General features: G+C 63.5%; 88 protein-coding genes, 1 other RNA gene and 1 pseudogene (1 of these 90 running past the window's edge). 48 read left to right on the top strand and 42 right to left on the bottom strand.

Annotated elements, in window-relative coordinates; genetic code table 11:
- Window positions 1-53: 53 nt before the first annotated feature.
- From GTP69_RS07875 to GTP69_RS07865, 3 genes are read left to right on the top strand one after another with little or no spacing between them, the layout of a single operon-like run.
- A complete protein-coding gene (locus tag GTP69_RS07875) occupies window positions 54-1685 on the top strand; it encodes an MFS transporter (RefSeq protein ID WP_161054351.1) in 1632 nt (543 codons plus the stop codon).
- A 5-nt stretch (window positions 1686-1690) separates the two neighbouring features.
- A complete protein-coding gene (locus tag GTP69_RS07870; protein ID WP_161054350.1) occupies window positions 1691-2905 on the top strand; it encodes an HlyD family secretion protein in 1215 nt (404 codons plus the stop codon).
- Window positions 2902-4335, top strand: coding sequence for an efflux transporter outer membrane subunit (locus GTP69_RS07865; protein ID WP_161054349.1), 1434 nt, complete (start codon window positions 2902-2904; stop codon window positions 4333-4335). Before GTP69_RS07870 ends, GTP69_RS07865 begins: the two co-directional genes overlap by 4 nt.
- A 90-nt stretch (window positions 4336-4425) precedes the next feature.
- Here the strand turns inward: GTP69_RS07865 and GTP69_RS07860 are convergent, their stop codons facing one another.
- The 7 genes from GTP69_RS07860 to GTP69_RS07830 all read right to left on the bottom strand — a co-directional run bounded on the left by GTP69_RS07860 (window position 4426) and on the right by GTP69_RS07830 (window position 13367).
- A complete protein-coding gene (locus GTP69_RS07860; protein ID WP_161054348.1) occupies window positions 4426-4884 on the bottom strand; it encodes an AraC family transcriptional regulator in 459 nt (152 codons plus the stop codon).
- Complete coding sequence (locus GTP69_RS07855; RefSeq protein WP_161054347.1) at window positions 4856-7981, bottom strand: efflux RND transporter permease subunit; 3126 nt, start codon at window positions 7979-7981, stop codon at window positions 4856-4858. Before GTP69_RS07855 ends, GTP69_RS07860 begins: the two co-directional genes overlap by 29 nt.
- Window positions 7982-7989: 8 nt before the next feature.
- Window positions 7990-9099, bottom strand: coding sequence for an efflux RND transporter periplasmic adaptor subunit (locus tag GTP69_RS07850; protein ID WP_161054346.1), 1110 nt, complete (start codon window positions 9097-9099; stop codon window positions 7990-7992).
- A gap of 15 nt (window positions 9100-9114) precedes the next feature.
- Window positions 9115-10509 (bottom strand): efflux transporter outer membrane subunit, encoded by a 1395-nt coding sequence (locus tag GTP69_RS07845; RefSeq protein ID WP_161054345.1) that lies wholly within the window; start codon window positions 10507-10509, stop codon window positions 9115-9117.
- A gap of 241 nt (window positions 10510-10750) precedes the next feature.
- Window positions 10751-12109, bottom strand: coding sequence for a hybrid sensor histidine kinase/response regulator (locus GTP69_RS07840; RefSeq protein ID WP_161054344.1), 1359 nt, complete (start codon window positions 12107-12109; stop codon window positions 10751-10753).
- Between the two features lie 53 nt (window positions 12110-12162).
- Window positions 12163-12903, bottom strand: a complete 741-nt coding sequence (locus GTP69_RS07835) for a 2OG-Fe dioxygenase family protein (protein ID WP_161054343.1) — start codon at window positions 12901-12903, stop codon at window positions 12163-12165.
- A gap of 5 nt (window positions 12904-12908) precedes the next feature.
- A complete protein-coding gene (locus GTP69_RS07830; protein ID WP_161054342.1) occupies window positions 12909-13367 on the bottom strand; it encodes a MarR family winged helix-turn-helix transcriptional regulator in 459 nt (152 codons plus the stop codon).
- Between the two features lie 116 nt (window positions 13368-13483).
- Between GTP69_RS07830 and GTP69_RS07825 the strand changes: the two genes are divergently transcribed.
- Both GTP69_RS07825 and GTP69_RS07820 read left to right on the top strand, forming a co-directional pair.
- Window positions 13484-14569 carry an HD-GYP domain-containing protein gene (locus GTP69_RS07825; RefSeq protein ID WP_161054341.1) on the top strand — a complete coding sequence of 362 codons (1086 nt, stop codon included), beginning with the start codon at window positions 13484-13486 and terminating at the stop codon, window positions 14567-14569.
- 3 nt (window positions 14570-14572) lie between these two features.
- The gene (locus tag GTP69_RS07820; protein ID WP_202424335.1) at window positions 14573-16501 is read left to right on the top strand and encodes a CHASE domain-containing protein; all 1929 of its coding nucleotides are present in this window, start codon (window positions 14573-14575) and stop codon (window positions 16499-16501) included.
- On the opposite strand, the gene GTP69_RS07815 is transcribed toward GTP69_RS07820, so the two are convergent.
- Window positions 16492-17307 carry a sugar phosphate isomerase/epimerase family protein gene (locus tag GTP69_RS07815; protein WP_161054340.1) on the bottom strand — a complete coding sequence of 272 codons (816 nt, stop codon included), beginning with the start codon at window positions 17305-17307 and terminating at the stop codon, window positions 16492-16494. The two genes, GTP69_RS07820 and GTP69_RS07815, sit on opposite strands and share 10 nt — an antisense overlap.
- Window positions 17307-18146, bottom strand: coding sequence for a phytanoyl-CoA dioxygenase family protein (locus GTP69_RS07810; protein WP_161054339.1), 840 nt, complete (start codon window positions 18144-18146; stop codon window positions 17307-17309). Before GTP69_RS07810 ends, GTP69_RS07815 begins: the two co-directional genes overlap by 1 nt.
- Before the next feature lie 110 nt (window positions 18147-18256).
- On the opposite strand from GTP69_RS07810, the gene GTP69_RS07805 reads away from it, so the two are divergent.
- The 4 genes from GTP69_RS07805 (at window position 18257) to GTP69_RS07790 (ending at window position 20527) form a co-directional block, all read left to right on the top strand.
- On the top strand, window positions 18257-19192 hold the full coding sequence (locus GTP69_RS07805; protein WP_229260849.1) for a LysR family transcriptional regulator: 936 nt from the start codon (window positions 18257-18259) through the stop codon (window positions 19190-19192).
- Between the two features lie 80 nt (window positions 19193-19272).
- The gene (locus GTP69_RS07800) at window positions 19273-19524 is read left to right on the top strand and encodes a hypothetical protein (protein WP_161054338.1); all 252 of its coding nucleotides are present in this window, start codon (window positions 19273-19275) and stop codon (window positions 19522-19524) included.
- Between the two features lie 9 nt (window positions 19525-19533).
- Window positions 19534-19713, top strand: a complete 180-nt coding sequence (locus tag GTP69_RS07795) for a hypothetical protein (protein WP_161054337.1) — start codon at window positions 19534-19536, stop codon at window positions 19711-19713.
- A 49-nt stretch (window positions 19714-19762) separates the two neighbouring features.
- The gene (locus GTP69_RS07790; RefSeq protein WP_161054336.1) at window positions 19763-20527 is read left to right on the top strand and encodes a hypothetical protein; all 765 of its coding nucleotides are present in this window, start codon (window positions 19763-19765) and stop codon (window positions 20525-20527) included.
- 47 nt (window positions 20528-20574) lie between these two features.
- Here GTP69_RS07790 and GTP69_RS07785 read toward each other — a convergent pair whose 3' ends face one another.
- Entirely contained in the window at window positions 20575-20862 is a 288-nt protein-coding gene (locus GTP69_RS07785) for an XRE family transcriptional regulator (protein WP_161054335.1), read from the bottom strand.
- Between the two features lie 509 nt (window positions 20863-21371).
- On the opposite strand from GTP69_RS07785, the gene GTP69_RS07780 reads away from it, so the two are divergent.
- Window positions 21372-21929 (top strand): hypothetical protein, encoded by a 558-nt coding sequence (locus tag GTP69_RS07780; RefSeq protein WP_161054334.1) that lies wholly within the window; start codon window positions 21372-21374, stop codon window positions 21927-21929.
- A 22-nt stretch (window positions 21930-21951) separates the two neighbouring features.
- Here GTP69_RS07780 and GTP69_RS07775 read toward each other — a convergent pair whose 3' ends face one another.
- Complete coding sequence (locus tag GTP69_RS07775; protein ID WP_161054333.1) at window positions 21952-22707, bottom strand: SDR family NAD(P)-dependent oxidoreductase; 756 nt, start codon at window positions 22705-22707, stop codon at window positions 21952-21954.
- Between the two features lie 158 nt (window positions 22708-22865).
- On the opposite strand from GTP69_RS07775, the gene GTP69_RS07770 reads away from it, so the two are divergent.
- Window positions 22866-23843 carry a LysR family transcriptional regulator gene (locus tag GTP69_RS07770; RefSeq protein WP_161054332.1) on the top strand — a complete coding sequence of 326 codons (978 nt, stop codon included), beginning with the start codon at window positions 22866-22868 and terminating at the stop codon, window positions 23841-23843.
- On the opposite strand, the gene GTP69_RS07765 is transcribed toward GTP69_RS07770, so the two are convergent.
- Both GTP69_RS07765 and GTP69_RS07760 read right to left on the bottom strand, forming a co-directional pair.
- Window positions 23809-25329, bottom strand: a complete 1521-nt coding sequence (locus tag GTP69_RS07765; protein WP_161054331.1) for a S10 family peptidase — start codon at window positions 25327-25329, stop codon at window positions 23809-23811. The genes GTP69_RS07770 and GTP69_RS07765 overlap by 35 nt on opposite strands.
- A gap of 63 nt (window positions 25330-25392) precedes the next feature.
- Window positions 25393-26442, bottom strand: a complete 1050-nt coding sequence (locus GTP69_RS07760) for a hypothetical protein (protein WP_161054330.1) — start codon at window positions 26440-26442, stop codon at window positions 25393-25395.
- Between the two features lie 151 nt (window positions 26443-26593).
- On the opposite strand from GTP69_RS07760, the gene GTP69_RS07755 reads away from it, so the two are divergent.
- Window positions 26594-27043: a hypothetical protein gene (locus GTP69_RS07755; RefSeq protein ID WP_161054329.1), complete on the top strand. Its 450-nt coding sequence runs from the start codon at window positions 26594-26596 to the stop codon at window positions 27041-27043.
- A gap of 80 nt (window positions 27044-27123) precedes the next feature.
- On the top strand, window positions 27124-27459 hold the full coding sequence (locus tag GTP69_RS07750; RefSeq protein WP_161054328.1) for an apolipophorin: 336 nt from the start codon (window positions 27124-27126) through the stop codon (window positions 27457-27459).
- Here GTP69_RS07750 and GTP69_RS07745 read toward each other — a convergent pair whose 3' ends face one another.
- The 4 genes from GTP69_RS07745 to GTP69_RS07730 all read right to left on the bottom strand — a co-directional run bounded on the left by GTP69_RS07745 (window position 27460) and on the right by GTP69_RS07730 (window position 33992).
- On the bottom strand, window positions 27460-29565 hold the full coding sequence (locus GTP69_RS07745; RefSeq protein WP_308494416.1) for a tetratricopeptide repeat-containing diguanylate cyclase: 2106 nt from the start codon (window positions 29563-29565) through the stop codon (window positions 27460-27462).
- Between the two features lie 122 nt (window positions 29566-29687).
- Window positions 29688-31472, bottom strand: coding sequence for an ABC transporter ATP-binding protein (locus tag GTP69_RS07740; protein ID WP_161054327.1), 1785 nt, complete (start codon window positions 31470-31472; stop codon window positions 29688-29690).
- On the bottom strand, window positions 31462-33216 hold the full coding sequence (locus GTP69_RS07735; protein ID WP_161054326.1) for an ABC transporter transmembrane domain-containing protein: 1755 nt from the start codon (window positions 33214-33216) through the stop codon (window positions 31462-31464). Before GTP69_RS07735 ends, GTP69_RS07740 begins: the two co-directional genes overlap by 11 nt.
- 146 nt (window positions 33217-33362) lie before the next feature.
- Window positions 33363-33992, bottom strand: a complete 630-nt coding sequence (locus GTP69_RS07730; protein ID WP_161054325.1) for a phasin family protein — start codon at window positions 33990-33992, stop codon at window positions 33363-33365.
- Window positions 33993-34175: 183 nt separating this feature from the next.
- Between GTP69_RS07730 and GTP69_RS07725 the strand changes: the two genes are divergently transcribed.
- The 5 genes from GTP69_RS07725 (at window position 34176) to GTP69_RS07705 (ending at window position 39878) form a co-directional block, all read left to right on the top strand.
- On the top strand, window positions 34176-35450 hold the full coding sequence (locus GTP69_RS07725; protein ID WP_161054324.1) for an amidohydrolase family protein: 1275 nt from the start codon (window positions 34176-34178) through the stop codon (window positions 35448-35450).
- 68 nt (window positions 35451-35518) lie between these two features.
- On the top strand, window positions 35519-36040 hold the full coding sequence (locus tag GTP69_RS07720) for a GNAT family N-acetyltransferase (RefSeq protein WP_161054323.1): 522 nt from the start codon (window positions 35519-35521) through the stop codon (window positions 36038-36040).
- Window positions 36037-36549: a GNAT family N-acetyltransferase gene (locus GTP69_RS07715; RefSeq protein WP_161054322.1), complete on the top strand. Its 513-nt coding sequence runs from the start codon at window positions 36037-36039 to the stop codon at window positions 36547-36549. The genes GTP69_RS07720 and GTP69_RS07715 overlap by 4 nt, the downstream gene beginning before the upstream one ends.
- Window positions 36550-36686: 137 nt before the next feature.
- Entirely contained in the window at window positions 36687-38309 is a 1623-nt protein-coding gene (locus GTP69_RS07710) for a methyl-accepting chemotaxis protein (protein WP_161054321.1), read from the top strand.
- Window positions 38310-38423: 114 nt separating this feature from the next.
- The gene (locus GTP69_RS07705; protein WP_161054320.1) at window positions 38424-39878 is read left to right on the top strand and encodes a putative bifunctional diguanylate cyclase/phosphodiesterase; all 1455 of its coding nucleotides are present in this window, start codon (window positions 38424-38426) and stop codon (window positions 39876-39878) included.
- On the opposite strand, the gene GTP69_RS07700 is transcribed toward GTP69_RS07705, so the two are convergent.
- Window positions 39868-42342 (bottom strand): alpha-L-rhamnosidase-related protein, encoded by a 2475-nt coding sequence (locus GTP69_RS07700; RefSeq protein WP_161054319.1) that lies wholly within the window; start codon window positions 42340-42342, stop codon window positions 39868-39870. The genes GTP69_RS07705 and GTP69_RS07700 overlap by 11 nt on opposite strands.
- A gap of 472 nt (window positions 42343-42814) precedes the next feature.
- Here GTP69_RS07700 and GTP69_RS07695 point away from each other — a divergent pair, with 472 nt between their 5' ends.
- Complete coding sequence (locus GTP69_RS07695; RefSeq protein ID WP_161054318.1) at window positions 42815-45565, top strand: TonB-dependent receptor; 2751 nt, start codon at window positions 42815-42817, stop codon at window positions 45563-45565.
- Between the two features lie 51 nt (window positions 45566-45616).
- Here the strand turns inward: GTP69_RS07695 and GTP69_RS07690 are convergent, their stop codons facing one another.
- Window positions 45617-47434, bottom strand: coding sequence for a M2 family metallopeptidase (locus GTP69_RS07690; RefSeq protein WP_161054317.1), 1818 nt, complete (start codon window positions 47432-47434; stop codon window positions 45617-45619).
- Window positions 47435-47513: 79 nt separating this feature from the next.
- On the opposite strand from GTP69_RS07690, the gene GTP69_RS07685 reads away from it, so the two are divergent.
- A complete protein-coding gene (locus GTP69_RS07685; RefSeq protein ID WP_161054316.1) occupies window positions 47514-48041 on the top strand; it encodes an LURP-one-related family protein in 528 nt (175 codons plus the stop codon).
- Between the two features lie 48 nt (window positions 48042-48089).
- Complete coding sequence (locus GTP69_RS07680) at window positions 48090-49724, top strand: ATP-binding domain-containing protein (protein ID WP_161054315.1); 1635 nt, start codon at window positions 48090-48092, stop codon at window positions 49722-49724.
- Here the strand turns inward: GTP69_RS07680 and GTP69_RS07675 are convergent.
- Together GTP69_RS07675 and GTP69_RS07670 are read right to left on the bottom strand one after the other, a co-directional pair.
- On the bottom strand, window positions 49721-52117 hold the full coding sequence (locus tag GTP69_RS07675; protein ID WP_161054314.1) for an ABC transporter permease: 2397 nt from the start codon (window positions 52115-52117) through the stop codon (window positions 49721-49723). The two genes, GTP69_RS07680 and GTP69_RS07675, sit on opposite strands and share 4 nt — an antisense overlap.
- Window positions 52118-52245: 128 nt before the next feature.
- Window positions 52246-54687, bottom strand: coding sequence for a TIM-barrel domain-containing protein (locus tag GTP69_RS07670; RefSeq protein ID WP_161054313.1), 2442 nt, complete (start codon window positions 54685-54687; stop codon window positions 52246-52248).
- 159 nt (window positions 54688-54846) lie between these two features.
- On the opposite strand from GTP69_RS07670, the gene GTP69_RS07665 reads away from it, so the two are divergent.
- The 4 genes from GTP69_RS07665 to GTP69_RS07650 all read left to right on the top strand — a co-directional run bounded on the left by GTP69_RS07665 (window position 54847) and on the right by GTP69_RS07650 (window position 61767).
- Window positions 54847-56163, top strand: a complete 1317-nt coding sequence (locus GTP69_RS07665; RefSeq protein ID WP_161054312.1) for an MFS transporter — start codon at window positions 54847-54849, stop codon at window positions 56161-56163.
- 100 nt (window positions 56164-56263) lie between these two features.
- Window positions 56264-57895, top strand: a complete 1632-nt coding sequence (locus GTP69_RS07660; RefSeq protein ID WP_161054311.1) for an alpha-D-glucose phosphate-specific phosphoglucomutase — start codon at window positions 56264-56266, stop codon at window positions 57893-57895.
- 18 nt (window positions 57896-57913) lie between these two features.
- On the top strand, window positions 57914-59581 hold the full coding sequence (locus GTP69_RS07655; RefSeq protein ID WP_161054310.1) for an alpha-amylase family glycosyl hydrolase: 1668 nt from the start codon (window positions 57914-57916) through the stop codon (window positions 59579-59581).
- 83 nt (window positions 59582-59664) lie between these two features.
- Window positions 59665-61767, top strand: a complete 2103-nt coding sequence (locus GTP69_RS07650; RefSeq protein WP_161054309.1) for a TonB-dependent siderophore receptor — start codon at window positions 59665-59667, stop codon at window positions 61765-61767.
- On the opposite strand, the gene GTP69_RS07645 is transcribed toward GTP69_RS07650, so the two are convergent.
- From GTP69_RS07645 to GTP69_RS07620, 6 genes and pseudogenes are all read right to left on the bottom strand, one after another.
- Window positions 61762-62358, bottom strand: coding sequence for an NF038129 family PEP-CTERM protein (locus GTP69_RS07645; protein WP_161054308.1), 597 nt, complete (start codon window positions 62356-62358; stop codon window positions 61762-61764). The two genes, GTP69_RS07650 and GTP69_RS07645, sit on opposite strands and share 6 nt — an antisense overlap.
- A gap of 9 nt (window positions 62359-62367) precedes the next feature.
- A pseudogene (locus GTP69_RS07640) lies at window positions 62368-64008 on the bottom strand (right-handed parallel beta-helix repeat-containing protein).
- A 50-nt stretch (window positions 64009-64058) separates the two neighbouring features.
- On the bottom strand, window positions 64059-65861 hold the full coding sequence (locus GTP69_RS07635) for a sensor domain-containing phosphodiesterase (RefSeq protein WP_161054307.1): 1803 nt from the start codon (window positions 65859-65861) through the stop codon (window positions 64059-64061).
- A 146-nt stretch (window positions 65862-66007) separates the two neighbouring features.
- Window positions 66008-68281, bottom strand: coding sequence for a GH92 family glycosyl hydrolase (locus tag GTP69_RS07630; RefSeq protein WP_161054306.1), 2274 nt, complete (start codon window positions 68279-68281; stop codon window positions 66008-66010).
- Between the two features lie 3 nt (window positions 68282-68284).
- Complete coding sequence (locus GTP69_RS07625) at window positions 68285-68632, bottom strand: PKD domain-containing protein (protein WP_161054305.1); 348 nt, start codon at window positions 68630-68632, stop codon at window positions 68285-68287.
- A 3-nt stretch (window positions 68633-68635) separates the two neighbouring features.
- Entirely contained in the window at window positions 68636-71347 is a 2712-nt protein-coding gene (locus GTP69_RS07620; RefSeq protein WP_161054304.1) for an alpha-1,6-glucosidase domain-containing protein, read from the bottom strand.
- Between the two features lie 299 nt (window positions 71348-71646).
- On the opposite strand from GTP69_RS07620, the gene cysC reads away from it, so the two are divergent.
- A complete protein-coding gene (gene cysC / locus GTP69_RS07615) occupies window positions 71647-72201 on the top strand; it encodes an adenylyl-sulfate kinase (RefSeq protein WP_161054303.1) in 555 nt (184 codons plus the stop codon).
- The gene (locus tag GTP69_RS07610; protein WP_161054302.1) at window positions 72194-73057 is read left to right on the top strand and encodes a sulfotransferase; all 864 of its coding nucleotides are present in this window, start codon (window positions 72194-72196) and stop codon (window positions 73055-73057) included. Before cysC ends, GTP69_RS07610 begins: the two co-directional genes overlap by 8 nt.
- On the opposite strand, the gene GTP69_RS07605 is transcribed toward GTP69_RS07610, so the two are convergent.
- A complete protein-coding gene (locus GTP69_RS07605; protein ID WP_161054394.1) occupies window positions 73054-74613 on the bottom strand; it encodes a POT-type proton-dependent oligopeptide transporter in 1560 nt (519 codons plus the stop codon). The genes GTP69_RS07610 and GTP69_RS07605 overlap by 4 nt on opposite strands.
- Window positions 74614-74832: 219 nt before the next feature.
- On the opposite strand from GTP69_RS07605, the gene GTP69_RS07600 reads away from it, so the two are divergent.
- Both GTP69_RS07600 and GTP69_RS07595 read left to right on the top strand, forming a co-directional pair.
- Window positions 74833-76470 (top strand): alpha-glucosidase family protein, encoded by a 1638-nt coding sequence (locus tag GTP69_RS07600; protein WP_161054301.1) that lies wholly within the window; start codon window positions 74833-74835, stop codon window positions 76468-76470.
- A 67-nt stretch (window positions 76471-76537) separates the two neighbouring features.
- A complete protein-coding gene (locus GTP69_RS07595) occupies window positions 76538-78412 on the top strand; it encodes a glucokinase (RefSeq protein WP_161054300.1) in 1875 nt (624 codons plus the stop codon).
- Here GTP69_RS07595 and GTP69_RS07590 read toward each other — a convergent pair whose 3' ends face one another.
- Window positions 78413-80536, bottom strand: a complete 2124-nt coding sequence (locus GTP69_RS07590; protein WP_371867843.1) for a TonB-dependent receptor — start codon at window positions 80534-80536, stop codon at window positions 78413-78415. It abuts the gene before it with no gap.
- 182 nt (window positions 80537-80718) lie between these two features.
- On the opposite strand from GTP69_RS07590, the gene GTP69_RS07585 reads away from it, so the two are divergent.
- Both GTP69_RS07585 and GTP69_RS07580 read left to right on the top strand, forming a co-directional pair.
- On the top strand, window positions 80719-81258 hold the full coding sequence (locus GTP69_RS07585) for a PadR family transcriptional regulator (protein ID WP_161054299.1): 540 nt from the start codon (window positions 80719-80721) through the stop codon (window positions 81256-81258).
- On the top strand, window positions 81255-82499 hold the full coding sequence (locus GTP69_RS07580; RefSeq protein WP_161054298.1) for an MFS transporter: 1245 nt from the start codon (window positions 81255-81257) through the stop codon (window positions 82497-82499). Before GTP69_RS07585 ends, GTP69_RS07580 begins: the two co-directional genes overlap by 4 nt.
- On the opposite strand, the gene GTP69_RS31055 is transcribed toward GTP69_RS07580, so the two are convergent.
- Window positions 82496-83086 carry a hypothetical protein gene (locus GTP69_RS31055; protein ID WP_202424332.1) on the bottom strand — a complete coding sequence of 197 codons (591 nt, stop codon included), beginning with the start codon at window positions 83084-83086 and terminating at the stop codon, window positions 82496-82498. The two genes, GTP69_RS07580 and GTP69_RS31055, sit on opposite strands and share 4 nt — an antisense overlap.
- A gap of 211 nt (window positions 83087-83297) precedes the next feature.
- Between GTP69_RS31055 and GTP69_RS07570 the strand changes: the two genes are divergently transcribed.
- From GTP69_RS07570 to GTP69_RS07550, 5 genes are read left to right on the top strand one after another with little or no spacing between them, the layout of a single operon-like run.
- Window positions 83298-84197 (top strand): 2-dehydro-3-deoxygalactonokinase, encoded by a 900-nt coding sequence (locus GTP69_RS07570; RefSeq protein WP_202424331.1) that lies wholly within the window; start codon window positions 83298-83300, stop codon window positions 84195-84197.
- A 2-nt stretch (window positions 84198-84199) separates the two neighbouring features.
- Entirely contained in the window at window positions 84200-84823 is a 624-nt protein-coding gene (locus GTP69_RS07565) for a 2-dehydro-3-deoxy-6-phosphogalactonate aldolase (protein ID WP_161054296.1), read from the top strand.
- Window positions 84824-84854: 31 nt separating this feature from the next.
- The gene (locus GTP69_RS07560) at window positions 84855-85736 is read left to right on the top strand and encodes an SMP-30/gluconolactonase/LRE family protein (protein WP_161054295.1); all 882 of its coding nucleotides are present in this window, start codon (window positions 84855-84857) and stop codon (window positions 85734-85736) included.
- Window positions 85737-85765: 29 nt separating this feature from the next.
- Window positions 85766-86188 carry a DUF7684 family protein gene (locus tag GTP69_RS07555; protein WP_161054294.1) on the top strand — a complete coding sequence of 141 codons (423 nt, stop codon included), beginning with the start codon at window positions 85766-85768 and terminating at the stop codon, window positions 86186-86188.
- A 1-nt stretch (window position 86189) separates the two neighbouring features.
- Window positions 86190-86426, top strand: coding sequence for a hypothetical protein (locus tag GTP69_RS07550; RefSeq protein WP_161054293.1), 237 nt, complete (start codon window positions 86190-86192; stop codon window positions 86424-86426).
- Here the strand turns inward: GTP69_RS07550 and GTP69_RS07545 are convergent.
- The 5 genes from GTP69_RS07545 to groES form a co-directional block, all read right to left on the bottom strand.
- Window positions 86423-86851 carry a VOC family protein gene (locus GTP69_RS07545; RefSeq protein ID WP_161054292.1) on the bottom strand — a complete coding sequence of 143 codons (429 nt, stop codon included), beginning with the start codon at window positions 86849-86851 and terminating at the stop codon, window positions 86423-86425. The two genes, GTP69_RS07550 and GTP69_RS07545, sit on opposite strands and share 4 nt — an antisense overlap.
- 39 nt (window positions 86852-86890) lie before the next feature.
- Complete coding sequence (locus tag GTP69_RS07540) at window positions 86891-88111, bottom strand: MFS transporter (protein WP_161054291.1); 1221 nt, start codon at window positions 88109-88111, stop codon at window positions 86891-86893.
- Window positions 88111-88569, bottom strand: coding sequence for a cupin domain-containing protein (locus tag GTP69_RS07535; protein WP_161054290.1), 459 nt, complete (start codon window positions 88567-88569; stop codon window positions 88111-88113). The genes GTP69_RS07540 and GTP69_RS07535 overlap by 1 nt, the downstream gene beginning before the upstream one ends.
- Window positions 88570-88655: 86 nt before the next feature.
- Entirely contained in the window at window positions 88656-90305 is a 1650-nt protein-coding gene (gene groL / locus GTP69_RS07530) for a chaperonin GroEL (protein WP_161054289.1), read from the bottom strand.
- 47 nt (window positions 90306-90352) lie between these two features.
- Complete coding sequence (gene groES, locus GTP69_RS07525) at window positions 90353-90643, bottom strand: co-chaperone GroES (protein ID WP_026637491.1); 291 nt, start codon at window positions 90641-90643, stop codon at window positions 90353-90355.
- 196 nt (window positions 90644-90839) lie between these two features.
- Here groES and GTP69_RS07520 point away from each other — a divergent pair, with 196 nt between their 5' ends.
- Window positions 90840-91595 carry a helix-turn-helix domain-containing protein gene (locus tag GTP69_RS07520; protein WP_202424330.1) on the top strand — a complete coding sequence of 252 codons (756 nt, stop codon included), beginning with the start codon at window positions 90840-90842 and terminating at the stop codon, window positions 91593-91595.
- Between the two features lie 54 nt (window positions 91596-91649).
- Window positions 91650-93095: an FAD-dependent monooxygenase gene (locus GTP69_RS07515; RefSeq protein WP_161054287.1), complete on the top strand. Its 1446-nt coding sequence runs from the start codon at window positions 91650-91652 to the stop codon at window positions 93093-93095.
- On the opposite strand, the gene GTP69_RS07510 is transcribed toward GTP69_RS07515, so the two are convergent.
- Both GTP69_RS07510 and GTP69_RS07505 read right to left on the bottom strand, forming a co-directional pair.
- Complete coding sequence (locus GTP69_RS07510; protein WP_202424329.1) at window positions 93092-94249, bottom strand: YdcF family protein; 1158 nt, start codon at window positions 94247-94249, stop codon at window positions 93092-93094. The two genes, GTP69_RS07515 and GTP69_RS07510, sit on opposite strands and share 4 nt — an antisense overlap.
- 5 nt (window positions 94250-94254) lie before the next feature.
- Window positions 94255-96738, bottom strand: a complete 2484-nt coding sequence (locus GTP69_RS07505) for a TonB-dependent receptor (protein WP_202424328.1) — start codon at window positions 96736-96738, stop codon at window positions 94255-94257.
- A 207-nt stretch (window positions 96739-96945) separates the two neighbouring features.
- On the opposite strand from GTP69_RS07505, the gene GTP69_RS07500 reads away from it, so the two are divergent.
- Both GTP69_RS07500 and GTP69_RS07495 read left to right on the top strand, forming a co-directional pair.
- Window positions 96946-97998: an ROK family protein gene (locus GTP69_RS07500; RefSeq protein WP_202424327.1), complete on the top strand. Its 1053-nt coding sequence runs from the start codon at window positions 96946-96948 to the stop codon at window positions 97996-97998.
- A gap of 6 nt (window positions 97999-98004) precedes the next feature.
- Window positions 98005-99351, top strand: a complete 1347-nt coding sequence (locus GTP69_RS07495) for an MFS transporter (protein ID WP_161054285.1) — start codon at window positions 98005-98007, stop codon at window positions 99349-99351.
- On the opposite strand, the gene araH is transcribed toward GTP69_RS07495, so the two are convergent.
- From araH to dgoD, 5 genes are read right to left on the bottom strand one after another with little or no spacing between them, the layout of a single operon-like run.
- Window positions 99348-100328 carry an L-arabinose ABC transporter permease AraH gene (gene araH / locus GTP69_RS07490; RefSeq protein ID WP_110844879.1) on the bottom strand — a complete coding sequence of 327 codons (981 nt, stop codon included), beginning with the start codon at window positions 100326-100328 and terminating at the stop codon, window positions 99348-99350. The two genes, GTP69_RS07495 and araH, sit on opposite strands and share 4 nt — an antisense overlap.
- Window positions 100325-101902, bottom strand: coding sequence for an L-arabinose ABC transporter ATP-binding protein AraG (gene araG, locus GTP69_RS07485; RefSeq protein WP_161054284.1), 1578 nt, complete (start codon window positions 101900-101902; stop codon window positions 100325-100327). Before araG ends, araH begins: the two co-directional genes overlap by 4 nt.
- 2 nt (window positions 101903-101904) lie before the next feature.
- Window positions 101905-102876 (bottom strand): arabinose ABC transporter substrate-binding protein, encoded by a 972-nt coding sequence (locus GTP69_RS07480; RefSeq protein ID WP_161054283.1) that lies wholly within the window; start codon window positions 102874-102876, stop codon window positions 101905-101907.
- A 29-nt stretch (window positions 102877-102905) separates the two neighbouring features.
- Window positions 102906-105470 carry a beta-galactosidase gene (locus GTP69_RS07475; protein WP_161054282.1) on the bottom strand — a complete coding sequence of 855 codons (2565 nt, stop codon included), beginning with the start codon at window positions 105468-105470 and terminating at the stop codon, window positions 102906-102908.
- A complete protein-coding gene (gene dgoD, locus GTP69_RS07470) occupies window positions 105464-106612 on the bottom strand; it encodes a galactonate dehydratase (protein WP_161054281.1) in 1149 nt (382 codons plus the stop codon). The genes GTP69_RS07475 and dgoD overlap by 7 nt, the downstream gene beginning before the upstream one ends.
- Window positions 106613-106843: 231 nt before the next feature.
- Here dgoD and GTP69_RS07465 point away from each other — a divergent pair, with 231 nt between their 5' ends.
- From GTP69_RS07465 to GTP69_RS07430, 8 genes are all read left to right on the top strand, one after another.
- On the top strand, window positions 106844-107770 hold the full coding sequence (locus GTP69_RS07465; RefSeq protein WP_229260847.1) for an SMP-30/gluconolactonase/LRE family protein: 927 nt from the start codon (window positions 106844-106846) through the stop codon (window positions 107768-107770).
- Between the two features lie 58 nt (window positions 107771-107828).
- Window positions 107829-108797 carry a LysR substrate-binding domain-containing protein gene (locus tag GTP69_RS07460; RefSeq protein ID WP_161054280.1) on the top strand — a complete coding sequence of 323 codons (969 nt, stop codon included), beginning with the start codon at window positions 107829-107831 and terminating at the stop codon, window positions 108795-108797.
- A 137-nt stretch (window positions 108798-108934) separates the two neighbouring features.
- Window positions 108935-111466 (top strand): TonB-dependent receptor, encoded by a 2532-nt coding sequence (locus GTP69_RS07455; protein ID WP_161054279.1) that lies wholly within the window; start codon window positions 108935-108937, stop codon window positions 111464-111466.
- A gap of 104 nt (window positions 111467-111570) precedes the next feature.
- Complete coding sequence (galA, locus tag GTP69_RS07450; protein WP_161054278.1) at window positions 111571-114351, top strand: beta-galactosidase GalA; 2781 nt, start codon at window positions 111571-111573, stop codon at window positions 114349-114351.
- Window positions 114352-114439: 88 nt separating this feature from the next.
- Window positions 114440-114682 carry a hypothetical protein gene (locus GTP69_RS07445; protein WP_161051277.1) on the top strand — a complete coding sequence of 81 codons (243 nt, stop codon included), beginning with the start codon at window positions 114440-114442 and terminating at the stop codon, window positions 114680-114682.
- Entirely contained in the window at window positions 114679-114990 is a 312-nt protein-coding gene (locus tag GTP69_RS07440) for a cell division protein ZapA (RefSeq protein WP_161044945.1), read from the top strand. The genes GTP69_RS07445 and GTP69_RS07440 overlap by 4 nt, the downstream gene beginning before the upstream one ends.
- Window positions 114991-115045: 55 nt before the next feature.
- A non-coding RNA gene (gene ssrS, locus GTP69_RS07435) (6S RNA) lies at window positions 115046-115225 on the top strand.
- Window positions 115226-115301: 76 nt separating this feature from the next.
- Window positions 115302-115343, top strand: the start of a protein-coding gene (locus tag GTP69_RS07430) for an EVE domain-containing protein (protein ID WP_161054277.1). It continues 417 nt past the right edge of the window; the window shows 42 of its 459 coding nt (coding positions 1-42); its start codon is at window positions 115302-115304; its stop codon lies beyond the right edge, outside the window.

Genomic DNA, 115343 nt, shown 5'->3' with positions numbered 1-115343 from the left:
CATTAATGCTTTTTGTTGCCTCTACCAAAAGAAAGAATCAGGACACCTGACGCATGGACGTATACGCCCCCCAAGTCTGGCTGCCGCACGAACGGCCCACCCTGCCGGGATCGCCGTCCAATCCCGAGCACTCCATGCCGAAGCGTATCGCCTTCCTGTTGGTGGGCTTCATCGTCGCCATCACTGGCGGTCTCGGTAATGCGCTGGTGTCGGTCAACCTGCCATACCTGCAAGGCTCGCTGGGCGTGTTCACCACCGAAATCCAGTGGCTGCCGGCCGCCTATGTGATGACCAACGTGTCGATGAACCTGCTGCTGGTGAAATTCCGCCAGCAGTACGGACTGCGCCTGTTCACTGAATTATTCCTGGTGCTGTATGCGCTGGTGACCGTGGCCCACTTGTTTGTGCACGGACTCGGCTCGGCCATCGCCGTGCGGGCCGCGCACGGCATGAGCGGCGCGGCGCTGACCACGCTCGGCCTGTACTACACGCTGCAAGCCTTCCCGGCCAAGCACCGGCTCAAAGGGGCGGTGCTGGGTATCGGCTTTTCGCAGCTGGCGGTTCCGATGGCGCGGCTGTTCTCGTCCAATCTGCTGGACTTCGGCGAATGGCGCGGCCTGTATTTCTTCGAGCTTGGTCTGGCGCTGGTATCGCTGGCCTGCGTGCTGGCGCTGAAGCTGCCGCCGGGCGACCGCATCAAGGTGTTCGAGAAGATGGACTTCCTGACCTTCGGCCTGTTCGCGCCCGGCGTGGCGCTGCTGTCGGCGGTGCTGGCGCTGGGCCGCACCGTCTGGTGGCTGGATACGCCATGGGTCGGTTATGCGCTGGCCGGCTCGATCGTGCTGATCTGCGCCGCGCTGGCGATTGAACACAACCGCGCGCGGCCATTGCTCAACACCCGCTGGCTGATCAATCCCAACATCGCCCGCCTGGCCACGTCGGTGCTGCTGATCCGCGTGGTGCAATCGGAAGCCAGCGGCACGGTCGGCTTTTTGCAAGTGCTGGGCCTGAACAATGACCAGATGCTGACGCTGTGGTGGATCGTTATGGCCGGCGCGGTGGCCGGGCTGGTGATTAGCGCGTTGTACATCTCGCCGACGCGGATTCCCGGCCAGTTGCTGTTCTCGCTAGCGGTGATGGCGCTGGGGGCGTACATGGATTCCGACGCCACCAACCTGACGCGGCCGCAAGACCTGTACCTGTCGCAGTTCCTGCTGGGCTTTGGCGGCGCGCTGTTTGTCGGCCCCACCTTTATTTCCGGCTTTGGCGCGGTGATCGCCGCGCCGAACAACCTGGTCAGCTTCTCGGTGATGTTCTCGATCACGCAGACGCTGGGCAGCCTGCTGGGCACGGCGCTGACCGGCACCTTCCAGGTATGGCGCGAAAAATACCATTCCAGCATCCTGGTCGAGCACCTGACGCTGCTCGACCCGCAGGTGGCGGCGCGCATCCAGGCCGGCGGCGCGCAGGGGCTGGCTTCGCTCAGTGCGGCGGCCACGCGCGAAGCCAACATCCTCGCTTACAACGACGTGTTCCTCGCCGTCACCGTGCTGGCGCTGTTTACGATGGCGGGATTGCTGACGCATTACCTGTGGACCGCCTGCGTGTCCCATCAACCGAAATCGGTGCAGAACGCCCAGACTGGCATGGCGACTGCTTCTCTTAACAATTCCGGATCTCGCTGAAACCTATGGCCAATACTCCACCTCCCGAAACCCCGTCCACTTCCGACAGCCGCATGGCGGCGATGGCTGCTGCAGCGGCCGCTGCGGCCGTGGCGGCTTCCAGTCCCGCCGCGCCGGCGCCGGACCGGCGCGCGCAAGTGCTGTCCGCTACCTTGTTTGCGCTGGTGGCGCTGGTCGGCGTGCTGGTGGTGCTGTATGCGTGGCGGCTGCCGCCGTTCACCAGCGCGATTGTCTCCACCGAGAACGCGCTGGTGCGCGGCCAGGTGACGCTGATCGGCACGCAGCTGCCGGGCTATGTGGTGGACGTCAAGGTGCAGGATTTCCAGTACGTTAAGCAAGGCGAGTTGCTGGCGCAGATCGACGATCGCATCTACCAGCAGCGCTACGACCAGGCGCAGGCGCAGCTGGCGGCGCAAAAGGCTGCGCTGGAAAACTGGGTGCAGGCGCATCGCTCGGCCGAAGCCAGCGTGCTGCTGAATGACGCTACGCTGGCCAACGCGCAGGCGCAGGCGGCCAAGTCGGTGGCCGATCTGAAGCGGGTCAATTCGCTGGCGGAAGATGGTTCGCTGTCGTTGCGCGAACAGGACTCGTCGCGCGCGGCCAATGCCCAGACGTCGGCGGCGGTGGCGCAGGCGCGTGCCAGTCTGGATATCGCCAAGCAGCAGGTGCTGTCGGTGACGGTCAACAAGCTGTCGCTGGAAGCGGCGGTGGCGAATGCGGAAGCGGCGCTGAAGGCGGCCAAGGTGGATCTGGATAATACGCGCATCACGGCGCCGGAGGATGGGCAGCTGGGGCAGGTCACGGTGCGCAAAGGCGCATACGTCAACGTCGGCGCGCAGTTGATGGGATTGGTGCCGAAGCAGCAGTGGGTGATCGCCAACCTGAAAGAAACGCAGATGAATGGCGTGCAGGTCGGCCAGCCGGCGACGTTTAAAGTTGATGCGCTGGATGGCGCGCAGCTGACTGGCGTGGTGGAGCGGATTTCGCCGGCCACCGGCTCGGAATTCAGCGTTCTGCCGGCGGATAACGCCACCGGCAACTTCGTCAAGATCGCGCAGCGGATTCCGGTGCGCATTCGCATCGACCAGGGCCAGGCCAACGCGCGCCGGCTGTCGCCCGGCATGTCGGTGGTGGTCAGTATCGACACCTCGGTCAAGGTGCGCGAGACGGCGCATAGCCAGCCTGCGCCAGCCGCAGCGCCGGCGGGAGCCAAGCCATGACGTGGCGCGCATCGTGGAGGCGCCCGCGCGCCACGGGCGTGGCGGTGGCCGTGGCGTTGGTGCTGGCTGGTTGCGCGGCGACTGTCGCGCCGCCGCCGGCGTCGACCTTGCAGGTGCCAACTGCATGGCGCACGGCGGTGCAGCAGCAGGGCAGTGGGCCGGTGGCGCAGCAGTGGTGGCAGAGCTTTGGCGATCCCGCATTGACGGCGCTGGTCGACACGGCCTTGCAAAACAACGGCGACCTGCGCGTCGCCCGCGCCCGCGTGGCGCAGTACCGCGCGCTGGTCGGCGTCGCCGAAGCCGGACAGAAGCCCACCGTCTCGGTCGACACCACGCCCACCCGCACGCGCCAGCTGGCGTACAACGGCGTGCCGTACGTAACCAACGTCTACCAGGCCGAATTCCAGGCCAGCTACGAAATCGACGCGTGGGGCCGGCTGGCCGCGCTGACCGACGCCGCCACCGCCACCTATCAGGCCGAGCAAGCCAACGCCGATGCGGTGGCGCTGTCGATCGCCGCCACTGTGGCCTCCGGCTATCTCAACCTGCGCGGCCTGGATGCGCAGCTGGAGCTGACCGAAGCCACGCTCAAACTGCGCGAAGAATCCGCCAAGCTGGCCAAGCGCCAGTTCGACGTCGGCTACAGCTCGCGGCTGGAGTGGCTGCAAGCGCAGGCCGAATACCAGACCACCGCCGAAACCGTCCCGCAGCTGAAACGGCAAATCTTTGAACAGGAAAACGCGCTGTCCATCCTCACCGGGGGCAATCCCGGCCCGGTGGCGCGCGGCACGGCGCTGGCGGACCTGCAATCGCCACCGGTGCCGGAAGGGCTGCCGTCGGAACTGCTGCGCCGCCGTCCCGACATCGCGCGCGCGGAATACAACCTGGTGGCGCTCAACGCCAACCTGCAAGCCACGCGCGACCAGCTGCTGCCGTCGTTTCGGCTGACCGCAGTGGGCGGCGTGCAAAATCTGAAGTGGCACGATTTGCTCAACGCGCCGACCGCGTTGTGGCATCTGACCGCCGCCGTCGCCGCGCCAGTGTTCGACGGCGGCCGCGTGCAGTCGCAGACCGACTCGGTGGCGGCGCAGCGCGACCAGAGCATCTATGCGTATGAGAGCGCGGTGCGGACGGCGTTTTCCGAAACCGAGAACGGCCTGGGCGCGATCGTGCGGCTGCGTGAACAGGCGATTCAGAACGACGCGCGTCGCGCCACGGCAGCGGAAACGCTGCGCATTGCGCACAACCGCTATCGCAACGGCTATGCCTCGTATCTGGAAGAACTGGACGCCCAACGCACGCTGTACAGCGCGGACGTCGGACGTTTGCAGTTGAAGACGCGGATACTGGTCGCTTCAGTGGACCTGTACCGCGTGTTAGGCGGGGGATGGCAACCGCGAATCGGCGGCCCTGATTCAGGCGCAAGGTGATGGCGCCTGCCACCCCGCACGGCGGCATGCCGGGGTCAGACCCCATGCGGGGTCAGACCCCATGCGGGGTCTGACCCCTTCGGACTGGGGTTACTTCACCGGAATGCAGAGTTCCGCGGTGAACATGCCGGTGTCCGGGTCCATGTCGTAATCGGCCGGATAGCGCTCGAAGCACACGCCTTCGTCGATCTTGCCTTCGGCTGACAGCTGGCCGAAGAACTCGCCCCATGCCGTCGGCACGTCGGCGCCGGTGCCCTTGAAAGCCGCCACCGCGTAGTGCCCCGCCGGCAGGTGCGATTCCTTGGCCGGCAGCTGGATCGGATAGTCGGCCGATACCGCCACACAGGCGTCGTAGCGGCACTCGGCGGGCGGAGTGGTGGAGGGATCATCCTGCGCCACGCCGTAGGTCACCTTGCCGGTCAGGCCCATGGCTTGCTGCCACGGCGTGAACACTTCCTTCCAGAACTCGCCAACGGCGGGGCCGAACGGCCCCTTGTAGCGCAAGTAGGCGACACGGACTTCAGGCAGTTCTTTTATCTCGTATTGCATGTACGTCTCCTTCATGAACGGCCGGCTGGCGGCGCACCTTGCGCAGCATGCGCTGCAGCCAGTGTTCAAAGTCGTCGACATAGGTGAACACGGCAGGCACCACCAGCAAACTCAAAAGCGTTGAAGTAATCAGGCCGCCAATCACGGTGATCGCCATCGGAGAGCGGAAGCTCGGGTCGGCGCCCCAGCCCAGGGCCAGCGGCATCATGCCCGCGCCCATTGCAATGGTGGTCATCAGGATCGGACGGCTACGTTTGTGGCAGGCATCGACCAGCGCTTCAAAACGCCCCATGCCTTCCTGGCGGGCCAGAATAGCATAATCAACCAATAAGATTGAATTTTTTGTCACGATCCCCATCAGCATGATCAAGCCGATCATCGACGGCATCGACAGCGCGCTATGCGTCACCAGCAGCGCCACGAAGGCGCCGCCGATCGACAACGGTAGCGCCGCCAGAATCGTCGCCGGCTGCATGAAGTCCTTGAACAGCAACACCAGCACGCAGTAGATGCACAACACGCCGATCAGCATGGCCAGGCCGAAGCTGGCGAACAGCGACGCCATCTCCTGAGTGTCGCCCAGCTCCGCGATCTTCACTGACGGCGGCAGGTTTTTCAGCGACGGTAGTGCGCGGGCTTCGCTGTTGACTTCACCCAGCGCGCGCTTGCCCAGTTCTACTTCCAGCGTGACGTTGCGGCTGCGGTTGAGGCGATTGATCTGCGCCGGGCCGCTTTCCATGCTGATGTCGGCCACGGTGGCCAGCAGTACCGGGCCGTTCTTGCCCGGCACCGTCAGGCGGCCGATGGCCTCAAGGTCGGCGCGCACCGCGTCCGGCAGCTTGACGCGGATCGGCACCTGGCGCTCCGGTAGGTTCATTTTGGTCAGGTCGGTGTCGTAGTCGCCGGCGGTGGCCACGCGCACCGTCTGGCCGATGGATTCGGCGGTGACGCCCATGTCGGCCGCCTTGGCGAAGTCTGGTTTGACGATGATTTCCGGCCGCACCAGCGAAGCGGTCGAGCGCACATTGCCGACGCCTTTCAGCGTGCGCAGTTCGCGCTCGGCTTTCTGTGCGGCGGCTTTCAGGGCCACGGGATCTTCGCTGCGCAGCACCAGTTGCATCTTGACGCCGTTGTCCGGCGGGCCGACCTTGAAGCGGGCGCCGGGAATGGCGTCCAGCTTGTGGCGGATTTCGGCTTCCAGATCGGCCATCGATTCCTTGCGGTCGGTGCGGTGCACTGTGGTCAGCGTCAACACGGCGCTGCGCGCTTCCGCTGCGGCGCCGGGGGCAAAGGCGTCGCCGCTGGAGCCGCCGCCGATGGAGCTGAACACCGACTTGATGCCCTTGACCTGCATCGCCGCCTGGCGCGCGCGTTCGGCGACTACACTGGTTTCGGCCAGCGTGGAGCCGGGCGGCAGTTCCAGGTTGATCTGCGTTTGCGAACGGTCGGCCGCCGGCACGAAGCCCGTCGGCAGCAGGCCGACCAGCATGATCGAGGTGACGAAGAACACGGCGGCGGCGCTGGCGGTCACCAGGCGGTGCGTCAGGCACCAGCGCATGACGCGGATGTAGCGCGACATCAGCCAGCCGTCTTTTTCTTCCTTGTGCGCTGTAGGCTTGAGGATGTAGGCCGCCATCATTGGCGTCAGCAGACGCGCCACCACCAGCGACGCCAGCACCGCGATCACGGCGGTCCAGCCGAACTGTTTGAAGAACAGGCCTGGAATGCCGCTCATGAAGGCAGTCGGCAGGAACACGGCCACCAGTGCGAAGGTGGTGGCGATGACCGCCATGCCGATTTCGTCGGCCGCTTCCATCGCTGCTTCCATCGGTGTTTTGCCCATGCGCAGATGGCGCTCGATGTTTTCGATTTCGACGATGGCGTCGTCCACCAGCACGCCGACCACCAGGGCCAGCGACAGCAGCGTGACGGTGTTGAGCGTGTAGCCGAACAGGTAGATGCCGAGGAAGGCCGGCATCACCGACAGCGGCAACGCGGCGGCGGCCACCAGCGTGGCGCGCCAGTCGCGCAGGAACCACCACACCACCAGCACCGCCAGCAGCGAGCCTTCGTACAGCAGTTCCATCGAGCCGTCGAAGTTTTCTTCGACCGGATGGGCGTTGTCGATGACCTGTTTCAGTTCGACTTTTGGATTGTTCTTTTGCAGCTCTTCGATGGCGGCGCGCGCCCCTTTGGCGACGGCCACTTCGCTGGCGCCCTTGGTGCGGAAGATTTCAAAGCCGACCACCGGTGCGCCGTCTTGCAGTGCGATGGCGCGCGGTTCGGAGACGGTGTCGGTGACGGTTGCCACCTGGTCGAGCCGCACGCGGCGGCCGTCCGGCAATGGCAAGTCCATGGCCGCCAGTTCGGCCGCCGTCTGCACGGTGGCAATGGTGCGCACTGATTGTTCGGCGCCGCTGACGTCACCGCGTCCGCCCGGCGCTTCTTTCTGCACCTGATGCAGCTGGCGCGAGACGTCCAGCGCGGAGACGCGCAGTGCGGCCATGCGGGCGTCGTCCAGCTCCACGCGGATTTCGCGATAGACGCCGCCGACGCGTTTGACCGCGCCGACGCCAGGCACCGCCAGCAGGCGCTTGGCGACGTTGTTATCGACGAACCAGCTGATTTCCTGGTTGTCCATTTTGTCGCCGTGGGTCGGTGCATCGGCGGCGGTGAAGGTCAGCACCACGCGGCCGGCGGTGGAGGCCTTGGTGACGCTCGGGTCGCGCAGCTCGGCCGGCATGTCGGCCTTGACGCGGGCGACGGCGTCGCGCACGTCGTTCACCGCGTCGGAGATATTTTTCTCCAGGATGAATTCGACGGTGGTGGTGGAGACGCCATCGAGCACGGTGGTGGAGATGTTCTTGATACCTTGCAGGGTAGCCACCGAGTCTTCGATTTTGCGCGAGACTTCGGTTTCCAGCTGCGCCGGCGCGCTGCCGTCCAGCGTGGCGGTGACGGTGACGATCGGCAGTTCGATGTCCGGGAAGTCCTGCACCGGATTGGCCTTGTAGGCCAGGAAGCCGGCCAGCGACAGCAGCGCAAACAGCATGATCGCCGGGATCGGATTCTTGATGGAGAGGGCGGAGAAATTCATGCTGTTCCTTAGCTGGCGACGACGTTGACCAGGTCACCGTCGTTGAGGAAGCCGGCGCCGCGCACCACGATCTGGGTGTCGGCTTTGAGGCCGCCCAGCACTTCGATGCGGTCGCCGAGACGGCGGCCCGGTTGCACCTTGATCTGGCTGACATGCTTGTCGGCGTTGAGGCGGAACACGAAGCTGAAGCCGTCGCGCACCACGATGGCCTGCTGCGGCACGGTCATGGCGTCGGAAGCACCGAGCTGGAACTGGCCACTGGCGAACATGCCGGCCTTGAACGGCGCGTCCTTGCTGCCGGCGCTTTGCGGCAGGTCGACGTACACCAGCGCGGAGCGGGTTTGCGGGTCGACGGTCGGGGCGATCATGCGCACCTTGCCGGTGACTTCGCTGCCGTTGGCGGCTTTGACGATGGCGCTGACGCCGGGCTTGAGGTAGCGCAGGTCGGCGGCGACGACTTCGGCGCGCCATTCGAGGCGGCCCTGGCGGATCATGCGGAACAGTTCCGTGCCGGCGCCGGAGACTGCGCCGACGGTGGCGCTGCGGGCCGAGATGACGCCGCTGTCGGGGGCGACGACTTTGGTGTATTTGAGGCGTAGCTGCTGGCTGGCCAGTGCCGCCTTGGCGGAGGCGATGCGGGCGTTGGCGGTTTGTTCGGCGGTGTTGTATTGGCTGATCTGCTGCGTGCTTAAGGCGCCGGAGTTTTGCAGCGTGCGGGCGCGGGCCGCATTGGCGGCGGCATCGGCGGCGTTGGCTTCGGCTTCGTGGACGGCGGCCTGGGCTTGCGCGAGGTCGGCGTTGACGGTGTCGGCGGAGAATACGGCCAGCACTTCGCCGGCCTTGACGATGTCGCCGACGTTGACGCGCACGTCGGTCAGGCGCAGGCCGTTCGATTCGCTGGAGACGCTGGCTTCCTGCCAGGCGGCGACGTTGCCGTTGGCGGCCAGTTTGATCGGCAGGCTGGCGGCGCTGGGCTGGGTGATGGTGACGGTCAGCGCGGCCTTGGGGGCTTCGGCTTTCTTGTCGTCGGCGGCTTGGGAATAGCTGGCGACGCCGGCGGCGGCGACTGCAAAAGCGGCTGCCAGGACGTAGGCGAGTGGTTTCAGTTTGGCGTTCATGGTGGGCTGATAAAGTTAGTTGGCGGCGGGCGGGGTGAAGCCACCGCCGGCGGCGCGGTACAGGGCGACCCAGGCGGCGCTGCGGTCGCGTTGCAGGTTGATGACGGTTTGCTCGGCGGTGAGGCGCGTGCGGCGCGCGTCTTCCAGTTCGAACAGGCTGGCCATGCCGTTCTTGTAGCGCTCATCAACGGCGGCGTAGTTGGCGCGGTAGCCTTCCAACGCGCTCTGGGCATGGCCGGCGCGGGCGGCGGTGCTGTCCAGATTGACCAGCGCCTGTTCGACTTCGCTGACGGCCTGGCGCACGGTAGCGCGGTAGCTGCTGACGGCGGCGTCGTAGCGTGCGTTGGCCGAGTCGACGTTGGCGCGGCGGCGGCCGGCGTCGAACACCGGCAGCGACAGCGCGACCGGGCCGATGGTCCAGGTGTCGGTCTGGGTGCTGTCGCCGCCGGCGCGGAAGTTGGCCACGCCGACCGAGCCGGATAAGGTCAGGCGCGGATAGCGCTGCGCCTGGGCGTTGCCGACATCGGCACTGGCGGCCGCCACTTCGCGTTCGGCAGTGAACACGTCCGGCCGCTGGCTCAGCGTGCGCGCCGGCAGTTCCGCAATCTCCATCTCCGGCGCAGTGCCGGCAACCGGCAGGCCGGCCGCGAGTTTCTGGCGCAATGCCGGTTCGTCGATGGCGGTCAGGGCGGACAGCACTTTGACGTCTATGTCGCATGCGGCGCGCTGGGAGAGGTAGCGGTTGTTGCCATCGGCGGCGCTGGCGCGGGCCAGCGACAGGCTGGCGGGCGACTGGAAGCCCGCCTTGGCGCTCAGCTCCGTCAGCCGCTCGGTATCGGTGCGCGACCGCGCATCCTGCTGCGCCACCGTCAGCAACTGCTCACAGGCGCGCAGACCGTAATACTGGTTCGCCACCTCGGCCGCCACCGACACGCGCGCATCATGCCAGCCCGCGTGTGCGCTCTCCAGCCGCGCCTGCGCCGCATCGCGCGCCGCCCGGTTGGCGCCAAACAGATCCACCTCCCACGACGCATTCAAGGCCGCCTGCGAGGTAGTCCCCATCGGCAGCGCCGATTGCTGGTTGGAGCGGTTCACGCTGGCTGCCGCATCCACATTCGGCAGCAGCGCCGCGCCTGCGGCGACCCGCTCGGCGCGCGACTGCGCAATGCGCGAGGCCGCCGACGCCACGGTCGGACTGACCGCCTGCGCTGATTCGATCAGCTGCACCAGCAAGCCATCGGCCTGCCCGCCCCACCAGCTGGCGAGATCGGCCTGGCTGCCGTTGTGCGGCAACGGCGCTTGCCACTGCTGCGGCGTTAGCGCATCTACCTGCGTTGCCGGTCCTTGCACCGCGCAGGCGCTCAACGTCGCCGCGACGGCCAAGGCCGTCGCGCGTAATAAAACTCTCATGCTTTCCCTTGTTGAATCAGTCGTTTAAATTATTGCTGAGGGGGTGTTGCTGAGGTGTAGACGTTGGCCGACGGTAAATATTGCAAATGCACAGGCAAAAAAAAACCCGCTGCCAGTGGCGCGGGTTGAATTCCAATGTTCAGCGAACGGATTGGAGGAGACAGTTCCAACTATACCCCTCTTTATGTTGCACTGCAATACCGTAGAATTACGTTGTTATTATTGTCATCTTTTAAAATCCTCAAACGCCCTTGGCCGGCAGCGCCAGCGTGAAGGTGCTGCCGTGGCCGAAGTCGCTCTTGAAGAACAGCGAACCGCCGATCAGGTTGGCCAGGTTCTGGCACAGGTACAGGCCCAGGCCGGCGCCTTCGGCGTGCCGGGTGGAGGTCGAATCCAGCTGCGAGAACGCCTGGAACAGCTTGGCCTGGTCTTCCTCGCGGATGCCGGCGCCGCTGTCGGCCACCGAGAATTCGATTACCGGCGCCTGGCCCTCGACCACGCGCTGGCTCAGCGACACGCGTACGGTGCCGCTTTCGGTGAACTTGATGGCGTTGTTGCCCAGGTTGAGCAGAATCTGCGTCAGCGCCCGGCGGTCGGTTTCCAGCACGATGGCCGGATCGGCCAGGTCCATTTCCAGCGTCAGGTTCTTTTGCACGGCCAGCGGGCGTAGCGTGTCCACCACATCCTTGACCACGCCCTGGCACTGCACGGTTTCCAGTTCCAGCGTGACCTTGCCGGCTTCGATCTTGGCCACGTCCAGAATGTCGTTGATCAGCGAGAGCAGGTGACGGGCGCTGGTGCGGATGGTGTTGAGCTGCTTGTCCTGTTCCGGCGTCAGCGGGCCGGGCAGCTTCATCAGCAGCGCGCCGGTGAAGCCGATGATGGCGTTCAGCGGCGTGCGCAGTTCGTGCGACATATTGGCGATGAAGGCTGACTTCATGCGGCTCGCTTCCGCCAGCTCCAGGTTTTTCAGCGCGATTTCGCGGTTGATGGTTTCCAGCTCGCCGGCGTGGTGCGCCAGCCGCATATTCAGTTCGATTACCTGGCGTTCGCGCGCCTGCAACTCGCTGTTGACCTGCACCGCCTGTTCGTAGGTGGAGATCAGCAAGTCGAGGATCTGCTGGCGGTCGGCGTTGATGAAGTGCTTTTGTTCGCCAAGATACAGAGCGATGCCGATCTCCATATTCTGGTTCTTGCGCAGCTTCTGGTTCATCAGCATGTGGCCGATGCGGTTCAGCAGATAGTCTTCCGCGTATGGCTTGCGGATGAAGTTATCGGCGCCGCATTCGATGCCGCGGATGATGTCCTTCGGGTCCATCAGCGAGGTGACCAGGATCACCGGGATGTCGCGCAGCTCCGGATCGGCCTTGATGGCGCGGCACAGCGTGTAGCCGTCCATCTCGGGCATGACGATGTCCGACAGCACCAGGTGCGGCTTGCGCTCGCGGATGGCTTCCAGCGCCAGGCGGCCGTTGGGCGCCACGCGGGCGTTGTAGCGCATCGACTGGATCAGCCGGCGCAGACGTTCGGCCTGGGTGGGACTGTCTTCGACGATCAGTATTTCGATTTCATCTGGCTGTATTTCGTAACTGGTGTCCACAGACCACCCTCCTGGTGCATAGTTGGCTAGGCAAACTATATCGGATTACCCTATCAAGGGGAAGTTTCCTGTCCCTGGAAACTGCCGGCGCGCCAGGTCAGTACCAGTGTGTCGCGGTGGCCGTGTTGCGCCAAGGGCTGGATCGGAGTGGATTCATGGATGACAGTGGCGTCATTCAACAACAACATGGTCCATGGCGCCGTCATGGTGAAACGCTTGCCGTTCGGGCCATCGGCCTCGAAGACACGCGTTTCGCCGCCCTTGATGCCGTCGCGGGCGATCAGGATGACCGCGACGAAATCGACGCCGTCGCGGTGCGCGCCTTCCGGCGTGGGCCGGCCGATGCCATCGGTGGTGTCGATGCGGAACTGGTGCGCCTCAACATACCATGGCGCCGCCGTGTCGCGCGCCGCGCTGCACAACTGGCCGATGGCGGTGATCAGCGCCGGCCAGCCTTGCTGCGTGACGGTGGCCGGCAGCACCGGCTCGAACAGGCGGTGCATGCCGCCGTGCAGGGCGTTGTATTCCAGTGGCTGCCAGTGCGCGCGGTGCGGCGTTTGCGTCAGGTGGCGGCCTTCCTGGATGAAGCAGGAATGGCGGCGGCGCCGATAGCGGCCGCCGTCCTTCAGGTACTGGTCGGTCGCGAGGTCGTTCCAGCTGGGGATCAGCGCGTCCAGCGCGGCCAGCGGCAGGCCGGCCAGCGTGGCCACGTCCTGCGGCTGCAGCAGCGCATAGCCGTCGCGTCGCAAGGCCGTCACGGTGTCGGCCAGCGGCGTGTAGATAGGTGTCGTCATCGTGCTTAGCCGGCCGAGGTCATCAGGCTGGAACGCAGTTCGTCCAGTTGCTGTTTCATGCCGACCACCTGGTCCAGCGTGCATTGCGTGGCTTGCAGGATGGACGGCGGCAGCTTGGCCGCTTCGTGGCGCAACGCGTCGCCGTGCGGCGTCAGCTTGATGATGACCTGACGCTCGTCGCTGGCGGCGCGGTTGCGGGTGATCAGTTCCGCCACTTCCATGCGCTTGAGCAGGGGCGTCAGCGTGGCCGAGTCGAGGAACAGGCGTTCGCCCACCTCCGACACGGTCAGTTCGTTTTTCTCCCACAACACCATCATGACGAGGTATTGGGAGTAGGTCAGGCCCAGGCCGCGCAGCAGCTTGCGGTACAGCTTGCTCATTGCCAGCGAGGTGGAATAGAGAGCGAAGCACAGTTGCTGATCGAGCTGCGGGACGCCGAAGGTGGGGGTAGTTTGCGTATCCATCTTCTTAGTATAGGTAGTGCACTATCCAATTGCAAGCTCACGGGGGAAAAATAGTTTTGGTCGGCAAATCCGCTCGGTTATGATGATGGTAAGAATACTCGCGGGAGCAGCGGCGCATGAATGTCAAAAAGGCCATCGTACTGATAGTCGATGAAGCGACGGACAACCTGATCCAGATGAACGGCATGCTGGAGGATCAGTACGAAGTCCGGCTGGCCAACAGCGGCCGCGCGGCGCTGGACATCATGCAGCACGTGCCGCGCCCGCACCTGGTGGTGGTGGATGCCGACCTGCCGGGCGTGGACGGCTACAGCGTCTGCCAGCAACTGAAGTCCAGCCCCGATACCGCCGATATCCCGGTCATTTTCCTGCAACGCGCGCTGGACGAGCAGCGCGCGTTGGACGCCTGCGCGGCCGACGTAGTGCCCAAGCCGGTGCAGGGCGGGGTGCTGCGCGCGCGGGTCGACACCCATCTGCAACTGCGCCACGCGCGCGAACTGCTCAAGCAGCAGCGCAATCTGCTGGAACACGTGGTGGAAGAGGTGACGGCGGAACTGAGCCAGATGCTGGACGCGATGATCTGGGCGCTGGCGTCGCTGGCCGAAACGCGCGAATACGAAACCGCCAACCACCTGCGCCGCGTGCAGCACTACATCGTGGCGCTGGCGCGCCAGCTGCAGCATCATAAGCGCTTCGAGGAAGAGCTGAGCGACGCCAATATCAAGGCGCTGTTCAAGGCCGCGCCGCTGCACGACATCGGCAAGGTGTCGATCCCGGACGCCATCCTGCTCAAGCCGGACCGCCTAACCGACGCCGAATTCGAGGTCATGAAAAAGCATACAGTGTACGGCCGCGACGCCATCGCCAATGTCGAGAACACGCTGGGCTACACCAATACCTTCCTGCGCTACGCGCGCGAGATCGCCTATTCGCACCAGGAGAAGTTTGACGGCTCCGGTTATCCGCAAGGCCTGGCGGCCGAGGCGATCCCGATGTCGGCGCGCCTGATGGCGGTGGCCGACGTGTACGACGCGCTGATTTCCAAGCGCGTCTACAAGCCGGCCTTCACCCACGAAACCGCCATGGAGATGATACGGCAGGGAAGCGGCGAGCATTTCGACCCGGACGTGGTCGACGCCATGCTGACGGTGGAGGAGGAATTCATGGCCATCGCCAACCGTTACAGTGACGCTGCCGGATAGATCATGCGCCGGCGCGGCTACCTGGCTTTCTTTGTCGGGATCTGCCTGACAGCCTGGATCTGCTATTTTGTGATTCAGGAACAGCAGAAGCAGCAAGTGCAGGCCAGCTTCCAGCGCGACACCGAGAGGGTGGCGCGCGACATGCAAAACCGTCTGCAAATCTACTTCGACACGCTGCACAGCATGAAGGGCGTGTATGCGGTCAACGACCGTATCGACCGTGAACACTTCCATCGCTTCGTCAATGAGCTGAAGGTCGACAAGCGCTATCCCGGCTATCAGGCCTTGCAGTTTGTGCGCGTGGTGCCGGAGGCGGAACTGCCGGCGTTTGTGGAACGCGTGAAGCGCGACACCACGCTGGAGGCGCAAGGCTATCCGCAATTTCATGTGCATCCGGCCACGCGCCGCCCGCTGCATTACATCATTGAATACACCGAACCGCTGAAGGGCAACGAGAACGCCTTTGGCCTCGACCTGGCGGCGCTGGCGCCGCACCTGAAGGCGCTGGAACTGGGACGCGACAGCGGCGACATCGTCGCCACCGAACGCATCACGCTGGTGCAGGACGCCAGCGGCGAACCGGGCTTCGTGGCGCGCGCGCCGGTGTACCGCAACGGCCTGCCGCTGGACACCACGGCGCAGCGGCGCGAGGCGCTGGAAGGCTTTGTGGCGATTGTGTTCCGCGTCAATGCGCTGATGCGCGAGGTGCTCGATCCGGCGCTGCTGGAGCATCTGCATGTGCGCATCGAGGACGGCGGCTTCCAGCAAGGGAAACCGCCGGCGCCGGGCGTCGACACGCTGCTGTACGACAGCGACGGCAGGGTCGAGACGCATCAGGAGCGCGGCGAGAATGTGTCGGGACTGACGGCGCAGACGGTGCTGCCGGTGGCGCAGCGCCACTGGATCGTGCGGTTTGAAGGCCGCGCTGGCGCGCGTTACGGCCGCTCGCAACTGCCGGTGGTATTGATCGGCATGGCGGGCGTGATCATCAGCGCGCTGATCGCCGCGCTGCTAGTGGTCAACCGGCGCGAGACGGATGCGCGGCACGGCATGGAATTCAGCCTGAATGAGCTGGAGCTGCAAAAACAGAATGCCGAGCAGGCGCGCAACAGCCTGTCGCGCGTGGTGGCGACGCTGAAGCAGGCGCAGACCAATCTGCAAACCTCGGAGAAGATGGCGTCGCTGGGGGCATTGGTGGCCGGGGTGGCGCATGAACTGAATACGCCGATCGGCAACAGCCTGCTGACCGCCACCGCGCTGGCCGACATGGTGCGCGACTTCGAGCGCCGCTTGCAGGAAGGCGCGGGCCTGAAACGCTCGGCGCTGGATGCGCACCTGGCCGACGCCCGCAAGGCCTGCGACATCATGGCGCATTCGCTGACGCGGGCGGCGGACCTGATCACGTCCTTCAAGCAGGTGGCGGTGGACCAGGCCAGCGGCCAGCGGCGGCGCTTCCGGCTGGACGAGGTGCTGCACGATACGCTGGCCACTTACGCGGCGCAGCTGCGGCGCGCCTGCTGCACGGTGACGGTGGACGTGCCGGCCGATCTGATGTTCGATTCCTATCCGGGGAGCTTGAGCCAGGTGCTGAGTAATCTGATCGGCAACGCGCTGCTGCACGGCTTCGATGGCCGCGAGAGCGGTGTGCTGGCGATCAGTGCGCGGCGCGAGGGACGCGACCTGGTGGTGCTGCAAATGAAGGACAACGGCATCGGCATGACCGACGTGGTGCTGCACAAAATCTTCGATCCCTTCTTCACCACCAAGATGGGGCAGGGTGGTTCAGGGCTGGGGATGAATATCGTTTATAACATTGTGACCGGCGTGCTGAAAGGGACCATCCGCGTGGAGTCGGTGCCGGCCGGCGGCACCAGCGTGCTGCTGGTACTGCCGTTGGCGCCGGCGCCGGAAGAGGAGACGATTCAGGCGTAGCGCTGGCGCAGCAGCTGCAGCATCGCCACGTTCAGTTCCCACGCGTTCGACACTTCCTTCTGCGTGTAGGGCAGGGTTTGCGTGTACGGCACCGGGCCGAATTCCGGCGTCAGCGTCATGCGCGATACACCGGCGGCGCGGCGCAGGCGGATCACTTCATCCCACCACGACAGGTGCGCTTCCAGAGCGGCCTGCGATTCCGGCGCGCGGAAGTCGGCCACTTGCGGGCCTTGCGCGTGTCCCACGCGGGCGTGGATGTGGCGCACATGCGGCAGGGTTTTGGCCAGCGTCTCCGGCTGGTCTTCCAGCAGGGACTCGCAGGCGCAGCACCAGTGCGACAGGTCGGCCGTCAGTTGCAGGTCGGGCATCTGTCCAAGGTAAGGCAGCAGCAGCATCGGATGGCCGCTGAAACGGCTGCGGTGGATCTCGTGGACAATCGGCACGCCGTGCTGGCGCGAGATGTCTGCGGCGAGGTCCAGCAGTTCGCGGTTCTGCTGCGGCGTGAAGTAGTCCTTGCCGGTGTGCGAATTGACGTGCAGCGGCCTGGCGGCGCAGGCGTTGTGCAGCAGTTCGGCCAGCGCTTGCTTGTGCGGCGCGAAGGTCGGGTGGAACACCGTCTCCCATTGGGCTACGATCAGGCCCAGGCCCGCGTCGGCGATCTGGCGGGTCCAGTCGTCACGCTCGGCGGCGTCGAGCGGCAGCGACATTTCGATGCCGTCGAAACCTGCGGCTTTCACGCGCTCGATGAACACCGGCGCCGGCAGCTCGTTATTGCCCCACTGGGCGGCGAAAATCTGGATCTGCATTACAGGAAGCCTCGCGCCGGCAGTTTGTCGTCGCGCTGGATCCAGTTTTGCGGCGAGTAGCTGGTGGCGCCATCGGTGACGTGCAGCGTGTAGGCGTGGCGCGACACCGCCGAACGATTCGGCGCACTGTAGTGCGGCAGCAGGCCGTGGAAGCACACCAGGCTACCGGCCTTGCATTCCAGCGGCACGGCGGTGCTGTTGTCCGGCCAGCCCATGTCGCTGAGCTTTTCCATGCGCACGTCGTCGCCGTTGCGCAGGAAGCGTTCGCGCATCGGGCCGCGATGGCCGCCTGGTTCGGCCCACATGCAGCCGTTGTCCAGCGTCGCGTCTTCCAGCGCGAACCAGAAGGTGGTGACGCTGACCGGGTCGGTGTCGAAGTAGGTGGCGTCCTGGTGCCAGCGCACTTCGCCGCCGATGCCGGGCTGCTTGAAGATGTACATCGACTGCCAGACCTTCGGATCGGACAGACCCAGTTCGCGCGCCAGCTCTTCCAGGCGGGCGTCGGCCGTGAAGGCGCGGAAGGCTGGATCGAGATCGTGCATGGCGTGGCCGATCTTGTTGATCGACAGTTCCTTGGCCTGTTTCAGCTGGCCGTCGACGCCGAAGGCTTCTTCTTCAAAGAAGCAGCGCACGGTGTTGTCGGAGCCGAGGAAGTAATCGTCTGTGGTTTTTTCCTGCTCGATGGTGCTGAAGATGCCGGATTGGGCGGCCGGATCGAAATCGTTGACAATCTGGGCGGCGCGGGCGCGCAGCCTGGCGATCTCCTCGGCGCTCTTGAAACCGGGGATAACGATGAAGCCATCGCGTTGATATTGTTGTTTTTGTGATTCTGTCAGCATGTCTGGCTCCATGGCGGGATATTTGATTCATCGCATTTTACGGACATGGGGAGGCCATCACAATCCGCAAAAGGTTGACACATTGTCGCCAAAGTGGAGACAATCAAGGCATGGACCAATTACGGGCGATGGAAATATTTGTCGAGGTGGCACGGCTGCGCAGCTTCAGCGAGGCCGGCCGCCGCCTGGGCCTGACGCGCGCCATGGTCAGCAAGCACATCCTGCAACTGGAGGAAAAGCTGGGGGCGCGGCTGCTGCACCGCTCCACGCGCGAAGTCAGCCTGACCGATGTCGGCCAGGCGTATCTGACGCCGTGCATGGCGACGGTGGCGCAGGCGCAGGAGGCGGCGCGGGTGGTGGCGCAGCAGGCCGGCGATGAACTGGCCGGGCCGTTGCGGATACAGGCGCCGTCGAGCTTCGGCAGCGAGTGGCTGGCCGGCGCCCTGGCGCGCTTCGCGCTGCTGCATCCCTTGCTGGAGCCGATGCTGTTTGTCGACGACGCGCTGCTTGACCCGATCGAACATGGCTTCGACCTGACGATACGGGTGGGCGGCATACCGGACGTGCATGCGCTGGCCATGCGGCCGCTGGCGCCGTGCCGCGGCGTGCTGTGCGCATCGCCGTCGTATCTGGCGCGGCACGGCATGCCGGTCACGCCGCAGGATTTGCAGCAGCACCGCTGCCTGCACTTCAGCCACCTGACCGACGGCACGCAATGGCATTTCACGCGAGGCGACGAACAGCAATCGGTGCGTGTCGCCGCCAGCTTCACGGCCAACAATGGGCTGGTGCTGCAACAGGCCGCGCAGCAGGGGCTGGGCATCGTCTACAACACCACCTTCCTGGCCTGGCGCAGCCTGATGGAGGGCACGCTGGTGCCGGTGCTGAGCGACTGGGAACTGCCGCTGAATCACCTCAGCGCGCTGTATCCCGCCAGCCGCCAGCCATCCCCCAAAGTGCGCGCGCTGATCGACTTCCTGGTCGCCGAATACCATCCCGTGCCGCCATGGGACCGCGAATTGCAGACCTCCGGCATATTGCGTTGATCCGGTGGGAATTCGCGTATTTTTTGGATTGAATAAAGTGTTACCCTAATCGCCAACATTTCCATGTTGTGGCGGACACCATGCATTTCTCATTATGGTTGGCTCTCACCCTGCTGCTGCTCGCCATCGGCGCGCAGCTTTTGGCCGCGTTGCAACTGGCAGCACTGCGCCGCGCAGGCCATTACCCGATGCGCGGCCAAGCGCTCATGGCTGACGTGGAGCGCCTGTTGAAAAGCGGCCACCGCAGCTGGGCCATACGCTGCTACCGCGAGATTCACGCCTGCACCTTGCGGCAGGCGAGGGATGCCGTGGAGGCATTAGCCAAAGGTTAGAAGATATCTATGAAGATCAGAAACTATGCTGCGGGCGCGCTTGGCGCGGGACTCGGGACTGCAATCTACGATGCCTATCAAAAGGGCTTAAGTGGTGTGGATTGGTACAAGGTGATTTTTGTGACGCTGGCGACGTTAGCCATTGTGGTTGTCGTAGCACTGCTGACGCAACGAAATCGTACTGTGTGATTGAACATCAGTGCGAGTCGCCCCTTGGTGAAAGTATGGACGTGGCAAGATGAAATACGTGTTGAAACTGTTGAAATATTTGGTGCTCGCCAGTGTAACCATTCTAGTTGCCTATGTGGGAATGACTACATTTCCTGAGCCGATGTTTGATCACCATGTCGTTTACAGAAATTACGAAATTTGGTCCGATCAATCGATTCCACCCCAAATTAGCAATGTGCTTGATGACGTCAACCGACGACTTGTCCGGTCCGAGTTGCAAGGTGAAAACAAGAAGTTCAAGATCTTTTTCTGTAACGCATCATGGCGGCTGTGGTTGTATGGTCAGCATTTCAGCGATCAGGTAGGGGCAGATGCCGACACAGCGGTCACACGCAATATCTATGTGCGAGCATCCGACATCGCGTCGAACCACATTCTTCCGCCAGGAGGGGGCGACCTTGCAGACGCTGCTCAGCGACCACTCTCCTACTTTATCGCGCATGAAGCGGCACACATTATCGTGGCGCGACAATTCGGGCGACTGGTCAGCTTCCGATATCCAGAGTGGTTAATGGAAGGTTACGCTGACTATGTGGGTAAAGGTGGCGATTTTGATTTTGACGAGAATTATCGACTGTTCCGCATTCACAGTCCGCAAATGGATTTTCAGCAAAGCGGTTTATACCGGGGCTTTCATCTTCGGGTTGCAGTACTTTTAGATAAACAGGGCTGGACGGCGAAGCAAATTTTTGAACATCCGCCAAGCGACAATGCCATGAACGCACTGCTAACGAAATTTGCAACGTCACCAAAAAGCGCCGACTCTCACTAGAGCACGACTCACGTATAGTTCTTCGTCGCGAATTAGGGTTACATAGATTAGGTTGGCACAAGCTCGATCTTGATTTTTTTTCCAAGCGCCGCTGCTGCGCTGGTTAGCGTAGTAAGCGTAAGGCTGGAGTCATTTTGATTCAGCAGCCGGTTCAGCGACGCTCTGCTGGTGCCCATTTTCTCGGCAAGGCTGGTTTTGGTCATGTTTTGCCCCTTCATTTCTTCGGCAATCTGCCACGCAATAATGCGCTTTACTGCGACCACTGCCGCTTCTTCCAGCAAGCCTTCCTCCATCAGGAAGTCATCGAAATTACTGCCAATGTTTTTGCTTTTCATTTAGAGCTCCAGACTTATTTCATACGCTGCTTTGCTAAGCGCAGTTCAGTCGCAGGTGTCTCTTGACCTGGCTCAGAAGAATGAAGGAGTTGAAATTGGGATTATCGATAGGAGGTTTGGCATTCAAGCCTACGCCCTCCACACTGAATGAGCGGGAGCTGATTCGTGTGATTTTTGGAGACGAGGTCGTGCAGTGTGAAACACAGCCGCATCACGATACCCGCATGTCAGGCAATGTATCAGTTGAATCGAAGGACGATGCGGTCTTTATCTATAACAGCGACATAGCGGAAAAAATAATCTCGAAACAGGCGCAGTATCGAGTGAGCCCTACGTCACGGCGTTTCTGCTTGCCGAGGCGTTGAAGGCTTTTTTTGGCTGTATCCCGTGGAACGATTGGAACTACCAAACCAAGTTAAGCAACTACGGGAGACCGTCGCCTGCGGCAGTACCCCAGCCCGCCCCGACGAAAGCCTGGTGGAAGTTATGGTGATAAAGGTATCGTGATTATGAGCTTTGAAGAGGACTCCGAACTTACCCCGCTCACTGACGCCCAGATGGAGGCGTTACGCATGCTCACGATTGAACGGGCACCTGGAGAACTGGCCGCAGTGGAAAGGGCGGCGACGGACCTGGACTTGTTTTACGCATTGCCTCATGCCGCCATGGGGGCGTGGCATCTCGGAAAAATCGATCTTGCCATCAGCCTGGCGGAAAAAGCGCTCGCCCTTGCGCCAAACTTTGCGGACGACTGGAACTATGGGAATGCGCTGCACTTTGGCCATACCGCCCTTGGACTATGCGCGCTGCACAACGGCCAAGCCGACGAGGCGTTGACCCGGCTTCACCAAGCTGGCGAGACGCCAGGGTCGCCACAACTGAATTCCTTCGGGCCGTCGATGCAGCTGGCCAAGGCCTTGGCTAAGCAGGGCGAGTTCAGCGCCGTCCTCACCTACCTGGAACAATGCCGCGTCTTTTGGAAGAGCGGCGATGTGTGGCTGGCTTTATGGAAGAAGAAGCTGTTGGCCGGCGACGTGCCAAATTTCTCCTTCTCCGCATACCGCTGAGACGGACCCTGTTTCTATAGCCCTAAACCTGCGCCATGCCGCCGTCCACGCTCAGGTCGATGCCGGCAACAAAGCTGCTCTCATCCGACGCCAGGAACAGCGCGGCGGCGGCGACTTCTTCAGGACGGCCCATGCGGCCGAGTGGAATCATCGTCGAGAACATATTGCGCAGCTGATCGGCGCTGGCCTGGTCGCTGGCCTGGCTGTCGATGATCGGCGTGTCCACCGGCCCTGGGCTGAGCGTGTTGACGCGGATGCCGCGCTCCTTCAATTCCATGGTCCAGGTGCGCGCAAACGAACGCACGGCTGCCTTGCTGGCGCTGTAGGTGCCGTAGCCGGGCATACCCTTGACCGAGGCGATCGACGCGGTCAACACGATGGCGCCGCCTTTGCCCATCAGCGGCAGCGCTTTTTGCACCGAGAACAGCAGGCCTTTGGCGTTGATGTCGAAGGTTTTGTCGTAGTGTTCGCTGGTGACATCGTCGATGCCGGTCGGATCGACGATGCCGGAGTTGGCTACCAGGATGTCCACCCGGCCTTTGCTGGCCTTGACCGTGGCGTACAAGCGATCCAGGTCGGCCAGCTTGCTGACGTCGCCCTGCACGGCGGTGACGTTGGCGCCGATCAGTTCGACGGCTTTGTCCAGCTCGGCCTGACGGCGGCCGGTGATGAACACATATGCGCCTTCGGCAACGAAACGCTGCGCGGTCGCCAGACCGATGCCGCTGCTGCCGCCCGTGATGACGGCGATTTTGCCTTCCAGTTGAAGCTTGCCCATGTTGTTGCTCCTGTAATGAGTTGATAAAGCTGGTGAGCCGGCTATCCCGCTGCACCATGACCAGCAGTATCGGGATCCGGGTCCGGATTGATAAGTCCATGCCGCCGTATAATGCCCATTCCTCAGAAGCATGAATCGGCGTATTTGGGAGTGATTTAATGGACCGTTTTCTTTTGATGCACTGCTATGTTCGCGCCGTCGAAACCGGCAGCTTTTCCGCCGTTGCGCGCGAGCTCGGCACGGGCCAGCCCAACATCAGCCGCAATATCGCGGCGCTGGAGCGGCATTTGGGCACGCGGCTGCTGCACCGCTCCACCCGCAAGCTGACGCTGACGCCGGAGGGCGAGCGTTATTACGTCGAGGTGCGCCGGGTGCTCGATGCCGCCGAGGAGGCCGATGCCAATGCGCGCGGGGAGGGCAAGCCGAGCGGCCTGTTGCGGGTCAGTTGTTCGACTGTGCTGGGACGCGTGCATTTATTGCCGCATGTCGGGGCGCTGCTGGCGCGCTATCCCGAGATGGAACTGGATCTGCAACTGAGCGACCGCTATATCGATCTGGTGGAAGATGGCGTCGACCTGGCGATACGGGTTGGTGTGCCGGAAGATAGTGCGCTGCGCGCGCGCCGCATCGGCATGTCGGAGCGGGTCTGCGTGGCCAGTACCGAGTATCTGGCGGGACGCGCGGCGCCGCAAACGCCGGGCGACCTGCAGCAGCATCACTGCATCGTCTACACGCTGATGAATTCAGGCATCAGCTGGCGCTTCCGTGAGGGCGAAGTGCCGGTGCGCGGCAGTTTTCGCTCGAATACGCTGGATGGCGTGCATCGCGCTGTCATGGATGGACTGGGTATCGGTTACGGGCCGCAATGGATGTTCGAGCGCGAGATACTCGATGGCAGCGTGCGGATGCTGTTGGCTGACCACTATGCGCCGGCGGTACCGATCAACATCATTTATTCCGCCCATCGCCTGTTGCCACGGCGCGCCGCTGTGTTCATGGACTTTATCGCCGAAGCGTTCGGCCGCGATCCGACCTTGCAGGAAGGAGCGCTGGCGCGCTTGGCGGGAAAGACGCCTTCGCGCAAGGCGAAGGCGTCGTCGATCACTTCGCGAACAAAGCCTGGGCGTCGCGCTTGAAGGAGAGTGCCGAACCATCGCGGCTGTAGAACATGTGGCCGCCTGGGTAGACGGCCAGTTTCGCCGGAGTGGCCATTGCGGCCGGCATCTGATCGAGGATCAGCGACGACGTGAAGTACGGGCACGACAGGTCGTTGTAGCCGTGCGCGATGAGCACGCCCATTTTCGGGTCGTTGGCCATGGCCTGGCGCAGGTCGCTGACCGGTTTGTCCTGGCTGGCGCCACGGTCCCAGGCGGCATTCACTTCATATGACAGCGCCTTGTACTGGGCGTCCGTTTTCCAGCCGACTTCACGCGTGATGAAATCGACCATGGCGCTGGTGGTCGGGGCGATCAGCGCGTTCAGGATCGGGTCGCCCGACTTGCGCTCGGCCGAGGCCGGGAACGGATCGTAGGCGGTGACGTTGGCGTCGTACACCGAACCGATCTTGCGGTCGCCGCGATGCAGTTCGCGCAGGAAGGTCTGGATGTCGAGACGGCCGTCGAGGCGGCCCACGGTGACAGCGTCGATGCCGGTCAGTTCGCTGACCTTGCCCACCAGGCGGTTGATGGCGCCGGGATCGGAGCGGCCGGCCAGCAGGTCGGTGGCGAACTGGCCGCGCGTGTAGGCTTCGACGCTGTGCATGGCGTCCGGTGTCAGCCGTTGTTGCGCTTCCAGGTGCGAGGCCGCCATCGACGGCAGGTTGATCATCCACGGCAGCGGCGACAGCGCGGTGTCGTCGCCAATCGCGGCCGGGTCCAGATACGGCGAGACCATGAACAGGCCCTTGATGCCGACGCCCAGCTGGGTTTGCAGTTCGCGGGCCAGGCGCGGCGCGCGGTAGCCGCCGTAGGATTCGCCCATCAGGAATTTCGGCGAGCGCAGGCGGCCGTTCTTGACCAGCCAGTCATACACGGTGCGCGACAGGTATTTGATGTCCGGTTCGGTGGCGTAGAAGTCGGCCTTGGCCTTGGCCGGCTCCTCCAGCGCGCGGCTGAAGCCGGTGCCGATCGGGTCGATGAAGACCAGGTCGGTCATGTCCAGCCAGGTGTGCGGATTGTCCTGCAGTTCCGAGGAGTCGGACGGCGCGTCGCCGGCGGCGCCAAACTGCACGCGGCGCGGGCCGATCGCGCCCAGGTTCAGGTACACCGACGAGGCGCCGGGGCCGCCGTTGAAGGCGAAAGTGACCGGCCGGTTGGGGCTGCTACCCGGCACCGTGTAGGCGGTGTAGACCACTTCGCCGATCACTTTGCCTTTGGCGTCACGCACTTTGATGGTGCCGACCGTGGCGTCGTAATTGAACGGCTTGCCGTTCAGGCGGATCGTCTGGTGGATGGTTTTGTCGTCCGGCAGCGGCGGCAGTTCGAGGTCGGATTTGGCTTTGGCATCGGCCGCCGGTGGCGTATCGGCGGCGTGGACGGCGGGCAGTGCGGCGACCAGCAATGTGGCAAGCGATGTGGCAACGGCAGCGGTGCGAAGAAGGCTGGAAACTGGTGAGCGGGGCATAACATCCTTATCTGGAAAAATGTGACCAGCGCAACATTAGCACACACAGCCTTTCGTCCAGCGTCAGGGGAGCTGCCACGCTCCGTCCTGGTACACGCGCTGCTCGTCGAGGTAGACGCCATCGGTGACGGCGAAGACATCGATATGGTAGCGGGCGTCCTTGCGTTTCAGCTGCGGCTTGGTATAGACGCCGTGCTTGGCGCCCAGCGACAGGTGGATGCCGCACATGCGCTCGTAGGTGCCGATGTCGTCCACCATGCGGTCGCGCGCGAAGGCGCGGTTCATGCCAAAGCCCAGTTCGCGCAGCCACACTTCGCCTTCATGTTCGCGGATGATGGCCAGCATCTCCTCGAATGCCGGCGTGCTGTTTTCGGTGCCGACCACGCGGCCTTTGTCGACCACGATGGTAATCGGCGCGGCCGGGCGGTTGACCAGGAATTTGGTGTCGCCAAACACGAAGATGCGCGCGCGGCCGCTGACCGCTTCCAGATCCTGCGCTTCGGTAAACACTTCGCCCAGCGGGAACTGGCCACCGACGTTGGTCATGCCGCTGTAGTCGCCGATATTCAGCTTGGCCGCTTCAAACGGCGAGGCAAACATCAGCTGGGCGCCGTCGCCGCTGTCGACCACGCCGCGCTGCGCGCTGTCGATGCGCGCTTTCAGGCCATGGCCGACGCCGCGGTAATAGGCCGGATCGTAGGCCAGCGAGTTGATGTAGTGGAGTCCCTGTTCGCCTGGCATGCGCGACAGGTGGACGTGCTCGATCACCTTCAGCCCGCGCTTGAACAGTTCGATGCGGATGCGGTAGGCGTCCATGCGGAAGCTGGTCGATTGCACCAGCACCACCAGGTCGCCCGCCTGCAGGCGCTCGAAGGTGGCCAGGATCTCGGCGGGCTGGGTGCTGTCAAAGTCGATGAACTGGGCGTCCGGCGCGGCGCGGCGATAGGCTTCGGTCAGCGCGCGATTGAGGTCGGTGCGGGTGTCGTAGACGATCAGCGCGGCATGCGGCGCACGGTGTTCGATGGCGATGGTCAGCGTGTCGTGCAGGTGGCGCGCGGCCTGGTCGACGGCGGCTTCGGGAATGGCGCCGAAACGGGAAGGGAAGGACGTCATGGTGAGGCGGTTATTGGGATCAGCCCGCATTATAAGGTAGTTGTCGGCGATGCCACGCTGACACGCATTCTTCTTGTAATAGAGAAAAGAGCGATATAGAATTAAAAAATAGCCTAGCGGCAACTCCGTGGCGATAACAACAGGAAGCGTGATGACCGTATTAATGGGACAGGATTTGCCGCTGGAACGACCGGATGCCACCGGGCGGGCCGCGTTGTTTGTGCCGACGGCATCGATCAAGGGCGATGTGCTGGAGACGGTGCGGATGGGGGCGGCGATTGTCGGTTATGGCAACCATGACCGTACCTTGACGATTTATTACGAAAGCAACCGTTTCAACGAGCCCAACCTGGTCAAATGGGAACAAAAAGCGCGCAAGGCGTTTGAGCGGCTGGCGGAGAATCTGCCGACCGTGTCCAAGATGGTGAGCAAGCCGGAGAATTTCGAGCAGGTGGGCTACATCAGCAGCAAGGGCATCCTGATCCGCCGCATGGAAAAGCTGCGCAACTGGCTGGAAAAGTCCGACATGCTGGACGGCGGGCCGGAATCGGAAAACGTGGTCTTCACGCCACCGCCACCACCGAAGAAAATCGTCGAATAGCCACCCGGTTATGGCGTGCGCTGCGCCGGCGCGGGGCGTTGTATGCTCTTGGCAAGAATTCATTCTTTCAGGAGACAATCATGATGATTCGTTACGTAGCGGTGACGTTGACGGCGCTGGCGCTGCTGGGCGGCTGCCAGAAGAAGGATGATCCGAGCGAAGCCGGTCCGGCCGAACGCGCCGGCCGCAAGCTGGATGAAGCCACGCAGCAGGCCGGCCAGAAGCTGGACAACGCTGCGCAGCAGGCCAATCAGCAACTGAGCGACGCCGCCAAGGACACCAGCCAGAAACTCGACAAGGCAGCCGACAAGGCCAGCGAGAAGCTGAACGAAGCCACCAAGGAAGCCGGCCGCAAGCTGGAACGGGCCGGCGAGAAGATGCAGACCGCCGCCGACGAGCGCGAGGCCAAGAAGTAATCAGTGCTTATGCGTCGCCTGCTTGATCGAGACCACGTTGAGGTGCTCGTTCGGGGTAGGCGGATGCGTGTCCGGATCGCCGCCCAGCACCACGCTCAGGTCGACGAAGCCGGCGCGCCAGGCACGTTCCAGATCGCGCTCAATGGCTTCCATCGACGTCAGATGGAAGTTCTCGAAGCCGCGCACGCCGTAGGCGCGGTTGCGGCCATGCGCCTTGGCCAGGTACAGCGCCATGTCGACCAGGTTGACCGCGCGTTCCCATGCCAGCGGCACGCCGTCCGGGATCAGCGGGAACGGCGAGAAGCCCACCGACACATTCACGCTGATCTCATGCTCGCCGTATTTGAGCGACTGCGATGAGATGCTGGTGAGGATGCGGCGCGCCACTTCTTCCATGCCGTGGCGCGGTATCGCCGGCAGGAAGGCGAGGAATTCTTCGCCGCCCCAGCGCACGATCATGTCGGTTTCGCGCAGCGCGATGCGCAGGTTCTCGGAAATCATCTTCAGCACCGCATCGCCGGCCGCGTGGCCGTAGTTGTCGTTGATATGCTTGAAGTGGTCGACGTCCAGCAGGAACAGCGCGCCGACCACGTCGTCGGAGCGCTCCTGTATTTTCAGGCCGCGCATGTAGTCCTGGAAGTGGCGGCGGTTGTACAGCGACGTCAGTGGATCGAGCGTGGACTGCGCCTTCAGCTCCAGGTTCTTCACCTCCAGCTGGGCGTTGGTGTGCCGCACCTTGCGGTACAACAGGCCGACCACCGCCGCCGCCAGCGCAAACACCAACGCCAGCAGCCACCACACGCGCTGTTGCAGGCGGCGGTTGTCGATCTCCGCGCCCTTGACCTGGTTCTCGCGGCTCAGTAGTTCGATCTGACGCTGCTTCTTCTCGGTCTCGTATTTTTCCTGTAGCTCCAGCATGGCCTGCTGGCGGCGCTTTTCAAACAGCTCATTGGAGATATTGCGTTCGCGGTGATAGGCGGACAACGAGCCGGCCAGGTCGCCGGCGCGCTCCAGCGCTTCGCCATATTCGCGCAGCGCCGCTTGCAGATCGGGCTTGTTGTTCTCTTGTTCTAGACGTGACAGGCCAAGCTCGAACTGCCGCTTGCCTTCGGCCAGCCGCCCGGTGCCCAGATAGGTCTGGCCCAGGTTGATGCGCGCCGTCGCTTCGGTGGTCTTGTCGCCGGTCTTTTGCGCCGACAGCAGCGACTCTTGCGCATACTGCGCGGCGCGCGCGAAGTCGCGCTGCTTCAACGAGTTGTCCGACAGGTTGACCAGTGTGACGCCAACCATGCGTTCCGCCCCCAGCTTGCGTTCCAGCGCCAGGCTTTCCTCCAGCACGCGCAAGGCGCGCTTGGGCTGGCCGGAATCCATGGCCAGGCCGTACTCGGTGTTCTTGGCCATCGCCATGCGGCCGGGCGAGTCGAGTTTTTCGGTTTCCGCCAGCAGCTCGTTCAGCACTTCGGTGGCGTTCTCGTATTCCTTCATCTGCACATGCAGCTTGGCCAACGCGTTGAGCGCCGCCACCAGGCTGATGGCGTCACCGGCCGGCGGGCGCGCCTGGTCCACCGCATGCTGAAGCTTGAGCAGCGCGGCCGGGAAGTTGCCCTGTTCGGCGTAGGATTGTCCGGCGGTGATGGTGGATTGGACCTTGAGTCCGATGTCGCTGGTGGTCAGCGCCAGCGCCTCGGAATCGAACGCCAGGCGGTGCGCGGCGTCGACGTCGGCCTGCGCAAACAGCACATAGGTTTTGGCCAGCATACCCTTGGCGATGATGGCGTTGTCGCGCAGCGACTGGCCGAGAGTGATGACTTGTTCGGCCGTTTCCATGGCCTTGTCGTTCTGGCCCAGGCGCATGCGCACGGCGCTCATCTGGGTGAGGAATTCGGCGCGCGTGTGGGGCGGTGCGTCGCGCAGTTCCGGTTGCAGCTTTTGCAGCTGCGCCAGCGCCTTGTCGGGCACGAAACGACTTTGTTCGCGGATGTCGAGGATGCGGTCGTCCAGCGTGGCCGGAGTTTGCGCCCACGCCGGCGCCAGCGTCAACGCCATGGCTGCCGCCACGGCCAGCCGCTTGCTGTGCCACCATCCACCGTTTCTTGATCCAGCCAACTTGACGCCCCCAGAATGCAACGCAATGTCTAGACAATTATAGGCGTGTTGCAGTCGAGAACGCCCTTGAGCGTGCGATTTTTCCTCAAAATCGCACAGTTTTTAATGGCTTTTCAACTACATTAAGCAGCTAGTTGCTGCAAAAGGTATAGACGTTGATACAAGCCGCCGTCGATCTGCATCAGCTGCTCGTGCGGGCCGGTTTCCGTGATGCGGCCGTGATTGAGCACGATGATGCGGTTGGCGTCGCGGATGGTGGACAGGCGGTGGGCGATGGCGATCACCGTCACCTTGCCGCGCAGTTCATCCAGCGCCACTTGCACGATCTGCTCCGTTTGCGAATCGATGTGCGAGGTGGCTTCGTCCAGCAGCAGGATGCGCGGCGCGCCGGCCAGCGCGCGGGCGATGGCGATCAGCTGCTTCTGGCCGACCGACAGGCGCGAGCCGCCTTCACCCAGCGGCGTGTCGTAGCCCTGGTCCAGCGCCGCAATGAAGTCATGCGCGTGGGCGGCGCGGGCGGCCGCTTCGATCTGCGGCTGCGTCAGGCTGCGGCCCATGTCGATGTTTTCGCGGGCGGAGGCGGCCAGCAGGAAGGGGTCTTGCGGCACCAAGCCGACTTCGGCGCGGAAGCGTTCATTGTCGATATCGTCCAGCGGCACGCCGTGCATCAGGATACTGCCGTGCGGCGCCGGGTAGAAGCGCAGCAGCAGCGACAGTAAGGTCGATTTGCCGCTGCCGGTGTGGCCGACGATGCCGACGAAATCGCCCTGTGGGATCTCCAGCGACAGGTCGTGCAGCACCGGCTGGCCGGGGTTGTAGGCGAAGTTCAGATGGCTGATTGAGACGGCCGGCGCACTGCTGTCGTTGGCGGCGGCCTTGCCGGTGCTGGCGCGGTTGCTCGCGTGCTCCTGCGCAGCGCCTTCTTCCAGCAGCGTCGCCACGCGCGCGCTGGCCACTACCGATTGCTGCAATTGGCTGAACTGCATGGTGATCTGGATCAGTGGTTCGATCACGCGCGCCAGGTAGCTGATGAAGGCGTACAAGATGCCGACTTCGGTGGCGGTCATTTGGCGCTGGCCGAACATGAAGATCACGGCGCCCAGCAGGATGATGTTGAACATATCCAGCGCGGGCCGCAGTAGCCAGGCGTTGGCGCGCAGTTCGGCCAGGCGCGCGGTGTAGTGATCCTGGTTGGTTTTGGCGAAGCGCTGGCCGAAGCGCGCCTCGGCGTTGCTGGCCTGGAGCACGCTCATGCCGCCGATGGACTCGGCCATCTGGCCATTGATTTCGCTGCGCAGCGCGCGGGCGCGGGTCACCGCCGGCGCGCTCCAGCGCTGGTACAGCCAGACGATCAGCAGCACCGCCGGCAGCAGCGCCAGCACGATCAGCATCAGGCGCCAGTCGAGGAAGGCCATGGCGCAGACGGTGCCGATCAGGACGATGGTCGAGTCGAGCATCACGAACAGCACCTGGATATAGAGACTCTTTACAGCCTCCGTGTCGTTGGTGACGCGCGACACCAACTGGCCGGTGATGGCGCGGTCGAAGAACGACATCGGCAGCAGCAGCACGTGGGTGTAGACCATCTGCCGCAGCCGCATCACCGAGCGCATGGCGAGGCCGGACAGGCGCACCAGTTGCAGGTAGCGCAGGCCGCTGGCGATCCAGCCGGTCAGCACCACGCCGGCCAGCAGCGCCGCCATGCGCGGCCAGTCCAAGTGATGCGGCAGCAGATGTTCGTCGATCAGCGCCTTGCCCATGATGGGGCCCATGACTTCCAGCAGCGCGGCGGCGACCAGCCACAATACGGCCCAGCCGAGATGGTGCTGGTCGGGCAGGGCGGCGCGGCGCAGCAGGGACAGCGCTTGCCGCAGCTGGCCGCGTGGATTTTGTATATCAGGCTTCATCAAGACTTGCTTCCAATTGTTGATAGCGCCACTGGCTGGCGTACCAGCCATCCAGTGCGAGTAGCTGTTCGTGGCTGCCGGTTTCGCTGATGCGGCCATCGCGCAGCACCACAATCAGGTCGGCGCTGACCACGGAGCTCAGACGGTGGCTGGCGATGATGGCGCTGCGGCCCTTGCGGGCTTCGCGCAGTTCTTCCAGATGCTGGAGGATGCGGGTCTCGGTGCCGGTATCGACGGCGGACAGCGCATCGTCGAGCAGCAGCAGATCGTTGTCGGCCAACAGCGCGCGGGCGATGGCGACGCGCTGGCGCTGGCCGCCGGACAGCGTGATGCCTTTCTCGCCGACCTGCGTGTCGTAGCCGTCGGCGAACAGCAGGATATCGTCATGGATGGCCGCCAGGTCGGCGGCGTGTTCGATCTGCGCGCGCGTGGCGTCCGGGCGGGCCAGCGCGATGTTGTCGGCAATCGAAGCGGAGAACAGGAAGGACTCCTGCGGCACCCAGCTGATGGCGGCGCGCAGCGCTTGCAGCGTGTAGGCGTCGAGCGCGTGGCCGCTCCATTGCGCGCTGCCGTGTTGCGGCGTGACCTGGCGCAGCAGCACCCGCAGCAGCGTCGACTTGCCGCTGCCGGTGGGGCCGACCAGGCCGAGCGTCTGGCCGGGCTTCAGTTCCAGCGTGATGTCGCTGATGGCTTGCACGGTCTGGCCGGTGTAGGCGTAGCTGATGCCGCGCAGCGACAGCGGGCCGGCCGGCACCGCAGCCAGCGTGCCGTGATCGTCGATCGCCAGCGGCGCATCGAGCATCGGTTGCAGGCGCTGCCAGGCGGCGCGACCACGCTCGATCAGCGACAGCACCCAGCCGGCGGCGAACATCGGCCAGATCAACTGGCCGAGGTACATGGTGAAGCTGGTCAGCGCGCCGATGGTCAGCTGGTTGTGCCAGATCAGATAACCGCCGAGGCCCAAGGTCAGGCCGGTGGCGGCGGTCAGCGTCAGGCCGACAGCGGGTTCGTAGGCGGCTTCCCAGACTTGCGCGCGCAGGCTGGCGTCCGAGGCCTTTGAGGCCAGTTCGGAAAACTGGTCGGCGCTGCGTTGTTCCAGGCCGAGCGCGCGCAAGGTGCGCACGCCGGACAGGGTTTCCTGCACATGGTCATTGAGCGCGCTGAAACGCTTGAGCGAATCGGTGGAAGCTGTGTGGATATGGCCGGAGATGTACCAGAACGCCCATCCCATCAACGGGAACGGCAACAGCGCGATGCAGGCCAGACGCCAGTCGACGCCGAGCAGCATCACGCCCAGCACCATCACCAGCGTCAGGGCGCCGTCGAAGCCGGCCAGCATGGCTTCGCCGGCGGCCATTTCGATGGCGTCGATATCGTTGGTGGCCAGCGCCATCAGGTCGCCGGTGCGCTGGCGCTGGTAGAAGGCCGGGCCTTGCAGCGTCATGCGGGTGTAGAGGCGGGTGCGCAGCGAGACGCCGAGCTGGTAGGCGGCACCGTACAGGATCTGGCGCCAGGCCACGCGCAGGAAATAGATGCTCAGGCCGATCAGCAGCAGTGAGCCGATTTCCATCAGCAGCGCGTTGCCGGACAGGGTATGGTTGGCCAGGCCGTCGATCATGGCGCCGACCTTGCGCGGCACCCAGACGCTGAGGGTAGCGACGCCGGCCAGCATGATGCCGGACACAATATAGGCGCGGCTGTGCTGGCGGACAAAACCGCCGATCAGCCGGGAGAGTTTAGACATGCATGTTGCCTTGGAAAGCGGGGTAGGCCGCTAGGATACAGCATGCACAAAAAATCCGGGGTCAGGTCCGGCATTCGGACACGAACACAACCATAGTCTTCGATACGGTTGTGCTCGTGTCCAGGTGCCGGACCTGACCCCGGAGTTTATTTTTTGGCTTTGGGGGCGGATTTGGCAGGCTTGGTTTCCGGCGCCAGGGCGATTGGTTTTGGCGGCGGCGCCGGGAAGCTTGGCTTGACCTGGGCTTTGACTTCGATGAACTCTTGCTGCTCCGGGATCGGCGCGGCCGCTGGTTTGGCTTTCGGCGGCTTCGGCGGGGCGGCGATGGGTTCGTTGGCGGCGATGACGGCCGCGCTCACCGCTGCGGCCAGCGCCGGCGGCGTGGCGGGTGTGGCGGGCGTGAATGGCGCCGGCACCGTCGGCTTGGCCGCAGCCAGTTCGCTCACTTGCTTGAAGCTGCTCTGGGCGCTTTTGATCAGCTCGGCCTGGGCGGCGGAGGCGATGCTGGCCAGTTCGCGGCCATAGGCCAGCAGGCTGTCGAAGCTGCCCGTCGGCTGCGCGCTCAGGGTGAAGAGTTCTTTCGGGTCTTTGACGGCCAGCCATTGCTTGGCGGCGGCCGAGGATTTTTCTACCGAAGCTTTGGTGGCGTTGATGTTGAGCGCGATGACTTTTTCTGCGCTCTCGACCGCCGCGCTGGCGATGGTGTTGAAGATCTGGAATTGCGCTTCTAGTTGCGATTTCGTGGCTGCGGAAAACTGTTCGGTGATCGAAGACATGGTTTCTCCTGAAATTATGATGCAACGCAATAAGCCCATTCTAGCGACGATTTTTGGCGATGGAAAGTTATTTTTTCCACCATGTGCACGCAGAAACGTTATAACGATTAATGCGGCGCAACAATTGGTGTATTTTGTTGAAACTGCCTACAATGGTCTTACTTCAAATCAACGGGAGCGCAGATGGATGTCGTGATACGCAACGCCAATCTGGCCGATGGCCAGCAGGGTGTGGATGTGGCTATCGAGCAGGGCCGCATTGTCGCGGTCGGACCGCGTCTGGCAGTGCAGACGGGACGGGAGATTGATGCCGACGGCGATCTGCTGAGCGCGCCGTTTGTGGACGCGCACTTTCACATGGACGCCACGCTCAGCTACGGTTTGCCGCGCGTGAATGCGTCCGGCACGCTGCTGGAAGGCATCGCGCTGTGGGGCGAGCTGAAGCCGCACCTGACCCAGCAGGCGCTGATCGAGCGCGCGCTGCAATACTGCGACTGGGCGGTGGCGCGCGGCCTGCTGGCGATCCGTTCCCACGTCGATATCTGCGACGACCGCCTGCTGGCGGTGGAAGCGCTGCTGGAGGTCAAGCGCCGCGTGGCGCCGTATCTGGATTTGCAGCTGGTGGCGTTTCCGCAGGACGGCGTGCTGCGCGCGCCGAATGCGCTGATCAACCTGAAGCGCGCGATCGGCATGGGCGTGGATGTGGTGGGCGGGATTCCGCATTTCGAGCGTACTATGGCCGATGGCGCCGAGTCGGTGCGCATCCTGTGCGAATACGCCGCCGACCAGGGCTTGATGGTGGACATGCATTGCGATGAGTCGGACGATCCGATGTCGCGCCATATCGAGACGCTGGCCTATCAGAGCAACCGCCTCGGACTGCACGGCCGCGTCACCGGCTCGCACCTGACCTCGATGCATTCGATGGACAATTACTACGTCAGCAAGCTGCTGCCGCTGATGCGCGAGGCCGGCGTCAACGCCATCGCCAATCCGCTGATCAATATCACGCTGCAGGGCCGCCACGATACCTATCCGAAGCGGCGCGGCATGACGCGCGTGCCGGAGATGCTGGCGGCCGGCATCCCGGTCGCTTTCGGCCACGATTGCGTGATGGACCCGTGGTACAGCCTGGGCTCGGCCGATATGCTGGAGGTGGCGCAGATGGGCCTGCACGTGGCGCAGATGACGGGCCAGGAGGCGATGCGCGATTGCTTCCGCGCCGTGACCAGCACGCCGGCCGCCATCCTCGGCTTGCAAGGTTATGGCGTGGCGCCCGGCTGTCACGCCGATCTGGTGCTGCTGGACGCGGCCGATCCGGTCGAGGCGATCCGCCTGCGCGCCGCCCGCCGCATGGTGATGCGGCGAGGAAAAATTATTGCAGAGTCGCCACGCGCCCATGCGCGGCTGAGCTTGCCGGACCGGCCGGATAGCGTGAATTTCCGTCTGAACCGCTAGCATGCGTGCTGGACTTGGGCGCGGAAATCCATGACAATTGAACACTGTTTAATGCGCTTGGAGTTGCCTTGAAAGAAATCGCCATCCGCCCCGCCACGGAAGCCGACTTCGGCGCCATGTGGGACATATTTCAGGAACTGATCGCCAGCGGCGACACCTATTATTTTGCCGCCGATACCAGCCGCGAGGATTGCCACGCTTACTGGTTCGGTTCCGGCATCGACAGTTATGTGGCCATCCATAACGGCGAACGGCTGGTCGGCATGTACCGTTTGATGCCCAACCAGCGCGACCGCGGCGCCCATGTGGCGAATGCCTCGTTCATGGTCAGCCCGGCGGCGCAGGGCGTCGGCGTCGGCAAGCTGCTGGGCGCCGATTGCCTGGAGCGCGCCCGCGCCGAAGGCTATCTCGCGATGCAGTTCAATTACGTGGTCAGCTCGAATATGCCTGCCGTGCTGCTGTGGAAGAAGCTGGGCTTTTCCATTGTCGGCACCTTGCCGCGCGCGTACCGCCACCAGTATCTCGGCTTTGTCGATGTGTACGTCATGTACCAGTTGCTGGAGGATCCGTCGCACTGGCCCGACGCATGAAGATACTCGAAACGCAACGCCTGCGCCTGCGCACCATTACGCCCGACGACGCGGCGTTCTATTATCAGCTGGTCAACGATCCGAGCTGGATCGAGCATATCGGCGACAAGGGTATCCGCAGCGTGGAGGGCGCCCGCATTGCCATCATCGACGGGCCGTGCGCGATGCAGCAGCGCCATGGTCACTCGCTGTATGTGATGGAACGCAAGAGCGATGGCCAGGCGCTGGGCTTGTGCGGACTGATCAAGCGCGACAGCCTGCCTGATGTCGATATCGGCTACGCCATCCGTCCGGCGTATTTCGGCCAGGGCTATACCTATGAGGCGGCATCGGCGGTGGTGGCGTATGCGCGCGATGTGCTCGGCATGAAGCGCCTGATGGGCATCACCAATCCGAACAACATGGTGTCGATCAATCTGCTGGCCAAGCTGGGCCTGACGTTTATTGAACACAAACCGCTGCCACCCGATAATCGTCCTACCAACATTTACCGACTCGCGCTATCGTAGCGTGGAGATTTGATAGATTTTTTCAGCGCGATATAGCAAGATGTACTTCGGGCATTGAATATTGCCCGTTCCCCAAACAACGGAACCAATTAAGCACAGCAAGCTTGTCTGAATTGAATTCTTGAAAAGGGGTAGTCATGAAACTCGCCAATCTGAAGATCGGTGTGCGCTTGGGCCTGTTGGGGGCGTTCTTCTTTCTGGCGCTGGCGATTGTCGCGCTGGCCGGCTGGCGCGCATTGGAGAGCAGTAACACGCGCAGCGCGGAAGCGCTGGCGCGTTCGGTGGCGCTCAGCCAGGCCATCGACACCGCGCGCAGCGCGCAGGTGGAATTCAAAATCCAGGTGCAGGAATGGAAGAACATCCTGGTACGCGGCAACGATCCCGCCCAACTCGACAAATACAGCAAGGCCTTCGTCAAGGGCGGCGAGACCACACGCGGCGAGCTGCAAAAGCTCGATGGTCTGCTGGGCAAGCTGGACTTGAAAACCACGCTGGTCGATGAAGCGATTCAAACCCAGAACGAGCTGGTGGCGCGCTATATGGAGGCGCTGAAGAAATACGACTCAGCCAATCCCGACAGCGCGCACGTGGTGGACAACCTGGTCAAGGGCATGGACCGCGAACCGACCAAGAAAATCGATGACATCGTTGCCTTCATTGGCAAGGAGTCGGGACGGCTGATCGCCGCGATCGCAGAGGAAAGCAGCGCCGCCTACCGTCAGACGCTGATCACCATGGGCGTCACGCTGCTGGTAACGGTGGTGGTGGGCGTGCTGACGGTGACCTCGCTGATCCGCAGCATCACCAGGCCGCTGGACGCTGCGGTCAGCATGGCGCAAACGGTGGCCGCCGGCGATCTGCGCAGCGAGGTGACGGTCGACAGCAAGGATGAGATCGGCGACCTGCTGGGCGCGCTGAAAACGATGCAGCATAACCTGAGCCATATCGTCGGCCAGGTGCGCCATGGCACGGAGACCATCCACGTCGCCTCGACCGAGATTGCGGCCGGCAATCTGGATCTGTCGAGCCGCACCGAGGAGCAGGCCAGTTCGCTGGAGGAGACGGCTGCGGCCATGGTGGAACTGACCGCCACTGTCAAGCAGAACAACGAGAATGCGGCCGAGGCCTGCCGCCTGGCCGACAATGCCCGTCACGTGGCGGCGCGTGGCGGCGACGCGGTGGCGCAGATGGTGCGCACCATGGGCGAGATCAACGACAGTTCGCGCCAGATTGCCGACATCATCGGCGTAATCGATGGCATCGCATTCCAGACCAATATCCTGGCGCTGAACGCGGCGGTAGAGGCCGCGCGCGCCGGTGAACAGGGGCGCGGCTTTGCGGTGGTGGCGTCGGAAGTGCGGACGCTGGCGCAGCGCTCGGCAGCGGCTGCGCGCGAGATCAAGGAATTGATCGGCACCTCGGTCGGCAGGGTGGAGGCGGGCAGCCGGCTGGTCGGTCAGGCCGGCGACACGATGAGCGAAGTGGAGGCCAGCGTGCAGCGTGTCACCGCCATCATCGGCGATATTTCGGTGGCCAGCGGCGAGCAGCGCGACGGCATCGAGCAGATCAGCATCGCCATCAACCAGATGGACAGCGTGACGCAGCAGAACGCGGCGCTGGTGGAGGAGGCCGCCGCCGCCGCCGAGTCGCTGGAGCAGCAGGCGGCCAGTTTGTCGGAAGCGGTCAGCATCTTCAAGCTGCACGGGCCGGCGGTCGCTTTGCCATTGTCGCGCCGCCGCACCTTGCAGCTGGCTGGCTGAAAATTGCCACAGGCCGTTTGACGTGCCTCAAGCGGGCGGCTGAACGGCCCATCTGGCGCGGCCCGATCCACTATCATTCCCTCTTCTGCACTGCACCCGACGAAGAGGGACAGCATGAACAGCATATGGCTGGTAGCGGCTGGCGTTGCGCCATGTTTGCTGGCGCTGTTGGCCGGTCAATGGCAGGCGCGCGGCCTGCGTGCGCGCTGCGCGCAATTGCAGGCGGCGCTGGTGGCGCAGCGCGACAATGAAATGCGGCTGGATTTCATCGCCCATCACGACAGCCTGACCGGCCTGCCCAACCGCTTGCAGTTCCAGATGCAGCTGGAACATGGCGTGGCCTATGCGCGCCGCCATGACAGTTTGCTGGCGGTGCTGTTTGTCGATATCGACCGCTTTAAAACCATTAACGATACGCTGGGCCATGACGCCGGCGACCAGGTGCTGGTGCAGTTTGCCCAGCGCCTGCGCCAGTGCGTGCGCGAGGTCGATACGGTGGCGCGCCAGGGCGGGGATGAGTTCATCGTGCTGCTGACGGAACTGCACAAAGGCGCCGATGCGCAGCAGGTGGCGGAGAAGATCATGAAGACCATCGCCGAGCCGTTCGTGGTCAATGGCGATCTGCTGGATGTCGCAGCCAGCATCGGCGTGGCGGTGTATCCGGATGACGATGACGATATCGAGACGCTCATTGAAAAGGCGGATCTGGCGATGTATGCGGCCAAGCAGCGCGGCAAGGGCGCCAGCCTGCGCTTCCTGCCCAGCATGCAGGCCAAGGCGTATTCGCGGCTGATCCTGGAGACGGCGCTGCGCCACGCGCTGGAGCACGATGAGTTTATTCTTACCTATCAGCCCAAGCTGGATCTGAAGCGGCAGCAGATCACTGGGGTGAAGGCGCTGCTGCGCTGGAAACATCCGGAACTGGGCGTGGTGATGCCGCTGGATTTCCTGCCGGTGCTGGAGCAGAGCGCGCTGATCATGCCGGTGGGGGCGTGGGTGATGGCGACGGCGGCCGAGCAGGCGCGCCGCTGGCTGGAACAGGGCATGTCCTTGACGGTGGCGGTGCATCTGTCGCCGCGTCAGTTCTTCCACAAGGATATCGTGCCGAGTTTTGCTGCGATACTGGAGAAGGCTGGTGTGCCGGGCCGCTGCATCGAGCTGGAAATCACCGAGGCGATGCTGATCGATAAAAACCAGAACGCGGAGGAGATCCTGCAGCAGTTCAAGCAGTTGGGTATGCGGATTGCGATCAGCGATTTCGGCACCGGCTATGCTTCGCTGAATTATCTGCGGCGCTTTACGGTGGATATTGTGAAGATCGATAAGTCGTTCGTCGATGATCTGGCGCGCGGCGGGGCGATGGTGCGGGCGATTATCGAGATGGCGCATACGCTGGATATGCAGGTGATTGCGGCGGGCGTGGAGACTGCCGACCAGCTGGCGCAGTTGCAGCAGATGGCGTGCGATGAGGCGTTTGGTTTCTGCATCAGCGCGGCGGTGTCGGCTGATGAGGTGGAACTGCTGCTGGCGGGCGGCCAGCAGCAGGTTGCGGCAGCGCTTACTTCTTGATCCGCGCAGCCGGCATGATGCGCACGCCATCGATGTCGAACTTGTTGGATGGTCCCCGGACGCCACCTGCATCGCTGTAGGTGGCGTTGTTCTTCATGTAGCTCATATTGTAAAAGTCTTCCAGTTGCAGCGTATAGCTGCCGGGCTTTAACGCGGCGCGCAGTGGCGTCGAGTATTTGGCGCCTTCGCTGGCCGGCGAGTGCGGCAGCTGGACCACGCCGCTGGCAACGATGGCGCCGCTGCTGTCTTTCAGCGAGGCCCATTTGACGCCGCCGCTGATGCCCAGGTTGATCTGGTGGGCGGTGTTGCGGTATTTGATTTGCACCGCGTAGCCGCCTGCGCTGTCTACTTTGAAGGCTTGCGCAAAGGTGTCCGACGGCGCGCCCCAGCCGGCGCGGGAGATGGCGATTTCCTGGCCGTGGTTCAGGCAGGCGGGCATGCTGTGGTGGCTGCGGTTGCCGGAACGCGTGTACTCGGCTTCCACCGCGTAGCAGGCATTGCCTTCCTTGCCGGCGTGGCGGTCGGACCACGTGCCGGCGCTGATGCGCGGGCCGACCAGTTGGCCATTGCGGTAGATGTTGTAGACGATGGCGTCGCCTGCGCCCGCCGCACCGCCGTCGATGTGCAGCGTCGGAAAACCGTAGGCGCCGTGTTCCAGTTTGGCGATGCGCGGTTCGGCCGGCGCGTAGACGGCGCTGTCTAGCACCAGTGGCTTGGCGGTGACGCTACGCTTGGCCTGCTGGCCTGGCAGCAGTTTGCCGAGCCGGATCTCGACGCTGTTGTCATCGCCCAGCGCATCCCATGCCAGCGCGTCGCCGGCAGGCTTGCCGTTCAGCGTGATGCCGGCGACCGCGTAGTAGCCGTCGCCCGGCGCGGCGGCCGGTAGTTGCACGCGCACGGCGATGCGCTTGCCGCGCAGCGTCAGTTGATTCAATGTGATCGCATCGCTGCCGGCAAACGTCTCGCGCCGCAGCCGCGCCGTGATGAACGGCCGCAAGGCGATGCCGTCATTGGTGGTCTGCACGCCAAACACGCTGCCTACCACCATGCCCAGGTAGCCACCCACTGACCACAGCTGGCGGCGCGAATTGACCACCGGGCCACTCAGCTTGCCGTCGTCCAGCATCGGCTGGCCGGACAGCCATTCCAGGTTCTCCATGTTGGACAGGTTGGTGGCGGCGCCGCGCATCAAGGTGGCGTAGGCCGCATCGGCCACGGCGACGTTGCCGCCGATGGCCGCCGCCTTCAGACCATACGCGGTGACGAACGGCCACATGGCGCGGTTGTGATAAACGGCGGTATTGGCCTGCTGCGGCCAGATCACTGGCGCACCCAGTGGTCCATGCGGATAATGGGCGAGAATGCTGGCGGCCTGCTGCTGGTCGGCGATGCCGGTGACGATGGCCAGCGATTGTCCCAGCCAGTCGTATTTGTACAGCGCCGCGCCGTCGAAATGGCCGGCGGTGACGCTGCTGTACATGCCGCTGTCGGCTTGCCAGAAGCGCTGGTTGATGGCGGTCTTCAGCGCGGCGGCCCAGCCGCTGTAGCGCGCGGCAGTGGCGGCGTCGCCTTGTTCCCTGGCCAGTTGCGCGGCCAGCGTCAGCGCCTTGTAGTGGGCGGCGTTGGTGGACAGCGCCTTGGCGGTGGCCATGTACGACAGCTCGTTCGGCAGCCACGCGGCATAGCTTTGCTCGCGCCAGTCGAGGAAGGATTCTTCGCCGTTGTACAAGCCGTCGGCGGCGTCCCAGATGGCGATGCGGTCGTTGTCCAGCGTGTTGCGCAAGGCGTGCAGGGCTTGTTGCGCGAAGACCTGGCGTTCGGCCGGCGGCAGGGCTTTCAAGGCTTCGTCGGCGCCGAAGGCCCAGCTGACGCGGTCGGTGCTGACCGGCCAGCTGCCGCCGCTGCCGGTGTCCTGCACGATCTGGTAGCCGTCGCCGACGGCGTGTGCGCCAGCGATGACGCCGTCGCGGTAGCCGGCCAGCTTGAAGGCCAGCGAATTGCGGGTGCGTTGCGGGTCGAGCATGCCGAGGCCCAGCGAGGCGGCGTAGGACAGGTCGCGCGTCCACACGTAGTGCCACAACTCGCCGGTTTCAAAGCAGTCGCACGGGATGGCGTTGCCGCCGTTGTAGCTGCCGTCGCGGATTTCGCTGACGGAGTCCAGCTTCATCTCAGCGCCGGCCAGCGCGAACAGGGCGTCGAAGGCGAGGTTGCCGCTGCGGACTGTCGGCAGCGCGGCGCTTTCGGCGTAGCTGATTTGCTGCTGGCCGCCTTCGCGCACCTTCATGGTGGTCGATTGGGTGTAGCTGCGCAGCGCGGCGCCGGCGTCCGGCGTGGCGTAGCGCACGGTTTCCTGTTTGCCGTCCCAGGTCGGGTAGTTGGCGCTGGCGGCAGCGTCGGCGGCCTGGGCGAGGTGGGGGGCGGTCAGCGCAGGCAAGGCCAGCAGCAGCGCGGTAAATTGCTTCATTGATTGCTCTCCGTAGTCGTACTACATGCCATATTTTTTTGCCCGGCCGGGCCTAGGCTGTTGATTTTTCGAAAGAATACTCTTAAAAGTCACCGCCATCAAACGCGACTGGCTGGCTTGAATTGAGTTCAAATACAGTCGGGGCCGGTTTGAGCGGTCTAATGGGCCCCTCGGCGCAGCCAAACTGGCATTCGCCTACAGAAAATACCGTTTTTCCGCAATAAACTGTAGTTCTACTACATCGCCGTCATTCAAATCCTGTAGCCGAAATACAACGCATCCCCCGATATCGTAGAGGGAGCCTTGATATCCGGGGCTGGTATTACGTAGTGACAGGGAAGTTTGATTGACACCGAATCTAGTTTTAGTACAAAATTCTTTCCAGAACGTCTTTAGAACGTTGCAATTCCTTGGTTCCCGTGGTTGCTGCAGTTGCGGGACTTATATTTGTGTCATTCAGAGGGGACATTAAATGAACATCTTCGCAAGCAAGCGCAGCCACACTGCGTTCCAGTTAAAGCCACTCGCCGCAGGCGTTGCCCTGTTGGTCGTGGCCGCCGCAGCGCCAGCGTTTGCCCAAACCAGCGCGGATGCACCCGCCGCCGACGCGCCGAAGCTGCAGTCGGTGACCGTGGCCGGTATCCGCCGCGGCATCGAGGACGCGATCTCGGTCAAGAAAGACGCGACCTCCATCGTTGAGGCGATTTCGGCCGAAGACATCGGCAAGCTGCCGGACGTGTCGATCGCCGAGTCGATCTCGCGCCTGCCAGGCCTGGCCGCCCAGCGCGTTGCCGGCCGCGCGCAAGTGATCTCGATTCGCGGTCTGTCGCCAGACTTTTCCACCACCCTGCTGAACGGCCGCGAGCAAGTCTCGACCGGCGACAACCGCAGCGTGGAATTCGACCAGTATCCATCCGAGCTGATCGGCGGCGTCACCGTCTACAAAACCCCGGACGCCGGCCTGGTTGGCCAGGGCCTGTCGGGTACCATCGACCTGCAAACCGTGCGTCCGCTGAATTTCGCCGGCCGCACCGTGGCGCTCAACGCCCGTGGCGAGAAGAACTCGCTGGGCAAGATCGGCAACGCCAAGGACACCGGCAACCGCTTCAGCGCCAGCTATATCGACCAGTTCGCCAACCGCACCATCGGTGTCGCAGTCGGCTACGCCCACCTGGAAACCCCGGTGCTGGACAACGAGACCGGCCTGTACGAGCCATGGAAGCGCGATGACCGCGCCGGCCTGCCGAGCGGCACCTTCGCGTCGGACGGCATCAAGGCCGTGGCCAAGAGCGGCCGCAACGAGCGTGACGGCCTGATGGGCGTGCTGCAATACCGTCCGAACAAGCAATGGACCAGCACCTTTGACGCCTATGCATCGCGCTTCAAGAACGAAGAAACCTCGAACCAGATCGAGATCAGCCTGAGCGGCTGGAACGGCGGCAACAAGCCGGACCCGATCTACAATCCGGTCGTGATCAACAACGGCACCATCGCCGGCGGCACCGCCAACAACATCTATCCGCTGGTGCGCGGCATGTATAACAAGCGCCAGGATGATATCCGCGCGGCCGGCTGGAGCAATGAATTCCGCCTGGACGGCTGGTCGCTGTTTGCCGACCTGAACTACTCGAAAGCCAAGCGCGACGAGCTGAGCCTGGAAAACAATCTGCAGATGACCAACGCGGCCGGCGCCCCCTTCCTGGATTCGGTCAAGCTGGGCTACGGCAACGGCGGCTTCTCGCAGCTGACCCCGGGCATGGACTACAACAACCGCAACAACCTGTATGTGACCAACACCATCTACGGTTCGGGCTACGGCAAGACCCCGAGCGTGGAAGACGAGCTGAAAGGCTTCAAGCTGGTCGCCAACATCCAGTCGTCGGGTGCGCTGGAAAAAGCGTTCTCCAGCTTCGACATCGGCGCCAACTATGCCGACCGCAGCAAGAACAAGCACCAGCCTGAAGGCAACATCACGCTGCAAGGCGCGCCGACCACCATTTCGTCCGACCTGTTCTACCAGTCGGCCAACCTGGGCTTTGCCGGCGCCGGCTACATTCCGACCTGGAACGTGCCAGCCGTGGTGGCCAAGTACATGGTGTTCGCACCGACCGACACCCAGGGTTACCTGATCGCCAAAACCTGGGAAGTGAGCGAGAAAGTCACCACCGCGTTTGCCAAGGCGAACATCGAAGCGGAACTGGGCGCCGACGTCAGCCTGCGCGGTAACATCGGCGTGCAGGTGCAACGCACCGACCAGTCGTCGGCTTCGCGCTGGTACGACAACACCACCGGCGCCATCAAGCCGGTCAACGACGGCAAGAAATACACCGACGTCCTGCCAAGCATGAACCTGGCGTTCGGCCTGGACAATCAGCAGACCGTGCGTCTGGCGCTGGCCAAGCAACTGGCGCGTCCGCGTGTCGACCAGCTGCGTTCGGCACTGGACTTCGGCATCGACACCACCAAGCGCGAGCCGGGCGGCAGCGGCGGCAATGCCCAGCTGGACCCATGGCGCGCCAAGGCCTTCGACATCTCGTACGAGAAGTACTTCGACAAGAAGGCGTACTTTGCCGCTGCGGCGTTCTACAAGAAGCTGGATACCTACATCTTCACGCAGACCAAGTCGTATGACTTCAGCGCGTACGTGCCGCCTGGCTCGGTGGGTAACAACCCGACCGATCCGCTGCACACCACCATCGGTAACTACACCGCGCCATACAACGGCAACGGCGGTAACCTGAAGGGCCTGGAGCTGTCGGCATCGCTGCCGTTGAACATGGTTAGTAAGGCGCTGGATGGTTTTGGTATCAGCGCCAGTACCACCTACACTGATAGCAAGATCACGATCGAAGATCCAAGTGGCAGCATCGGCCAGCACATCCCGCTGCCAGGCCTGTCGAAGCGCGTCAGCAACCTGACCGCTTACTACGAGAAGGCCGGCTTTGAGGCGCGCGTCAGCCAGCGCAAGCGTTCGGACTTCGTCGGCGAGATCGGCAACTTCTCGAACGACCGCGCACTGCGTTATGTGGTCGGCGAGAACATCATCGACCTGCAGGTGGGCTACACCTTCGAGAATGGTCCGATGAAGGGCTTGGGCTTTGTGGTGCAAGTGAACAACCTGCGCAACGCCGCCTACGAGACCTACAACGGCGACCGTTCGCAGCAGCTGGAATACCAGAAATACGGCCGCACCCTGCTGGCCGGCGTGAACTACAAGTTCTAAGCCTTCGCGCTTGAACTAAAAAGGGCGTCCCTCGGGACGCCCTTTTTTCTTTTACGACTTCTTCTCGGCGGCGGAGAGGATGGCGTTTTGCTGATCCAGCCAGGTCTTCAGCGGCGCGAAGTATTCGAGCAGCGCGTTGCCGTCGATTTTGTCTTCGCCGGAGATGGCTTTCAAGGCTTCCGGCCAGGGCTTGCTGGCGCCCAGTGCCAGCATCTGTTGCAGCTTGGCGCCGGCCTTGGCGTTGCCGTACACCGAGCAGCGGTTCAGCGGGCCGGTGTAGCCGGCTTCGCGGCACAGCGCGCGGTGGAACTGGAATTGCAGCATGTCGGCCAGGAAGTAGCGCGCATATGGCACATCGGCGGCCACGTGGTACTTGGCGCCGGCGTCAAAGCCGCTGGTGCCGTTGACCGGCGCCGGACGCTTCATGCCCATGTACTGCTCGCGCAGCTGCCACCAGCTCTTGTCGTAGTCGGCCGGCTTGGTCTTGCCGGAGTAGACGTCCCAGCGCCATTTGTCCACCGAGTAGGCGAACGGCAGAATCGCCACCTTGCTCAGCGCACGTTCCAGTAGTTGCGGGATGTCGGCGGTGACGTCCGGTTCCTGATCCATCAGGCCGATCTGCTTCAGGTAGCTCGGCGTGATCGACAGCGCGACGGTGTCGCCGATGGCTTCGTGGAAGCCGTCGTTGGCGCCATTGCGGAACAGGAAGGGCTGCTTGGTGTAAGCCAGGAAGTAGTAGATGTGGCCCAGTTCATGGTGGATCACGGTGAAGTCTTCGGCGGTCGGCGTGATGCACATCTTGATGCGCACGTCGTCCTTCTCATTCAGCGGCCAGGCCGACGCGTGGCATACCACATCGCGGTCGCGCGGCTTGGTCAGCAGCGAGCGTTCCCAGAACGACGCCGGCAGCTTTTGCATGCCCAGCGAAGTGTAGAAGCCCTCGGCGTACCTGGTCATCTGTTTGGCGTCGGTCTTGCGCTGTTCCAGCACTTTGGTCAGGTCGTAGCTGCTGGCGCCCGTGGTCGGCTTCAGCAGCGGGTACAGATTGGACCAGTTCTGGCTCCACATATTGCCGAACAAGTGAGACGGGATCGGGCCGTCCAGCGGCACCACGTCCGGGCCGTAAGTGGCGCGCAGCTTGTAGCGGGTGTAGGTCAGCAGCGAGTCGTACAGCGGTTTGACCTGCTGCCACAGGCGTTCCATTTCGGCGGCAAAGGCTTCCGGCGGCATGTCGTACTGCGAACGCCATATCACGCCGGTGTCGGCAAAGCCCATCTGCTGCGCGCCTTTGTTGGACAGGGCGACGTAGTCGGTGTATTTCTGTTTGTACGACGGCGACTGGGCGTGCCAGCCGACCCACATTTCTTTCAGCTTGGCTTCATCGCGGCTGGTGGCCAGGACTTTTTCCATTTCGCCGAGCGCCATGCAGTTGTCGGGCGTGGAGCAGTATTTGGCTTTGCCGTAAGCGCCGTTCATGGCGGCTTGCAGCTGGGCGTATTGTTCGCGCTCCTTCGGATCGGCGAAGACCAGCGTTTGCTGCAGCAGCATGATCTTGCGCGCGGATTCCGCCGGCAGTTTGAGGCCGTTGAAGCGGCGCGCGCCGATGGCGGCTTCGCCGGAGGCGGTCAGGTAGCGCTCGGCGAAGTAGGAGGCGATGCCTTCGGTGTCGTCGGTGATGAAGTTGGAACCGACCCAGGCGGCGCGCGATTGTTCGTTGTTCAGCTTATTCAGCTTGGCTTCGGTGTCGGCCAGGAAGCGTTCGGCTTCGGCGGCAGTGGGTTTGGCGGCGGGTGCGGCCAGCGCGGTAACGCTGGTGGCTGCGAGGGCGGAGGCCAGCAGCGTGCTGATAATTTTTGGTGTCACAGACATCTCCCTTGGTGTGTGTGCTGGTCATGATACACCGGGCGAAGTGATATGCTAACCATTCCTGCATTCCTTGAAAGCGCCAATGGACGAGTCTTTGCCAACCCCGGTCACACTGCATATCTTTCGTAAACTGATGTCCTGGCGCGGCCGTTTTCACATCTGCGACAGCGACGGTATGATGCTGTATGAGTGTGTGGGAAAGTGGGGCTGGTTCAATCCGCCGTGGGTGCTGACACGGGATGGCCTGGAAGTCGCTGTCTTCAAGCGCAAGTTGTGGACATGGCTATCGACCTGGAACGTCAGCATGGGTGAAGACAGCTTCCAGTTGCGCCGTAAATCATGGACGCTGCGGCGCCACATTCTGGTTGAAGGCGGTCCGTTTGACGGCGCCGTCATGACAGGCAGCCTGTTCGACCGACAGTTTGAAGTGACCTGGCGTGGGCGAGTGCTGGCGCGGGCGCAAGGCAAGTTCCTGACGCTACGCGAGCGCCACGATATCGAGGTACTTGATCACTCCCCTCAGGCAGTGCTGTTCATTGCGGTGCTGATGGCAAATCTGCTGATGGAAAAACAGGCGGAACACGATAGCCACAGCAGCGGCGCCGATTGATGCAATCGGCTTTAGAATAAGTCTTTCCTTCACCAGGTCTATCACTACATGGCTCATCTTCATCCCACCGGCTGGCAAGAGATGTCGGCGACTGGCGCGGCGGCGCGCGAGATTGAAACGCTGGCGTATCTGAATGCGACGCTGGCGGAGGCGCCCTACCATATCTATCACGGCGTCCACTGGACCAATGTGGAGAAGGGCTACTCGGCGTTCGATCAGGTGGACTTTGTGATCGTGGCGCCGAACGGCCGGGTGCTGCTGGTCGAGCAGATCGCCGGCTTCCTCAACGAGACGCCGGATGGCCTGGTCAAGCAGTACGCCGGCAAGCCACGCCGGGTGGCGCAGCACATCATGCGCTCGATCCGCGTGCTGACCGAACGCTTTGGCAGCGAGCTGTCAATCGACTACGTGCTGTATTGCCCCGACTATCTGGTGCGCGATCCGCACCTGGCCGGGCTGGACCCGCGCCACATTATCGACGCCAGCAACAAGCATCTGCTGGCGCAAATGGTGCGCGACATCCTGCCGGTGGGCGATGGGGCAGCCGACGCGCAGTTCGACAAGGTCACGCGCTTCCTCGGCAATATGCTCAGCCTCCGCCCCGATCCGAGCGCGATGATCGGCAATGCGGCGCGCATGGTGGCGCGGCTGTCGGGCGGCCTGGCGACGTGGGCGCACCGGCTGGAGTTCGCGCCGTTCCGCCTGCGCGTGATGGGCACCGCCGGCAGCGGCAAGACGCAGCTGGCGTTGTCGGAATATGCGGCCGCCATCGAAGCGGGCCTGTGTCCACTGTACGTCTGCTACAACCGGCCGCTGGCCGACCATATCCAGACGCTGGTGCCGGATGGTGGCCGCGTGACCAGCTTCCATATGCTGAGCGACGCCTTTGCGCGTGAGCGCGGCAACACGCCCAACTACGCCGCGCCGGATGTGTGGGAAAAGATCGAAGCAGAGATGACGGCGTCACCGCTGCCGGCGAGCTGGCAATACGATGTGCTGATCGTCGACGAAGGGCAGGATTTCTCGGCCGCCTGGCGCGATATTTTGCTGCGCATGCTGAAGCCGGAAGGCCGCGCGATCTGGCTGGAAGATCCGAATCAAAACCTGTACGGCAAACAAAGCGTGCCTTTGCCTGACTGGGTGACGCTGCATTCCGATACCAACTACCGCAGTCCGCGCCAGATCGTCGAACTGCTGGCGACCATCGGCGCGACCGACACGCCGGTGGAGGCGGGCAGTCCGTTCAAGGGCGCCGATATCGAGGAACTGGTGTACCCGGACGGCGACACCGAAGCGATGCTGGCGCAAACGCGGCGCGCCGTCACGCTGTGCCTGGGCGCCGGCTTTACGCGCGAGGATATCGCGATCGCTTCGTTCCGTGGGCGTGAAAAATCGGCCATCCTGCACCTCGACCAGTTAAGCGATGTGCATACGCTGAAGTCCTTTACCGGCGAATACGATTTGTTCGGCAATCCGCAGTACCGCGACGGCGGCCTGCTGGCGGAATCGGTGTACCGCTTCAAGGGCCAGTCGGCGCCGGCCATCATCTTCACCGAGATCGATTTCGAAGAGATGGACCAGCTGGTGCTGCGCAAGCTATTCGTCGGCATGACGCGCGCGCGCCTGAAGCTGGTGCTGGTGCTGAGCGAAAGGGCCGAACAGCAGCTGCTCGACCGGATCTAGGCTGAGCGCAGCGCCAGCGCGGGATTCATGCGGCTGACCGCCAGCGTCTGGGCCAGTGTGGCGCCCAGCATCACGGCGCAGATCAGCAGCAGCGCCACGGCCAGCGGCAGCATGGCCATCGGCGCGAATGTGACAAACGACGCCAGGTAGCGATGGCTGGCATACCACGCCACCGGCAAACCGAGCACCGTTCCCGCTGCACTCAGCACAATGAATTCGCGGGCAATCAACATCGCCACGATGCGCGCGCTGGCGCCGTGCAGTTTGCGGATGACGATCTCGCGCTGGCGCCGCCGCACCGTATAGGCGGCGAGAACATACATGCCGAAGGCCGCGATGGCAATCGCCACCGCACTGCTGATCGCCAGCATTTTGGCGAGGCGGATGTCCTCCGCATAGCTTTGTAAAAAATAGCTGTCGGCGTGCCTGATATCGACTACGTCGTTGGGGAAGTATTGGCGCGCCAAGCCGCTGGCGAGGTTGGCCAGCGCCGCCACGTCACCATGGGTGCGGACGGTGAGTACCGTGATGTCCTTGCTGGTGGCATAGATGACGGGGCGTGCCGCCTTATGCAATCCTTCCAGTTGAATGTCTGGCGCCACGCCGACAATGGTGGCGTTGAGCGAGCCGGCGCCTTCGCCCAGCCTGATGATCTGGCCGATGGCCGCTTGCGGTGTGGCGAAGTTCAATGGCCGCAGCGCGGCGGCGCTGATAACGATCGTGTCTGTGGCGTCGTCGCGGTTGCGATGGCTGTCGAAAAGACGACCGGCGAGCGGCTGGATGCCGTAGACGCTGAAGAAATTGGCCGTCACCGGCCGCGAGACGATGCTGCTCCTGGTGCCGTCATCGCGCGAGATGGCGTAGAAGCGTCCCAGGAAGCTGACGCCGAGCGGACTGTCCGTGGCGGCTACGCCTTCCACGCCCGGCACCTGCGACAGCGCTTCGCGCAAGCTGCTGGCGCCCTGCGCAGAGAGGCTGGCAGGCAGGTGCATCACCAGCAGGCGATGGCTGTCAAAGCCGGGATCTGACAACAGCGCGTAGCGGGTCTGGTAGGCGATGGCGAAGGTGGCGCCGGTGAGACCGATGGCCACCGCGAATTGCAGCACCGTCAGCACGCGCCGCAGCGCGGAGGCGTCGCCGGTTTCGCTGTCGCCGCGTCCCGCGAAGGCTTCCGGTGGACGCACCCGCATCGCCACCCACAGCGGATAGATGGCCGATACCACGCCAACCACGGCGCCCGCCGCCAGGCTCAATGCCAGCATCGACGGCGTGAAGATGTCGTCCAGCTTGCGGTCGACCAGGTCAGCGAAAATCGGCAGCAGCAGGTAGGCGAACAGCAGTCCCAGGCCGGTGGCGCCCAGGGCAACCAGCAGCGACTCGGCGAGAAACTGCTGGGCGATCCGGCCGACGCTGGCGCCCAGCACCTTGCGCAAGGCGATTTCGCGCCGGCGCCGCAAGGTGCGCACGGTGGCGAGGTTGACGTAGTTAATCGTCGCCAGCAGCATGATGAGCAGCGCGATGCAGGTCAGGCCATAGACGACCCGGATGTCGCCATGCAGGCTGCCGTAGGGCGAGCCGGCGGTGTCGCGGTCGAAATACATGGCGGGCAGGGCGCCAAGCCGGATATCGGCAGCATGGCCATGCAGGTCGCGGGCCAGGGGCGAGTTGTCAGCCGCCGCTTGCAGGATCTGGCTCAAGGCTAGCGGCGAAGCGTTCGGCTTGAGCTTCACATATATTTTGGCGTAGATGTAGCTCCAGGATTGAAACAGCATCATGCGCTCGTCGGCGGGCCATAGCGTGGTTTCGATGCCGGTCAAGCCGCTGTAGGTCACGGTGGAATTCGATGGCGGATCGGGTAGCACGGCGGCGACGGTCAGCGTCTTGTCGCCGGCTTGCAGCGTCCGGCCCAGCACGTGCTCTTGCCCATACAGCTTGTGGGCCATGCCGCGCGTGAGCGCCACCATGTCCGGCTGCAGCAAGGCCTTGGACAAGTCGCCTTCCAGCGGACGGACGTCGAATATTTGTTCGAAGCTGGGGTGGACAGTGGCAAATTCCACCGGTTCCAGCAAGGCGCCGACCTTGACGTCCACCTTGATGTAGTTGAGCGCCGTGGCCTGGTCGACCAAGCCGCTGCGGGTGGCGACATCCAGCAGCGGCAGCGGCGCCAGTTCGAACCACTGTGGCTTGGGGATGCCGTTGTACTTGTACTTGACCAGGTAAATCTGTTCCGCCTGCGGCACCTGGGCATCGTAGCTGGAGACGTAGCGCACAAAGCCCAACAGCAGGAAGCACACGCTGAAGCCGACGGCCAAACCGAGGATGACGACGGCGGAGTAGGCCGGTTCGCCCGCAAGCAAACGCAAGCCGATACGGAAGTCGCGGAGATTCAGCATGTCAGTCGCCAGTTCTGGTGTTGGGGCATGCAGGGACTACAGCAAAGCCCGTGCCACGTCTGGCGACATGGTAACGCTGTTTAAGTGTCCAGTATCGAACATTGTGCATGTTCGATACTGGACAGTTTTTACAGCGCGATGTCGACGCTGCGGCTGGCGTCTGCGCTGGCCGGCAGGTCGACGGTGAGCAGTTTGGTCGTGTCGTCCCACGCGTAGACGGCGATCTTGCCGTCTATGCGCACCGACGATGGCGCGGCCGTGACGTTATGCACGGTCAGCGCGATGGTGCGTTCCGGACGCTGGTAGTGCTGGCCGACTTCCGACTCCACCCGCAGCGTCAGCGCTTTGCCTTGCAGCTTGCTGGCGAAGCGCACCAGTTCATACTTGCCTTGTTCGTAGGCTTGTGCGGTCAGGCCATCGTCGTCATACAGCTTGCCGCTGCCGGCTGTCGCCGAGGCGTCGTGCCAGTAGTGCAGTTCCAGCTGACGGGTGTTGTAGTCGCGCGTGGTCTGCACCACTTTCGTCATCGGGATGAAGGCGCCGGCGCGGACGTAGACTGGCACGTGGTCCGGCGTCAGCGCGACCGAGCGCGTGGCGCCGCCAGCCTGCTTCTCGTCGGTGTAAAAATCGAACCATGTGCTGCGCGCAGGGAAGTAGACGTCGGTCCTGGTGGCGCCTGGTTTGAGCACCGGCGTGACCAGGAAGTCCTTGCCCCACAAGTAGGTGGACGACATGGCGCGCACCTTGGCGTTGCCCGGCTCCTCGTACAGCATGGGACGCATCAGCGGCAGGCCTTGCTGGTTGTTGTCGAAGCCCAGCGTGTAGTTATACGGCAGCAGGCGGTAACGCAGGCGGATCGCCTCGCGCGCCAGCGCCTTGGTTTTTGCTTCGCGGTAGACCGGTTCGGACGGCACTTCTTCCTGCGCGTGCGGGCGGAACACCGGCTGGAACACGCCGTATTGCAGCCAGCGCTGATACAGCTCGTTGTCCAGCACCGGATTGGCGAAGCCGCCCAGGTCCGAGTGCATATAGCCGACGCCCTGCATACCCATTTGCAGCGAGATTTCCGGCTGCGATTGCAGTCCGTCCCAGCCGCGATTGACGTCGCCCGACCACGGCATGATGCCGTAGCGCTGCGTGCCCGAGTAACCGGCGCGCATCAGGATGAACGGCCGCTCGGCCGGGAAGTCGCGCTGGTAGCCTTCCGCCACCAGGCGTGCCCACTGGTGGCCGTAGATGTTGTGCACCTGGTCGGCGCTGCCGGTGGCGTGGCGCGCTGCGGTCGGATGCACTTCCGGCTCACCGAGGTCGCCCCACACGCCCTTGACGCCTTGCTGGTGCAGGCCTTTGTAGATATCCCACAGCCAGTCCTTGCCCTGCGCGCTGAAGATGTCGATCAAGCCGGTGTGGCCGAAGTAGAAGTCGTAGGCCAGCGGCTGGCCGTCGGCGCCGGTGGCCAGCACCTTCTTGTCGACCGCCTCCTGCCAGCGGCTGGAGGTATCCAGCACAAACGGTTCGGAGATCAACACCGTCTGCACGCCCTTGCTCTGGAAGTCGGCGATCATCGCCGGCGGATTGGGGAAGTTGTCCTTGTCCCAGGCCAGGTTGCCCATGGTGCCCTTGATCTCCTTGCCGAACCAGAACAGGTCGAACACGATGGCGTCCAGCGGGATATCGTCGGCGATGAACTGGTTGACGGTGTCGCGCGCCTGTTGTTCGTTGTGGTAGCCGAAGCGCATGGCGAAATTGCCGAAGGCCCAGCGCGGCGGCAAGGGCTGCTTGCCGGTCAGGCTGGTGTAGTTGCCCACCACGTCGGCCCAGCTGTCGCCGGCGATCACCTGATAGGTCTTGCGGCCGCCGATGGCTTCATAGGTCAGCGTGTTGTCCTTGCGGCTGTCGAAATCGAGGTAGCCGGTTTGCGGATTGTCGAAGTGGATGGCGTACATCTTCGACGACAGCGCGACCGGCATGGTGTAGCCCATCAGTTCCGAATGGTCGCCATAGCCGTAGTGCGCCTTGTTATATAGTGTGAAGCGGTAGCCGCGACGGTCCATGCCGACCGCGCGCGAACCGGCGCCGTACAGGGCTTCGGTCTTATCGAGCGCGAACTCGATGGCTTCCAGCGTGCGCGGCTCGCCCTTGTTGATATCCTTGCTGCCCTTGGCCACGTCGTCGGTGACGTGGATGTAGCCGCGCTTTTCCGCCACCAGCGGTTTGCCCTTATAAGCGTAGGCGATCTTGAACGGCGACTTGGTGATGGTGACGGTCAGGCCGGGCGTGGCGTATTCGATGGCGCCGGCTTTCTGTTTCAGCGTGGTCTTGACGGCGGCCGGCGCCAGCACCACCGCGTGCGAGGCCGGATCGGCGCTTTCGCCTTTCGGCACGAAGGTGGTTTCGATAATGCCGGCCGAGTAGGGCGTGATCAGGTAGCTGCCGTCGCTGGTGCGGACTTCCAGATGGCCGTCGCGCTGGGTGACGCCGCCGAACTTGCGGTCGGCGTTTTGCGCGTGGGCGGGCAGGCTGGCCAGCAGGGTGGCGGCGGCCAGGGCGGTGAACGGGATGGTTTTCATGTACTTGGGTCTCAGCGCTTGTTGTTTGGCTACATTTGACACCATATCTACCCCACTAAACAAGCATATTCCCTTCATTTCATTGGGTATTTCTTGTGATTGACACGTCTGGGGTCGCGTGTTATTTTGCTACAAATTTTAAAATTCGGGACGTGCAGCATGCAATCTTCCAGCCACAAACCCCTCCTGTCATTCTGGCAGCTGTGGAATATGAGCCTCGGCTTCTTCGGCATCCAGTTCGGCTTTGCGCTGCAAAACGCCAATGTCAGCCGGATTTTCTCCACGCTGGGCGCCAATCCCGACGATTTGTCCCTGTTCTGGCTGGCGGCGCCGGTCACCGGCCTGCTGGTGCAGCCTATCATCGGCTACCTGAGCGACAACACCTGGCATCCGGTGTGGGGCCGCCGCCGTCCGTTCTTCTTCGTCGGCGCCTTGCTGGCGTCGATCGCGCTGCTGCTGATGCCCAATTCCGTCTCGCTGTGGATGGCGGTGATCGTGCTGTGGCTGCTGGACGGCGCCATCAACGTCTCGATGGAACCGTTCCGCGCCTTCGTCGGCGACAAGCTGGGACCGCGCCAGCAGACCGCCGGCTTCGCGATGCAGACCTTCTTCATCGGCTGGGGCGCGGTGATCGCCTCGCTGCTGCCGACCATCTTCACCCACTTCGGCGTCAGCAACGACGCCGGCGGCGGCGCGATTCCCGACACCGTGCGCTATTCGTTTTACGCCGGCGGCGCGGTGTACTTCTGCGCCGTGCTGTGGACCGTGCTGACCGCCAAGGAAACGCCACCGGCCGACCTGGCCGCGTTCCGCGCCGAACAGCAGCGCAGCGCGGGCCTGGGCCACGCGCTGAAGGAAATCTTCAGCGGCTTCGCCCACATGCCGAAGACCATGGTGCAACTGGCGGCGGTGCAGTTCTTCACCTGGATTGGCTTGTTCGCGATGTGGATCTACACCACCAACGCGGTGGCCGAAAACGTGTTCGGCACCACCGACGCGCAATCGTCGGCATTCCAGGACGCCGGCAACCATGTCGGCGTGATGTTCGCCGTGTATAGCGGCGTGTCGGCGCTGGCCGCCTTCATCCTGCCGGTGTTCGCGCGCCACACCAGCCGCAAGTTCGTGCACCTGGTGTGCCTGGTCATCGGCGGCGTCAGCCTGTTCAGCATCTACGCCATCCGCGACCTCGACAGCCTGTACTACCCGATGATCGGCATCGGCATCGCCTGGGCCTCGATCCTGACCATGCCGTACGCGATCCTGGCCGGCGCGCTGCCGGCCAACCGCATGGGCTACTACATGGGCGTGTTCAACTTCTTCATCGTCATCCCGCAGATCGTCAGCGGCCTGCTGCTGGGCTTTGTGACCAAGCACTGGTTCGCCGGCCATACCGTCAAGACCTTGATGCTGGGCGGCGTGTGCATGGTGGTGGCGGGCGTGCTGACGCTGCTGGTGCGGGACGACGCCGAACAGTGATGTAATATTGTCCGCGAGACAAGCTAGTTGTGCGACGCGATTTTGCCGGAACAGGTAAAACCGTTGGGTTGAATTTGTCAATTACCTACGCGGAGCAATCATGAGCATCAACACGGTCAGCACCACTTCCTTCCCCGGCCAGCGGCCGGGCACCTCGGGCCTGCGCAAGAAAGTCAGTGTGTTCCAGCAGGCCCACTACCTCGAAAATTTCGTGCAAAGCGTGTTCGACACGCTGGGCGACTGCGCCGGCAAGACGCTGGTGCTGGGCGGCGACGGCCGCTTCCACAACCGCGCGGCGGTGCAGACCATCCTGCGCATGGCGGCGGCGCACGGCTTTGCCAAGGTGCTGGTGGGGCAGGGCGGCATTTTGTCGACGCCGGCCGTCAGCTGCGTGATCCGCAAGCACGGCGCGCTGGGTGGCATCGTGCTGTCGGCCAGCCATAATCCGGGCGGCCCGGATGGCGACTTCGGCATCAAGTACAACATCGCCAACGGCGGCCCGGCGCCGGAAAGCGTGACCGAGGCAATCTACCAGCGCACCGAAGCCATCACCCAATACCGCATCAGCGACGCCGCCGACATCGACCTGCAGAAAGCCGGCGCCACCCGCATCGAAGCGATGGACGTCGAGGTGATCGACTCCGTGGCCGATTACGCGGAACTGATGCAAAAACTGTTCGACTTCGACGCCATCCGCAAGCTGATTGCCGGCGGCTTCCGCCTGTGCTTCGACGGCATGCACGCGGTCTCCGGCCCATACGCCAAGGCCATCCTCGAAGGCCAGCTGGGCGCCCCGGCCGGCAGCGTGATCAACGCCGTGCCGCTGGAAGATTTCGGCGGCCACCACCCGGACCCGAACCCGGTCAACGCCGCGCAGCTGATCGCCATCATGGCGGCCGACGACGCGCCCGATTTCGGCGCCGCCTCCGACGGCGACGGCGACCGCAACATGATCCTCGGCCGCAAATTCGACGTCACGCCGTCCGACAGCCTGGCGGTGCTGGCCGCGCATGCGACGCTGGCGCCGGGCTACCGCGCCGGCCTGAAAGGCATCGCCCGTTCGATGCCAACCTCGCAGGCGGCCGACCGCGTGGCGCAGGCGCTGGGCATTCCTGCGTTTGAAACGCCGACCGGCTGGAAGTTCTTCGGCAACCTGCTGGACGCCGGCAAGGCCACACTATGCGGCGAAGAAAGCTACGGCACCGGCTCGGACCACATCCGCGAAAAAGACGGCCTGTGGGCGGTGCTGTTCTGGCTTAACCTGCTGGCGGCGACCGGCAAATCGGTGGAAGCATTAGTCAGCGAACACTGGGCGCGTTTTGGCCGCAACTACTATTCGCGCCACGACTACGAAGGCGTCGACACCCACGCCGCCAATGAGTTGATGGCGTCCCTGCGCATCAAGCTGGCCACCATGGCGGGCCAGGACCTGGGCCACTACGTGGTCGACTTTGCCGATGACTTCAGCTACACCGATCCGGTCGACGGCTCGGTGGCGCAGCAGCAGGGCGTACGCATCGTCATGACCAATGGCTCGCGCATCGTGTTCCGGCTGTCCGGCACCGGCACCGAGGGGGCGACGCTGCGGGTCTACCTGGAACGCTACGAAGCCGATCCCGAATTCCACCACCTGCCGACGCAGCAGGCGCTGTATCCGCTGATCCTGATCGCCGAGCAGGTCGCGGGCATCGCCGACTGGACCGGCCGCGCCCATCCCACCGTCACAACATAAACCATAAAGGACGACAGCATGAAATTGACAACCATTGCACTCTCCCTGGCACTGGGCCTCAGCGCCGCCAGCGCACCGGCCCTGGCGGCCGACAAGCCGAGGCCCTTCCTGTGGGAGAATGCGACCGTCTATTTCCTGCTGACCGACCGCTTCAACAACGCCTACACCGGCAACGACCTGGCCTACGACCGGCAGAAGGATGCCGCGCCGCTGCGCGGCTACATGGGCGGCGACCTGGCCGGCGTGATCAACAAGATCAATGACGGCTACTTCGACAGCCTGGGCGTCAACGCCATCTGGATCACGCCGCCGGTGGAGCAGATCCACGCCGGCACCGACGAAGGCACCGGCAAGTCCTACGCCTTCCACGGCTACTGGGCCTCCGACTTCACGGCGGTCGACGCCAACCTCGGCACCGAGAACGACTTCCGCAACCTGGTCGATGCGGCGCACGCGCATGGCATCCGCGTGCTGCTGGACGTGGTGATGAACCACACCGGCCCGGTGACGGAAGAAGACCCGGTGTGGCCGAGCGACTGGGTGCGCACCGCGCCACAGTGCACCTACAAGAGCGCCAAGACCACCATCGAATGCACGCTGGTGAAAAACCTGCCGGACTTCCTGACCGAGAGCGACACCCCGGTCGAACTGCCGGAACGGCTGGCCGCCAAATGGCAGCGCGAGGGCCGCTTCGAAGAAGAAATCAAAAGCCTGAACGAATTCTTCGCCCGCACCGGCTACCCGCGCGCGCCGCGCTACTACCTGATCAAATGGCATACCGACTGGATCCGCAAGTACGGCGTGGACGGCTTCCGTGCCGACACCGTCAAGCACGTGGAAGCCAAGGTGTGGAAAGAGCTGCAGAAGGAAGCGGCGCTGGCGTTCGAGGACTGGAAGAAGGCCAACCCGGAGAAGAAGCTGGGTGACGACAAGTTCTACACCACGGCGGAAGTCTACAACTACAAGATCAGCGATGGCCTGTATCACGACCTGGGCGCGGGCCAGAGCGTCAACTACTACCAGGCCAACTTCAATAGCATGATCAACTTCGGGCTGGTGAAGGATGCGGAGCAGGATTATGAGACGCTGTTCAGCAGCTATTCGAACGCGCTGCACGGCGGCCGCCTGAATGGCTACTCGGTGCTGAACTACCTCGACTCGCACGACGACGGCGCGCCGTTCGATCCATCGCGCAAAAAGCCGTTCGAGAGCGCCACCAAGCTGCTGCTGGCGCCCGGCGCGGCGCAGATCTACTACGGCGACGAAACCGCGCGCAAGCTGGATGTGGCGGAAGCCACCGGCGACGCCAAGCTGCGCTCGTTCATGAACTGGAGCGAGCTGGCGCAGAACGCCGCGCGCGACGGCTACAAGGTAGCCGAGGTGCGCGCGCACTGGGCCAAACTGGGCCTGTTCCGCAAGGCCCACGTGGCGGTCGGCGCCGGCGTGCACCAGCAGCTGCAAGCCAAGCCTTACGTCTTCAAACGCACCTACGACAAGGACGGCGTGCACGACAAGGTGGTGGTGGCGCTGGACCTGCCGACCAACAAATCCACCAGCATCAACCTGCACGGCGTGTTCGCCAACGGCCAGCGCGTGACCGACTACTACTCCGGCAAGACCGCCGTGGTGGCCGGCGGCGCAGTCAACTTCGGCACCAAAAATGCGGTCGTGCTGATCGGTCAATAACCCTGCTATCTGTAAGGAAAAGTTGTTAGTGCGAATGGTTATCATTTACACTGTTCAACTTTGTTAATTTCTTACGGGTTTTTATGTCGTTTAGCATACGAAGTTCTGCCTCGGCGCAGTGGTTGGCGGTTGGGCTGTTATCCACTGCGTCGCTGGCGGTGGCGCAGGAAGGGGCCGAACCGGCCGCCGATCAGACCTTGCAGCAGGTGACGGTGTCCGGCGACCGCAGCGCCGGTTACTACAATCCGCAGCACAGCAGCGGCGCCACCCGCACCGACACGCCGTTGCGCGAAGTGCCGCAGGCGGTGCGCGTGATGACCGAACAGCAGATCGAAGACCTCGGCGCGCTGCGCCTGGCCGACACCGTCGATTACGTCAGCGGCATCTCGCGCCTGAACGACTTTGGCGGCACCTGGGACAACTTCGCCATCCGTGGCTTCAGCAGCACCGACATGGGCTTCCTGGTCAATGGCTTCGCCGGCTCGCGTGGCTACAACCCGCCGCGCGACACCGCCACCGTCGAACGCTTCGAGTTCCTCAAAGGCCCGGCGGCGGCGCTATACGGCAGCAGCGAACCGGGCGGCACCATCAACATCGTCACCAAGAAGCCGAAATTCGCCACCCATAACGTGGCCGAAGTCAGTGTTGGCAGCACCGGCCTGCGGCGCGCCACGCTGGACAGCACCGGCGCCTTGGGCAGCAGCGTGGCCTACCGCGTCAACCTGATGGCGGAGGAGGGCGCCAGCCGCTCCTCGCTGCTGGGCAACCGCCGCCACCTGTTCGCGCCGGCGCTGACCTGGGTGGTCGACAGCGCCACCACCGTCAACTACGAAGCGGAGATCCTGCGCGTCAGCACGCCGCTGGACCGAGGCCTGATCAACGTGCGCGGCGCGCTGGGCGGCCTGCCGCGCGACCGCGTGCTGAACGAACCGGCCGACGGCAATATGTCCCTGACCAGCAATACGCACCAGCTGACGCTGGACCGCGTGCTGTCCGACCACTGGCGCGCCAAGGTCGGCGCCAGCTACAAGGAAAGCACCTTCGATGGCGACTACACCGAAGCCAGTGCGCTGGCCAGCGACAACCGCACCCTGAACCGTCAGGCCACCTGGCGCCAGCTGCCGTCGCGCGACGTGTCGCTGCAGGGCGAATTGGAAGGCAAGTTCGATACCGGCGGCATCGGCCATACGGTGCTGTTCGGCGCCGAGGCTTCCAGCCTGTTCATGAACATGGAAATCTGGCGCTCGGCCAACTACCCGATCGACATCTACAACCCGGTGTACGGCAAGCCGGCGCCGGCGCTGACGCAGCTCACCACCAGCTCGGACGAACAGCAGCGCGTCAAGGGACTGTTTGCGCAGGACCAGATCAGCCTTTCGCCGCAATGGAAGCTGCTGGGCGGCGTGCGTTATGACCGTTACGACCAGCATGTGATCAACCGCGTCGCCAGGACCGACAGCTCGCAGCAGCAAGACGCGGTGTCGCCGCGCGCCGGCCTGACTTACCTGCCGACCGCCTGGAGTTCGGTGTACGTCTCGGCCGGCAAATCCTTCCGTGGCAACAGCGGTACCGACATCAGCGGCAAGGCCTTCGATCCGCAGCATTCGACCGCGTATGAAGCGGGCCTCAAGCTGCAAACGCTGGACGAGCGGCTGGGCGCCAACTTCGCCGTGTTCGATATCACCAAAACCAATGTGCTGACGGCCAGCGATGTCGCCGGCTATTCGGTGGCGGCGGGGGAAGTGAAGAGCAGCGGCTTTGAAGCCGACGCCTTCGGCCAGATCGACGACCGCTGGCGCGTGACGGCCAACTTCGCATGGATCGATGCGCGGGTAAGCAAGGACAAGACGCTGGCGGTGGGCACGCGCCTGACCAACGTGGCGAAGACCAGCGCCGGCCTGCTGCTGATCCGCGAGACGGCGCTGAAAAATGGTGGACGCTGGGGCGTGGGCGGCGGCGCCAATTACGTCGGCAACCGCTCGGGCAATACCGCCGACACCTACTCGCTGCCGGCCTACACCACCGCCAAGCTGCTGGGCTACTGGCAGGTCAACAAGACCACTCGCGTGTCGGTGGACGTGAACAATCTGTTCAACCGCAATTACTACAGCAACTCGTGGGGCAACCTGTACGTGGTGCCGGGTGCGGAGCGCAGCATCGTCACCCGGCTCAAGGTTGACCTATAAGCGACGGCGGTTGCGCAGGCCCGCCATCAGCAGCAGGCCGGCCGCGAGCATCAAGTACGCCGCGGGTTCCGGCACCGCGCTGACATTGCTGACAGTGGCGTAGGCCGCATCCGTGCTGACCGCCGTAACGGCGGCCGGCAGCAGTGCGAAGGTGGCGATGTCTCCGCTGGCGCCGAGGTAATTCAGGCCGGCGTCCAGCAGTGCCACTGAGAGCGTGGCGCCGGCGCTGCCGCTACCCATCGGCTGGCTGAAACTGACGTCGAACGACAGCATGCCGCCCAAACGCGCCCATTGCGCAAACTCATTCCACGCATCGCCATTGCCGATGGTGAGCTGCGACGCCAGTGAACCGGCCACCTGTCCCTGCGCGAAACTGGACGAGGTGAAGTCACCGGCAAAGTTGGACAGTCTGGCTTGCACCGGATCGGCATTGGCCAAGCCAAGGAACAGGAAGTCCACATAGCCTTCCTGCTCCGCCAGCGTGCTGGTGTCGATCGACACGTGATACGACTCGGCCGAAGCCTGCGCCATGCCGCAGGCCAGCATCAGCGCAAACAACAAGCGCGCGCTCAGTTTATTCAGAATCGACATCGTTACTCCTTAAGGCGTGCCGGCGATCAGCTTGGGCAGGTAGCCCACGCTGGCGCGGTTGGGATTAGTGAAGATGGTGGTGACGCTGGCGCTTTGCCCCGGCGCCAGTGCGGACACCGGCAACGCCAGCGTCGGCGAACCGCCTTGCACGCCGCTCTGGTTATCCAGCGCCACGCCGTCGGTCAGGTAGTCGGCGCGGAACAGCAGGTTGCCGCTGATGATGGCGTTGGAGGTATTGGTGAACGACACCGTGCCCTTGCTCTTTTGCGTGGCGCGATCCAGCGTCAGCCCGGATTGCACAATCTTCACACTGGCGGTAACGTCGGTCAGCAGCGACACCCTGGCGCTGCCTTCAAACGCGCCCAGGTCCGGCGCGGCGCCGCTATAGGGCAGGCCCAGATTCACACCCTTGTCGATCAAATCGCTGCCGGCCGCCAGATGCAGATAAGGCAGCAGCGGCAGGCTGCCGTCCGGCTGGCGCGGCGCATCCCAGCCGGTGGTCGACACGCTCTGGAAGTCGGCCGCCGTCACGCTGACCGGCAGGCTCCAGCTGTTGTTGGCCGTATCGGCGCCGCCGGCGCTGGCGATCGGCGTGTTCTCGTAAGCGAGGTTGTTGCGCGCCACGCCCAGCGAGATGGCGGCGTTGCTTGGATCGATGCCGAGGAAATTGAAGCCGACGCCATTGGCGATGCTGGTGTTGTTGTAATACAGATTGGCGACCGGATGGTGATTCGCGTAGAAGCCGTTGGCCTTGTTCTTGAACGCCACCGACAGCCGCACCGTGTGCACCGGCGCATTGGGCTGGTACACGCCGCTGTAGCCGCCGACCTTGAAGCCATTGCCGTTGCCCGCAGCGAGCGAGGTGAAAGTGCCCGGCAGGTAGCCGTGCTGCCACGCCCACGAATTTTCGATCAGCACCGGCGAGTAAGCGTTGATCAGGTCAAAGCCATCGTCGGTATTGGCCCACGCGCGGCAGCCGCGAAACACATTGCCCGGATTGTCGGCCTTGATGTGCGCGCCGAAACCGTCGGCATTCTGGCCGGCGCCGGATTTGCTGTATGGGTCGTAGTTGTGGTGCGAGTCGACGTTCAGCACCAGGTTGTAGCTGCCGTTCGACAGAAAGAACCCTGGCCCCATGTGGTGGTGGGTGTTGAGCGCTTCAAAGGTGTTGTAGCTGCCCTTGACCCAGATGCCCCACGATTCGTTGTTAAGCAAATTGCCCGGCTGCTGCGGCGCGCCTTTCAGCTCCAGGCCTTTCAGGTGCAGATAGCTGGCCGTGACGTTGAAACCCTTGACGCGGCAGTTCTCCTTGATCGGCGTGAAGTCGAACACCGGCGTCTCGCCCGGATAGGCCCATTAGCGGATCGGCTGATCCTGCGCGCCGCTCTTGTCCAGGGTGATGGCGTTGACCACGTCGGTCTGGCTGGCGCAGCTGGCGATGGTGCCGGTGTAGACGTAATCGCCGCCACGGAAGTAGATGGTGTCGCCCGGCGCTGCTGCCGTCTGTGCCCTTGCGATGGACTGCCACGGCGCCGCCAGCGTGCCCGCATTGCTGTCGTTGCCGCCTGGCGCGACGTAGTAGGTTGCCGCCTGCGCGCCCGACGTCAGCGCGAACGCCACCAGCGCGGCGCCCTTGTGCCACTTGCTCATATCTGCTCCTGTTGTAGTCGATGGTGAATGCCAGCGACTCTAAAGGAAGCTTATATACCCGACAACGAAGCAATTCGCGCTTGTTTATTCTTTTGGGTTATTTGCTGCGTGTGCTGCACAAAGGCGGCTGGCTCCAGCGGCGCGGCAAACAGATAGCCTTGCACCTCGTCGCAGCCGGCCACCCGCAGGAAGTCCAGTACCGCCTCGGTCTCCACGCCTTCCGCCACCACGCGGTGGCCGAGGTCTTGCGACAGCGTGATCATCGCCGTCACCAGCGCCTGCTGGCGCGGATCGCGATCGAGGTGGAAGATGAAGGACTGGTCGATCTTCACCACATTGGCCGGCATCTTCTGCAGGTAGGCCAGGCTGCTGTAGCCTGTGCCGAAATCGTCGATCGCGAGGCCCACGCCCAACGCGGCGATCTGCATCAGCGTGGCGTGCGCCTTCACCGGCTGCTCCATGATGGCGCTCTCGGTGAGCTCCAGCTCCAGGCAGGAAGGCGGCAACTGGTGGCGCGCCAGCGCGGCCGCCACGCCGGCGGCAAACTCCGGCTCCACCAGATTGGCGGCCGATACATTCACTGACACCTGCAACGCAAGCCCCGCCGCGCGCCAGGCCTGCTGCTGGCGCAGCGCCGCCTCCAGCACCCAGGCGGTGGTGGCTTGCGCCAAGCCGGAACGCTCGATGATGGGAATGAATTCGGCCGGACCGACGGCGCCCAGCTGCGGATGGTTCCAGCGCAGCAGCGCCTCGGCGCCGACGCACACGCCGCTGGCGGCCACCACGCGCGGCTGATACACCAGCCGCAGTTGATCGCCGCTGTCCAGCGCCGCGCGGAAGTCATTCAGCAGCTGGAAGCGGCGCTGGTACAGCGCATCCTCCTGCTGCGAATAGACGGCGACGTGGGCCGGGCTGTCGATCGCATCGTGGGCCGCGCTCTGCGCCTGGCGCAGCACGGCCAGGCTGTCGGCGCGGCCGATCTCGAACGGCACCACGCCGGCCGACGGCGTCGCCACATGGTGGGCCTTGGCGATGGCCAGCGCCGACTGCATCCTGGCTTCCACCATTGGTAGCCAGCTTTCCAGCGTGGCGCCGGCTGGCGCCATCAGCATGAACTGCGCGGTGCCGACGTGGTAGATGCGGCGGCTAGCGCCGATTTCCGCGCGCAGCCAGCGCGCCGCATCGGTCACCAGTTCGTCCACGTACGACGACTGCATGGCGCGCGTGGCGTGCGCCAGCTGCGCCGGCGTGGCCAGGTTGACCAGCACCGCCAGCCGCTGTTCGCCGTCGCCGGCGTCCAGTTGCAGGTCGTCGAAATCCTCGATGAACTGGTGGCGGTTGGGCAGGCCGCTGACGGCGTCGATGCGGCCCAGCGCGTGCTGCAATTCGATCTGCGCCATCACCATGCTGGCCAGGTCGCACAAGGCGCTCAGCTCCTGCGGCGTGGTGTCGCGCGGCTCGGTGCCCAGCACGCACATGGCGCCCAGACAGTGGCCGTCGGCGGTGATCAGCGGCGCGCCGGCGTAGTAGCGGATGCCGCTGGCGGCCAGCGGGCTGTCGCGGTAGTAGTCATCGTCCATCAGGTCGGGAATCACCAGCGGGCCGCTGTCGTCGGCCACCTGGCCGCACGGCGCGCGCAGGCGCGGGATGCTGGTGTACTCGACGCCGACGCGCGACTTGAACCACTGGCGGTCGGCGTCGGTCAGCGAGATGGCGGCGATCGGCAGCTGGAACAGATTGGCCGCCATGCGCGTGATGCGGTCGAAGGCTTCGCTGGGCGGGGTGTCCAGCAGGTGCAGTTTGTGTAGTGCGTCGAGGCGGCGTGCCTCGGCTAGTTCGCAAGAGCGTGTCATGTGCAGATCCGTATGCAGGTCAGAATGCAATGCGGGTCAGGGCACTGGAGAAAAAGCGGGGAGCGGGGCAGGGCTCGTGGAAATGTTTATTTCCATATGGAAACACCATGTTACCACGATCCTGCCTGCGCCGCTTTCAATCGTATCTATGGCATCGATAGCGAATACGGTGCATCGGCTGCGCTGGCGCCACGCCGGGTGTTGGGTGCTGCCGACATGTCGAAGTCTAGCGTGGCGCCCTGCATCAGCGTCGCATGATCGAGCCAGTTATGGGCATAGGGCTTGCCGTTGACCTTCAGCGCTTGCACGTAGCGCTGCCGGTCGCTATTGGCCGGCGCGTTAATGATGACGGTTTTGCCATTCTCCAGATGCAGCGTGGCTTTCTTGAACAGCGGCGCGCCCAGCACGTACTGCGGCACCGCCGGCGTGACCGGATAGAAGCCCAGCGCCGAGAACACATACCAGGCCGAGGTCTGGCCGTTGTCCTCGTCCCCGCAGTAGCCGTCCGGCGTGGCCTTGTACAGGCGGTTCATGGTTTCGCGCGCCCAATACTGGGTTTTCCACGGCGCGCCGGCGTAGCCGTACAGGTAGATCATGTGCTGGATCGGCTGGTTGCCGTGCGCGTACTGGCCCATGTTCGCGATCTGCATTTCGCGGATCTCGTGGATCACTTCACCGTAGTAGCTCTCGTCAAACGTCGGCGGCAGCGTGAACACCTGATCCAGCTTGGCGACAAACTTGTCGCGGCCACCCATCAGCTGCATCAGGCCCTGCACGTCCTGGAACACCGACCAGGTGTAGTGCCAGCTATTCCCCTCGGTGAAGGCGTCGCCCCACTTGAAGGGATTGAACGGCGACTGGAAGCTGCCGTCCTGGTTACGGCCGCGCATCAGGCCCGTCTCCGGATCGAACAGCTTCTTGTAGTTCATCGCGCGCTGCCTGTAGATGGCGATTTCAGACTCCGGCTTGCCGAGCGCTTTGCCCAGCTGCCAGATGGCGAAATCGTCATAGGCATATTCCAGTGTGCGGGCGGCGTTCTCGTTGATCTTGACGTCGTAAGGCACGTAGCCCAAGTCGTTGTAATACTTGACGCCCTTGCGGCCGACGGCGTCCATCGGCCCTTCGTTGTCGGCGCCGTGCTTGAGCGCCTGCCACAGCGTTTCGACGTCGTAACCGCGCAGGCCCTTGACGTAGGCTTCCGCCACCACCGAGGCCGAGTTATTACCGATCATGACGTTGGCCAGGCCGGGGCTGGACCACTCGGGCAGCCAGCCGCCTTCCTTGTAGTCGTTGACCAGGCCCGCCTGCATCTCGCGGTTGATCGACGGGTACATCAGGTTCAGGAAGGGATACAGCGCGCGGAAGGTGTCCCAGAAGCCGGTGCCGGCGAACATATAGCCGGGCAGGATCTGGCCGTTGTAGGGACTCCAGTGCACGATCTGGTTGTTGGCGTCGATCTCGTACAGCTTATTCGGGAAGAACAGCATGCGGTACAAGCTGGAATAGAAGGTGCGCGTCTGATCGACGCTGCCGCCTTCCACGCTGACGCGGCTCAGCGTTTTGTTCCAGACATCCTTGCCCTTTTGCGCGGTGGCGTCGAAGCTGTCGTTGGCCAGTTCGCGCTTGAGGTTCAACTCCGCCTGTTCCTCGCTGATGAAGGAGGAGGCCACGCGCATGCCGACCTTTTCGCCTTTTTCTGTCTTGAATCCGACTACCGCGCCGCTATGGTTGCTGGCCAGTTCCATCACGCCTTCCACCAGCTTGTCGCCGCTCCAGATGTGGGTGGAGGTGAACGGCTTGTCGAAATAAATGACGAACCAGTTCTTGAAGTTCTTCGGCAGCGGGCCGCGCGCGTAGCGGGTGCTGTAGCCGACGATCTTGCGCTGCTCCGGCAGCACCTTGATGTAGGAGCCCTTGTCGTAGGCGTCCACCACCACATAGGCTTCGTCGGTCTTCGGATAGGTGAAGCGGAACTGCGCGGCGCGTTCGGTCGGCGTGATTTCGGTGGTGACGTCGGAGTCGGCCAGATAGACACTGTAGTAGTACGGCTTGGCCACTTCCGCCTTGTGCGAAAACCAGCTGGCGCGGTCGTCCTGCGTGAAGCGCAGTTTGCCCGTCACCGGCATGATGGCGAACTGGCCGTAGTCGTTCATCCAAGGCGACGGCTGGTGCGTCTGCTTGAAGCCGCGGATCTTGTCGGCGTCGTAGGTGTAGGCCCAGCCATTGCCCATCTTGCCGGTTTGCGGCGTCCAGAAATTCATCCCCCACGGCAGCGCGATGGCGGGGTAGGTATTACCGTTGGAGAGTTCCGGCTTGCTGGCGGTGCCCATCAGGGGATTGATCCATTCGACTGGATCACTGACAGGGGCAGCGGAGGCGGTGAGTATGGTGAAGAGGATCGGCAGTGCGAGTAGTTTCATGTCCTATTGCGCTGTAATGGTGACGGAGGAAGGCGCGCTATCGAGCTTCCCGTCATTCACTATCAGCGTGGCGACATACACGCCCGGCAGGTCGGCGAAAAAGGTCGGTGTGGCGACATGGTAGTTTAGCAGCGTTGCGCCGCTGCCTGCCGGTTTTGTCAGTGTCCACGAATACAGCACGATATCCTGATCGGCATCGACGCCGCTGCCGGCCAGTTTGATCGAACTGCCGGCGGCGACGGTTTGCGCCGCGCCGGCGTTGGCTACCGGCGCGCGGTTGGCCTGTGGCGTGTAGTCACCACCGCCGCAAGCGCTTAGCGCCAACAGGATCGCAAGGGAGAATTTTCGCATCCATCAATTTTCAACGAAAACGACCGCGCTGCGTGCAGGGATGGTGAAGGTGCCACTGAGTTTGTCGTATTTGGCTTCTGCGGCCACGCGTTTGTCCGCTGCGGCCATGCCGGTGTGGACCGGATGCAGCTGATAGCGGCGGTTGCGTTCTTCGGTGGCGGTGACGCGCTGCTCGGTCTTGTCGACGTTGATCAGGTAAACCACCGTCTTGAAGCGCGCGCCGGCGTAGTCCTTGCCGTCGATGCGGGCAGCGATCACGGTCGGCACCTGCGACGGGCCGGTGTTGAAGAAGCGCAGGCGCTGCTTGATGTCGGCGGCGCTGCGCAGGCGGAACAAGGTGCTGCTGCTGCGGATCGTCAGCAGGTCGCGGAAGGCGTCGCGCGCGTAGGCGATGTCCGCCGGCGCCGGCTTGATGTTCTGGTTGCGCAGCAGGGGCTTGAGCAGCGCGTAGTCCCTGCCGTTGTCGGCGGCCGGCGGCAGGCCGGTGCCGAAGTAGTTGTCCTGATAGCTCCAGTCCAGGCGATTGAACCAGTCGCCCGATTCAAAGCTGTTGCGGTCCAGCGATTTGGAACGCAGGATGTCGAAGCCGGCGTGGAAGTAAGCCACGCCCTGGCTGAAGGCGTTGATGGCGGCGCCCAGCATCTGCACCTGCGCGCGTTCGTGCGCGGTGGTCGATTGCGGCAGCTTGAAGGCATTGATGTCGTACAGCGTCTGGTTGTCGTGGTTCTCGACGTAGTTGACCACTTCGCCCGGTTCGCTGGCGTAGCCGGCCGGCTGGTTGCCGCCGTAGACGATGTCCTGCAAGGCCACGGTGTTGCCGTCGGCGGTGGTCAGCTGGTAGCTGCGCAGCGTGCCGGCCAGGCCGACCTTGACCATGTCCGATGCGTGCAGCAGGTCGGCGGCAGGACGCTGGCCGGCTTGCGCGTTGGCGTCGTAGACCAGGCCATTGATGTAGCCCTGCTGCGTGAACAGCTGCTGGCCGCTGTCGCCGGCGCCGCCGCCACGCACGGCGTCGCGGCCACGGTCGCTGAAGGTGCCGATGCCGCTGCCGTTCAGCGACAGCTGCGAGGCTTGCACGAAGCGCGCGCCGTCGGCCACTTCGCCGAAGTTCCAGCCTTCGCCGATCAGGTTAATGTGGCGGCCGGCGGCCTTGTCGGCGCGGGCCTGCACTTGCTCCATCACGGCGCGCGGCTGGTGGCCCATCAGGTCGAAGCGGAAGGAATCGATCTTGTAGTTTTTGGCCCAGAAGGCCACCGAGTCCACCATCAGCTTGCCCATCATGAGGTTTTCGGTGGCGGTGTTGTCGCAGCAGGTCGAGCGTTCGATGTCGCCCTTGGCGTTGAGTCGATGGTAGTAGCCGGGCACCACGCGGTCCAGTACAGACTTTTCATTCTGGCCGGCGATGAAGGTGTGGTTGTAGACCACGTCCATGCCGACCCGCAGGCCGGTCTTGTGCAGCGCCTGCACCATCTGACGGAATTCGACGATGCGCCTGGCGCCGTCGGCTGGATCGGTGCTGTAGCTGCCTTCCGGCGCGTTGTAGTGGAACGGATCGTAGCCCCAGTTGAAGCAGTCCTGCGCACTGGCCCTGGCCACTGCGGCCTGCTGCGCTTCGCTGTCTGCACCGGCGACAGGAATGGCTGGCGTTACGCAGGCTTTTTCCGGCACGCTGCCGATGTCGTAGACGGGCAGCAGGTGGATGTCGGTCATGCCGGCCTTGCTCAGCGCGGCCAGGTGTTTCATGCCGTTGGACTTGGCCTCGGTGAAGGCCAGGTACTTGCCGCGGTTGGCGGCGCTGACCGTGTTGTCGTTGATCGAAAAATCGCGCACGTGCAGTTCGTAGACCGTCATGTCGGTCTGCGCGGCGACCTTGTTTGGCGACGGCGTGCCGTCCCAGCCGGCCGGCTTGAGTTTGGCGGCGTTGAGATTGGCAACGTAGCTGCGCTTCGAGTCGGTGGTCAGGCTGACGGAGTAGGGATCGGTCACCAGGTTGCGGACGATGCCGGCGCTTGGCGTCATCACGTCCACCACGTACTGGTAGTACGGCCCCTGGGCGTTGGCGGACCAGATGCCGGTGGCGTCGTCGCGTTGCATCGGTGTGATGGCGGTGGCTTTGCCGGCGCCGCTGACGTAGGAGCAGACGGCCACGTTTTGCGCGGTCGGCGCCCAAAGTTTGAAGGCGGCGCCGCGCGCAGTGACGATGGCGCCGAGATCGTCGGCCTTGGCGGCGTTGGCGTAGAGGTCATCCAGCGCGCCGGCGAGTTGCAGCGAGGTGGCGGCGATGACGGCGCCGTCTTCGGCTTCCTGCACCAGCAGCACTTGCTGCGTCATCAGCTTGGCCGCATCGGCGACCGTGAAGACGATGCCGTCGCCGGTGAACTTGAAGCGCTGCGCGACGGCGGCCGGCACGTCGCCCTTAAGGCGCGTCAGCGTCTGCGCGCCATCTTCACCGCTGACGCGCGCGCCGGGCGCAGCACGCAGCAAGGCGTTGGCGGAGTAATACAGCTTGAAGACGCCGCGCGCCGCATCGACGCCTGGCCATTTGATCAGCCGGCGATCGAGCCAGTAAGCGCGCGCATCGACGGCGGGAGCCGCATGCAGCGACGTGGCAAAAGCACCGTCGCAATCAGCCAGGACCGGCGCTGCCGACGCGGCCAGACAAGTCAGCGCCAGCGCGCTCCCCAAAGAACCCGCCACCAAATGCTTACCTGCCATATGCCGTCTCCAAGCCGTTGTTTTAGTAGTGCAGTTACAAAATGCGCCGCATCACTCTCAAATTTGGCGGTTATGGTACTCCAGAACTGTAGTTTCTTATCAAAAATTAACAAAAAGTAGCAAAGTGTAGTGACTTTATTGCTGATTTATATACACGTTGTTCCGCACTGTACATGCTGTATCAATCGGTAATTGTCGAATAAGGGAAGCCCTTACGCTGCTAGTCTTGGGTCATAGCCGTAACCACCTGTTGCCTCAACCCTGCGGCAGCGTCCGTTATCTAATTCACAAGGGCTATCATGATCCTGCTTTTTTGCGGCCTGTCCGGCGCCGGCAAGTCGACGCTTGCCAACAGCGTCAAAGACCGTCTCGGAGGGCAATTCGTTCCGGTTGAAGTCATCGATGGCGATCCGTACCGCGCCCGCCTGTTCACTGACCTGGGTTTTTCGCGCCAGGACCGCAGCGAAAACCTGCGGCGGCTTGGCTACATCGCCGACAAATTCGCCGCGCACGGCATCGTGACGATTATCAGCGCCATCAGTCCTTATGACGACGTGCGCCAGGAACTGGTTGCGCTCTATGCCGACGTGAAAGTGGTGTTCATTGATTGTGCGCTCGATGAACTGCAGCGGCGCGATACCAAGGGCCTGTACCGGCGCGCCAGCCTGCCCGATGATGCGCCCGACAAGTTGAAGTGCCTGACCGGCGTCAACGATCCGTTCGAGCCGCCTTGCGAACCCGATTTGTATTTCAACACCCGCGACAGCAGCATCGCCGACTGCACCGCGCGCATCTGCGAGTATGTGCTGAACCAGACCGCCTTTGCCGAACGCAGAAAGGTGCGGCATGGCTAATGATGTGCTGGTGATCGCCGGGATGCACCGCTCCGGCACATCGCTGATCACGCATTGGCTGCATGATTGCGGCTTGCAGGTCGGCGAGAACCTGGTCGGCGCGGGCACCGGCAACGTTGAAGGCCACTTCGAGGACGAGGATTTCTTCCAGTTGCACCAGCAAATCCTGGCCGACAAAGGCGCGCATCCCGATGGCCTTCATCCGCCGGAGACGATGACGCCAACCCGCCAGGAGCAGGCGCAAATGCATGCGCTGATCACGGCCAGGAACGCAAGCTTCCAGCAATGGGGCTGGAAGGAGCCGCGCACTTGTCTGTTTCTGGACACCTATTCGACCTTGCTGCCGGAAGCGAAATACCTGGTGCTGCTGCGCGATTATCAGGAAGTGGTGCACTCGCTGCTCAAGCGCGATGTCAGCCTGCTCGATAACAAGTACCAGGGAAAAAGCTGGCCGCACCGCATGGCGTGGAAATATTTTTACCGGTCGATGCGGCTGGCGCAGCATCGCCGCAAGCATCGGGAACGCTATCTGAAAGCCTGGCTGGCGTACAACCAGATGATCCTGAAGACCCTGCGCGCATTGCCGGAGGACCGCTATCTGGTGGTCAGCTACCAGTCCATGCAAAGCGAGTGCGCCGAGGTGTTCAGCTTCCTCTCGTCGCACTGGCCGTTCAAGCTGCAATACAAGAAATTCGCCAGCGTGTACCGGAAGGAGCTGATCAGCCGCAAGGCCGACGTGGCGCCGGCCGCAGTCACTCCCGAGTTGCTGGACGAAGCACAGCAACTCGACGCCAGCCTGCAAAGCTATCTGCAACGCAGCCGGCAGCGGCTGGCCGAGCTGGCCCTGCTGCGCTAGGCGGTACGATAGTTGTCGACCATCTTGTAGCGCATTGCGTACAGGGCGAACAGGGCGGCGACCACCGCTGCGAAGGCGGCGAACAGGAACATCTGGAAGGCGATCGGACTCAGGCCGCTGCTGGCGATCCAGCCGCCCACCACGTCGTTCTTCACGCCGGCATTGACGATCAGTACCCACAGGTTGCCGACCGTGACGGCCAGGTACCAAAAGCTGAGGATGATGCCTTTCATCGAGGCCGGCGCCTGGCTGTAGGCGAATTCCAGTCCGGTGGCGGAGACCAGCACTTCACCCAAAGTCAGTAGCGCATATGGCAGCAACTGCCACAGGATGGAGACTTTGTCGCCGCCATCCATCCACAGCTGGATCATGCCGATCACCACCCACGCCGATGCCGACAGCGCGATGCCCAGCCCCATGCGGCGCAGCGGCGTCGGCGTGATGCCGAGCGCGCGCATGATCGGGAACAGCGCGACGTTGTTGAACGGGATCAGCAGCATCACCAGAATCGGATTGACCGCCTGCATCTGCGCCGGCAGCAGCGTGAAGTTCCAGCCGAAGACCGACAGCAGCGGGCTGTCCATGGTGTTGGCCTGGACGATCCAGGTCGAAGCCTTCTGGTCGAACAGCGACCAGAACGGCGTGGTCAGCGCAAACACGATCAGGATGCGCAGCACCGAGCGCACGCCTTCCACCGCTTCATCGGTGTGCTTGCCGCGCGCGCGTTCCAGTTGCATCGAGACGCCGATGCCGCCAAACGCCAGCACCAGCACCAGCGCCGTGCAGGCGGCAATGACGAAGCCCCAGGCCGGCGTCATGCACAGCGAGACCACGCCGGCCAGCGCGCCGAAGCCGGCCACCACCAGGCCTGGACGCGACAGGCCATGCCACGACTGGCTACTGGCGCGCGCCAGCAGGGCGGTGCGCGCTACGCTGCTGAACGAATCCGGATTTGGCGCGGCCGGCGGCACGTGCACATACTTGCCGCGTCCCAGCCAGAACACCAGCGTGGCAATCGCCATCAGGATGCCGGGAATACCGAATGCCACGGCCGGACCGTAGTCGCGCAGGAACAGTGGCATCAGCAGCGAGGCAAAGAAGGAGCCGAAGTTGATGATCCAGTAGAAGGCGTCGAACACCAGCTTGGCGCGGTTCTTGTTGGTCTGGTCGAACTGGTCGCCGACGAAGGACACCACCAGCGGCTTGATGCCGCCCGAGCCGAACGCGATCAGCGCCAGGCCAAGGTAGAAGCCTTGCAGGTTGTGTTCAAAAATCGCCAGGCAGGCATGGCCCGCCACGTAGATCAGGCTGAACCAGAACACGGTCTTGTACTTGCCCCAGAAGCGGTCGGCAATCCAGCCGCCCAGCAGCGGGAAGAAGTAGACGCCGATGACGAAGGTGTGGAACACATGCTTGGCTTCGGCGGTGCGGTCGCCGATCGGAATGAACAGCAGCAGGGTACTGAGCAGGAAGGGCGTGAGGATGTTGCGCATGCCGTAAAAGCTGAAACGTTCGCAGCCTTCGTTGGCGATGATGTAGGGAATTTGCCGGGGCATCGGCCCGTTGCCGTTGTTACTCACTGTATTTCACTCCTGATGTTGTGTAGTTTGACTACTATTTTTTATCTAAAGAATCCCGGTTGGAATGCTTAAGTTTTTGTTTTTAAAGGTTTGTTTTGTATTTTAACGCTACCGCGCGCGGATTGAAAAATCTGTTTTCGTGCTGTATATTCTCTACAAAATTGTGTGACCGCCCAGCCAACCCCGGATTTTCTTATGACTAAGCAACTTACTCAAGTGTCCCCGCACTCCCCAGACTGGTATCGCGACGCGATCATCTACCAGGTTTACCCGCGCAGCTACATGGACAGCAACGGCGACGGCGTGGGCGATCTGCCGGGGATTACGGCAAAGCTGGACTATATCGCATCGCTGGGCGTGGACATCCTGTGGATTTCGCCCTTCTTCAAATCGCCGATGAAAGACTTCGGCTACGACATCGCCGATTACTGCGACGTCGATCCGCTGTTCGGCACGCTGGCTGACTTCGATGCGCTGATCGCCAAGGCGCACAGCCTGGGCCTGAAGATCATGATCGACCAGGTGATGGCGCATACTGCGGAAGATCATGCGTGGTTCAAGGAGAGCCGCTCCAGCCGCGACAATCCGAAGGCCGACTGGTACGTCTGGTCCGATCCCAAGCCGGACGGCAACCCGCCCAACAACTGGCTGTCCGTGTTCGGCGGTTCGGCCTGGCAGTGGGACACGCGCCGCCGTCAGTACTACATGCACAACTTCCTGGTCAGCCAGCCGCAGCTGAACTTCCACAATCCGGAGGTGCAGAAGGCGCACCTGGACGCGCTGCGCTTCTGGCTGGAACGCGGCGTCGACGGCATTCGCCTGGACGCCTGCAATTACCACTTCCACGACCAGCAGCTGCGCGACAATCCGCCGGCCACCAACCGCGACTCGATCACCGTCACCGACGTCAACCCGTACGGCATGCAGGCGCACGACTTCGACAAGACCCGTCCGGAGAACGTGCCCTTCCTGCAAAAGCTTCGCGCGCTGCTGGATGAATACAAGGCGGTGTCGATCGGCGAAGTCGGTTCCGACGATTCGCTGGCCACCATGGCGGAATACACCGCAGGCGGCGACAAGCTGCACATGGCCTACAGCTTCAACCTGCTGGTCAACCTGCTGTCGTCGCACTACATCCGCGAACAGGTGGAGCAGTTTGAAAAACGCGTGAAGGGCGGCTGGGCCTCGTGGTCGGTCGGCAATCACGACGTGCCGCGCGTGGCGTCGCGCTGGGGCGGCCCGTCGGCGCCGCAGGCGTTTGCCAAGCTGGCGCTGGCGATGCAGCTGTCGCTGAAAGGCACGCCGTGCCTGTATCAGGGCGACGAGCTGGCGTTTGCCGAAGCGGACGTGCCGTTCGAGCTGCTGCAAGATCCGTATGGCATCACCTTCTGGCCGGAGTTCAAGGGCCGCGATGGTTGCCGCACGCCGATCGCGTGGACCGATGGCGCCAACGGCGGCTTCACCACCGGCAAGCCATGGCTGCCGGTGTCGCCGGACCATCTGGCCAAGGCCGCCTCGGTGCAGGAGGCGGACGCGGCATCGTCGCTGGCCTTTACCCGCGCCTTCACCGCCTGGCGCCGCCAGCATCCGCAACTGCTGCGCGGCGAGATCGCGTTCTTCGACACCCAGGACCAGGTGCTGGCATTGCGCCGCGACCTGGCCGGTGAGCGCAGCATTCTCGCCGTGTTCAACCTGAGCGGCGAAGCGCAGACGGTGGACCTGCCGGCCAGCGCCGGCGCCGAGCAGCTGCAAGGCTACGGCCTGCCGGGCGCCGCAGCCGATGGCAAGGTGGAGCTGCCGCCTTACGGCGCCTGGTTCGGCTACGCCGCCTGAGGGGATTTCCTTCTTAACATCAGGTATTTCAGGTATGCTTCCGCCAACTGTTTGGACTGAACCGACAATGAAACAAGCTGAAGTGGATCAAAAACTGAATCGTACCGCCTTCGCCGACGGCCCGCGCCTGCTGGCCGACATCGGCGCCACCCATGCCCGCTTCGCCTTGCAGACCGCGCCCGGCGAGTTCCGCGCCGTGCGCGTGCTCAAGTGCGACGACTATCCGGACATCGTGGCGATGCTGCGCTCGTATCTGTCGGACCACGCCGGCGTCAACCTGAACCACGCGGCGCTGGCCGTGGCCAACCCGGTCAGCGGCGACTACATCCGCATGACCAACCGCGACTGGGAATTCTCCACCGACGAAGTGCGCCGCGCGCTCGGCCTGCACACGCTGCTGGTGGTAAATGACTTTACCGCGCTGGCGATGTCGCTGCCGGGCCTCAAGCCGGCCGATTTGATGCAGGTGGGCGGCGGGAAGCCGGCCACCAATTCGGTGATCGGCGTGCTGGGGCCGGGCACCGGTCTGGGTGTGTCGGGCGTGATTCCGACCGTCGACGGTTTCGTCACGCTGGGTTCGGAAGGCGGCCACACCAACTTTGCGCCGGCCGACGAGCGCGAATACGCGATCCTGCAATATGCATGGCAAACCTGGTCGCACGTGTCGACCGAGCGTTTGATTTCCGGCCCCGGCATGGAAATCATCTACCGCGCCATCGCCAAGCGCAACGGCCGCCAGGTGCGCGATCTGAGTTCGCAGGAAATCATCTCCGGCGCGCTGACCGACAAAGACCCGCTGTGTCTGGAAGTGCTGGAATGCTTCTGTGCCATGCTGGGCGGCGCCACCGCCAACTTGGCCGTGACGCTGGGCGCGTTCGGCGGCATGTTCATCGGCGGCGGCATTGTGCCGCGCCTGGGTGAGTGGTTCGCCTCGTCGCCGTTCCGCGCGCGCTTTGAGGCCAAGGGCCGCTTCACCAGCTACCTGGCCGAGATTCCAACCTACGTGATCACCACGCCGAACCCGGCGTTCTATGGCGTGGCGACGATTCTGTCCGAACACCTGCGCGGCCGCAGCGGCGCCAACACGCTGATGGAGCGCGTGCAGCATCTGCAACACGAGCTGACGCCGGCCGAGCAGCGCGTGGCGCAGCTGGTGCTGGAGCAGCCGCGCCTGGTGCTGAACGAGCCGATCGCCGATATCGCGCGCCTGGCGGAAGTCAGCCAGCCGACCGTGATCCGTTTCTGCCGCTCGCTGGGCTTCCTCGGTCTGGCCGACTTCAAGCTGAAGTTTGCCAGCAGCCTGACCGGCGCGATTCCGGTGCGCCACAGCCAGGTGCGCGTCAGCGACAGCACGCACGATCTGAGCGCCAAGGTGATTGACAATACGGTGTCGGCGATTCTGAAATTCCGCGACCAGCTAGATGTGCGCTCGCTGGACAAGGCGATTGCGCTAGTGGCCAAGGCCAAGCGGGTCGAGTTCTACGCCATGGGCAATTCGCGGGTGGTGGCACTGGATGGTCAGCACAAATTCTTCCGCTTCCGCATTCCGACGTCGGCGTATGGCGATTCACATTTGCTGACGCTGGCGGCGGAGTTGCTGAATCCGGGCGACGTGGTGATTGCCATCTCCAACTCCGGCAAGCTGCCGGATTTATTGGCGGCGGTGGATGCGGCGCGCGCCGCCGGCGCCGACGTCATCGCCATCACCTCCAGCAACTCGCCGCTGGCGAAGAAGGCCAGCGTCTGCCTGGCGGTGGATCACACCGAGGACAGCACCAGCTTCCTGTCGATGATCTCGCGTATCCTGCAACTGCTGCTGATCGATATCCTGTCGGTCGGCATCTCGCTGGATACGCAAAACGCCCGCCTGGTGGTCGAACACAAGAGCAACAACGGCGAGGCCGACAACCGCCGCTTGATGATCTCCCACCTGGACGGTTAATTACAGCTTGTAGCGCAGCGTCAGGGCGATGCTGCGCGGCGAACCTGGCAGGCTCAGGTTAGGGCTGGAGCCGTGGCCGGAGACGATGTAGCGCGCGTCGCCGATGTTGTTCAGGTTCAGCTGCACTTCATATTTGCTCGCCTGGTACGCCAGCATGGCGTCCGCTGTGATATAGCCCGGCAGCACCACGGTGTTGCCGGTGTTGGCGTAACGGCTGCCAACCGCATTAATGCCGCTACCGGCCTTGAAGCCATATCCCAATTCCTTGGTCAGCCACAGGTTGCCGCTGTTGCGTGCCGTCAGCGTGGCGCGCTTGCCCTGCACCGGAATCTGCGCGGCCACGGTTTTGCCGGGCTGGTTGACGCTGGTGTCGACCGCCACCGATTCGGTCACGGTGGCATCGGTGTAGGCGTAGCCGGCCAGCACTTTCCACGCGTTGCCCAGATCGGCGCTAAAGGTCAGCTCCAGACCATCCGAGCGCTGCTTGCCGATCGGGACGATGCGGTTGGTCAGCGGATCGGTGATCTTGATGTTGTCGCGCTCCAGGCGGTACAGCGACACGGTGGCGTTGGCACGGCCGCCCCACAAATCATACTTGCCGCCCACTTCGGCGTTGCGTGTGGTTTCCGGCGCCAGGTCGGCATTATTGGCGGCCAGCGCGAAGTTCTCGCCGCTCGGCTGGAACGAACGGCTCCAGGACGCGTAGTACGACTGCTGCTGGCTCGGCTGCCATACCAGGCCGGCGCGCGGGCTCCAGGCGTTGTCGGTGCGGCTCAGGCTGGTGGCGACACCGGCCGGGCTGACGATGCGCGATTCCTGCTTGAAGCCGTCGTAGCGCACACCGGCCAGCGCCTTCCATTCGTCGCTGAACACCAGCGCATCCTGCAGATAGGCGGCCGAGGTCTTGTAGGTGCCGAAGGTGTCGGTGCGCGCGCCGAGCTTGGCCGGATCAACCTGCGGCAATACCGGGTTGAAGATCGACACATTGGTCGCCACCACCACGGCGGCGTTGGTGAATGCGTCCTTGCGCTGCTGGCCGAATTCCACGCCGTACAGCAGTTCGTGCTGGATGCCGCCGGTGGCCAGTTTTTGCGTCAGCTCGGTCTGGTTGGACCAGCCATGTTCCATGCGCGCCAGCTTGGCGTGCGCCAGCGACATGGTGGCGGCGACTTCGTTGACGTTGCCGGAGATGTTGGTGTTGTTGCGGTCCAGCGTGTAGTCGTAATAGCGCAAGCCGTTGCGCAGCGACAGGCTGGCGTCGAAGCGGTGCGTCAACGTGGCGGCGCCGGAGACCACGCGCGACTGGCTGTAGTCGGCCTGGCGGGCATTGGCGGCGCCGTAGTACTGGCCTGGCTCGACGTCGACCGGGCGGCCGTTGTACGACGGGATGCCGAAGTCGGTCAGGCGGCGGTCTTCCAGATAGTCGGCTTGCAGCAGCACTTTGGTGTCGGCCGACACGCGCAGCGCCACCGATGGCGCGAGGGCAGTGCGGTCGAGGAATTGCTGCGAACGGTAGCTGTCGGCTTTTTCGCGCGCGCCGGTCAGGCGCCAGGCCACGGTGTCGCCGGCGCGGCCGAAGTCGATCTCGCCACGGCGGCCGCTGTGGTCGCTCAGGCTGGCGGCGATGTCGTTGATGTCGGCGCCCGGTTTCTTGGTCACGCGATTGACCAGGCCGCCCGATGAGCCGCGGCCGTACAGCACGGCCGCCGGGCCTTTGACCACTTCCAGCCGCTCGATGTTGGACAGGTCGCGGAAGTACAGCGCGTCGTCGCGGAAGCCGTCGACGAACTGGTCGCCGATGGCGGTGAAGCCGCGAATGAACACCTGGTCGCGCTGGCCGTCGCCGGTGGACAGGCCGACGCCCGGCACGGTCTTCAGCACGTCCTGCAGCGATGTGGCGTGCAGATCCTTGATGACGGCGGCGGGGATGACGTTGACGGTTTGCGGCACGTCTTTCAGGTCCATATCGGTCTTGGTGGCGCCGCCCGAGCTGCGCGCCACGTAGTTGCTGCCGTCGTCGCGCGCACCGACCACCTTGATGACCTGTAGCTGCTGGTCATCGTCCGCATGCGCTGCTGGCGCCATGGCAAATGCCGACCACACCGCAATACTTACCGCTTTCATCTTCAACCGCATTTTGATCCCCGTACGCATGTAAATCCTGCAATTGTAAAGCTTATGTAAAGAATAGTAAATGCGAATCAATCTCATTAATTATTTTTAGCTGTTACAAATCGGTACTTGAAGTTCCGAAAGAATGAGTTAAGATATATCGAAATAAGTTATATCTTAAAAGGAGTTTCACCATGTTTGGATTTCATCACCACCACCGTCCACACGGCCCGCACGGCCATCACCCACACCATGGCGGCCCTGGCCATGGCGGCGGTCCCCGTGGCCGTGGTCCGAAAATGTTCGACGCCGGCGCCATGCGCTATGTCGTGCTGCAACTGATCGCCGAGAAGCCGCGCCATGGCTACGAGATCATCAAGGAGCTGGAGCAGCGTTCCGGCGGCGGCTATTCGCCGAGCCCGGGCGCGATCTATCCGCTGCTGTCGATGCTGCTGGACATGGGCCACGTGCTGGCCACGCCGGATGGCAACAAGAAGCTGCACACCATCACTCCGGAAGGCGAGGCTTTCCTGGCCGAGAACCGCCAGTTTGTGGACGCCATTCTGGCCCGCCTGGCGGAAGGCGATGAGCACCGCGAAGGCCTGCGCACCGCCATGCATGAGTTGAAGCATGCCGCCATCGAGCAGGCCCGCGCCAGCAACCACAGCCCGGAACGGATCGAGCAGATCCGCGCCATCCTGCGCCAGGCTGTTGTGGACATCAACGCCCTATGAGCAGCGCACTGCCCTTGACGCCGGCGCGCGAGCGCATCGTGCTGTGGCTGCTGGCGCTGACGCAGTTCACCGTCATCATGGACTTCATGGTGATGATGCCGCTGGCGCCGCAACTGATGCGGGCGTTTGCCATCGAGCCGGCGGCGGTTTCGGGCGCGGTTTCGGCCTATGCCTGGTGCGCCGGCATTTCCGGGCTGGCGGCGGCGATGTATATCGACCGCTACGACCGCAAGAAGCTGCTGCTGGTGGTGTTTGCGCTATTCACGCTGTCCAACCTGGCTTGCGCGGCGGCGCCGAACTTCCATGTGTTGGTGCTGTCGCGCGCCTTTGCCGGCTTGAGCGGCGGCATACTCGGCGCCATCGTCATGGCCATCATCGGCGACCTGATTCCCGCCAACCGCCGTGGCGCCGCCACCGGCATTGTGATGACGTCGTTCAGCATGGCCTCGGTGCTTGGCGTGCCGACCGGCGTGATGCTGGCCGCGCATTACGGCTGGGCCTCGCCGTTCTATATTCTGGTCATTTGCTCGCTGCCGATTCTGCTGCTGGCCGCGCGCGTGCTGCCGGCGCTGGACAGCCATCTGCCGAACAACACGCCACTGTCGGCGGTGCTGCCGAATCTGCTCGCGTTGTACAAGAAGCGGGAGCATCTGAAAGCCTTCCTGCTGTCCGTCGTCAACATGATGACCGGCATGATGGTGATTCCGTTTATCTCGCCTGTGCTGGTCAACAACGTCGGCTTGCAGCCGGCCGAAATCACCTATGTGTATCTGGCCGGCGGCCTGGCGACCTTCTTCACCGCGCGCCGCATCGGTACATGGTCGGACCGTTACGGCGCGCAGAAGGTGTACCGCATTGTCTCGCTGCTGTTCATCTTGCCGGTGCTGTTTATCACCCATATGCCGGTGCTGCCGCTGGTGGGCGTGATGCTGTTCTTCCCGTTCTTCATGGTGCTGGCGTCGGGCCGCAATATTCCGATGCAGGCGCTGATGACCACGGTGCCGGAGCCAGCGCGACGCGGCGCTTTCCTCAGCGCCAACGCGGCGATCCAACAGGTGGGTACCGGCGTCGGCGCCTTGCTGGGCGGGCTGACCTTGCACACGCAGGCGTCGGGCCACATCGCCGGCTACGGTCTGAACGGCTGGATTGCGGCCGGGCTGGCCTTGTTGACGGTGCTGTGGGTAGGGCAGGTACGCGGCGCCGCGCCAGTGGCGGCGCCGGTAGAGGTGAAAGCGGCTTAGTTGGCCGGCTGGCTGTCGAATGCGGTGCGCTTGGCTGGATGCTTTTCGCGGCGCCAGCGGGCCAGGCTGATGACTTCGTCGTTGGCGCCGTCTTCAACCAGGATTTCATCGTCGCTGGACGACACCAGGAAGCTTTCCCAGCGCAGCGCCGACTCGGCGCTGTTTTCCACAAAGCTGAACTGCCAGTAGTTTTTGCCGTTCAGCTTGCGTGGCACCGGATCGTATTCCAGCAGGCCGCCGTGGGCCTTGCCGTTGGTGTTCTTTTCAATCAGGGCCGACCAGGCTTGCAATTCCGGCAGCCCCATCAGGGCGGCTGCGCCTTGTTCCTTGGTGCGCACGGCACGCGGCTCGGCCGGCGGCGCCGGGTCCTTGATCTCGGCCGGACGCGCTGGCGCTGCGGCCGGGGCCGGCTTCTTGACGGCGGCCGCGCTGCTGGCGCTGGCCGACGACGCTACCGGTACCTTGACCACGACCTGCGATTCGACGGAAGGGGGGCTGACCAGATAGGCGATAAAACCGAGCGCGACAACCGTCGTCGTCACGCCGGCGATGACCAGTTTGCGGGAAGACTGCTTGCTTAATTCCATGAGGGGGATTCAGAAGACTGATTTTATAGTCGGCCATACTAAACCAAAGGCATCTTAGGGGCAACTTTTGCTCCTTTTTTACGCGTTTTGCATTGCCGTACCGACAATATTCCGTGGCTTCCCTATATTATTTTGGTATTACTCCGTCGAGATAATTCATTGGCTGTTGAGGGCGGATTTTCGTACCATCGTTGCAGCATCAGTAAAGGATATGCCTGTGAACAAGAATATTGTGGGGATCGATTGGGGCACCAGCAACCGGCGCGCCTATCTGATAGATCAATCGGGCGCCTGCCTGGCCGAGCATGAAGACGGCCAGGGCATGCTGGCCGTGGGCGGACGCGACCAGTTCGGCGCCTCGCTGGCCGGCTTGCTGGACGCGATGCAACTGCCGGCCGACGTGCCGGTGATCATGTCCGGCATGGTGGGCAGCGCCTCCGGCTGGCAGGAAGTCGATTACCTCGACGCCTCGGTGCCGCTGACGCAGTTGCCGCAGCACCTGGCGGCTGTCACCGATCCGGCCTGGGCCGGCCGCGCCACCATCGTGCCCGGCTATGTGTACCGCAACGGCGCTTCGTCCGACGTCATGCGCGGCGAGGAAACCCAGCTGCTGGGCGCGGTCGCGCTAGGCCACCGCGACGGCTGGCTGGTGCTGCCGGGCACGCACAGCAAGTGGGTGTTGCTGCGCGACGGCGTGATCCAGTCGTTTGCCACTTACATGACCGGCGAACTGTTTTCCATGTTGTCCAAGGGCGGCACCTTGTCGTCGATGATGGGCGGCGACAGCGCCGACGCCGACGGCTTTGCCACCGGCCTCAACCAGGCGGCGCGCAACGAGCCGCTGTCGAATAGTTTGTTCCGCGTGCGGGCCGGCGTGGTGTCGCGCGCGGCGCCGGCACAGCAGGCGGCGGCCACCGTCAGCGGCCTGCTGATCGGCGCCGAGTTCGCCGCTGCCGCGCGCGCGGCCGAAGGGCAGGGCATTGCCGTGATCGGTTCGCCTGCGCTGGCGGCGCGCTATGCGCTGGCCGCGCAGCATTTCGGCTTGAACTGCACGGTGCTCGACCCACATGCGGTGTATTGCACCGCCATTTCCCAATTCCTGAAAGCCTGACCATGACTACTGTTACCCATCCTGCCACACCACTGGTTGCCATCCTGCGCGGCCTGAATCCTGCTGAAGCGGTGGATGTCGCCAAGGTGCTGCATGCGGCCGGCTTCCGCGCGCTGGAAGTGCCGCTGAACCGTCCGGGCGCGCTGGAGGCGATCGCCGCCATCGTCGCGCTGGAACTGCCGGATACGCTGGTGGGCGGCGGCACCATGCTCACCGTCGAGCACGTGGATGCGGTCTTCGCGGCGGGCGGCCGCCTGCTGGTGTCGCCGAACTGCGTGCCGGCGGTGATCCGTCGCGCTGCCGAACTGGGCATGTACTGCGCACCAGGCGTGGCTACGCCAAGCGAAGCGTTTGCGGCGCTGGACGCCGGCGCCCACGCGCTGAAAATTTTCCCGGCCGAGTCGGTTGGCCATGGCGGCATCAAGGCGCTCAAGAGCGTGCTGCCGGCCGGTACGCCGGTGTGGCCGGTGGGCGGCGTGTCGCCGGAAACCATGGCCGACTGGGTCAAGGCCGGCGCCACCGGTTTCGGCATCGGCGGCGCGCTGTACACGCCGGGCGTCACGCTGGACCAGCTGAAGGAACGCGCGGAAGCGTTCGTCACCACCTGGCGCGCTTTGGCCGTATGATGGCGGCTCTCTAATCTGAGGAATCGAACTGATGAGCAAGCATGATGTGCAGTGCCTGTGGGATCTTGGCGCGCAACTGGGCGAAGGCCCGCTGTGGGTGGCGGAACAGAACCGTCTGTACTTTGTCGACCTGAAGAGCCAGAACCTGCACGCGGTCAACGTCGGCAGCGGCGAGCGCCGCAGCTGGGCCATGCCGGACTACATCTGCTGGCTGATCGCGCGCCGCGACGGCGACGGTTTCATGGCCGGCCTGCGCGACGGCATTGCCCGCGTCTGGTTGGAGCCGGAGCTGCGCATCGAGTACCTGCACCGTCCGTTCCCCGAGGATAGCGGCCTGCGCATGAACGACGCCAAGGTCGACAGCGCCGGCCGCATCTGGGCCGGTTCGATGCACAACACCGATTACGCGCAAGCGATCGGCACGCTGTTCCGCCTGGATACCGATCACCAGCTGCACGCGACCGAGAACGACTATCACATCTGCAATGGCCCGACCTTCAGCCTGGACGGCGCCACCATGTACCACACCGACAGCTACGAAGGCCGCACCTACGCCTATCCGCTGGCGGCCGACGGCACGCTGGGCGAGCCGCGCGTGTGGCGTCAGTTCGGCGACGGCGAAGGTTCGCCGGACGGCATGACGGTCGACAGCGAAGGCTGCGTGTGGATCGCGCAATGGGGCGGCAGCCGCGTCTGCCGTTACTCGGCGCAGGGCGAGTTGCTGGAGACGATCGCTATGCCGGTGCGCAATCCGGCCTCCTGCACCTTCGGCGGCGACGATCTGAAAACGCTGTTCATCACCACCGCCAGCGAGGACAACACGCCTGAGCAACTGGCCGCGCATCCGCTGACCGGCGCCGTGTTTGCAGTACGGGTTGACGTTGCCGGCGTGCCGGCGGCGCGCTTCGGCTAAAATGCGGGCTTTAGCAAAAGCCCGCCGCCATGCAAACTCCAGCGCCTAAATATTTTCACTTCCACCCGGACGCAGACCTTCCTGTATTGGAAGGCCTGCGCGCGTTCAAAACCATTCTTGTCGCTGATGTTGAAGTACAGGAAACCACCATGTGGGACATCAGCCGCTGGCTGATCGAGTCCGGCAGCCTGTATGTGCTGGTATGGGGCAAGGACAGCGAACAATGGCGCGAGGCGGTCGAGGACGCGGCGCTGGAAGCCGTCAACTACGAAGACGTGGCGGAACAGCACCGCGTACTGGTCACCGCGCATGAGGATGACGATCTGGAAGAAGTGTTCTGGTTCGCCCGCCACCGCGCATCCCATCCGGCCGACCTGCAAGACACCCTGATCCTCCACATCGCCGACACCCCGCGCCGCGAAGAACTCGAAGACGCTTACAGCGACGCTTGAGTTGACGTTCCTCAGTCGCCGCCAGCCCTCCCGGGCGCTAACGCTCGCGATTCTGGCCGGTATCGAAGCCGAGCAGCAAAAAGAAATTGATCAGCTGGATCAACTGACAATCAGACGCTATTCCATCGCCATGAGTGAAGCGAGTACCATTCTTAAAGAGCGCGATCCGGAATTTTACCCGGACAATGGCGAAGAGTTGCTGCGCCAGTTGCGCGCCGAATGGCCGCGGCACCGTTAGAACGTGATGCGCACGGATGACGCGCTGCGTTTAGCATCGCCGTGGAAGACGGCTTCGATGTTGTTGCCATCAGGGTCCAGCACGAAGGCGGCGTAGTAGCCGGGGTGGTAGGGACGTTCGCCCGGCGCGCCGTTGTCTTTGCCGCCGGCCGCCAATGCGGCCTGGTAGAACGCCTCCACCATCGCGTGGTCGCGAGCCTGAAACGCCAGATGATGGCGGCCGGTCAGCGCGCCTTGCGCCGCCTCGCTGTCTGCTGTGGAGACGAACAATTCATCGGCCCAGAAGTAGCCGTCGTCGGCGCCGCCGAGCGGGATGCCCAGCACTTCAAACACAGCGGTATAAAATTTTTGCGAGGCAGGCAGGTCGCGCACGACCAGTTGGATGTGGTCGATCAAGCGGCCACGGTGCAGTTCTTGTGTTTCCATGCTGTACTCCTTCACGCGAAGTCCATGGGAACGCAGATTTTAGCCCGAAAGCGCTTTTTGGACGCGCCACGATAGCGGGAGTGTGAACAGCAGAAGCGCCGCCAGCGTACACAGCGCCACCGATACGCCCAGCACGTCGCCCAGCCGTCCGAACACCACCGGCGACAGCGCACCAGCGCCGATGGTGCCGGTATAAAACCACGCAAACGCCTGCTCGTGCTTGCCCGGCGCGGCCAACTCCGGCACCACGCCGTACAGTACCGATGAGGTGCCGTTCAACGCCAGTCCCAGCAGCGGCAGCATGAGCATCACGCCGCTTAGCGGCAACCACACCGCCAGCACGATGCATAGCGAGGTCAGCGACTCGGTGGCCCACACGGTCTTCATCATGCCGATGCGCGCGCCCAGGTAGCCGCAGAATAGTTTGCCAAACGCGCCGCCCACAAATAGCAGCGACAGCGCCAGGCCGATGCCGGCCGTGCCCGCACCTTTGTTCTTCAGCAGGAAGGGGAGGAAGGTCAGGAAGCCCATGCGGGCGGTGCTGTCCAGCGTGCCCGTCGCCAGCAAGGCACGCAGGCCGCTAACCGAACCGCCGCCCACGCCGTGCGCCTGACCCGAGCCCGCAGTGCCCGTTGCGCCGGCCTTGCGGGACGATGCGGCGGACGCCGGCAACAGCCGCCACAGCAGTAGCGCCGCACCCAGTCCCAGCACGCCGATCAGCATGACACTGGTCTGCCAGCTGACCACCACCAGCAACAAGCCGACCGCGCCGGGTATCAGTGTCTTGCCGATGTCGCCGGCAAAGTTGTACTGCGACAGCGCCTCCTTGACGTTGCCGCCGGACGCATACGCATCCGTCACCAGCGACGACGCCAGCGGATGCTGGGTGCTGGCGCCCAAGCCGCCCAGCATCAGCGCCAGCATAAGCACCGGCAAGCCGCCAGCCATGCCGGCAATCAGATACGCCACACCGGCCAGCGCCGTGCCGCCGATCAGCATGCGCTCGCGTCCCCAGCGCCGCGCCAGACGGCTGGCCAATAGCTGGAAGCTTGCCATCACGCCGGAATAGGATGCGCGCAGCAAGCCGATCATCGCGTAGCTGATGGCAAACTGGGTCTGCCAGATCGGCAGTAAAACGTAGATGAGATCGGTGAGGCCGTCATGCACGGCATGGGCGCTGCTGGCGGCGAACAGTGCACGCCGGCGGCCGGATTGGCCGGCATCGACCGCTTCTGCCACGGTGGATGCGGGCCTCGCCATTATTTGGGTGCGCCGGCAGGGGCCGTGGTCAGGACGTCGTCGTCACTGCTCCACGCGGGCGAGGTGATGGCGTAGAACGTCAGCGGCACGCCTTTGCTGGCGCGGATCGAGCGCACCGTGCTGGGCTGGATGACGATATAGGAGCCCGGCTTCACTGCCTGCACCTTGCTGTCGGTCCAGACCTCGCCTTCGCCGCTGAGCACGAAGAACGATTCCTCGCCCAGCTTGTTGTGGCTCCACGCGCTGGCCTTGCCCGGTTCGAGCCGGAACAGCGCCACGCTGACTTTGTCGCTGCGGGCGCCAGCAGGCGCGGTGCGGCCGCTCAGTTCCCACAGCGTGACGCCAGGCGCCGCGTGGATGGCAGTCAGTTGATCGGGATGCAGCACCGGCGGCAAATCCTGCGCCATCGCCGGCGCCATCGTCGCGAAGGCAGCGAGCAAAAGAGTAAGTAATTTCATGTGCACAAGTTTAGCAGACAAAAAAAAGCCCGCGTCGCCGTAGCGTCCGCGGGCTTCTGGCAGGCTAGATCAGCCGGCCGGCAACATTACATCATGCCGTCCATGCCACCCATGCCACCCATGCCACCCATACCGCCCATGCCGCCGGCAGCTTTGTCTTCGGTGACTTCAGCGATCATGCAGTCGGTGGTCAGCATCAGGCCAGCGATCGACGCTGCGTTTTGCAGTGCCGAGCGGGTGACTTTAGCTGGATCCAGCACGCCCATTTCAACCATGTCGCCGTAGGTGCCGTTGGCAGCGTTGTAACCGTAGTTACCCGAACCAGCCAACACAGCAGCAACCACCACCGACGATTCTTCGCCAGCGTTTTGCACGATCATGCGCAGTGGCTCTTCCATGGCGCGCAGAACGATCTTGATACCTGCGTCCTGGTCTGGGTTGTCGCCTTTCAGGCCGGATACCAGCGCGCGGGCGCGCAGCAGGGCAACGCCGCCGCCTGGCACAATGCCTTCTTCCACGGCAGCGCGGGTTGCGTGCAGTGCATCTTCCACGCGGGCTTTTTTCTCTTTCATTTCAACTTCGGTAGCAGCACCGACTTTGATCACGGCAACACCGCCGGCCAGTTTGGCCACGCGCTCTTGCAGTTTTTCACGGTCGTAGTCCGAGGTCGCTTCTTCGATCTGCACGCGGATTTGTTTGACGCGGGCTTCGATGTTAGCGGCTTGACCAGCGCCATCGATGATGATGGTGTTTTCTTTGCCGACTTCGATACGCTTGGCTTGACCCAGTTCTTCCAGGGTGATTTTTTCCAAGGTCAGGCCGATTTCTTCAGCCACCACTTGGCCGCCGGTCAGCACAGCGATGTCTTCCAGCATGGCTTTACGACGGTCGCCGAAGCCAGGAGCTTTGACAGCAACGGTTTTCAGGATGCCGCGGATGTTGTTGACCACCAGGGTCGCCAGTGCTTCGCCTTCGATGTCTTCAGCGATGATCAGCAGTGGACGGCCAGCTTTAGCGACTTGTTCCAGTACCGGCAGCAGGTCACGGATGTTTGAGATTTTCTTGTCGCACAGCAGGACGAATGGGCTGTCCAGAGCGGCAACTTGTTTCTCTTGGTTGTTGATGAAGTATGGCGACAGGTAGCCGCGGTCGAACTGCATACCTTCAACGATGTCCAGCTCGTCGTTCAGCGATTTGCCGTCTTCCACGGTGATCACGCCTTCTTTGCCGACTTTTTCCATCGCTTCAGCGATACGCTCGCCGATCGAGGTATCCGAGTTGGCCGAGATCGCGCCGACTTGGGCGATTTCTTTCGAGGTGGTGGTTGGCTTGGCGATTTTTTTCAGTTCTTCGACGGTCGCTGCAACAGCTTTGTCGATACCGCGCTTCAGGTCCATTGGGTTCATGCCGGCGGCAACGAACTTCATGCCTTCGCGCACGATGGCCTGGGCCAGCACGGTTGCGGTGGTGGTACCATCGCCGGCGTTGTCGCTGGTACGGGAAGCAACTTCCTTAACCATTTGCGCGCCCATGTTTTGCAGTTTGTCTTTCAGTTCGACTTCTTTGGCAACGGATACGCCGTCCTTGGTGACGGTAGGGGCGCCGAACGAACGTTCCAGCACAACGTTGCGGCCTTTCGGGCCCAGGGTGACTTTAACGGCGTTAGCCAGGATGTTCACGCCTTCAACCATTTTGGCGCGCGCTGCGTCGCCGAAAATAACTTCTTTAGCTGCCATGTTTATTGCTCCTTGAGGTGTTAAGTGGGATCAGTCGAGACCAAGAATTACTTGGTGACGATCGCCATGATGTCTTCTTCGCGCATGACCATCAGTTCCTGGCCGTCGATCTTGACGGTCTGGCCGGCGTATTTGCCGAACAGGACGCGATCGCCTACTTTGACATCCAGAGGACGTACTTTGCCGTCTTCCAGGATCTTGCCATTGCCAACCGCCAGGACTTCGCCTTGATCTGGTTTTTCAGCAGCCGCATCAGGGATGATCAGGCCGGACGCAGTTTTGGTTTCCTGGTCGAGGCGTTTGACGATTACGCGATCGTTCAAAGGGCGAAGGTTCATACAAAACTCCTTAATTTTTAACAATGGTACAGTTGGTTGTCGTTTCAATCAGATTGCTACGACGGAAAGTTGAGCTGGGTGCTGTTAGCACTCCACCGTAACGAGTGCTAATTATAGGGACGACCTTGGTCCATTTCAAGGCGCGCAAGCTTGCGAAGCATCAAATAAACAAGAAAATAGTATCGTTATGACTACAATGCATGATCTTCACCGCGAATTTGCACCTCCGGAGCCGTTGCGCGGCGCCATCCGGTGCTTTTGGCATACCCGCCGCGCCGACCATGGGCCGAGCTTCGAAATCATCCCGGATGGGTATGCGGAGATCATTTTTTACTTCGGCAGCTGTTATCTCGATGGCAAGGCGCTGCCGTCGCCGTTCTTGATGGGCTTGCTCAACCAGCCGCTGCATCTGACCACCGACGGCGTGCTGGACGTGATCGGCATCCGCTGTTATCCGTGGACCGTGTTCGATTTGCTCGGCCTGCCGCCGGACAAGGATGGCTTGCGGGTGTTCGAACATCCGGTGGCGGTGCTGCAACCGGCTTTGCAGGCCTGCGTGGCGGAGGGGCGGATCGAGGATGCGGTGGCGCTGCTGGCGGACTATTTCAGCGGCGCGCAGCCGACGGCGGTCGATCCCACGCTGTTCAAGGCCGGCGCGGCGATGCTGGAGGCGCGCGGCGTGATGCCGGTCAGCGAGGTGGCCGCAGCGGCGCATGCGACGGTGCGCACGCTGGAGCGCAAGTTCAAGCAGTCGTCCGGCCATACGGTGAAGGACGTCTCCGGCCTGATGCGCTTTGAACAGGCGCGCAACCGCCTGTGGACCGAGCCGGATGCGAACCTTGCCGAACTGGCGCAGGCGCTGGGCTACACCGATCAGTCGCATCTGAGCCGGGAGTTCAAGCGCTACAGCGGCATGACGCCGGCCGCATTCGCGCGCAAGCGTCGGCCGTAGTTTTTGTCGCGTTTGTACAATCCGGCCTGGCCAGCAAAATTTAGACTGGCCGGCATGAAAACTTACGACATCATTATTTCAGGCGCCGGCCCGGTCGGCCTGTTTCTCGCTTGCGAGCTGGCGCTGGCCAACTGTTCGGTGCTGATGCTGGAGAAGGCCGACGATCCGCACACGCCATTGAAGCAACTGCCGTTCGGCATCCGGGGACTGAACGCGCCGTCGATCGAGGCGCTGGACCGCCGCGGCCTGCTCGATCAGCTGGAGGTGCCCAAGCGGCTCAAGAATCCATTCGGCCATGTGGGCTCCACGCAGGCGGGGCACTTTGCCGGTATTCCGTTTTTGTACGGCGATATCGATACCGCGCAGTGGTCCCATCGCCTGCCCAGTTCCACGCCCACCAGCATGATCTCCGAAATGGCGGAGACCGAAGCGGTGCTGACGCGCCGCGCGCAGTCGCTGGGCGTTGAGATACTGCGCGGCGTCGGCGTGACCGGAGTTAAACAGGACGACGCCGGCGTTACCGTGCGGACTAGCGACAGCATCTTTCGCGCCTTGTGGCTGGTTGGCTGCGACGGCGCGCGCAGCGTGGTGCGCAAGGAGGGCGGCTTTGAGTTCGCCGGCACCGAGCCGGAATTTACCGGCTACACGGTGAAGGTCGATTTCGCCAATCCGGAACTGCTTAAGCCTGGCCGCAACGTCACGCCGCGCGGTATGTACTTCCAATCGCAGCCGGGCTATCTGGCGATCCAGGATTTTGATGGCGGCGCTTTTCATCAGCGCGGCGAGGCGGTCACGCTGGAACATCTGCAATCGGTGCTGCGCCGGATTTCGGCTACCGACGTCACCATCAGCGCGCTGCACGTCGCTACCACGTGGACCGACCGCGCGCGCCAAGCCACCAGCTACCGCAATGGCCGCATCCTGCTGGCCGGCGATGCGGCGCACATTCATTCACCGCTGGGCGGACAGGGATTGAATCTGGGATTGGGCGACGCGATGAATCTTGGCTGGAAGCTAGCGGCCACCATACGCGGCGATGCGCCGGACGGCCTGCTGGACAGCTACGAGGCCGAACGCCATCCGCTTGGCGTCCGTGTGCTGGACTGGTCGCGCGCGCAGGTTGCCATCATGCGTCCCGGCCCGGAGGCCAGCGCGCTGCATGCAATCTTCCGCGATTTGATCAAGACGCGCGATGGCGCGACCTATATCGCCGGCCGTGTGTGGGGCATCGCCACCAACAGCGTGCCTAACTTTGAAATTGATGGCGTGACAGTGCAGGCGCTGATGCGCGACGGCCAGGGCATGCTGCTGGACTTTGACGCCGATCCAGCGATGCGCAGCTGGGCCGCGCAACATGGCGTCAAGTATGTGACCGGCCGCGTGCCGGACCGGCTGGACTACCACGCCTTGCTGGTGCGGCCGGATGGCGTGGTGGTCTGGCGTGACGGCGACGGCGACCTGTCTCAGGCCGCCGCGCCGTGGTTCAGCACTAAGGCTTAAGGATCGAGCGGATCAGCCGGATCGATGCGCAGCGATTTGGCCGAGGGCCGGAAGGTCAGCTCGGTCGGCGACAAGCGCTTACCCACCGTGCCCGGCAGGTAGCCCAGTTCCTTCTGGTTGCGCGCCGAAAACTCCGGGCTCTCGATATAGCCGCTCTGGCCGGTATTGGTGATGATCAGGCTGTCCTTGTCCAGCGGCGCGCCCATCGCCACCAGCCGGCGCGTGACGTTGCGCAGGTTGGTGGTGGTATGGCGCGCATAGGGCTCGATGATGACGGACTCGGCCGGCACGCCATAGCGTTCGATCAGCGCGCGTCGCATCTCCACCGCTTCCACGTAGCGGGTGCCGCGCGGATGCACCGATGCGCCGCTGAGGATGATGAACGGCGCTTCGCCGTCGGCAAAGCGCTTGGCGGCCATGCGCACATTGAGCTTGCCGCGCGGGCTGAGCGGCAGCGCGTTTTCCGGGCCGATGCCGGGAATGATGAGCGCCGTGTAGCGGTACAGCTTCCAGTCGATGATGTGGGCGCGGCCTAGCGCCGCTGCGTTGTGCTGCGGATCGAGTGGCTCGAAGGCGATGGCGTCGTCGCGGCCGTTCGCGTCCAGCAGGGCCACCGCCAGCCGCAGGCTTGGATCGAGCGCCAGCGCCGGATCGTCGGCGCCGGCCTTGGCCATCGCTACAGCGTCAGCCACGGTGGCGGTGAAGTGCTGGCTGCCGGCCGGCTCAAGCGGGCCGTCGATCAGCGGGTAGTGCGGCGCCGCACCCAGTCCGTACACCTGCAGGATGCTGTTCAAGCCGCGCAGTTCGCGCCCAACCTGGGCCGGGATGCCGTCGTCGGCCAGCGCCGGCTTGCGCCAGGCCGAGGCCGGCGCTTTGGCGGCCGCAGCGGCCAGTTCGCCGATTTCGGCGTCGCTCCACAGCCCGGCGTTCAGCACGCAGGTCGGCGCCTGCTGGCAGGCGTCGATGCGGGCGCGGCGCGCGGCCAGCACGGCGTTGGCGTTGTCGAGGCGGGCGTTGCCCATGTCGCTCAACGCCGGGAACAGTTGCCGCGCCAGCAGCGACCAGTGCTGGTCGGTGACAGGGGCGGCGCCGCCCGGCAGCGACCAGGCGAGCGACAGGGCGAAGGACAGCGGCAGTAAGGTTTTTTTCATCATTCGGTTCACCATGCTTTACTCAGGACCAGGCGGAAGCTGCGGCCAAACACGGGACGTCCGTAGATGGCCTGCTGGCTGCCCTGGCCCGCCAGTGTATCAGTGCGCGTATTGCCTTCGGTCAGGCCTTTCGCATCGGTAAGGTTGTCGCCGGACAGTTGCAGCTTCCAGTCGCCGCGCGTGACCGAGACGCCGCCCCCCAGCGAGTGATAGGCCGGCAGCGCGGTGGCCTCGAAGAAGTCGACATAGCGCTTGCCGGTGTAGGAGTAGCTGCCGTACATCTCAACCAGATAATCCTGCACATTGAAGTCGTAGTTCGGGCGGATGTTGCCGAACACCTTAGGCTCGCGGATGATCTGGTTGCCAACCACCTTGGACGGATCGGCGCCGGTGGCGTTGACGAAGTCGCGGTACTGCGGATCCTGCACCGTCAGCGAACCGGCCAGCGAGAAGCGCGGTCCCAGCGCCAGCGAACCATCCAGCTCGGCGCCCTTGACCACCGCCTTGCCGAAGAACGGCACGGTCTGGTCGTTGCGGCCGGTGGCCGGGTTGAACGCGACGAACGAGGCGTTCAGCGGGTTGAACTGGGTGTAGAAGCCGGTCACGTACAGGTAGGAGCGGCCCATGGTCGCCTTGAAGCCGGCTTCAAACTGGTTGGCCTTGGTCTTCAGCACCAGCGGGTCGACCGACGCCGCCACCTGCATCGACGGCGGCACTTCCAGGTGCGAGGCGCGTGCATAGGCGCCCAGCTGTTTGGTGAAGTCGTAGTTGGCGCCCAGCGTCCAGTTGATGGTGTTGATGTTGTACTTGTGCGCCTGCACGCCGCCGGTGAAGGCGCGGGTGGTGTCGTCGGCCAGCGTTTTGGCATCGCCCAGGTTGACCTGGTTGGTCAGCAGCGCGTAGCCGTCGTAGTGATAGCGTTCGCGGCGCAGGCCGCCGTCCAGGCGCAGGCGGTCCGAGACTTCCCAGGTGTCGTTGACGTAGAAGGCGCCCATGCGCGCGTCGACGTCGCCCTGATTCAGCGTGGTGGTGTAGCGCAGCACGCCGTTGTCGGTCACCGACCCGAGCACCGCGCCGGAGGCCGAGTAGGCCACCATGTCCAGCGTGCGCGGCTTGCCTTGTACCTCGATCAGCATGTCGTTGTAGACCGACTTGCTGGTCTGGCCGTAGCCGCTCAGGTAGACGCCCAGCTTGACGTCGTGGTTGCCGCTGCCGGTCTGGAAGTTGCGCGTCAGGTTGATGTCGGCCTGGTTGGAATAAAAGTCCGAGCCGGCGGCGCGGTATTGCGCCTGCATCACCAGGCCGGAGGCAGCGGCGGGATTGTAGACCTGGCTGCCGTTGCTGCCGGCGATGGCGTAGCCGAGATGATCGACGGCGCCGAACGCGGTCTTGGCGGCGCCCAGGAAGCCGTTGGCAAACTGCGTGGCGTCGGCCGGGTTGGAGGTGGAATAGAAGGCGTCGAAGTCCAGCGTGCCCTTGGTGGCGCCGGCCTTGGCCGACAGCAGCCACTGGCCCAGTTCGCCCTCGTACTGCACGCCGAGGTTGCCGTATTCCAGATGGCGGCCGTTGGCCAGGTCGCGCGTGTCGGTCACCAGATTGCCGTTGCCGTCGCGATATTTCATCGGCACATTGCGCAGCGCCGGCGAATTCATGGTGCCGTCGAAGTAGTCGATGTACTGGTTCAGCGAGGCCGATGGATTGCGCGGGTCGGCAATCGGGATCGGCAGGTAGAAGGTGTTGTGGTCGTTCAGGTAGTTGCCGCTGACGGTCAGCGTGCCGTGTTCCAGTACGCGCTTGAGGTTGCCCCGGATCTGGCCGCCCTTGTCGTTGGGGAAGCCGTTGTCGCGGTGACCGTCATCCTGGCGGATAAAGCCGCCGACCGCGTAGAAGGTCTGGTCGTCGATCTTGCCGGCCTGGTACAGGTCGAGCCGCGCCAGGCCGGTGGTGCCCAGCGTTACTTGCGCCTTGCCCTTGGTTTTGTCGGTGCCGGTGACGGTGCTGCTGTTGACGATGGCCGCCGCCTGGCTGGCGTAGATCGAGGCCGGGCCGCCACGCACGACTTCGAGGCTTTTGGTCATCAGGTCGTAGCGGTTGAGGCTGTCGCCACGGAAGAAGAAGCCGTTGATTTCGGTGAACAGCGGCAGGCCGTCCTGCTGGAACAGCGCCAGGCCGTCGTCGGTCGGAATGCCGCGCACGCGGGTGATGTTCTGCACCTCGCCGCCGGTGGCCTCAACCTGGATGCCGGGCAGCTTGCCCAGCAGGTCGGCCATGCTTTGCGGCGCCAGTTTCTGCACCTCGTTCTGCGACAGCGCGTTGACGGCATACGAGACGTCAAAACGGCGCTGCGGGCGGGCCGAACCGGTGACCACCACGCTGTCGACCTCGGCGGCCGGGGCTTCTGCGGACGGCGTGGTTTCTTGTGCCAGCGCGGGGCCGGCGACCGCGCATGCCATGCTGATGGCGTGCGCCAGCATCTTCTTTTTGGTACTCATCGATTTCTCCAGTGGGTAGGGAAGGCAACTGGCGGCGAGTATAGGACGGCATTTTCGGTATAATTATTTATTACTTGTAAAATAAATAGAATATGACAATTGTGTGACAAGAATTGTCTGTTTTATACCGTTTGTATGAAAATTGCGCGGCTAAAACTGTCTTCAGAAGAAAAACGTTTGTTATGGCACCTGCGGACCAAGGGCGCGATGCCACGCACCGAGCTGTCGCTGGCGCTGCAGGTCAGCAATTCGGCGCTGACCAAGCTGTCGCGCAACCTGATCAGCCTGGGGTTGGTGGAGGAGCAGGCGTCGGCCGATGTCAGCGGTCGTGGCCGGCCGACGGTGCCGCTGACGATTTCGCCGGCGGGCGGCTTCGCGGTCGGCGCCACGCTGCACAAGGGTGTGCTGGAGATCGCGCTGGTCGATTACGCCGGCGGCATCATTTCGCTGACCAGCGAAGATGTCGGCGCGCCGGACCCGCAGGCGTTTGCGCGCCTGCTGGAACAGCGCATCACCGAACTGTCGGTCCGGCATAAATTGCTGGGCGGGCGTTTTCTCGGCGTTGGCGTCGGCCTGCCGGGGCCGCCGAAGGGACGCGCCGGCAACAGCTGGAACATCGTCAACGACCTGCCTGGCTGGCGCGACGTGCCGCTGCGCCAGCTCCTCGATGATGCGCTGGGCCTGCCTACCATGCTGGAGAACGACGCCAACCTGTCGGCGCTGGCCGAATACTATCTGGACGATACCGTGCGGCGCGCGGCGACGGCGGTGGTGTTCCTGCTCGGCTATGGCATCGGCGCCGGCGTGATCGAGGACGGCCGCCTGCTGAAGGGGCAATTCGGCGGCGCCGGCGATATCGGCGGCCTGTATCCGATGGACCAGCCGCGTCCGACCACGATGGACCTGCTGTCGGTGCTGCGCGAGGCCGGCTGTCCAATCCAGTCGGTGGCGCATTTCGATCAGGCGGTGGCCGGCCATGAGGCGGTGATCGAGCGCTGGCTGGAGCGCGCCGCCGGCCAGCTGGAACTGGTGGTCAACAGCGCCATCTCGTGGTTCGATCCGGGCGAAATCATCTTCTCCAGCCCATTGCCGGAATCGCTCATGGCGCGGCTGGCGGCGCGCCTCAACCAGGGGCAGTTGCGCTGGCCGGCGCACCGGCCATCCGCCGCCATCCGCGTGTCGCGGCTGGGCGGCAGCTCAATCGCGCTGGGTGCGGCCCTGTTGCCGATCCACGCTTCCAGCGCCGTGTCGTTCTGGTAAGGCGCCATGAGCGGTCATCGCTATCTGCTGAGCCGTGACCGCCACCTGATCGGCTACTCGGCCGGCAATTTCGGCAAGAATCTGTTGCTGGGCAGCGTGGACGTGACGCTGCTGTTCCTGCTGACCGATTTGCTGGGCGTAGCGCCGCAGCAGGTCAGCCTGTTGATGGCGGTGGTGTTCTGCGGCGACCTGCTGCTGGACCTGGGCGCCGGCCTGCTGGCCAGCCGGGCGCAGAACCATGGCATTGGCTACCGCCGGCTGATTGTGCTGGGCACGCTGCCGTGCGCGCTGGCCTTCGCGCTGTTCTTCAGCCTGCCGCTGATGGGGCACCCCAGCCTGGAGCTGACGTGCGCAGCGATACTGCTGTTCCGTGCCGCCTACGCAGTCATCGACGTGCCGCATAACAGCCTGCTGGCGCGGGTGGCCAGCGACAGCCGCGCGCGCGGACGGGCGTCCGGCTACCGCACGGTGTTCAGTTCTGCCGCCGGCGTGGTCATCGCAACGGTGTCGGTGCCGTTGGTCGGCAGCGCCGGCCAGCATGCCGCACCTGGCCAGTTGGCGTGGCTGGGCGTGGCCGGCGGCCTGCTGTTCTGCGGCGCCATGCTGTTGGCCGCTTGGTCGTCGCGCGAGGAACCTGGCGCTGGCGCGCTGCGCAGGACGCGCGCAGTGTTCCTGCCTCGGCTGGACCGGTTGTTCGCGGCGATGGCGATGATCGCCGTCGTGACCGGATTCGCCGTGCCGGTGTTTGGCAAAATGATGTTGTACATCGCCACCTACGCCTGGCGCCAGCCGGCGCTGGCGGGGCGGGTGCTGTTCATGCTGACGCTAGGGCAGTTCGCCGGCGCGGTGTGGTGGATCTTCATGCTCCGCTATCACGACAAGACGCGGCTGCTGGCGGTCAGCCACTGCGTGGCGCTGGGCGGCATCGCCTTGTTTGCGCTGGCCGGCGCCGAGCCGATGCTGCTGATGGCGACAGCGGCGTTAATCGGCATCGGCTTTGGCGGCATCTTCATGCTGCCGTGGGGGATACTGGCCGATGTCATCGATTTCGCCGAGTTCCGGCACCGCGAGCGGCGCGAGACGGCGACCTTCGCCACCATGCTGGTGATCCTCAAGGCCGGCGCGGCGGCATCGGCGGCGGCCATCGGCTGGACGCTGGCGGCGCTGGGCTATGTGCCGGGCATGGCGCAGCCGCCATCGGTGGTGCAGGGCATGCAGTGGCTGGCGTTCGGCGTGCCGGCGCTGGGCTCTGTGCTGGCGGTGCTGACGTTGCGGCGGCTGGCGATCGGCCATCAGGCGCATGCCCGAGTGCTGCGCGCCAACCAGTTGCGGTGCAGCCGTGTACCGGCTTAGCGCCGCTCGCCGCGCGTCTTGAGCTGGTCGAGCAGCACGGCGACCAGCAGGATCAGGCCGCGCATCAGGTATTGGTAGAAGGCGTCGACGTCCAGCAGGTTCATGACGTTTTCTACCGTCCCCATAATCAGCACGCCGATCAGCACACCGAAGATGCGCGCCTTGCCGCCCTGGAGCGAGACGCCGCCCAGCACGCAGGCGGAGATGACGTCCAGTTCAAAGCCCTGCGCCGCATTCGGCTGGCCGCTGGTGATGCGCGAGGCGAGGATCAGGCCCGCCATCGCGGTCACTACGCCTTGCAGCAGGAAGATCCACACGCGCAGCCGTTCGACGCGCACGCCGGCCAGCCGCGCGGCTTCCGGATTGCCGCCAATGGCCAGCGTGTTGCGGCCGAAGACCGTCTGGTTCAGCAGGATGCCGAAGACCACGAAGCAGGCGCCGGCCACCAGCACCGGCAGCGGCAGGCCGAAGATGCGGGTGTCGCCGAAGTCGATGAAGCTGTCGTCGTTGATGCCGACGGCCTGGCCTTTGGAGACGATGAAGGCCAGGCCGCGCACCATCAGCATGGTGGCCAGGGTGGCGATCAAGGCGTTGACGCGCAGGTAGGCGATCAGGACGCCATTGAGGGCGCCGATCAGCGCACCGGCGCCCAGACCTGCAGCAACGGCGATGGCGACGCTGCCGCTGTGTTCCAGCACGATGGCGCCCAGCACGCCGGCGAAGGCGATGGTGGAGCCGACCGACAGGTCGAAGTCGCGCGAGGCGAGGCACAGCATCATGGTGCAGGCCACCATGCCGATCTGCGCGACCGACAGCATCAGGCCGATGACGTTGGTCACGGAGAAGAAGTTTTCCACCGTGGCCGATAGTACGGCGAACAGCACCAGGTAGGCCAGCGGCATGCTGTATTCCGATAGCCATTGGCGCGAGATCAGCGGCGAGGCCGCAGCGGCAGGATTGAGTTGAGAGACGCTCATGCGATGCTCCGTGTAGGTTGGGCAGGCGATTCGATGTAGGCGGCCGGCGCGGTGGGTGTGGCAGTGGCTGCGGCGGGCGTGGCGCCGTCGGGCAGGGCGAGGCGCAGGACTTCGGTTTCGTTGGCGTCGGCGCGCGACAGTTCGCCGCAGATGGCGCCTTCGCGCATGACGATCACGCGGTCGGCGATGCCCAGCACTTCCGGCAATTCGCTCGATACCACGATCACGCAGCAACCGCGCTCCGCCACTTCATGGATGATGCGGTAGATATCGTTCTTGGCGCCGACGTCAATGCCACGCGTCGGCTCATCGAGTATCAGCACCTTGAGGCCCGGCTCCGCCAGCCAGCGCGCCAGAATCACCTTCTGCTGATTGCCGCCGGAGAGCAAACGAATCTCCTGTTGGTGATTGGGCGTCTTGATGCGCAGGCGGGCGATGAATTCATCCGCCAGCGCCGCCTCGCGCTTGTGGCGCAGGAACACGCCGCCACGCAGATCGTTACGACGCACGCTGATGTTGATATTCTCCGCCACCGACGCCGTGGCAAGAATGCCTTGCTCCTTGCGGTCCTCCGGACACAGCACGATGCCGGCGGCAATAGCATCCGCCGGCCCGCCGGTGGCAACAAGCGCGCCGTCCAGTAACACCGTGCCGGCGGTGCGCGCATCGGCGTTGTACAGCAGACGCATTAACTCGCTGCGTCCCGCACCCACCAGGCCAAAGAAGCCCAGCACCTCGCCGCCATGCACGCTGAAGCTTTGCGGGCCTTTAACGTGCTTGCCGTCCAGGCCTTGTACCTGCAGGCGCGCTTGCGTATGCGGACGTTCGCGGTAATCGTAGATATCGCTCAGTTCACGGCCGACCATATCGCTGATCAGCCGATCGCGCGGCACGTCGGCCATCACATCATGCGTGACGATCTTGCGGCCGTCGCGGAAGATGGTGCAGGCGTCGCACAGCTCATATAGCTCTTCCAGCCGGTGCGAAATGTAGATCAGTGTGCGGCCATCGGCGCGCAGCTCTTTCACTAAGCGGAACAGGATTTCGGTTTCGCGGTGCGATAGCGAGGAGGTAGGTTCGTCGAACGCGATCACCTGCGCGTCCTGCATGATGGCTTTGCAGATCTCCACCATCTGCCGCTGCGCGATCGACAGGTCTGCCAGCCGCGCGGCCGGCGACAGGTCCACACCGATGGCGGCCAGCTTCTCCGCCACGATGCGATGCGCGCGCGCCTTGTCGAGAAAGCCGAAACGCGTCGGCATGCGGCCCAGCAGCACATTCTCGGCCACCGTTAATTCGGGCACGTACTGCAATTCCTGATGGATGATGGCGACGCCGGCGCGGATCGCATCCTTGGCGCTGGTGAAGTGGCGCTCCTGCCCATCCACCAGCAGCCGTCCGCCATCCGGCTTGTACTGGCCGCCGAGGATTTTCAGCAGCGTTGACTTGCCTGCGCCATTCTCACCCAGCAGCCCATGCACCTGGCCGGCGTGCGCTGCGAAGCTCACACCGTTCAGCGCCTTCACGCCGGGGAAGAATTTGCAGACCTGGTCGAATTCCAGATATGCGGCCATGGCTACTGGCCCATCGCTTTGCGGACCTCGGCCTGATTGGCGCGGGTCATCAACATCCCTTTGGTGAGTACTTCAGCCGGTGGCGTGGCTTTGCCGGTGATCCAGTTAACCAGATTGATAGAGGTCTGGTAGCCGTGTTCCCTGGCGCTGATCATCACCGAGCCAAAGAAGCCGGTCGGCTGCGGCTTGTTCAATTCATTTTCTGCGGCCTTGGCGCCGCCGATGCCGATGCCGATCATGTTGTCGGCCTTGATGCCGCGTCCTTCGGCAGCGCGTACCGCACCCAGTACCGCTTCATCGTTCAGGCCCACTGCCACCCAGTGTTTGAACTTGGCGTTCTTGGTCAGTGCGATGTTGGTGGCGTTGAAGGCGTTTTCGGTGTCGGTCTTGGCTTGGGGAGCGTCGATGATGTTTGCGGCCGGGAAGCCGGCGGCTTTCAGCGCATCGACGGCGCCGGTAGTGCGTTCTTTCCCGGTCGGGAGCTGGTCGTAGGCGACGCGGATCGCGCCGACTTCCGCCATATTCCATTTGCGGGCCTTGATTTCGGCGATGATGCCTTCGCCAACCTGCTTGCCGATCTGGTAGCCGGAAATGCCCATGTGGGGAATGGACTCAATCGGCTTGCCGCTGCCGTCGACCAGGCGGTCATCGACTGAAACGACTTTGAGGTTGTTGCGCTTGGCCGCGCGTTCGATGGCCTTGCCCAGCTTGACGTCCGGCGCGCAGATGACAAAACCCTGTGCCTTCTGCGCCGCCAGATTGTCGATGGCCGCCATGGTTTTCTCGCCGTTGGGGATGCCGATCTTCACCAGCGTGAAGCCTTTCTCCTTGGCGGCGACTTCCGCATAGCGCCACTCATCCTGGAACCACGGCTCCTCCGCCTGTTTGACGAGGAAGCCGATTTTTACGGGATCAGCGGCATGCGCCCAGGCCGCAGCGCAAAGCGCCGCAGCAACCAACAAAGTACGTTTCATATCCTGTCTCCATTCGATTTATATCGTTATTATGGGTTGATACGTAATTGATACACTGGAATCACCGTCACACTGCGCACGGTTGCCATCTGCTTCGCGCCGCCGAAATCGGGGCGTGCCTCTTTGGGCAGGTAGATAGGCGCATCGGCGCGGAGCGGCAATACGGATACGGTGAGCGGCTGGTCCAGCAGCGCGGCTTGCTGACGCAGGCCGAACTGCCATTGATAGCCGCTGTAGTACCAGTCATCCAACATGCGGGTGCCTGAGTACACGCGGCCGATGTCGCCGACAAAGTCGATTTGCAGCAGCGCGTCGTCCAGGCCTTTCAGCTGCTCGCGCGGGACGTTGATCTGCCATGCGCCTGCGGCCTTGAAGTTTTCCGGCGCCGGCTGGATGGCCGCCTTCGCGGTGCCGCCGATGACCACAGGCGCCGCTTCCTGCGCGTTGCGGGTTTGCGTGACAGTAGCCTTGATCTCGTGCGCAGGCAGCGTCGCTTCAAACGCCTGGAAGATGCCGTCGTTGCCGGCCGCGCGCAGGGCGACGGTGGCGGTAGGTGCATCCACAGCCGCATTCGCGCCGGCGTTGGACGGCGCTGCCGCCGCCTTGGCCGCTGGCTTGGCATTCCATGCCGCGCCGGTGGTGGTGGCCTTCGGCGCATTCGCCAGCGCAGGATAAATCGCGAAGCGGAACTTGCTGTCGCCGACCGAACGCAGTTGCAGCGCGTTGCCGTCCACATAGGCCTGGTCGGCGCTCAGCAGCAGGCGCTGTTGGCCTGCCAGTTGCACCACGCTCAGTTGCTGCGATTGTTCCGCCGTAAGTACCACGATGGTCAGCGGACGCTTGCCATCGCGCTGCACGGTCACCGCCGCACCAGCACCAGGCTGCACGCCGGTGACCAGCGTGTGGCCGCCATTAGTGGCAACGTGTGCGCCGCCTGCCGCCGTCACGCGCACACTCGCGTCGAACGACAGTTCTACCGGCACGCCGGCGTTGGCGCCGAATACCGCCACCAGGCCTGCCTTGCCCTGATCCAGCAGCGTTAAAGGCTGGGCGGTGGCGTAGTGCAGGTTGGTGCCGTCGAGGTCCAGGTTCAGCGGCCAGATGAAGTAGGCGCCATTAGCTATGTCCACCGGCTTGCTCGGCAGCGTGATGCTTTGTCCCGGCAGCTTGACGTTGAACTGCGTCGCGTTCTGCGCCGCCATTGGATACTGGCGTACGTGGTTGTTCACGAACAGGAAGCCGCGCTCACCTTCGCTGCGCACGGCAAAGCGCGCCGTGGTCAGGTCATCCGGCTTGGCCGGCGACACGTCCGGCTTGCGCACGGTCATAGGCGCCAGGCGCGAACCGAAGGCGCGCGTGAACAGATGGAATGGCCGCAGCTTCTCCAGCACCTTGCGCTGCTGGCCATCCGGGCCGAGTGGCGCCTGGAAGTCGTAACTGATCATGGTGGTGTCGTTGTAGCCGCCACTGAGGGTGCTTTCTTCCATGCCGGTGCCGCCCAGGCTCAGCGGATTGCGGCCGCCGTGGAACATGTAGTAGCCCATCAGGTTGACGCCGGAGCCCAGCTGCACCGGCAGCATGGAGGCGATATCGTCGGCCGACACCACGGTTCGGCGGCGATACATGAACGGCAGGCCGGCGCCATATTCGGCGCCGAGGAATGGGGTGACTTCCTTGTCGGTTTCGGCGGTGCCCGGCGCGTGGGCGGCGGTTTGCGCACCCAGGTCGCCGCTGACGCGGGTGTCGAAGCGGAAGGCGTAGGTCTCTTTCGCCGGCAGCTCCTTGGTGCTCACGCCCCAAGGCTCGTCGGGATAGCCGCCGAACACCGGCGTTACTTCGCCGCTCGGGTAGATGGTGCCATCCCAGCCGGTGACGGTGTAGTAGGGCACATCCATGCCCGCCTTCAGCGCCAGCTTTTTCAGCGCAGCGATGTGTTCCGCGCCTTTGCCAGGACCATCGATGTTGTATTCGTTTTCCAGCTGGATGCCGATCACATGGCCGCCGTCTTTCCACAGCTGGCCTTTCAGCTGCTGGCCGATCTGGCCATACAGGCGCTCGACGAAGCGCATGTATTGCGGATCGTTGGAGCGGGTCGGCATGGCGTTGACCACCCAGTCCGGGAAGCCGCCGAAGCGCACTTCGGCGTGTGCCCACGGGCCGACGCGGACCACCACATCCAGACCGGCCTTGCCGGCCAGTTCGATGAAGTGGCGCAGGTCGCGGTTGCCGGACCAGTCGAATTTACCTTCAACTTCTTCGTGGTGGTTCCACATGACGTAGCTGGCGACGATGTCGATGCCGGCCGCTTTCATCTTGCGCAGTTCCGCTTCCCATTGCGAGGCAGGCGTGCGGCTGTAGTGGAATTCGCCCATCACCGGCAGCCATGGGGCGCCGTTGCGGGTCAGGTAGCGGGCGTTGGCGCCGAGCGTGGCGCCATTCGGTGCGGTGGCTGTGCCGAGGCGCAGCGCGGCGTTGAGCGGGGCGGGCGTTGGAGCGCTGGCGTCGATGGACAACGTGCCGGCGCCGGCAAAGCCGGTGGCCAGCACGCTTGCCACCACCGCCGCGCAAATGCGGAGGCGGGGCGCGATTACCATTCGGCGACGCTGCCGTCTTCGTGGCGCCATACCGGGTTGCGCCAGTCCGGCGCGTTCTTGGCGGCTTCGATGACGCGCTCTTCGTCCACTTCCACGCCCAGGCCTGGTTTCGGCAGCGGGTTGCAGTAGCCGTCGATGATCTTGAAGTCTTCCTTGTTGACCACGTAGTCCAGCAGTTCGCCGCCCTTGTTGTAGTGGATGCCCATGCTTTGCTCTTGCAGCACGGCGTTGTACGACACGAAGTCCACCGCCAGGCAGGCCGCCAGCGCGACCGGTCCCAGTGGGCAGTGCGGCGCCAGCGTGATGTCGTAGGCTTCGGCCATCGAGGCGATCTTCAGGCACTCGGTGATGCCGCCGGCGTGCGACAGGTCCGGCTGCACGATCGACAGGCCACCGGCCGCGAACACGTTCTTGAATTCGAAGCGCGAGTACATGCGCTCACCGGCGGCCAGCGGGATCGAGGTCATCTCGGCCAGGCGCGGGTAGTATTCGGCCTGCTCGGCCAGTACCGGTTCTTCCACGAACAGCGGACGGAATTGTTCCAGTTCGCGCAGCAGGGTCTTGGCCATCGGCGCGGCCACGCGGCCGTGGAAGTCCAGGCCGAATTCGATGGTGGTGCCGAAGGCTTCGCGGATCTCGGCCACGCGGCGCACCGCTTCGTCCACTTTGGCCGAGGTGTCCAGCATGCCCAGTTCTTCGGTGCCGTTCATCTTGAAGGTGTTGAAACCGCCTTTTTGCAGCGTGCGGATTTGTTCGATGATGTCCGACGGACGGTCGCCGCCGACCCAGCTGTACATCTTCATGCGGTCGCGCACCAGGCCGCCCAGCAGTTCGTACACCGGCTTGCCCAGCACTTTGCCCTTGATGTCCCACAGCGCCTGGTCGATACCGGCGATCGCGCTCATCAGGATGGCGCCGCCACGGTAGAAGCCGGCGCGGTACATGGTCTGCCACAGGTCGTTGATGCGGGCCGGGTCCTGGCCGATCAGATACGGCTCCATCTCCTGAACCGCAGTCTCCACGGTGCGGGCGCGGCCTTCGATGACCGGTTCGCCCCAGCCGACGACGCCTTCATCGGTTTCGATTTTCAGCAGCATCCAGCGCGGTGGAACACGGTAGGTCGTCAGTTTAGTGATTTTCATAGGGTAAAGTCAGGATGGAGTTCGGGGAACAGACGCTCAGTCTAAAACGGCCGGCTAGACTGGAAATATGATTAATTCGCTGGGAGCCATATCATTATCGGATAGCAGCCGTGGGTGCTCAAATCTGGCGCAGCTATCCGATATCTGCATGGCTGGCCGCGCTTTATTCATAGCTGAGGCCAGCCGCCTTCCCTTAGACTTTCCGTTGTCGAAAACCGTTTCAGGACTCCTATGAATGTAGCAACGCATGCAGCCACCTCGGTCGCGTCCACGCCCGGCATCATGCTGATCCGGGTGGGGCAGGCCGGCTGCGCGCTGCGTTGGGATGCTGTACAGCAATGTTGGCGCTGGCCTGATCCGGTCGGCAGCCAATTGTATGCATGGCCGGCGCCGCCCGCCATGCCGAGCGGCGTCCGCCTGCAAGAGAGCGCCTGCGTGATGGTGTGTTGCAGCTCCGGCCGAGTGCTGCTGGGGCTGGGCAAGCGGCTCGGCATGCTGGAACTGCCGCAGCCCGGCCAGCCGGTGCGCACCTTGCAGGCCCAGGTGCTGATCACCATCGACGCCGCCGAACCGCGCACCAGCATCAGCGACGGCTGTACCGACCGCGACGGCAATTTCGTGTTCGGCACCGCCAACACCGCGCAGGACCAGCGGCCGATCGGCAGTTTTTACCAGTATTCGCAGCGCTACGGCCTGCGCCGGCTGGCTTTGCCGGCGGTGGTCAAGGCCGCCAGCATCGCTTTCAGCCCGGACGGCCGCAAGATGATCTTCGCCGACGCCACCCGCGGCGAGTTGATGCAATGCGACTACGATGCCGAGCGGGCCAAGGTCAGCGGGATGAAAACGTTTTCGGAGCTGGTGGAGCGCGGCGCCGGCGCCGCCATCGCTGATAGTAAAGACAACATCTGGAGCGTGCAGGGCGGCGTGCTGGTGCAGTACGACAGCGCCGGCCAGGTGTTGCGGCAGATTTCGCTGGCGCGCGAGGCCGTCGCCTCGGTGGCGTTTGGCGGCGACGGCCTGCGGCAATTGCTGGTGCTCGGCGCGCAGGGCGGCCTGTACGGTTTACCGCCGGATGTGGCCAAGGGGCTGGCGCGCGGCGTCGCCGACAGCTTGTTTATTGATAGCGGTAGCGCTTCCATACCGGTTTCGCGCACGTGACGGTGATTGACGCTGGTCCAGCCCGCATTTATGATGGGCAATCAAACCAATCACCCTTATGACTGATTCCCGCTCGGACCGCTTTGTTCGTTCCCACCTGAAAACCCGCCACCTGGTCTTGCTCGTAGAGCTGGGCCGGCATGGCTCCATCGCTCACGCAGCGCAAGCCGCCAACCTGACGCAGCCTGGCGCGTCCAAGTTATTGGGCGAGCTGGAACACGCGCTGGGCGTGCAGCTGTTCGAGCGCCTGTCGCGCGGCGTGTCGCCAACATGGTACGGCAAGGTGCTGATCCGCCGCGCCGGCGCGGCGCTGGCCGAGATGGATGCGGCGCATCAGGAAGTGATGGAACTGCTGTCCGGCCTGCGCGGCCGCGTGGGTCTGGGCACGGTGCTGGCGCCGGCCACCGGCCTGGTGCCGAAGGCGATCAACCTGCTGAAGGCACGCCATTCGCGCGTGCATGTGGCGGTGACCATGTCGACCAGTAAAGTGCTGGTCGAGCGCCTGCGTAGCGGCGAGCTGGATCTGGTGGTGGGCCGCATCCTCGATACCGAGGCGGCCGATGAACTGAATTTCGAACCGCTGACCGACGAGCCGCATGTGCTGATCGCGCGCGCCAGCCATCCGCTGATCGACCGCGCGGACCTGAAGCTGGAAGACTTGATGGAGCAGTGCTGGATCCTGCCGCCGGCTGGCTCCATTTTGCGCGATCGCCTGACCGCGCTGTTTTTATCGCATGGCCTGGAGCAGCCGGCGGAAACCGTCGAAACGCTGGACATGCCGGTGGTTGCTAGTCTCCTGCTCAATAACGACATGATCGTGGCGCTGCCGGTGGAAGCGGTGCAGCCGTATCTGGACGCCGGTTTGCTGAAGGCGCTGCCGTTCGATCTGGGCGTGAGCATGGATTCGTTCGGCATTGTGACGCGCAAGCGACACCAGCTCTCGCCTGGCGCCGATGCCATGCTGATCGCGCTGCGCGACGCCGCAGCCAGCATCTATCCTCACTATCGCGCGCCAACGCAGGGTTGACTTGCAGCGTGATATACGAACTTGGTATGGCCCGCGCTAAATAATCTATTGGTTTGTAAATTGGTGTTTCGCTAGCATCCGGTTATCCGTCCAATCTTTAACAGAGACGGGACAAAGACAAACACTGGAGATGCACAATGAAACATAAAAAAATGAGCTGGCTGATTGCCACGCTCTTTACTTCGCCACTGCTGGTCCAACAGGCCATGGCACAAGATGCCGCCGCCGCAGCAGGCGATATTCAACAAATTAATGTGACCGGTATCCGCGCCTCGGTGCGCAATGCGCTGGCGGCCAAGGAAGCCTCCAACAGCATGGTGGAAGTCGTATCGTCGGAAGACATCGGCAAGCTGCCGGATACCACCATTGCAGAATCGCTGGCGCGTTTGCCTGGCCTGTCTTCCGGCCTGGATCGCGGCAACGCGTCGCAGATCGTCGCGCGCGGCATGGGTCCACGCTTCATCGGCGCCACGCTGAACGGCCGTGAACTGGCATCGTCGGAACCGGATCGCGCGGTGCGTTTCGAGCAGTTCCCGTCGGAGTCGATCAGCGGCGCGACTGTGTATAAAACGCAGAACGCCGAACTGGTGGAAGGCGGCATCGCCACCACCATCGACCTGCAAACCGTGTCGCCACTGAAGTACAACGGCCGTCAGATCAACCTGAAAGCCGATGCACTGTACTACCCGATCTCGAAAGACATCGCCGGCGCCGACAAGACCGCGCCACGCGTGGGCGGCATTTACGTCGACCAGTTCCTGAACAAGACTTTGGGTGCGGCGATTGCTTTCAGCTACCAGGACCAGCCATCGGTGCAGAAGGGCGTGCAGCAGTGGGGCTTCGATGAAAGCACCGCCACCAACAAGACGCCCTGGGGCTTCCAGGATGACATCCGCCGCGGCGACAACAAGCGCAGCAGCGTGCTGGGCAAAGTCGAATGGAAACCGAACAACGACGTCCTGATCACCGCCGACACCTACTTCGCCCGCACCAAGATCAACGAAGACCAGCTGCAGCACTGGACCGAAGGCCTGGCCAACTACGCCAACTACACCAACGTTAACCTGATCAACGGTTACGTGGCCGGCGCTACCGCCGACTGGACCAAGGTCGTGAACAACCACTCGCGCTGGCTGCAGGACGCCAACGTGGCCGCCACTGGCCTGAACGGCAAGTTCACCGCCGGCGACTGGAAAGTGGAAACCGATCTGTCGACCTCCCACGCCATGCGCAGCAGCCAGTGGGTAGACGTGCGCCAGTGGAGCAACGACTACATCAAGACCACCTTTGATTTTACCGGTAACGAACACCAGGCCTACAGCTTCGGCATGGACACCGGCAATCCGGCCAACTACAGCGCCGCAACGCTGTACGTCGACACCGACGGCCACGTGAAGGATCTGCTGAACGCCGTGTCGGTCAGCGCCTCGCGTCCGATCGACAACAGCATCATCAGCCGCATCAAGGTTGGCGTGCGCGCCACCGATCGCGAGAAGAGCTATCGCCAGACTACCTGGGATATGGGCTCGCAAGCGATTCCGCAATCGGCGTTTGAAACCGTGAACGTGGCCGGCTTCCCGTCGTATATCGCACTGAAGGACTTCACCGGCACCATCGCTTCGGTCTACGGCGCCAACGCCACCAACCCGACCGGCCGCGTGCAGACCCAGGATGATCTGTTGTCCGGCTGGAAGGTCAAGGAGCGCAGCACCTCGGCTTTCATCCAGGGTGACCTGGATGGCGAAGCCCTCGGCAAAACCTACCGCGGCAACGTCGGTGTGCGCGTTGTGCACACCAAGACCGACAGCTACGGCATGGAGTCGATCGGCGGCGCGGATGCCACGCCGGTCGAAGGCGGCACCTCGTACACCGAAGTCCTGCCTAGCCTGAACCTGATCTTCAATCTGGATGAAGCGCAGGAACACCAGATCCGCTTCAGCGCGGGGCGCGCCATGTCGCGTCCACCGCTGGACGAGCTGCGTGCTTCGCGCATCCTGAGCACCGTCACCACCGGCCGGCCGCAAACCGGTACCGCCGGCAATCCTGACCTGCTGCCGATGATGGCCAATCAGGTGGACCTGGCGTACCAGTGGTACTTCGCCAAGGGCGGCCTGGTGTCGGTGGCCGGCTTCTACAAGCAGGTGCAGCGTTACATCGCCATCACGCAGAGCGAGGCGATTACCCGCTCGGTCAACGGCGAAGGCGGCAACGTGCGCGGCCTGGAGCTGGTGTACCAGCAGGCGTTCAACTTCCTGCCGGCGCCATTCGACGGCCTGGGTATCGCCAGCAACTACGCTTACACCCTGAGCTCTATCCATGAGCAGGTGCCGGTCGGTAATCCATACCCGATCCAGGGTCTGATGAAGAACAACGGCGGCATCACGCTGTGGTACGAGAAGGCAGGCTACGAAGCACGCCTGTCGGCTACCCATCACAGCTCGTTCGTGCGTAACCCAAGCTGGGACGCCGGCCAACTGCTGGTGAACGGCGCGGAGACCTACTACACGCTGAACCTGGCCAAGCAACTGACGCCTAACATCCAGGTCCGCTTCGGCATCGATAACCTGAGCAATCAGAAATCGGTTTACACCAGCGCCAACAACCCACTGCAACAGCAGGTGACCGATTACGGCCGCCGCTACAATCTGGGCCTGTCGTTCAAGCTGTAAGCACGTAACCTTTTTATCGTGGTATTTGCGGAGCGGTGCGTGATGGCACTGCTCCGTTTTTTTTATCAGGGGAGACTGCTTTGAAAATAAGACTGATAAGTATCATGCTGTTGTTGATGGCCTGCGTGAACGTCGACGCCGCCACGCGCGAACGACTGTCGCTGGATCGCGGCTGGCTGTTCCACCAGGGCGACATCGTCCAGCCGCCTATCGTTGGACACGAAGAATCCTATAGCAATGCCAAAGCCGGCAGCGCCGGCGGCGCTGCCGGCAATGAATACGACGACTCGGACTGGCGCCATCTCGACCTGCCGCACGACTGGGCCGTCGAAGGTCCGTTCGATCCCAAGGCCAATGTGGCGCAGGGCTACCGTCCGCGCGGCATCGGCTGGTATCGCCGCTACCTGCAAGTCGATCCGGCGGATCGCGGCAAGCATTTTGAATTGCAGTTCGACGCCATCGCCACCCACGCCACGGTCTGGGTCAACGGTAATGTGGTCAACCGCAACTGGTCCGGCTACAACGCCAGCTACATCGACATCACACCGTTCCTGCGCTATGGCGATGCGATGAACACCATCGCCATCCGCGTCGATGCGGAAGCGATGGAGGGCTGGTGGTACGAAGGGGCCGGCATGTATCGCCACAGCTGGCTGGTGAAGCGCAACCCGGTGCACGTGGTGACCGACGGCGTGCACGCCACGCCGCGTCTGGTGAAGGACAAGCAGTGGAGCATTCCGGTTGAAGTCACGCTGAATAACAGCGGCAAGGCCGCCAGCGACGTCATCGTCGAAGTGACGCTGTACGACGCCGCCGGCAAGCAGGTGGCGCAGCGCACCGCGCCGGCGCGCGTGGGCGTGCTGGCCACCAGCACCGTGCAGCTGCCGATCACCGTCAACAATCCGGCCATCTGGTCGCTGGAGAAGACCAACCTGTATCGCGTGACCACTCGCGTTCTGCAAGCCGGCAAGGCGCAGGATGAGGTGTCGCTGAACACCGGCTTCCGCACCATCCGCTTCGATGCGGCGCAGGGTTTCTTCCTCAACGGCGTGCACCTCAAGCTGCAAGGCGTGTGCATTCACCAGGACCATGCAGGCGTTGGCGTGGCGGTGCCGGATTCGGTGTGGGAGTATCGTCTGCGCCGCCTGAAGGAAATGGGCGTGAACGCGATCCGCTTCTCGCACAATGCGCCGGCGGCGGAAGTACTGGACATGGTGGACCGCATGGGCTTCGTCGTCATGGACGAGAACCGCAATTTCAATCCATCGGCGGACTACATGAAGCAGCTGGAGTGGATGGTCAAGCGTGACCGCCACCATCCGGGCATCGTCCTGTGGTCGGTGTTTAACGAGGAGCCGGTGCAGGCCACCGAAGTCGGTTACGAAATGGCGCGCCGCATGTCGGCCGCCGTCAAGGCGCTGGACGATACGCGTCCGGTGACCGCTGCGATGAACGGCGGCTTCCTGACCGAGCTGAATGTGTCGCATGCAGTCGATGTTGTAGGCGCCAATTACCAGGTGCCGGATTACGACCGCTATCACAAGGCTTATCCGAACAAGCCGTTCACCAGTTCCGAGGACACCTCCGCCTTCATGACGCGCGGCGAGTACAAGACGGTGAAAGAGAAAAACCTGATCGCCAGCTATGACGACGACGCGGCGCAGTGGGGCAATACCCACCGCGATGCGTGGGAAGCCATCGACAAGCGTCCGTTCGTGGCGGGCGGTTTTGTGTGGACCGGTTTCGATTATCGCGGCGAGCCGACGCCGAATGAATGGCCGTCGGTCAGCTCGGTGTTCGGCATCATGGACTTGAACGGTTTCCCGAAAACCGCCTACTACATCCACCAGGTGCAGTGGATCAAGGACAAGCCGCTGATCCACATCGCGCCGCACTGGAACTGGAAGCAGGGCGACAAGGTACGCGTGATGGTGATGGCCAACGTCGAACGCATCCAGTTGCTGCTGAACGGCCGCGCGCTGGGCGAGCAGAAGGCCGATCCTTATCGCATGAATAATTTCGACGTCGCCTTCGAGCCGGGCAAGCTGGAAGCGATCGGCTACCGGGGCGGCAAGGAAGTCGTGCGCACGGCGGTCGAGACCACCGGCGCGCCGGTGTCGCTGGAGCTGGTGCCGGACCGCGCGCAGCTGAACGGCGATGGCCGCGACGCGCTGCCGATCACCGTGCGCGCGCTGGATGCGCAGGGCCGCGCCGTGCCGCTGGCGGATAACGAAGTAACCTTCGCCGTCACGGGCGGCGGCCGCTCCATCGGTCATGGCAACGGCGATCCGAATTCGCACGAAGACGAGAAGGGCGCCACGCGTCGCCTGTTTAACGGCCTGGCGCAGCTGATTGTGCAGACCAACTACGATGCCAAGGACGCCGTCACCATCAGCGCCACGGCGCCCGGCCTGCAAGCGGCGCGCGTGACGATTCCGGTCAAAGCGGTGGCGGCCGAGCCGTTCGTGGCGCCGGCCGATGCGCCGCTGACGTTTGTGCGCAGCTGGCGGATTGCTCCGGATGGCGATGCGCGTCCGGACCCGAACCAGAAGCTGGCCAGCTTCGACATGAATACCTGGGGCTGGGGATCGCCGCCGATGCGCGCCGCCGCCGGCAGCAAGTATCACCTGTACCGCGCCAGCTTCACGCCGCGCAAAAACCTGTCGGACGGCAGCGGCCACATTCGCTTTGCGTCGATCAAGGGCAAGGCAGAGATCTGGCTCAACGGCGCGCTGGTCGGCAAGAAGGACAGCTACGCCGCCGCGCCACTGGATGTGGTGCTGCCGGCCGGCGACGGCAAGCGCGAGATCAATGTGCTGATCGAAGCGGAAGCGGGGCAGGGCGGCGGCATCGAGGGCAATGTCACCATCGAGCCGGCGCAGTAGTTGACGGCGAGTAAATAAATCGCGTGCTTGTCGGTAGCAAACACGCGATTCGGTTGACGGCATCCCGCGCGCTGCCTATAGTGGCGGGATGATTTCAGATTTCCAAGAACTGTCCGATAAAATCGACCAGCTGGCCGAGATGACCGTCGCCCTGCGCCGGGAAAATGCGCAGCTGCGCCAGGCCAACGCCGCCCTCGTGGTGGAGAACATGGGTTATCAACGCCGTCTGAGCGAGGCCTCGACGCGGGTCGAAGCTTTGCTGGAGCAGATCCCGTCCCTCGACGCCGACACGCCCGAAGAAAAGCAGCCTGAAAACGAGGACGCACGATGATCCAGGTGGATGTGACCATCATGGGCCTGAGCTACAAGCTGGCCTGCAAGGAAGAGGAAGAAGCGGCGCTGCGCAAGGCGGCGTCTTTCCTCGACAAGAAAATGTCGGCGATTCGCGACGCCGGTAAAGTCAAGGGCAATGACCGCATCGCCGTGATGGCGGCACTGAGCGTGGCGGCGGAATTCCTGACGGTGAAAGCGCCGCAAGGTCCGTTGTCTGACATGTCGATCCTCGAAGTGCAGACCAAGATCAGCGCCATGCACAAAGTACTGGATGCCGCGCTGACGCCACAGGAAACGCTGTTTTAATTTGTTTTTAATTGGATCAGCCCTTCCTTTGCGGCGCACAAGAGAGTAAACTTCATTCACCCTGCAGTGTTCGAGACTTGTCATATATTCCTTGAACCATTTTTTTGCACCGGTTACGGAAATTTGTTCGATGGGCGAGAGCGTCGCTAGTCCGATGAACCCGAAATTGAACTAACTGTGACCACCTGAGCCTTTTGGTTCGGGATGCCGGCAAGACGGCACACGTGGGGCCCTATTCAACGAAGAGCGGTTGCAAGCATGTGAATGCGCAGCCGCTTTTTTTCGTCTGGACGTTTTTGCAAGGAGGCGCGATGCAGTATTGGCTGATGAAATCCGAACCGGATGAAGTGAGT

It is taken from the genome of Duganella levis (assembly GCF_009857605.1).
In the GTDB taxonomy this organism is placed as follows: Bacteria; Pseudomonadota; Gammaproteobacteria; order Burkholderiales; family Burkholderiaceae_D; genus Rugamonas; species Rugamonas levis.
This window is presented reverse-complemented; position numbering and strand designations above follow the sequence as displayed.

Coding starts and splice junctions, on each gene's coding strand:
- GTP69_RS07875 (WP_161054351.1), top strand. CDS start 54: ATGGACGTATACGCCCCCCAAGTCTGGCTGCCGCACGAACGGCCCACC.
- GTP69_RS07870 (WP_161054350.1), top strand. CDS start 1,691: ATGGCCAATACTCCACCTCCCGAAACCCCGTCCACTTCCGACAGCCGC.
- GTP69_RS07865 (WP_161054349.1), top strand. CDS start 2,902: ATGACGTGGCGCGCATCGTGGAGGCGCCCGCGCGCCACGGGCGTGGCG.
- GTP69_RS07860 (WP_161054348.1), bottom strand. CDS start 4,884: ATGCAATACGAGATAAAAGAACTGCCTGAAGTCCGTGTCGCCTACTTG.
- GTP69_RS07855 (WP_161054347.1), bottom strand. CDS start 7,981: ATGAATTTCTCCGCCCTCTCCATCAAGAATCCGATCCCGGCGATCATG.
- GTP69_RS07850 (WP_161054346.1), bottom strand. CDS start 9,099: ATGAACGCCAAACTGAAACCACTCGCCTACGTCCTGGCAGCCGCTTTT.
- GTP69_RS07845 (WP_161054345.1), bottom strand. CDS start 10,509: ATGAGAGTTTTATTACGCGCGACGGCCTTGGCCGTCGCGGCGACGTTG.
- GTP69_RS07835 (WP_161054343.1), bottom strand. CDS start 12,903: ATGACGACACCTATCTACACGCCGCTGGCCGACACCGTGACGGCCTTG.
- GTP69_RS07830 (WP_161054342.1), bottom strand. CDS start 13,367: ATGGATACGCAAACTACCCCCACCTTCGGCGTCCCGCAGCTCGATCAG.
- GTP69_RS07825 (WP_161054341.1), top strand. CDS start 13,484: ATGAATGTCAAAAAGGCCATCGTACTGATAGTCGATGAAGCGACGGAC.
- GTP69_RS07820 (WP_202424335.1), top strand. CDS start 14,573: ATGCGCCGGCGCGGCTACCTGGCTTTCTTTGTCGGGATCTGCCTGACA.
- GTP69_RS07815 (WP_161054340.1), bottom strand. CDS start 17,307: ATGCAGATCCAGATTTTCGCCGCCCAGTGGGGCAATAACGAGCTGCCG.
- GTP69_RS07810 (WP_161054339.1), bottom strand. CDS start 18,146: ATGCTGACAGAATCACAAAAACAACAATATCAACGCGATGGCTTCATC.
- GTP69_RS07805 (WP_229260849.1), top strand. CDS start 18,257: ATGGACCAATTACGGGCGATGGAAATATTTGTCGAGGTGGCACGGCTG.
- GTP69_RS07800 (WP_161054338.1), top strand. CDS start 19,273: ATGCATTTCTCATTATGGTTGGCTCTCACCCTGCTGCTGCTCGCCATC.
- GTP69_RS07795 (WP_161054337.1), top strand. CDS start 19,534: ATGAAGATCAGAAACTATGCTGCGGGCGCGCTTGGCGCGGGACTCGGG.
- GTP69_RS07790 (WP_161054336.1), top strand. CDS start 19,763: ATGAAATACGTGTTGAAACTGTTGAAATATTTGGTGCTCGCCAGTGTA.
- GTP69_RS07785 (WP_161054335.1), bottom strand. CDS start 20,862: ATGAAAAGCAAAAACATTGGCAGTAATTTCGATGACTTCCTGATGGAG.
- GTP69_RS07780 (WP_161054334.1), top strand. CDS start 21,372: ATGAGCTTTGAAGAGGACTCCGAACTTACCCCGCTCACTGACGCCCAG.
- GTP69_RS07775 (WP_161054333.1), bottom strand. CDS start 22,707: ATGGGCAAGCTTCAACTGGAAGGCAAAATCGCCGTCATCACGGGCGGC.
- GTP69_RS07770 (WP_161054332.1), top strand. CDS start 22,866: ATGGACCGTTTTCTTTTGATGCACTGCTATGTTCGCGCCGTCGAAACC.
- GTP69_RS07765 (WP_161054331.1), bottom strand. CDS start 25,329: ATGCCCCGCTCACCAGTTTCCAGCCTTCTTCGCACCGCTGCCGTTGCC.
- GTP69_RS07760 (WP_161054330.1), bottom strand. CDS start 26,442: ATGACGTCCTTCCCTTCCCGTTTCGGCGCCATTCCCGAAGCCGCCGTC.
- GTP69_RS07755 (WP_161054329.1), top strand. CDS start 26,594: ATGACCGTATTAATGGGACAGGATTTGCCGCTGGAACGACCGGATGCC.
- GTP69_RS07750 (WP_161054328.1), top strand. CDS start 27,124: ATGATGATTCGTTACGTAGCGGTGACGTTGACGGCGCTGGCGCTGCTG.
- GTP69_RS07740 (WP_161054327.1), bottom strand. CDS start 31,472: ATGAAGCCTGATATACAAAATCCACGCGGCCAGCTGCGGCAAGCGCTG.
- GTP69_RS07735 (WP_161054326.1), bottom strand. CDS start 33,216: ATGTCTAAACTCTCCCGGCTGATCGGCGGTTTTGTCCGCCAGCACAGC.
- GTP69_RS07730 (WP_161054325.1), bottom strand. CDS start 33,992: ATGTCTTCGATCACCGAACAGTTTTCCGCAGCCACGAAATCGCAACTA.
- GTP69_RS07725 (WP_161054324.1), top strand. CDS start 34,176: ATGGATGTCGTGATACGCAACGCCAATCTGGCCGATGGCCAGCAGGGT.
- GTP69_RS07715 (WP_161054322.1), top strand. CDS start 36,037: ATGAAGATACTCGAAACGCAACGCCTGCGCCTGCGCACCATTACGCCC.
- GTP69_RS07710 (WP_161054321.1), top strand. CDS start 36,687: ATGAAACTCGCCAATCTGAAGATCGGTGTGCGCTTGGGCCTGTTGGGG.
- GTP69_RS07705 (WP_161054320.1), top strand. CDS start 38,424: ATGAACAGCATATGGCTGGTAGCGGCTGGCGTTGCGCCATGTTTGCTG.
- GTP69_RS07700 (WP_161054319.1), bottom strand. CDS start 42,342: ATGAAGCAATTTACCGCGCTGCTGCTGGCCTTGCCTGCGCTGACCGCC.
- GTP69_RS07695 (WP_161054318.1), top strand. CDS start 42,815: ATGAACATCTTCGCAAGCAAGCGCAGCCACACTGCGTTCCAGTTAAAG.
- GTP69_RS07690 (WP_161054317.1), bottom strand. CDS start 47,434: ATGTCTGTGACACCAAAAATTATCAGCACGCTGCTGGCCTCCGCCCTC.
- GTP69_RS07685 (WP_161054316.1), top strand. CDS start 47,514: ATGGACGAGTCTTTGCCAACCCCGGTCACACTGCATATCTTTCGTAAA.
- GTP69_RS07680 (WP_161054315.1), top strand. CDS start 48,090: ATGGCTCATCTTCATCCCACCGGCTGGCAAGAGATGTCGGCGACTGGC.
- GTP69_RS07675 (WP_161054314.1), bottom strand. CDS start 52,117: ATGCTGAATCTCCGCGACTTCCGTATCGGCTTGCGTTTGCTTGCGGGC.
- GTP69_RS07670 (WP_161054313.1), bottom strand. CDS start 54,687: ATGAAAACCATCCCGTTCACCGCCCTGGCCGCCGCCACCCTGCTGGCC.
- GTP69_RS07665 (WP_161054312.1), top strand. CDS start 54,847: ATGCAATCTTCCAGCCACAAACCCCTCCTGTCATTCTGGCAGCTGTGG.
- GTP69_RS07660 (WP_161054311.1), top strand. CDS start 56,264: ATGAGCATCAACACGGTCAGCACCACTTCCTTCCCCGGCCAGCGGCCG.
- GTP69_RS07655 (WP_161054310.1), top strand. CDS start 57,914: ATGAAATTGACAACCATTGCACTCTCCCTGGCACTGGGCCTCAGCGCC.
- GTP69_RS07650 (WP_161054309.1), top strand. CDS start 59,665: ATGTCGTTTAGCATACGAAGTTCTGCCTCGGCGCAGTGGTTGGCGGTT.
- GTP69_RS07645 (WP_161054308.1), bottom strand. CDS start 62,358: ATGTCGATTCTGAATAAACTGAGCGCGCGCTTGTTGTTTGCGCTGATG.
- GTP69_RS07635 (WP_161054307.1), bottom strand. CDS start 65,861: ATGACACGCTCTTGCGAACTAGCCGAGGCACGCCGCCTCGACGCACTA.
- GTP69_RS07630 (WP_161054306.1), bottom strand. CDS start 68,281: ATGAAACTACTCGCACTGCCGATCCTCTTCACCATACTCACCGCCTCC.
- GTP69_RS07625 (WP_161054305.1), bottom strand. CDS start 68,632: ATGCGAAAATTCTCCCTTGCGATCCTGTTGGCGCTAAGCGCTTGCGGC.
- GTP69_RS07620 (WP_161054304.1), bottom strand. CDS start 71,347: ATGGCAGGTAAGCATTTGGTGGCGGGTTCTTTGGGGAGCGCGCTGGCG.
- cysC (WP_161054303.1), top strand. CDS start 71,647: ATGATCCTGCTTTTTTGCGGCCTGTCCGGCGCCGGCAAGTCGACGCTT.
- GTP69_RS07610 (WP_161054302.1), top strand. CDS start 72,194: ATGGCTAATGATGTGCTGGTGATCGCCGGGATGCACCGCTCCGGCACA.
- GTP69_RS07605 (WP_161054394.1), bottom strand. CDS start 74,613: ATGCCCCGGCAAATTCCCTACATCATCGCCAACGAAGGCTGCGAACGT.
- GTP69_RS07600 (WP_161054301.1), top strand. CDS start 74,833: ATGACTAAGCAACTTACTCAAGTGTCCCCGCACTCCCCAGACTGGTAT.
- GTP69_RS07595 (WP_161054300.1), top strand. CDS start 76,538: ATGAAACAAGCTGAAGTGGATCAAAAACTGAATCGTACCGCCTTCGCC.
- GTP69_RS07590 (WP_371867843.1), bottom strand. CDS start 80,536: ATGAAAGCGGTAAGTATTGCGGTGTGGTCGGCATTTGCCATGGCGCCA.
- GTP69_RS07585 (WP_161054299.1), top strand. CDS start 80,719: ATGTTTGGATTTCATCACCACCACCGTCCACACGGCCCGCACGGCCAT.
- GTP69_RS07580 (WP_161054298.1), top strand. CDS start 81,255: ATGAGCAGCGCACTGCCCTTGACGCCGGCGCGCGAGCGCATCGTGCTG.
- GTP69_RS31055 (WP_202424332.1), bottom strand. CDS start 83,086: ATGGAATTAAGCAAGCAGTCTTCCCGCAAACTGGTCATCGCCGGCGTG.
- GTP69_RS07570 (WP_202424331.1), top strand. CDS start 83,298: ATGCCTGTGAACAAGAATATTGTGGGGATCGATTGGGGCACCAGCAAC.
- GTP69_RS07565 (WP_161054296.1), top strand. CDS start 84,200: ATGACTACTGTTACCCATCCTGCCACACCACTGGTTGCCATCCTGCGC.
- GTP69_RS07560 (WP_161054295.1), top strand. CDS start 84,855: ATGAGCAAGCATGATGTGCAGTGCCTGTGGGATCTTGGCGCGCAACTG.
- GTP69_RS07555 (WP_161054294.1), top strand. CDS start 85,766: ATGCAAACTCCAGCGCCTAAATATTTTCACTTCCACCCGGACGCAGAC.
- GTP69_RS07545 (WP_161054292.1), bottom strand. CDS start 86,851: ATGGAAACACAAGAACTGCACCGTGGCCGCTTGATCGACCACATCCAA.
- GTP69_RS07540 (WP_161054291.1), bottom strand. CDS start 88,111: ATGGCGAGGCCCGCATCCACCGTGGCAGAAGCGGTCGATGCCGGCCAA.
- GTP69_RS07535 (WP_161054290.1), bottom strand. CDS start 88,569: ATGAAATTACTTACTCTTTTGCTCGCTGCCTTCGCGACGATGGCGCCG.
- groL (WP_161054289.1), bottom strand. CDS start 90,305: ATGGCAGCTAAAGAAGTTATTTTCGGCGACGCAGCGCGCGCCAAAATG.
- groES (WP_026637491.1), bottom strand. CDS start 90,643: ATGAACCTTCGCCCTTTGAACGATCGCGTAATCGTCAAACGCCTCGAC.
- GTP69_RS07520 (WP_202424330.1), top strand. CDS start 90,840: ATGCATGATCTTCACCGCGAATTTGCACCTCCGGAGCCGTTGCGCGGC.
- GTP69_RS07515 (WP_161054287.1), top strand. CDS start 91,650: ATGAAAACTTACGACATCATTATTTCAGGCGCCGGCCCGGTCGGCCTG.
- GTP69_RS07510 (WP_202424329.1), bottom strand. CDS start 94,249: ATGATGAAAAAAACCTTACTGCCGCTGTCCTTCGCCCTGTCGCTCGCC.
- GTP69_RS07505 (WP_202424328.1), bottom strand. CDS start 96,738: ATGAGTACCAAAAAGAAGATGCTGGCGCACGCCATCAGCATGGCATGC.
- GTP69_RS07500 (WP_202424327.1), top strand. CDS start 96,946: ATGCCACGCACCGAGCTGTCGCTGGCGCTGCAGGTCAGCAATTCGGCG.
- GTP69_RS07495 (WP_161054285.1), top strand. CDS start 98,005: ATGAGCGGTCATCGCTATCTGCTGAGCCGTGACCGCCACCTGATCGGC.
- araH (WP_110844879.1), bottom strand. CDS start 100,328: ATGAGCGTCTCTCAACTCAATCCTGCCGCTGCGGCCTCGCCGCTGATC.
- araG (WP_161054284.1), bottom strand. CDS start 101,902: ATGGCCGCATATCTGGAATTCGACCAGGTCTGCAAATTCTTCCCCGGC.
- GTP69_RS07480 (WP_161054283.1), bottom strand. CDS start 102,876: ATGAAACGTACTTTGTTGGTTGCTGCGGCGCTTTGCGCTGCGGCCTGG.
- GTP69_RS07475 (WP_161054282.1), bottom strand. CDS start 105,470: ATGGTAATCGCGCCCCGCCTCCGCATTTGCGCGGCGGTGGTGGCAAGC.
- dgoD (WP_161054281.1), bottom strand. CDS start 106,612: ATGAAAATCACTAAACTGACGACCTACCGTGTTCCACCGCGCTGGATG.
- GTP69_RS07465 (WP_229260847.1), top strand. CDS start 106,844: ATGAATGTAGCAACGCATGCAGCCACCTCGGTCGCGTCCACGCCCGGC.
- GTP69_RS07460 (WP_161054280.1), top strand. CDS start 107,829: ATGACTGATTCCCGCTCGGACCGCTTTGTTCGTTCCCACCTGAAAACC.
- GTP69_RS07455 (WP_161054279.1), top strand. CDS start 108,935: ATGAAACATAAAAAAATGAGCTGGCTGATTGCCACGCTCTTTACTTCG.
- galA (WP_161054278.1), top strand. CDS start 111,571: ATGCTGTTGTTGATGGCCTGCGTGAACGTCGACGCCGCCACGCGCGAA.
- GTP69_RS07445 (WP_161051277.1), top strand. CDS start 114,440: ATGATTTCAGATTTCCAAGAACTGTCCGATAAAATCGACCAGCTGGCC.
- GTP69_RS07440 (WP_161044945.1), top strand. CDS start 114,679: ATGATCCAGGTGGATGTGACCATCATGGGCCTGAGCTACAAGCTGGCC.